Annotated in this window: 97 protein-coding genes, 1 tRNA gene and 5 pseudogenes (1 of these 103 only partly in view); 52 read left to right on the forward strand and 51 right to left on the reverse strand. The window is 72.3% G+C overall.

All coding sequences use genetic code 11. The annotated features are described in order from the left end of the window. Positions 1-794 carry the 3' portion of an NsdA family TPR-like regulatory protein gene (locus ABD350_RS26075; RefSeq protein ID WP_344350809.1) on the forward strand. 592 nt of this gene lie to the left of the window's left edge, so only the last 794 of its 1,386 coding nucleotides appear in the window; its start codon lies off the left edge, out of view; its stop codon occupies positions 792-794. A gap of 200 nt (positions 795-994) precedes the next feature. Beyond that, the gene (locus ABD350_RS26080) at positions 995-2,770 is read left to right on the forward strand and encodes a hypothetical protein (RefSeq protein ID WP_344350810.1); all 1,776 of its coding nucleotides are present in this window, start codon (positions 995-997) and stop codon (positions 2,768-2,770) included. Between the two features lie 31 nt (positions 2,771-2,801). On the opposite strand, the gene ABD350_RS26085 is transcribed toward ABD350_RS26080, so the two are convergent. After that, positions 2,802-4,136, reverse strand: coding sequence for an ABC transporter substrate-binding protein (locus ABD350_RS26085; protein ID WP_344350811.1), 1,335 nt, complete (start codon positions 4,134-4,136; stop codon positions 2,802-2,804). Between the two features lie 117 nt (positions 4,137-4,253). Between ABD350_RS26085 and ABD350_RS26090 the strand changes: the two genes are divergently transcribed. Together ABD350_RS26090 and purU are read left to right on the forward strand one after the other, a co-directional pair. After that, the gene (locus ABD350_RS26090) at positions 4,254-4,754 is read left to right on the forward strand and encodes an SCO4402 family protein (protein ID WP_249458869.1); all 501 of its coding nucleotides are present in this window, start codon (positions 4,254-4,256) and stop codon (positions 4,752-4,754) included. Positions 4,755-4,800: 46 nt separating this feature from the next. Then, positions 4,801-5,682: a formyltetrahydrofolate deformylase gene (purU, locus tag ABD350_RS26095; RefSeq protein WP_344350812.1), complete on the forward strand. Its 882-nt coding sequence runs from the start codon at positions 4,801-4,803 to the stop codon at positions 5,680-5,682. 22 nt (positions 5,683-5,704) lie between these two features. On the opposite strand, the gene ABD350_RS26100 is transcribed toward purU, so the two are convergent. Beyond that, positions 5,705-6,223, reverse strand: a complete 519-nt coding sequence (locus ABD350_RS26100; RefSeq protein WP_344350813.1) for an EF-hand domain-containing protein — start codon at positions 6,221-6,223, stop codon at positions 5,705-5,707. Positions 6,224-6,411: 188 nt separating this feature from the next. Next, the gene (locus ABD350_RS26105) at positions 6,412-6,786 is read right to left on the reverse strand and encodes an STAS domain-containing protein (RefSeq protein ID WP_344350814.1); all 375 of its coding nucleotides are present in this window, start codon (positions 6,784-6,786) and stop codon (positions 6,412-6,414) included. A gap of 339 nt (positions 6,787-7,125) precedes the next feature. Here ABD350_RS26105 and ABD350_RS26110 point away from each other — a divergent pair, with 339 nt between their 5' ends. Next, positions 7,126-7,683: a sigma-70 family RNA polymerase sigma factor gene (locus ABD350_RS26110; protein ID WP_344350815.1), complete on the forward strand. Its 558-nt coding sequence runs from the start codon at positions 7,126-7,128 to the stop codon at positions 7,681-7,683. Next, positions 7,680-9,125, forward strand: a complete 1,446-nt coding sequence (locus tag ABD350_RS26115) for a zf-HC2 domain-containing protein (RefSeq protein WP_344350816.1) — start codon at positions 7,680-7,682, stop codon at positions 9,123-9,125. The genes ABD350_RS26110 and ABD350_RS26115 overlap by 4 nt, the downstream gene beginning before the upstream one ends. 71 nt (positions 9,126-9,196) lie before the next feature. On the opposite strand, the gene ABD350_RS26120 is transcribed toward ABD350_RS26115, so the two are convergent. Then, positions 9,197-10,780, reverse strand: a complete 1,584-nt coding sequence (locus tag ABD350_RS26120; protein WP_382466833.1) for an alpha/beta hydrolase — start codon at positions 10,778-10,780, stop codon at positions 9,197-9,199. 785 nt (positions 10,781-11,565) lie between these two features. Here ABD350_RS26120 and ABD350_RS26125 point away from each other — a divergent pair. Further along, positions 11,566-12,057: an ATP-binding protein gene (locus tag ABD350_RS26125; RefSeq protein WP_344350969.1), complete on the forward strand. Its 492-nt coding sequence runs from the start codon at positions 11,566-11,568 to the stop codon at positions 12,055-12,057. 73 nt (positions 12,058-12,130) lie between these two features. On the opposite strand, the pseudogene ABD350_RS26130 reads toward ABD350_RS26125, so the two are convergent. Together ABD350_RS26130 and ABD350_RS26135 are read right to left on the reverse strand one after the other, a co-directional pair. Next, positions 12,131-12,394, reverse strand: a pseudogene (locus tag ABD350_RS26130) (cyclase family protein); the annotation flags it as partial. A gap of 98 nt (positions 12,395-12,492) precedes the next feature. Next, positions 12,493-13,524, reverse strand: a complete 1,032-nt coding sequence (locus ABD350_RS26135) for a GlxA family transcriptional regulator (protein WP_344350817.1) — start codon at positions 13,522-13,524, stop codon at positions 12,493-12,495. A gap of 72 nt (positions 13,525-13,596) precedes the next feature. On the opposite strand from ABD350_RS26135, the gene ABD350_RS26140 reads away from it, so the two are divergent. Together ABD350_RS26140 and ABD350_RS26145 are read left to right on the forward strand one after the other, a co-directional pair. Then, positions 13,597-14,901 carry an MFS transporter gene (locus ABD350_RS26140; RefSeq protein WP_344350818.1) on the forward strand — a complete coding sequence of 435 codons (1,305 nt, stop codon included), beginning with the start codon at positions 13,597-13,599 and terminating at the stop codon, positions 14,899-14,901. 99 nt (positions 14,902-15,000) lie between these two features. Further along, positions 15,001-16,110, forward strand: coding sequence for a methyltransferase (locus ABD350_RS26145; protein ID WP_344350819.1), 1,110 nt, complete (start codon positions 15,001-15,003; stop codon positions 16,108-16,110). A gap of 12 nt (positions 16,111-16,122) precedes the next feature. Here the strand turns inward: ABD350_RS26145 and ABD350_RS26150 are convergent, their stop codons facing one another. The 4 genes from ABD350_RS26150 to ABD350_RS26165 all read right to left on the reverse strand — a co-directional run bounded on the left by ABD350_RS26150 (position 16,123) and on the right by ABD350_RS26165 (position 21,131). Then, positions 16,123-18,342: an acetate--CoA ligase family protein gene (locus tag ABD350_RS26150; RefSeq protein ID WP_344350820.1), complete on the reverse strand. Its 2,220-nt coding sequence runs from the start codon at positions 18,340-18,342 to the stop codon at positions 16,123-16,125. Positions 18,343-18,410: 68 nt separating this feature from the next. Next, complete coding sequence (locus ABD350_RS26155) at positions 18,411-19,637, reverse strand: flavin-containing monooxygenase (protein WP_344350821.1); 1,227 nt, start codon at positions 19,635-19,637, stop codon at positions 18,411-18,413. A gap of 103 nt (positions 19,638-19,740) precedes the next feature. Then, entirely contained in the window at positions 19,741-20,409 is a 669-nt protein-coding gene (locus ABD350_RS26160; protein ID WP_344350822.1) for a pyridoxine/pyridoxamine 5'-phosphate oxidase, read from the reverse strand. 80 nt (positions 20,410-20,489) lie between these two features. Next, entirely contained in the window at positions 20,490-21,131 is a 642-nt protein-coding gene (locus ABD350_RS26165) for a LysE family translocator (protein WP_344350824.1), read from the reverse strand. An 82-nt stretch (positions 21,132-21,213) separates the two neighbouring features. Between ABD350_RS26165 and ABD350_RS26170 the strand changes: the two genes are divergently transcribed. Next, the gene (locus ABD350_RS26170; RefSeq protein WP_344350825.1) at positions 21,214-21,666 is read left to right on the forward strand and encodes an Lrp/AsnC family transcriptional regulator; all 453 of its coding nucleotides are present in this window, start codon (positions 21,214-21,216) and stop codon (positions 21,664-21,666) included. 82 nt (positions 21,667-21,748) lie between these two features. Here ABD350_RS26170 and ABD350_RS26175 read toward each other — a convergent pair whose 3' ends face one another. Beyond that, positions 21,749-22,384 carry a TetR/AcrR family transcriptional regulator gene (locus ABD350_RS26175; RefSeq protein WP_344350970.1) on the reverse strand — a complete coding sequence of 212 codons (636 nt, stop codon included), beginning with the start codon at positions 22,382-22,384 and terminating at the stop codon, positions 21,749-21,751. Positions 22,385-22,518: 134 nt separating this feature from the next. Between ABD350_RS26175 and kbpA the strand changes: the two genes are divergently transcribed. Continuing rightward, the gene (kbpA, locus tag ABD350_RS26180; protein WP_344350827.1) at positions 22,519-23,253 is read left to right on the forward strand and encodes an AfsK-binding protein KbpA; all 735 of its coding nucleotides are present in this window, start codon (positions 22,519-22,521) and stop codon (positions 23,251-23,253) included. A 178-nt stretch (positions 23,254-23,431) separates the two neighbouring features. Further along, positions 23,432-25,843 carry a protein serine/threonine kinase AfsK gene (afsK, locus tag ABD350_RS26185; protein ID WP_344350828.1) on the forward strand — a complete coding sequence of 804 codons (2,412 nt, stop codon included), beginning with the start codon at positions 23,432-23,434 and terminating at the stop codon, positions 25,841-25,843. 131 nt (positions 25,844-25,974) lie between these two features. Here the strand turns inward: afsK and afsS are convergent, their stop codons facing one another. Further along, positions 25,975-26,163, reverse strand: coding sequence for a regulatory protein AfsS (gene afsS, locus ABD350_RS26190; protein WP_344350830.1), 189 nt, complete (start codon positions 26,161-26,163; stop codon positions 25,975-25,977). A 221-nt stretch (positions 26,164-26,384) separates the two neighbouring features. Next, positions 26,385-29,348: an SARP-family global regulator AfsR gene (afsR, locus tag ABD350_RS26195; protein WP_344350831.1), complete on the reverse strand. Its 2,964-nt coding sequence runs from the start codon at positions 29,346-29,348 to the stop codon at positions 26,385-26,387. A gap of 253 nt (positions 29,349-29,601) precedes the next feature. On the opposite strand from afsR, the pseudogene ABD350_RS26200 reads away from it, so the two are divergent. The 5 genes and pseudogenes from ABD350_RS26200 to ABD350_RS26220 all read left to right on the forward strand — a co-directional run. After that, positions 29,602-29,754, forward strand: a pseudogene (locus ABD350_RS26200) (LLM class flavin-dependent oxidoreductase); the annotation flags it as partial. A gap of 120 nt (positions 29,755-29,874) precedes the next feature. Further along, entirely contained in the window at positions 29,875-30,318 is a 444-nt protein-coding gene (locus tag ABD350_RS26205) for a type VII secretion target (RefSeq protein WP_344350973.1), read from the forward strand. An 11-nt stretch (positions 30,319-30,329) separates the two neighbouring features. Beyond that, entirely contained in the window at positions 30,330-31,943 is a 1,614-nt protein-coding gene (locus ABD350_RS26210; RefSeq protein ID WP_344350832.1) for a peptidoglycan-binding protein, read from the forward strand. A 14-nt stretch (positions 31,944-31,957) separates the two neighbouring features. Further along, entirely contained in the window at positions 31,958-32,560 is a 603-nt protein-coding gene (locus ABD350_RS26215; RefSeq protein WP_344350833.1) for a protease inhibitor I42 family protein, read from the forward strand. A 23-nt stretch (positions 32,561-32,583) separates the two neighbouring features. Then, positions 32,584-32,997 (forward strand): hypothetical protein, encoded by a 414-nt coding sequence (locus ABD350_RS26220; RefSeq protein WP_344350834.1) that lies wholly within the window; start codon positions 32,584-32,586, stop codon positions 32,995-32,997. Here the strand turns inward: ABD350_RS26220 and ABD350_RS26225 are convergent. Beyond that, positions 32,939-34,357, reverse strand: a complete 1,419-nt coding sequence (locus ABD350_RS26225; protein WP_344350835.1) for a CehA/McbA family metallohydrolase — start codon at positions 34,355-34,357, stop codon at positions 32,939-32,941. The genes ABD350_RS26220 and ABD350_RS26225 overlap by 59 nt on opposite strands. Positions 34,358-34,500: 143 nt before the next feature. On the opposite strand from ABD350_RS26225, the gene ABD350_RS26230 reads away from it, so the two are divergent. Together ABD350_RS26230 and ABD350_RS26235 are read left to right on the forward strand one after the other, a co-directional pair. Then, on the forward strand, positions 34,501-37,086 hold the full coding sequence (locus ABD350_RS26230; RefSeq protein WP_344350836.1) for a bifunctional FO biosynthesis protein CofGH: 2,586 nt from the start codon (positions 34,501-34,503) through the stop codon (positions 37,084-37,086). 49 nt (positions 37,087-37,135) lie between these two features. Next, a complete protein-coding gene (locus tag ABD350_RS26235) occupies positions 37,136-37,711 on the forward strand; it encodes a hypothetical protein (RefSeq protein WP_344350837.1) in 576 nt (191 codons plus the stop codon). On the opposite strand, the gene ABD350_RS26240 is transcribed toward ABD350_RS26235, so the two are convergent. Further along, positions 37,708-38,247: a DUF2165 domain-containing protein gene (locus ABD350_RS26240; RefSeq protein WP_344350838.1), complete on the reverse strand. Its 540-nt coding sequence runs from the start codon at positions 38,245-38,247 to the stop codon at positions 37,708-37,710. The genes ABD350_RS26235 and ABD350_RS26240 overlap by 4 nt on opposite strands. Positions 38,248-38,450: 203 nt before the next feature. On the opposite strand from ABD350_RS26240, the gene ABD350_RS26245 reads away from it, so the two are divergent. After that, positions 38,451-39,566, forward strand: a complete 1,116-nt coding sequence (locus ABD350_RS26245) for an ADP-ribosylglycohydrolase family protein (RefSeq protein ID WP_344350839.1) — start codon at positions 38,451-38,453, stop codon at positions 39,564-39,566. A gap of 7 nt (positions 39,567-39,573) precedes the next feature. On the opposite strand, the gene ABD350_RS26250 is transcribed toward ABD350_RS26245, so the two are convergent. The 3 genes from ABD350_RS26250 to ABD350_RS26260 all read right to left on the reverse strand — a co-directional run bounded on the left by ABD350_RS26250 (position 39,574) and on the right by ABD350_RS26260 (position 45,779). After that, entirely contained in the window at positions 39,574-41,130 is a 1,557-nt protein-coding gene (locus ABD350_RS26250) for a sodium:solute symporter family protein (protein ID WP_344350840.1), read from the reverse strand. Positions 41,131-41,284: 154 nt separating this feature from the next. Continuing rightward, on the reverse strand, positions 41,285-43,120 hold the full coding sequence (locus tag ABD350_RS26255; protein ID WP_344350842.1) for an MFS transporter: 1,836 nt from the start codon (positions 43,118-43,120) through the stop codon (positions 41,285-41,287). A 205-nt stretch (positions 43,121-43,325) separates the two neighbouring features. Further along, the gene (locus ABD350_RS26260) at positions 43,326-45,779 is read right to left on the reverse strand and encodes a D-alanyl-D-alanine carboxypeptidase (protein WP_344350843.1); all 2,454 of its coding nucleotides are present in this window, start codon (positions 45,777-45,779) and stop codon (positions 43,326-43,328) included. Positions 45,780-45,975: 196 nt separating this feature from the next. Between ABD350_RS26260 and ABD350_RS26265 the strand changes: the two genes are divergently transcribed. The 3 genes from ABD350_RS26265 (at position 45,976) to ABD350_RS26275 (ending at position 48,204) form a co-directional block, all read left to right on the forward strand. Further along, the gene (locus ABD350_RS26265) at positions 45,976-46,731 is read left to right on the forward strand and encodes a GOLPH3/VPS74 family protein (protein WP_344350844.1); all 756 of its coding nucleotides are present in this window, start codon (positions 45,976-45,978) and stop codon (positions 46,729-46,731) included. A 235-nt stretch (positions 46,732-46,966) separates the two neighbouring features. Continuing rightward, positions 46,967-47,824 (forward strand): helix-turn-helix domain-containing protein, encoded by an 858-nt coding sequence (locus ABD350_RS26270; RefSeq protein WP_344350846.1) that lies wholly within the window; start codon positions 46,967-46,969, stop codon positions 47,822-47,824. 188 nt (positions 47,825-48,012) lie between these two features. Beyond that, on the forward strand, positions 48,013-48,204 hold the full coding sequence (locus tag ABD350_RS26275; RefSeq protein ID WP_030615831.1) for a DUF397 domain-containing protein: 192 nt from the start codon (positions 48,013-48,015) through the stop codon (positions 48,202-48,204). A 181-nt stretch (positions 48,205-48,385) separates the two neighbouring features. Here ABD350_RS26275 and ABD350_RS26280 read toward each other — a convergent pair whose 3' ends face one another. Beyond that, complete coding sequence (locus tag ABD350_RS26280; RefSeq protein WP_344350847.1) at positions 48,386-48,892, reverse strand: glutathione peroxidase; 507 nt, start codon at positions 48,890-48,892, stop codon at positions 48,386-48,388. A gap of 70 nt (positions 48,893-48,962) precedes the next feature. After that, positions 48,963-49,952: an ArsR/SmtB family transcription factor gene (locus ABD350_RS26285; protein WP_344350848.1), complete on the reverse strand. Its 990-nt coding sequence runs from the start codon at positions 49,950-49,952 to the stop codon at positions 48,963-48,965. Positions 49,953-50,073: 121 nt separating this feature from the next. Between ABD350_RS26285 and ABD350_RS26290 the strand changes: the two genes are divergently transcribed. Then, positions 50,074-51,267 carry an MFS transporter gene (locus tag ABD350_RS26290; protein WP_344350850.1) on the forward strand — a complete coding sequence of 398 codons (1,194 nt, stop codon included), beginning with the start codon at positions 50,074-50,076 and terminating at the stop codon, positions 51,265-51,267. A 244-nt stretch (positions 51,268-51,511) separates the two neighbouring features. Here the strand turns inward: ABD350_RS26290 and ABD350_RS38020 are convergent, their stop codons facing one another. Together ABD350_RS38020 and ABD350_RS26295 are read right to left on the reverse strand one after the other, a co-directional pair. Next, positions 51,512-51,811 carry a helix-turn-helix transcriptional regulator gene (locus ABD350_RS38020; protein WP_425584201.1) on the reverse strand — a complete coding sequence of 100 codons (300 nt, stop codon included), beginning with the start codon at positions 51,809-51,811 and terminating at the stop codon, positions 51,512-51,514. Then, a complete protein-coding gene (locus ABD350_RS26295) occupies positions 51,712-52,227 on the reverse strand; it encodes a cupin domain-containing protein (RefSeq protein WP_344350851.1) in 516 nt (171 codons plus the stop codon). Before ABD350_RS26295 ends, ABD350_RS38020 begins: the two co-directional genes overlap by 100 nt. Between ABD350_RS26295 and ABD350_RS26300 the strand changes: the two are divergent. Both ABD350_RS26300 and ABD350_RS26305 read left to right on the forward strand, forming a co-directional pair. Then, positions 52,138-52,419, forward strand: a pseudogene (locus ABD350_RS26300) (diguanylate cyclase CdgB); the annotation flags it as partial. The gene ABD350_RS26295 and the pseudogene ABD350_RS26300 sit on opposite strands and share 90 nt — an antisense overlap. Before the next feature lie 114 nt (positions 52,420-52,533). Then, positions 52,534-52,671: pseudogene (locus ABD350_RS26305) on the forward strand (DUF5994 family protein); the annotation flags it as partial. A 93-nt stretch (positions 52,672-52,764) separates the two neighbouring features. On the opposite strand, the gene ABD350_RS26310 reads toward ABD350_RS26305, so the two are convergent. From ABD350_RS26310 to ABD350_RS26330, 5 genes are all read right to left on the reverse strand, one after another. Beyond that, positions 52,765-53,112: an STAS domain-containing protein gene (locus ABD350_RS26310; protein ID WP_344350853.1), complete on the reverse strand. Its 348-nt coding sequence runs from the start codon at positions 53,110-53,112 to the stop codon at positions 52,765-52,767. 300 nt (positions 53,113-53,412) lie between these two features. Further along, positions 53,413-54,117: a DUF5994 family protein gene (locus ABD350_RS26315; protein ID WP_344350854.1), complete on the reverse strand. Its 705-nt coding sequence runs from the start codon at positions 54,115-54,117 to the stop codon at positions 53,413-53,415. 94 nt (positions 54,118-54,211) lie between these two features. Beyond that, positions 54,212-55,405, reverse strand: coding sequence for a PP2C family protein-serine/threonine phosphatase (locus ABD350_RS26320; protein ID WP_344350855.1), 1,194 nt, complete (start codon positions 55,403-55,405; stop codon positions 54,212-54,214). A gap of 76 nt (positions 55,406-55,481) precedes the next feature. Continuing rightward, a complete protein-coding gene (locus ABD350_RS26325; protein ID WP_344350856.1) occupies positions 55,482-56,051 on the reverse strand; it encodes a DUF5994 family protein in 570 nt (189 codons plus the stop codon). A 159-nt stretch (positions 56,052-56,210) separates the two neighbouring features. Next, positions 56,211-57,185, reverse strand: coding sequence for an STAS domain-containing protein (locus tag ABD350_RS26330; protein WP_344350858.1), 975 nt, complete (start codon positions 57,183-57,185; stop codon positions 56,211-56,213). A 644-nt stretch (positions 57,186-57,829) separates the two neighbouring features. Between ABD350_RS26330 and ABD350_RS26335 the strand changes: the two genes are divergently transcribed. Beyond that, positions 57,830-57,973 (forward strand): hypothetical protein, encoded by a 144-nt coding sequence (locus ABD350_RS26335; protein WP_344350859.1) that lies wholly within the window; start codon positions 57,830-57,832, stop codon positions 57,971-57,973. Between the two features lie 1,108 nt (positions 57,974-59,081). Here the strand turns inward: ABD350_RS26335 and ABD350_RS26340 are convergent. The 3 genes from ABD350_RS26340 to ABD350_RS26350 form a co-directional block, all read right to left on the reverse strand. Beyond that, positions 59,082-59,303 (reverse strand): hypothetical protein, encoded by a 222-nt coding sequence (locus tag ABD350_RS26340; protein ID WP_030615846.1) that lies wholly within the window; start codon positions 59,301-59,303, stop codon positions 59,082-59,084. Between the two features lie 219 nt (positions 59,304-59,522). Beyond that, positions 59,523-60,296, reverse strand: a complete 774-nt coding sequence (locus tag ABD350_RS26345) for a PDZ domain-containing protein (RefSeq protein ID WP_344350861.1) — start codon at positions 60,294-60,296, stop codon at positions 59,523-59,525. A 443-nt stretch (positions 60,297-60,739) separates the two neighbouring features. Next, positions 60,740-61,261: a hypothetical protein gene (locus tag ABD350_RS26350; RefSeq protein ID WP_344350862.1), complete on the reverse strand. Its 522-nt coding sequence runs from the start codon at positions 61,259-61,261 to the stop codon at positions 60,740-60,742. Positions 61,262-61,334: 73 nt separating this feature from the next. Between ABD350_RS26350 and ABD350_RS26355 the strand changes: the two genes are divergently transcribed. Further along, positions 61,335-61,793: a hypothetical protein gene (locus ABD350_RS26355; RefSeq protein ID WP_344350863.1), complete on the forward strand. Its 459-nt coding sequence runs from the start codon at positions 61,335-61,337 to the stop codon at positions 61,791-61,793. Positions 61,794-61,863: 70 nt separating this feature from the next. Here ABD350_RS26355 and ABD350_RS26360 read toward each other — a convergent pair whose 3' ends face one another. Then, complete coding sequence (locus ABD350_RS26360; protein WP_344350864.1) at positions 61,864-62,322, reverse strand: hypothetical protein; 459 nt, start codon at positions 62,320-62,322, stop codon at positions 61,864-61,866. Between the two features lie 65 nt (positions 62,323-62,387). On the opposite strand from ABD350_RS26360, the gene ABD350_RS26365 reads away from it, so the two are divergent. From ABD350_RS26365 to ABD350_RS26390, 6 genes and pseudogenes are all read left to right on the forward strand, one after another. Further along, a complete protein-coding gene (locus ABD350_RS26365; protein WP_344350865.1) occupies positions 62,388-62,672 on the forward strand; it encodes a hypothetical protein in 285 nt (94 codons plus the stop codon). 137 nt (positions 62,673-62,809) lie between these two features. Beyond that, positions 62,810-63,145: pseudogene (locus ABD350_RS26370) on the forward strand (ATP-binding protein); the annotation flags it as partial. Further along, positions 63,145-63,483 carry a hypothetical protein gene (locus ABD350_RS26375; protein ID WP_344350866.1) on the forward strand — a complete coding sequence of 113 codons (339 nt, stop codon included), beginning with the start codon at positions 63,145-63,147 and terminating at the stop codon, positions 63,481-63,483. The pseudogene ABD350_RS26370 and the gene ABD350_RS26375, both read left to right, overlap by 1 nt. A 177-nt stretch (positions 63,484-63,660) precedes the next feature. Further along, positions 63,661-63,951 (forward strand): hypothetical protein, encoded by a 291-nt coding sequence (locus ABD350_RS26380; protein WP_344350868.1) that lies wholly within the window; start codon positions 63,661-63,663, stop codon positions 63,949-63,951. After that, on the forward strand, positions 63,921-64,499 hold the full coding sequence (locus tag ABD350_RS26385) for a hypothetical protein (RefSeq protein ID WP_344350869.1): 579 nt from the start codon (positions 63,921-63,923) through the stop codon (positions 64,497-64,499). Before ABD350_RS26380 ends, ABD350_RS26385 begins: the two co-directional genes overlap by 31 nt. A gap of 4 nt (positions 64,500-64,503) precedes the next feature. After that, positions 64,504-64,692: a hypothetical protein gene (locus tag ABD350_RS26390; protein WP_344350870.1), complete on the forward strand. Its 189-nt coding sequence runs from the start codon at positions 64,504-64,506 to the stop codon at positions 64,690-64,692. A 106-nt stretch (positions 64,693-64,798) separates the two neighbouring features. Here the strand turns inward: ABD350_RS26390 and ABD350_RS26395 are convergent, their stop codons facing one another. The 8 genes from ABD350_RS26395 to ABD350_RS26430 all read right to left on the reverse strand — a co-directional run bounded on the left by ABD350_RS26395 (position 64,799) and on the right by ABD350_RS26430 (position 72,787). After that, a complete protein-coding gene (locus ABD350_RS26395) occupies positions 64,799-65,029 on the reverse strand; it encodes a helix-turn-helix domain-containing protein (RefSeq protein ID WP_344350871.1) in 231 nt (76 codons plus the stop codon). Positions 65,030-65,802: 773 nt separating this feature from the next. Continuing rightward, positions 65,803-66,780 (reverse strand): restriction endonuclease, encoded by a 978-nt coding sequence (locus ABD350_RS26400; protein ID WP_344350872.1) that lies wholly within the window; start codon positions 66,778-66,780, stop codon positions 65,803-65,805. A 171-nt stretch (positions 66,781-66,951) separates the two neighbouring features. Then, positions 66,952-68,427 carry an SAVED domain-containing protein gene (locus tag ABD350_RS26405; protein WP_344350873.1) on the reverse strand — a complete coding sequence of 492 codons (1,476 nt, stop codon included), beginning with the start codon at positions 68,425-68,427 and terminating at the stop codon, positions 66,952-66,954. Beyond that, positions 68,427-69,347 carry an AAA family ATPase gene (locus tag ABD350_RS26410; protein ID WP_344350874.1) on the reverse strand — a complete coding sequence of 307 codons (921 nt, stop codon included), beginning with the start codon at positions 69,345-69,347 and terminating at the stop codon, positions 68,427-68,429. The genes ABD350_RS26405 and ABD350_RS26410 overlap by 1 nt, the downstream gene beginning before the upstream one ends. A gap of 30 nt (positions 69,348-69,377) precedes the next feature. Continuing rightward, positions 69,378-69,890 carry an HORMA-1 domain-containing protein gene (locus tag ABD350_RS26415; RefSeq protein WP_344350875.1) on the reverse strand — a complete coding sequence of 171 codons (513 nt, stop codon included), beginning with the start codon at positions 69,888-69,890 and terminating at the stop codon, positions 69,378-69,380. Between the two features lie 2 nt (positions 69,891-69,892). After that, positions 69,893-70,891, reverse strand: a complete 999-nt coding sequence (locus tag ABD350_RS26420; RefSeq protein ID WP_344350876.1) for a CBASS oligonucleotide cyclase — start codon at positions 70,889-70,891, stop codon at positions 69,893-69,895. 353 nt (positions 70,892-71,244) lie between these two features. After that, positions 71,245-71,808: a peptide deformylase gene (locus ABD350_RS26425; RefSeq protein WP_344350877.1), complete on the reverse strand. Its 564-nt coding sequence runs from the start codon at positions 71,806-71,808 to the stop codon at positions 71,245-71,247. Next, complete coding sequence (locus tag ABD350_RS26430) at positions 71,801-72,787, reverse strand: helix-turn-helix domain-containing protein (protein ID WP_344350879.1); 987 nt, start codon at positions 72,785-72,787, stop codon at positions 71,801-71,803. Before ABD350_RS26430 ends, ABD350_RS26425 begins: the two co-directional genes overlap by 8 nt. Before the next feature lie 147 nt (positions 72,788-72,934). On the opposite strand from ABD350_RS26430, the gene ABD350_RS26435 reads away from it, so the two are divergent. Genes ABD350_RS26435 through ABD350_RS26455 form a run of 5 tightly spaced genes read left to right on the forward strand, consistent with a single transcriptional unit; the run spans position 72,935 to position 77,463 of the window. Continuing rightward, on the forward strand, positions 72,935-74,095 hold the full coding sequence (locus ABD350_RS26435) for a glycosyltransferase (RefSeq protein ID WP_344350880.1): 1,161 nt from the start codon (positions 72,935-72,937) through the stop codon (positions 74,093-74,095). Next, complete coding sequence (locus tag ABD350_RS26440; RefSeq protein ID WP_344350881.1) at positions 74,092-74,796, forward strand: hypothetical protein; 705 nt, start codon at positions 74,092-74,094, stop codon at positions 74,794-74,796. Before ABD350_RS26435 ends, ABD350_RS26440 begins: the two co-directional genes overlap by 4 nt. After that, entirely contained in the window at positions 74,793-76,022 is a 1,230-nt protein-coding gene (locus tag ABD350_RS26445) for a glycosyltransferase (RefSeq protein WP_344350882.1), read from the forward strand. Before ABD350_RS26440 ends, ABD350_RS26445 begins: the two co-directional genes overlap by 4 nt. After that, positions 76,022-76,888 (forward strand): glycosyltransferase family 2 protein, encoded by an 867-nt coding sequence (locus tag ABD350_RS26450; RefSeq protein ID WP_344350883.1) that lies wholly within the window; start codon positions 76,022-76,024, stop codon positions 76,886-76,888. The genes ABD350_RS26445 and ABD350_RS26450 overlap by 1 nt, the downstream gene beginning before the upstream one ends. A gap of 50 nt (positions 76,889-76,938) precedes the next feature. Beyond that, positions 76,939-77,463, forward strand: a complete 525-nt coding sequence (locus ABD350_RS26455) for a P-loop nucleotide/nucleoside kinase family protein (RefSeq protein WP_344350884.1) — start codon at positions 76,939-76,941, stop codon at positions 77,461-77,463. A gap of 209 nt (positions 77,464-77,672) precedes the next feature. On the opposite strand, the gene ABD350_RS26460 is transcribed toward ABD350_RS26455, so the two are convergent. The 9 genes from ABD350_RS26460 to ABD350_RS26500 form a co-directional block, all read right to left on the reverse strand. Continuing rightward, a tRNA-Arg gene (locus ABD350_RS26460) sits at positions 77,673-77,745 on the reverse strand. 200 nt (positions 77,746-77,945) lie between these two features. Further along, a complete protein-coding gene (locus ABD350_RS26465; RefSeq protein ID WP_344350885.1) occupies positions 77,946-78,404 on the reverse strand; it encodes a MarR family winged helix-turn-helix transcriptional regulator in 459 nt (152 codons plus the stop codon). 53 nt (positions 78,405-78,457) lie between these two features. After that, the gene (locus ABD350_RS26470) at positions 78,458-79,501 is read right to left on the reverse strand and encodes an aldo/keto reductase (protein ID WP_344350886.1); all 1,044 of its coding nucleotides are present in this window, start codon (positions 79,499-79,501) and stop codon (positions 78,458-78,460) included. A 104-nt stretch (positions 79,502-79,605) separates the two neighbouring features. Next, positions 79,606-80,661, reverse strand: coding sequence for a hypothetical protein (locus ABD350_RS26475; protein WP_344350887.1), 1,056 nt, complete (start codon positions 80,659-80,661; stop codon positions 79,606-79,608). A gap of 2 nt (positions 80,662-80,663) precedes the next feature. Further along, the gene (locus tag ABD350_RS26480; RefSeq protein WP_344350888.1) at positions 80,664-80,876 is read right to left on the reverse strand and encodes a hypothetical protein; all 213 of its coding nucleotides are present in this window, start codon (positions 80,874-80,876) and stop codon (positions 80,664-80,666) included. Between the two features lie 3 nt (positions 80,877-80,879). Beyond that, entirely contained in the window at positions 80,880-81,917 is a 1,038-nt protein-coding gene (locus tag ABD350_RS26485) for a 3-oxoacyl-ACP synthase III family protein (RefSeq protein WP_344350889.1), read from the reverse strand. Positions 81,918-82,003: 86 nt separating this feature from the next. Next, complete coding sequence (locus ABD350_RS26490) at positions 82,004-82,726, reverse strand: HAD family hydrolase (RefSeq protein ID WP_344350890.1); 723 nt, start codon at positions 82,724-82,726, stop codon at positions 82,004-82,006. Continuing rightward, positions 82,723-83,781, reverse strand: a complete 1,059-nt coding sequence (locus ABD350_RS26495) for a ScbA/BarX family gamma-butyrolactone biosynthesis protein (RefSeq protein ID WP_344350891.1) — start codon at positions 83,779-83,781, stop codon at positions 82,723-82,725. The genes ABD350_RS26490 and ABD350_RS26495 overlap by 4 nt, the downstream gene beginning before the upstream one ends. 156 nt (positions 83,782-83,937) lie before the next feature. Beyond that, positions 83,938-85,005 (reverse strand): aldo/keto reductase, encoded by a 1,068-nt coding sequence (locus ABD350_RS26500; protein WP_344350892.1) that lies wholly within the window; start codon positions 85,003-85,005, stop codon positions 83,938-83,940. A gap of 345 nt (positions 85,006-85,350) precedes the next feature. Between ABD350_RS26500 and ABD350_RS26505 the strand changes: the two genes are divergently transcribed. Further along, on the forward strand, positions 85,351-86,961 hold the full coding sequence (locus tag ABD350_RS26505) for an FAD-dependent monooxygenase (protein WP_344350893.1): 1,611 nt from the start codon (positions 85,351-85,353) through the stop codon (positions 86,959-86,961). A 61-nt stretch (positions 86,962-87,022) separates the two neighbouring features. On the opposite strand, the gene ABD350_RS26510 is transcribed toward ABD350_RS26505, so the two are convergent. Both ABD350_RS26510 and ABD350_RS26515 read right to left on the reverse strand, forming a co-directional pair. Next, a complete protein-coding gene (locus ABD350_RS26510) occupies positions 87,023-87,850 on the reverse strand; it encodes an MDR/zinc-dependent alcohol dehydrogenase-like family protein (protein ID WP_344350894.1) in 828 nt (275 codons plus the stop codon). A gap of 52 nt (positions 87,851-87,902) precedes the next feature. Beyond that, positions 87,903-89,033 (reverse strand): acyl-CoA synthetase family protein, encoded by a 1,131-nt coding sequence (locus ABD350_RS26515; RefSeq protein ID WP_344350895.1) that lies wholly within the window; start codon positions 89,031-89,033, stop codon positions 87,903-87,905. 476 nt (positions 89,034-89,509) lie between these two features. Between ABD350_RS26515 and ABD350_RS26520 the strand changes: the two genes are divergently transcribed. The 12 genes from ABD350_RS26520 (at position 89,510) to ABD350_RS26575 (ending at position 105,392) form a co-directional block, all read left to right on the forward strand. Further along, positions 89,510-93,412 carry a type I polyketide synthase gene (locus tag ABD350_RS26520; protein WP_344350896.1) on the forward strand — a complete coding sequence of 1,301 codons (3,903 nt, stop codon included), beginning with the start codon at positions 89,510-89,512 and terminating at the stop codon, positions 93,410-93,412. A gap of 187 nt (positions 93,413-93,599) precedes the next feature. After that, a complete protein-coding gene (locus ABD350_RS26525) occupies positions 93,600-94,229 on the forward strand; it encodes a TetR/AcrR family transcriptional regulator (RefSeq protein WP_344350897.1) in 630 nt (209 codons plus the stop codon). A 288-nt stretch (positions 94,230-94,517) separates the two neighbouring features. Then, positions 94,518-95,723 carry an MFS transporter gene (locus ABD350_RS26530; RefSeq protein ID WP_344350898.1) on the forward strand — a complete coding sequence of 402 codons (1,206 nt, stop codon included), beginning with the start codon at positions 94,518-94,520 and terminating at the stop codon, positions 95,721-95,723. A 95-nt stretch (positions 95,724-95,818) separates the two neighbouring features. Beyond that, complete coding sequence (locus ABD350_RS26535) at positions 95,819-96,124, forward strand: putative quinol monooxygenase (protein ID WP_344350899.1); 306 nt, start codon at positions 95,819-95,821, stop codon at positions 96,122-96,124. A gap of 105 nt (positions 96,125-96,229) precedes the next feature. Further along, a complete protein-coding gene (locus ABD350_RS26540; protein WP_344350901.1) occupies positions 96,230-97,057 on the forward strand; it encodes a cyclase family protein in 828 nt (275 codons plus the stop codon). Between the two features lie 14 nt (positions 97,058-97,071). Further along, positions 97,072-98,277, forward strand: coding sequence for an acyl-CoA dehydrogenase family protein (locus tag ABD350_RS26545; protein WP_344350903.1), 1,206 nt, complete (start codon positions 97,072-97,074; stop codon positions 98,275-98,277). Continuing rightward, positions 98,270-98,995 carry an SDR family oxidoreductase gene (locus ABD350_RS26550; protein WP_344350904.1) on the forward strand — a complete coding sequence of 242 codons (726 nt, stop codon included), beginning with the start codon at positions 98,270-98,272 and terminating at the stop codon, positions 98,993-98,995. The genes ABD350_RS26545 and ABD350_RS26550 overlap by 8 nt, the downstream gene beginning before the upstream one ends. Next, complete coding sequence (locus ABD350_RS26555; protein ID WP_344350905.1) at positions 98,989-99,819, forward strand: class I SAM-dependent methyltransferase; 831 nt, start codon at positions 98,989-98,991, stop codon at positions 99,817-99,819. The genes ABD350_RS26550 and ABD350_RS26555 overlap by 7 nt, the downstream gene beginning before the upstream one ends. After that, positions 99,816-100,736: a menaquinone biosynthetic enzyme MqnA/MqnD family protein gene (locus ABD350_RS26560; RefSeq protein ID WP_344350906.1), complete on the forward strand. Its 921-nt coding sequence runs from the start codon at positions 99,816-99,818 to the stop codon at positions 100,734-100,736. The genes ABD350_RS26555 and ABD350_RS26560 overlap by 4 nt, the downstream gene beginning before the upstream one ends. Then, positions 100,733-102,640: a CoA transferase gene (locus ABD350_RS26565; protein ID WP_344350907.1), complete on the forward strand. Its 1,908-nt coding sequence runs from the start codon at positions 100,733-100,735 to the stop codon at positions 102,638-102,640. Before ABD350_RS26560 ends, ABD350_RS26565 begins: the two co-directional genes overlap by 4 nt. Further along, entirely contained in the window at positions 102,637-104,295 is a 1,659-nt protein-coding gene (locus ABD350_RS26570; protein ID WP_344350908.1) for an AMP-binding protein, read from the forward strand. Before ABD350_RS26565 ends, ABD350_RS26570 begins: the two co-directional genes overlap by 4 nt. Then, entirely contained in the window at positions 104,292-105,392 is a 1,101-nt protein-coding gene (locus ABD350_RS26575) for an NADH:flavin oxidoreductase/NADH oxidase (RefSeq protein WP_344350909.1), read from the forward strand. The genes ABD350_RS26570 and ABD350_RS26575 overlap by 4 nt, the downstream gene beginning before the upstream one ends. 48 nt (positions 105,393-105,440) lie before the next feature. Here ABD350_RS26575 and ABD350_RS26580 read toward each other — a convergent pair whose 3' ends face one another. Continuing rightward, complete coding sequence (locus ABD350_RS26580) at positions 105,441-107,120, reverse strand: IclR family transcriptional regulator domain-containing protein (protein WP_344350910.1); 1,680 nt, start codon at positions 107,118-107,120, stop codon at positions 105,441-105,443. Positions 107,121-107,224: the final 104 nt, after the last annotated feature.

A 107,224-nucleotide genomic window follows, 5' to 3' on the forward strand; every position in this document is an offset into this window, starting at 1 on the left:
TGGTGTCCGGGCTGCTCGCGGGCTCCTACCGGGAGGCGGTGGGCCGCGAACTCTTCGCCACCGTCGCCCGGTTGACCGAGCTGGCCGGGTACATGGCGGTGGACACCGGCCAGCCGGGCCTGGCCCAGCGGTACTACATCCAGTCGCTGCGCCTCGCCCAGGCCGCCGGCGACCGCGGGTACGGCGGTTACGTCCTGGCCGCCTCCATGAGCCACCTCGCCGCGCAGCTCGGGAACCCGCGCGAGATCGCCCAGTTGGCGCGGGCGGCACAGGAGGGCGCGCGCGGGCATGTCACCCCGCGCGCGGAAGCGATGTTCCACGCCGCCGAGGCGCGCGGGCACGCCCTGCTCGGCGACGCGCGCGCGGCGCAGACGGCCGGCGGCCGCGCGGTGGCGGCGCTGGACCGCGCGGACGCCGCCGACGGGGACGACCCGGTGTGGATCGCGCACTTCGACCAGGCCTATCTCGCCGACGAGTTGGCGCACTGCCACCGCGACCTCGGACAGCCCGAGCAGGCGGCGCGGTACGCCGAGCAGTCGCTGGCCGGGCATCCCGCCTCCCGGGCCCGCCGCCGCGCCATCGGCTATGTGCTGCTCGCCACCGCCCAGGTGCAGCAGCGCGAGATCGAACAGGCCTGCAACACGGGCCTGAGAGCAGTGGAGTTGCTGGAGACGCTGCGCTCCAACCGGGGTGCCGAGTATCTGGACGACCTCCATCAGCGCCTGGAACCGTTCCGGGAGGAGGCGGTGGTACGGGAGTTCGGGGCCCGCCTGGAACTCCAGCAGGCCGCGTGAACAACGGCCCCGCGGCAAGGTGAACGCACGGCGACGGCACCCGGTGGGTGCCGGGTGCCGCGCGTGACGCTCGGCGGGGCCGGTGCTGTTATCGCCGTCACAGCACGGCAGATCACGTCCTGAGCTGCGTGGCACCTGGCTCGGGGGACCCGGTAGCGTGTGCCGACGATTCACAAGGTCCCCCATTAGTAGGAGTCCCGGTGACGCAGAGTGGACAGGGCGAGGAGCCCTCGGCGCGGCCCGCGCGCGAAGGCATCGTGCTGCCCTCCGACGGAGGCGAGCCCCTGCTGCCGGGCACGACCGCGCCGCCCGAGCCCGCCGCCCCGGCCGGCGGACAGTCCTGGGACGGTTCCTGGGAGCCCGGGCAGCAGGCGCCCCGGCCGGACCAGGGCCGGCCCCCGGCGGCGGCACCGCAGTGGACCGGCCCCGGGCAGCAGCCCCCGGCCGCGGCGGGCCCCGGCCCGCTGCCCCCGGAGGGCGCCCCGGCCCCGTCGTACGGCGGCCAGGCGCCCGGCTACGGCGACTTTCGGACCGGCGGCTCCGGCGCCTACGGCACGCCCCCGCAGTCCGGGTACGGCGCGCCCGGCCCGTACCAGCAGGCCCCGCAGCCGTATCCGGGGCAGCAGCCCCAGCAGCCGTACCAGCAACAGCAGAACCAGCAGCCGTACGCAGGACAGCAGAACCAGCAGCCGTACGCAGCACAGCAGAACCAGCAGGCGTACCAGGGGCAGCAGAACCAGCAGCCGTACCCGGGGGCGCCCGCCGCGCCGCTGCCGCCCGCCGGTGCCGCCCCGCTGCCCCCGCCGGCCGACGCCGCGACGCAGTACCTCCCGCCGGTCGCCGCCGGGGGCGGCGGCGACGAGGGTGCCACCCAGTACATACCGCCCGTGCAGGACGCACCGGCCGACGCCGCCACGCAGTACCTCCCGCCGGTCGGCGCGGGCCCCGCCGGCCCCGGGGACGAGGCGGCCACCCAGTACATCGCGCCGGTGGGATCCGGCGCGCTGCCGCCGGAGTCGGGCGCCGAGGAGACCCGTTACCTCGGCCGGGCGCCCCGGCAGACGGGGCCCGCCCCCTCCGACGCGGAGGCCACGCAGTACATCCCGCCCTACGCCGCCGAGACCCAGGTCCAGGCGCCGGTGCCGGGCGGGGACCGGCAGCCGCCCGCCGAGTTCGACAACCTCTTCCGCGGCGGCCCGGCGGGCGACGACGGCCCGGCCGGCTCCACCCAGCAGCTCCCGCTCGTCCAGCGGCCGGACGCCTACCCCGGCCCGGAGCCGTCCGCGTACCGCCCGGCGCAGCCGTCGTACGACCACGGGTCCGACGACGGCGGGCGGCGCGGCGGCCGGTCGCGGGTGCCGATGATCGCCGCCGCCGCCGTGGGCCTGATCGTGGTCGGCGTGGGCGCCGGCGCCCTGCTCGGCGCCGGCGGCGGCGACGGCAAGGAGCCGAGCGGCGGCGACACGCCGGTCGTGGCCGCGTCCCCGGCCGGTTCGGAGCCCGCCTCGCCCAGCGCCGACCCCGCCCGGCAGCAGGCGGTGGAGCTGGACAAGCTGCTCGCGGACAGCGGCAGCAGCCGTGCCGCGGTGATCCAGGCGGTGGCCGACGTCCGCAAGTGCGACAACCTCGACCGGGCCGCCGCCGATCTGCGGGACGCGGCCCGGCAGCGCAGCGAGCTGGTCACCCGGCTGAGCAAGCTGCCCACGGACAAGCTGCACGCCCAGGGCCACCTCAGGGACGCGCTGACCAGGGCCTGGCAGGCGTCCGCCGCGGCCGACAACCACTACGCGGCCTGGGCCGGCCAGGTCAAGGGGCGCAAGGGCTGCCACAAGGGGCAGGCGCGCTCCACCGGCGAGACCCAGGCGGGCAACCGGGAGAGCAAGACCGCGACCGAGCAGAAGGGTCAGGCGGCCCCGCTGTGGAACGCGATCGCCCGGCAGTACGGCCTGACCCAGCGTCAGCCCACCCAGCTGTGACGCCCCCGGCGGGCCCCGGCACCGGGGCCCGTCACGGCATCTCGGCCCGCGCCAGCACCGGGGTCATGTCGGCGACCCCCCTCCTGCCGCCGACGCGCTGCCCGGCCGCGACCAGCCTGCCGTCCCGGACCACCTGGAGGGTGACGTCGGCGTTGACCAGCCGGGGGAAGCCGACCCCGGCGAGCCGGCCCGCGTAGGGCCAGCTCAGGGTCGGGGTGAGGCCGCCGGTGGAGACCCGCAGCCCGTCGTTGAGGGTGCGCCGCACCGCGTCGGCGCTCACCTCGCCGTCACCGATCTCCTCCAGGACGGCGCGGAGCACCGTGTAGGCGATCCAGGTGGTCTGCACCCCGGCGTCGGCGGGGTCGATGCGGTCGTCGTCGAAGGCCGCCTCGCTGATCACCTTCTTCATCGGGGCCCAGCGCGGATCGGAGGCGGCCGGGTACCAGCCGGTGATGTACGCCCCCTCGTACGGCCCCGAGGCCCCGCCGGTGGCGTTGATCACCGTCTGGTCGACGCTGCCGAGCACGGTCGCCGTACGCACGTCCGGGTGGTGCGCGCGGGCCCGCCGGAAGGAGTCCATGAAGGTGTCCGTGCGGTCGCCGAGCGCGGGCACCACACAGCCCTTACGGGCCGGGTCCGCGGTCGCGTGGCGCAGCGCCCGCTCGGCCTGGTCGCCGTACTCGGTGGCGTCCTCGGCGGCGAGCTGGTCGCCGGCGTCCGCGTGCCCCCCGGCCTTCAGGCCCGAGTCGAGCAGCACGGGCAGCTGGTCGCCGGCGATGCTGTCGGGGCGGACCAGGGCGATGTTGCCGCAGTCGGCCGCGAGGGCCTTGCCGAGGCCGGCCAGCAGGGCGGGCTGGCCGCCGTTGACCGGGTAGGACATGGTGCCGGTGAACTCGTCGTTGGTGACGCCGTAGCCGCCGATGTAGGGGATGCCGGCCCCCTCCAGCGGGGCGAGGAAGGAGTCGCCGAACTGGCTGTAGGAGCCGACGACCGCGACCACGTTCTCGGCCGCGGCGCGCTTGGCGCACTTCGCGGCGCCCACGCTGTCGTTGTGGTCGTTGCAGGTGAGCACCTTCAGCTCACGGCCGCCCACGCCGCCGTGCGCGTTGACCCACTTCGCGTAGGCGAGGGCCATCGCGGGCATGCCGGGCTTGTTGGTCGCGTCGGTGTCCTGCGGGGCCCAGGTCATCACCGTGACCGGCTCGTCCCCGGAGCCCCCCGTGGCACCGGGGACGAGCCCGCATGCGGCGGTGAGCGACGCGCACAGGGCCACGGCACACGCGGTGAGGGCGGTGGCCCGGACGGGGCGGGAAGAGCGGGAAGAGGCGGGAACGGAAACGGTGCGAGTGCGTCGCCTGCCGGTCATGCACACGCACGATTCCCTCACACCGCTAACCCCCGAGTGACCCTTGCTCAACGAAGGGCGACGGTGAGGTGAATTACGGGGGCCGGTGGGCGGCGGCGGGCGCGGAACGTACGATCGGTGACCGTGCAAGGTTCGGAGAACTCTTCCCGTCGCGGCCGCCGCTCCTCCACCATGGGCGGCATGCCCCTGAACGACATGCCGTGGTGGCGGTGGCGCAGCAATGTGCGCTCGGCGCTGCACATGCTCTCCGACCCGGTGTTCCAGCGCGAGGTCTGGCTGGCCGGTGTCGACGGCTACGGCGACGTCACGGACGCCGTGTACCGGCTGGTGGAGGACACCTGGCTGGACAACTGGTCGGCGGAGAAGTACGTCGGCACCATATTCCGGGACTCGCAGGAGGCGGCGCTCGTCGACACCGCCGTGCTGCGGCTGCTGCGGATCATGCACCAGGTCGGCCCGGACGCGCCGGTCGCCGCGTATCTGGACAACCCCGGCTGGCCGGACGCGGTGCGGGCGGCGCGGGACGCGCACGTGCGGATGTCGGTGAGCGACGGGGACGACCCGGACGCGGCCCCGAAGAGCCTGGAGGTCCTGCGCATCCTGACCCGTTCCGCCTAGCGGGCGGCGGCACGCGCGGGGTGGCCGGTATGGGACCCTGTAGTGCATGACAGACCAGTCCGCTTCCGCCGCCGCCCCGGCCGACCAGTACGTCCTCACGCTCTCCTGCCCGGACAAGCAGGGCATCGTGCACGCCGTGTCCAGCTATCTGTTCATGACCGGCTGCAACATCGAGGACAGCCAGCAGTTCGGCGACCACGACACGGGACTGTTCTTCATGCGCGTCCACTTCTCGGCCGACGCGCCGGTGACGGTGGAGAAGCTGCGGGCGAGCTTCGCCGCGGTCGGGGACTCCTTCCACATGGACTGGCAGATCCACCGGGCCGACGAGAAGATGCGCATCCTGCTCATGGTCAGCAAGTTCGGGCACTGCCTGAACGACCTGCTGTTCCGGGCGCGGATCGGCGCGCTCCCGGTGGAGATCGTCGGTGTGGTGTCGAATCACACCGATTTCGAAGAGCTGGTGGGTTCGTACAACATTCCGTTCCACCACATCCCGGTCACCAAGGACACCAAGCCCGAGGCCGAGGCGAAGCTGCTGGAGCTGGTGCGCGAGGAGCGGGTCGAACTGGTCGTCCTCGCCCGCTACATGCAGGTCCTCTCCGACGACCTGTGCAAGCAGCTCAGCGGCCGGATCATCAACATCCACCACTCGTTCCTGCCGAGCTTCAAGGGCGCGAAGCCGTACCACCAGGCGCACGCGCGGGGCGTGAAGCTGATCGGTGCGACGGCGCACTACGTCACCGCGGACCTGGACGAGGGGCCGATCATCGAGCAGGAGGTCGAGCGGGTCGGGCACGGTGTGACGCCGGACCAGCTGGTGGCCATCGGCCGGGACGTGGAGTGCCAGGCGCTGGCGCGGGCCGTCAAGTGGCACGCCGAGCGGCGCATCCTGCTCAACGGCCGCCGGACCGTGGTGTTCGCCTGAACCCGGGCGCCCCGGGCGGCCCTCACGGCTGCTCGGGCACCGTGAAGTAGCGGGCGAAGGCCGGGACGACGTCCCGTTCGTCGATCCTTCCGTCGCCGTCGGTGTCGAGCGCGGCGGCGGCCGCCTCGGCGGGCCCGGCCGGCACGTTCAGGGCGCGCAGGACGCGGACGGCGTCGGGGACGGTGATCCGCCCGTCGGCGTCCGTGTCGGCCACCGCCAGGGCCGCGTGCAGGAAGGGGCGGGCGATCTCGGCGAACCGGCCGGGGCTGTCGCGCAGCCGCTTGACCGCGCCGGTGACGAACTCCTGGCGGGTGATGCGCTGGTCGCCGTCCCGGTCGGCGATGCCGGCCATGCCCTGCCAGAACGCCTCCGCGCCGGCGTACAGGGCCTGGCCCGTGACGGAGCGGGCGGGGACGGCGAACTCGGTGAGCAGGGCCTTGGCCGCCGCGTTGAAGTCCGCGCGGTCGATGTAGCCGTTGCCGTCCTGGTCGAAGCCGGCGAACCGGGCGGCGATCCGGCGTTCGTACTCGGTGCTGACCATGTGGGGGGCCGCCTTACGTGTGCGTCGTACAGGGGGGCCATGGGACCGGGTGGGTCCACGGGGCCTGGCCGGGAGCGTACGACGCGGGTGGCCGTCGGATGGCGGAAAACCGACGATTGTGCCAAGACCGGGTGAAGTCCGCTACAACCTTGTGGCGAGACCGGGACGTTGTCACATCCGACGGCTGCTCAGGCGGACAGCGGTCCGGCCTCGTCGGTGGTGGCGGAGTCGAGGTCGGGGTGGACGTCGAAGAGCCGGCGGACGCCGAGCGCGCCGAGGACGCGGTTGACGTGCGAGCCGTCCTCGGCGCCCCGGTCCGGCAGGATCAGCCGCAGCCGGCCCTGGCAGGAGCGGATCAGCCGGCGGGCGGCGACGAGGACGCCGACCCCGCTGGAATCGCAGAAGAACACGTCGGAGAGGTCCACGACGAGGCTGTGGTGTCCCTCGGCGACGGCGTCGTGCACGCGCTGGCGCAGCACCGGCGAGGTCATCAGGTCCAGTTCCCCGGACACCCGGAGCACGGCCCACTGGCCTTGTTCGACGCCGGTCACCTTGAATGCCACGGCCCTGCCCCTCGCTCGCCGGATTTCCCGGAACCGCCCGGAAACGGAAGCAGTTCCTACGTTTCCTGTCGCGCGGCTGCCCAGCGGCCGTTCCCTGAAACGTGATGCCGCAAACGGTGGATGATCAATAAGGGGCTTATTTCAGTCATCAACGATCGTCTTTGATCAAGTGTGCACGCGGCTCGCGTGAAGGTTGTGTGAAGGGGGCATTATCACGGGAGGTGGCTTCGGGGGCGCACATTGGCACAAAGGGGCGTGCGCTGTCGGAGGGGCCGACTACATTCGAGAGGGCCGGGCCGACCGGCCCGGTGGCCGGAGCCGGTGAGGGGAGGGGACCGTATGGCCAGGAACGACCTGTCACCCCGGTGGGACCGCAAGATGCAGCAACGGCTCGCCCGCGGTGAGGCGGCGGCCCTCGGGGAGATGTACGACCGGTTCGCCTCCCTCGTGCACAACCTGGCCCACCGCGTCCTGGACGACGAACGGCTGGCCGACTCCGTCACCCGCGAGGTCTTCGCCCACGTCTGGGAGCACCCGGAGACCTACGACCCCAAAGCGGGCCCGCTGCGCTCCTGGCTCGCCGAGGTCACCCAGCGGGTCGCCGTACAGCGCCTGCGCGACCGGGAGGAACGGGAGCAGCCGCTGCGCGAGGAACGGGAGAGCACGGTCCGCCGCGCCTCGGTCGCCGCCCGCGCCGACTACATCGTCCACTCCATGCCCGCCCCGCTGCGCGCCGCCCTCGACCTGGCCTACAACCAGCGCCGCGACTACCGCCAGACCGCTGCCGACCTCGGCGTCACCGAGGACGAGGCCCGCCGCCGGCTCCGCCTCGGCCTCCAGCTCCTGGCCACCGCCCACGACGCCGGCACCCCGCCGGGTTACCGGGGTGCGGTGTGAACGGCCCGCACCGCTTCGAGGGGACGCACGAGAACGCCCACGGCGCGGCGGACGGCCGCCGGGACGGGGAAGAGCCCGGGGAGCACCGGAAAGGAAGCGCCGGCGGCCGCCGCGGACCGGCCGGCTCCGGCGGGCACCGCGGACAGGCCGGCTCCGGCGGGCGCTTCGGGCCGCCGGGCGGTGCCGCCGCGGGCGCCGGACGGTCCGGGGCCGTGCCCGGCCCGCGTATACCGACGCCCCGGACCTCCGTGGAGGACGGTGGGCTTCCGCTGCCCGACCTCGCCGACCTGGGGGACCTCGCGCCCGTGCCGCCGCCCGACCTGCCCCACGACGTCCTGAAGTCGCTGCTCGGCGCCTGGGCGCTGGCCGCCTGCTCGGCCGCGGAGACGGCGGCCGTCGAAGAGCACCTGGGCGGCTGCGGTTCCTGTGCCGACGAGGCCCGCCGGCTGCACGAGGCGGTCGGTCTGCTGCACCAGCCGGAGAGCCTGGACCTGGACCCCGGCCTGCGCACCCGTGTCCTGGAGAGCTGCCTGCGGCGCCGGCCGCCGCGCATACCGGTCCCCGACTGGGCCGCGCCCTACGACGCCGAGACCGCCCGGCTGGACGCGCTGCTCCAGGACTTCAAGGACGCGGAGTGGCAGGCGCCGGTGGAACTGCGCTGGTTCGAGAACGACATCGCGACCAGCCGCCGTACCACCGTCGCCGGGGTCATAGCGCACCTGCTCGCGGTGGACGGGCTGATCGCCGCCGCGCTCGGCCTGGCGGACCCGCTGGCCGGGGCCGCCGACCCGGCGGGACAGGGCGCGGCGGGACCGGCCGGCCGCACGGAGGCCTACTGGCGTTCCGCGCACCTGCCGCCGGCGCACGCGGTGCGCGGAGCCTGGCGGGAGCAGAGCCACGCCCTGGTGCGCACGGTGTCCTTCACCGGCGGCCGTACGGGCGGACTCCCGGTGTCCTACGGCGAGTTCACGCTGCCGCTGCACGACGCGATGCTGGACCGCGCCTTCGAGTGCTGGGTGCACGCCGAGGACATCGCCAAGGCGGTGGACTATCCCTACGCGGCGCCGACGCCCCGGCACCTGTACCGGATGATCGACCTCGCGGCCCGGGTGCTGCCGACGGTGCTCGCCGAGCGCCGCCGCGCGGGCCTGTCCGAGCCGGCCCGCCACACCCCGCACCTGGTACCGGCGGGCGCGCCCGGCCGCAGCCTGCGGCTGGAGATCGAGGGCGACGCCGGAGGCGAGTGGCTGATCCCGCTGGACTCGCCGGCGGCCCAGGGCTCCGCGGAACTGGAGGTGGCCCGGGTGGTGCTCGACGGCGCCGAGTTCTGCAAGCTCGCGGCCGGTCACGTGTCACCGGAGGAGGCCGCGGCGGGCCAGGTGGGCGACCGCCGGGCGATCCGGGACGTGCTGTACGCGGCCGCGAGCCTCAGCCGCATGTGAACGGCCGGGACCCCGGCCGGACGGAGCGGCCGGGGTCCCGGCCGCCCGTGAGGAGCCGGAGGTGAACGGCGTCAGAAACGGCCGCCCGGCCCCGGCAGGCCCCGGGAGCCGGGGAGCGGCAGCGGGAGCAGGCCGGCGCGCCCGGCCGCTTCCGGCGTGGCCTTGCAGGTGATGTCCTTCGACGGCAGCCTGCCGGTGGTCAGGTAGGTGGTGGCCGTCTTGTCGGCGCACGACTTGGTGCCGTAGACGCCGTGTCCGACACCCCCGGCGACGGTGACCATCTTCGCGCCCTTCATGGCACGGCGCAGCCCCTGCCCACTGGTCAGCGGCGTCTGGGAGTCCCACTCGTTCTGCAGGATCAGCGCGCGGACCTTGTTGTCGACCTTGGTGGTGCGCTCGCCGCCGGTCTTCCAGAAGGCGCACGGCTTGACGGAGGAGGCGAAGTCGCCGTACAGCGGGTACTTCTTCTTGTCCCGGATCGCGTCGGCGCGGTACTGCTCCGGGTCGCGCGGCCAGTCGCGCTGGTCGGCGCAGAGGACGGACCAGAAGGCGGCGTCACCGTTGTCGTCGGGCGTGGCGCGGGCGAACGACGGCGGCACGGGCGCCGGCGTCCTCAGACCCCGGCCGGCGGGCGTGCCCGCGGCGGCCTTCTTCAGCGTGACGACCCACTCGGCGGCGTCCCGCACGCTGAAGAACACGGCGCGGCTGGTGAGGCGGATGTCGTCTCCGGTCATCCGCATGCCGTCGACGTCGATCGGCTTGCGGTCGGCCTGGGCGACCAGGTCGTAGAAGGTCTTGCGGACCGCCTTGGGGGTCGTGCCCAGCCGGTAGGTGGAGTTCCGCTTGGCGGTCCACTCGGTCCACCGCGCGAAGGCGGGCTCGGCGCCCTCCGCCCAGACCTGGATCATGCCGCGCCAGACGCGGGCCGGGTCGATGGCGCTGTCCAGGACGAACCGGTCGGTGCGCTGGGGGAACAGCTGCGTGTAGACCGCGCCGAGGTAGGTGCCGTACGAGTAGCCGAGGTAGGAGATCTTCTTCTCGCCGAGCACGGCACGGATCACGTCCATGTCCCGCGCGGTGTCGCGGGTGGAGATGTGGCGGAGCTTGTCGCCCTGCCTGGCGTAGCACTTCTCGGCGACGGTCCGGGCCCACGCCACGTCCTTGGCGAACGTCGCCTTCTTGTACGGGCGTTCCCAGTTCTGTTCCTTGGCGGTCAGACCGCAGCCGACGGGGGAGCTCTCGCCGACGCCGCGCGGGTCGAAGCCGACGAGGTCGTAGGCGTTCTTCACGGACGTGGGCAGTTCGCCGGCCATGAACAGGGGCATGTCGAGGCCGGAGCCGCCCGGGCCGCCCGGGTTGAGCAGGAGCACGCCCCGGTGCTGCTTCTTGGTGCTCGTCTTCATCCTCGATATCGCGAGGTCGAGCTTCTTGCCGCCGGGGCGGCTGTAGTCCAGCGGCACCTTGATCGTGGCGCACTGGAAGGAGGCCGGCGCGTCCGGGGCGCAGCGGTGCCAGGCCGGCTTCTGCGTGAGGTACCGGCCGAGGGGGCCGGACGCGGCGGACGTCGTCGCGGAGGCCGTGGCCGGGAGGAGCACGGGCACCATGGCGGCGGCGGCACCGGCCGCCAGCAGGGAGGCGGTTCTACTGCGTCGCACGAAGGAATCCCTTGGGTCGGTGGACAGGAAACCCATCCACCCTTTCGCGCGCGGGAGTCGGGCGAATCCTCCCTGAAGTCGGGTTTCGCAGCACTGCGGTTGGAGAGGCCGCGTGGCGAATGGTCCTGCAGGAGGACAACCGCGACCGGCGTTCCGCCGTCTCCCTCAAGAGGGCGGAAACGGCTTCGGCGCACGGTACTTGAGTACCTCGCGCAAGGTGGGGCGCGCGCGCCCGTCACTCGGCTTCCGGTGGTGTCGACGGTGAAGCGTTGGCCCATGATGTTACGGATCGTGGCACTCGACGGTAACGCAGCGTCGACAACGGACGCTGCCCCGGCTGGACTCGTCACGCTGCGGAGCCGTGCGGTCGCTCCGGCACCGTGGGGGAGCCGGCTGAGGACCGTGCGGGCCGTCCGGGCCGGTGCCGCTCCGGGGATGATTCCGGGCCGGGTGGCGCCCGCCGCTGCTGGCACGGCGGTTGGGGATGCCGCTCCGGGTTTGTTCGACTCGGCGTCACGAGCGTCGCACAGTATCCCCTATACGTACTCCTTCACGCGGGAATATGCCCGAAGCGCTTGTTGGCGTGACTGTCAGTCAACCATGCTGTGCAGTAAGGGAGTCACAGTCCGTGACTCCCGGCTCTGGTCGTTGTCCTGGCCATGCAGAAAATGGCTACGATCGTGGCCCTCGTCGTGATCGTCGCCGCGGCGGACGTCGTGGCGCGCGGATGGCGTGGGGTCATGTGTCCGCCGGTTCGGATGGTGTGAGCGGTGCAGGTGCTTCGAGTGCAGCTGGAGATCCGGCCCGACCCCGCGGAGGTGGGGCGGGCCAGGCGGTGGGCCCGCTCGCGGCTCGCCGGGTCGGGCATAACGGCCGACGAGCCGCTTGCCGAGACCCTGATCCTGCTCGTCTCCGAGCTGGTGACCAACGCCGTGGTGCACACCGGCCGGCCGGCCGTGCTGCGGCTGTGCCTGCCGGGCGCGGCGGCCGGAAACGGCGCTTCGGCCGAGAACGCCGCGTCGGCCCCGGTGCGGGTGGAGGTCGCCGACACCAGTTCCCGCGCGCCCCAGCCCCGGTGCGCCGACGACGACGCCACCGGCGGGCGGGGCCTGGCCCTCGTGGAGTGTCTCGCCGACCGCTGGGGCTGGAGCCCCGAGGGCGTCGGCAAGAGCATCTGGTGCGAACTGGACCGGTGTTCACCGCCCCGGCAGAACGCGGCGCTGGCGTACGGGGGCGGGCTGCCCGCGTACGAGGGCGTCGCCTTCGAGGCGGTGTAGCGGCCCGGACGGAGCCGTTCCCGGGACTGCCACGGGTGCGCCGGTGCCGCAGGGTCGTGGACTGCCGCGGGCGCACCGGTGCCGTCGGCGTGTCCGTCGCGCCGACGAACGGTTCGGGCGTCGCCGACAGCAAAAACGCGTACCGGCCGGTGTCTCCACAGGCTGTGGACAACTCTTCGAGATTCCAGTTCTGGCCCTGCGGCATGCCCATCTCCACCAGGTGCAGCGTGTGCACGGGTGGCCACGGATTCTCGATCTCGGGCGGAAAGATCTCAAACGTGAGCGTGTCGTTCGTGACCGCGGCCGCATCGCGCGCGTGGAACCACTCACGATCTCGTGGAACTCCTTGGGCAGTGCCATCGGGGTGCCCCCCGGGGTTTGGGTCCGCGCGTCCGCCGGTCCATGGAACCTGACGTACCGTCAGCAATCGCCGGTTCAGGCGCCGGAGCCGATGTCGGTGCCGCCGGGTCGCTCGGTGGCGCCGGCGGTGCGGAAGGTGCGCCGGTAGGCGGTGGGGGTGACACCCAGCGCGGCCTGTAGGTGCTGGCGCATCGACTGGGCCGTGCCGAAGCCGGACTCCCGGGCCACCTGGTCCATCGACAGCACGGTGGACTCCAGCAGTTGCCGGGCCCGCTCCACGCGCTGCTGGGTGAGCCACTGGCCGGGGCTGATGCCGGCCTCCTCGCGGAAGCGGCGGGTGAAGGTGCGCACCGACATCGCCTCCTGCGCGGCCATGTCCCGCAGCTGGATCGGCTCGTGCAGCCGGCCGAGCGCCCAGGCGCGGGCGGTGGCCGTCGTCGCGAGCTGGGGATCGGGCACCGGGCGCTGGACGTACTGGGCCTGGCCGCCGTCGCGGTGGGGCGGTACGACCGTGGTCCGGGCGACCTCGTTGGCGACCGCCGCGCCGAAGTCGCGGCGGACCAGGTGCAGGCACAGATCGATCCCGGCGGCCACCCCGGCCGAGGTGAGCACGTCGCCGTCGTCGATGAACAGCACGTTGGCGTCCACCTCGACCTTCGGGAACATCCGCTGGAACCGCTCGGCGTCGGCCCAGTGGGTGGTGGCCGGGCGGCCGTCCAGATAGCCGGCGGCGGCGAGGACGTAGGCGCCGGTGCATATGGAGGCGAGCCGGGTGCCGGGGCGGACATGGGAGAGGGCGACGGCGAGTTCGTCGGTGAGCCGGCCCTCCTCGTAGACCGGGCCCAGCTCGTACGAGGCCGGGATGATCACCGTGTCGGCGGTGGCCAGCGTCTGCGGGCCGTGCGGGACGTGCAGGGCGAAGTCGGCATCCGTGTCCACCCGGCCGGGCGGCCGGACCGAGCAGGTGACGACCTCGTACAGGCGGCGCCGGTGCGCGTCCCGGGGCCGGCCGAAGATCCGGTGGGGGATGCCCAGTTCGAAGGGCAGCAGACCGTCCAGGGCGAGAACGGCGACCCGGTGCGGCCGGAAGTCCCCTGCGTAGGTCATGGCCCGATCCTAACGAATGCTGTCCTTCGGGCCACTCGATGGGACGGGTGTGAAAATCGGAGGCTCTGTGACGTGACTCAGACAAGCCCAGTTGCCGCCCCTGTCCAGGCCCCGCCCGAACGGCGCCGCCGCGTGCACCGCGCCTGGTTCGTCGCCGCCGTCACGTTTGTCACGATCACCGGCGCGGCGGCCTTCCGTTCGCTGCCCGGTCTGCTCATCGACCCGCTGCACCAGGAGTTCGGCTGGTCGCGCGGCACGATCGGCGCGGCCGTCTCCATCAACCTCGCCCTGTACGGGCTGACCGCGCCCTTCGCCGCCGCCCTGATGGATCGTTTCGGCATCCGCCGGGTGGTCGCCGCCGCGCTCACCGTGATCGCGTTCGGCTCCCTGCTGACCGTGTGGATGACGGCAGCCTGGCAACTGCTGCTGTGCTGGGGCCTGCTGGTGGGGCTGGGCACCGGCTCCATGGCGCTGGCGTTCGCCGCGACGGTCACCAACCGCTGGTTCACCGCGCGGCGCGGCCTGGTCAGCGGCATCCTCACCGCGGCCTCCGCCTCCGGTCAGTTGGTCTTCCTGCCGCTGCTGTCCTGGGTCGTGGAGGGGCACGGCTGGCGGCCCGCCGCGATCACGGTGGCGCTGACCGCGCTGGCCGTGGTCCCCCTGGTCTGGCTGCTGCTGCGCGACCACCCGGCCGACGTGGGCGAAAAGCCGTACGGAGCCGCCGAGTTCGTGCCCAAGCCGCCGCCGGTCACCGGCGCCGCCCGCCGTACGCTCACCGTGCTGTCCGGCTCCGTCCGCACCGGTACCTTCTGGCTGCTGGCCGGCACCTTCGCGATCTGCGGCGCCTCCACCAACGGCCTGGTGCAGACCCACTTCGTGCCCGCCGAGCACGACCACGGCATGCCCGTCACGACGGCGGCCTCGCTGCTCGCGGTCATCGGCGTGTTCGACGTCGTCGGCACGATCGCCTCCGGCTGGTTCACCGACCGGTTCGAACCGCGCCGCCTGCTCGCCGTCTACTACGCGCTGCGCGGACTGTCCCTGCTCTTCCTGCCGATGCTGCTCGGCCCCGCCATAAAGCCGTCGATGATCTTCTTTATCATCTTCTACGGACTGGACTGGGTGGCCACCGTCCCGCCCACCCTCGCCCTGTGCCGCGAGCAGTTCGGCGAGGACAGCGCCATCGTCTTCGGCTGGGTGCTCGCCGCCCACCAGATCGGCGCGGCCGTCGTCGCCTACCTCGGCGGCGTCGCCCGGGACGTCTTCGGCTCCTACGACCTGGTCTGGTACGCCTCCGGCACCCTGTGCGCGGCGGCGGCCCTGATGTCCCTGGTCATACGGCGCACGGCCCCGGCCGTGGCGCCCGCCGTATCCTGAACCCACCGCTACGGAAAGGAAAGTCCGTGACACTCGGCATGGTCCTCTTCGACGTGTTCCCGCTGCCCGCCCACGCCGGAACACACCGAGGAGCACACCGTGTCGAGGACCGACCGGACCACCCACGAACCCCTGCCCGCCCGCTGGCACTCTGAGAGCAGACTGCCCGCACCCCGCCGCCTGGTCGCCGCCGACGGCCGTCTCCGCGCCGCCACCGCCTACCGGCTCGTCTGCGAGGGCACCGCGCTGCTGTGGCGGGGCGACTACCAGGGCGCGCGCCGGCTGCTGCGCGCCCTGGAGCGCCGCGTCGACCGGACGGCGCCCGGGCCCGCCGCCACGCCCGCCGAGACCTTCCGTCTCCAGCGCCGCTTCCGCGCGCACCGCGCCCGGGTGCTGGGCCGGCTCACCGTCCTGCTGGAGCCGGACCACGGCCTGGATCTGCGCCGCGCCCCCGACGTCCGGGCCGCCTGCACCGCCGCCTACGGCCCGCCGGCCGGCCCGCGCCTGATCCCGCTGCGCGAACTGCTGGGCGTCCTGGGCGCCCACCAGTGGCGGGAGCGGGGCGTCGAGGTCCCCGCGCTGGGCGCCCGGGTCCATCCGCACTACGGCGTCTTCGCGCCGGTGCGCGGCGAGTACGTCGACCTGGTGGCGCGGGCGCCGCTGCCCGCCGTACGCACCGCCTTCGACCTCGGCACCGGTACCGGTGTCCTCGCGGCCGTCCTGGCCCGGCGCGGGGTCGGCCGGGTGGTGGGCACGGACATCAGCCCCCGGGCCCTGGCCTGCGCCCGGGACACCGCGCACCGGCTCGGGCTGGCGGACCGCGTCACGATCACCGGCCCGGCCCTGTATCCGCCCGGCCGGGCCGGACTCGTCGTGTGCAACCCGCCCTGGCTGCCGGGCCGCCCCGTCTCCACGCTGGAGCAGGGCGTGTACGACCCGTCGGGCACGATGCTGAACGCCTTCCTGACGGACCTGCCGGAGCACCTGGAGCCGGGCGGGGAGGGCTGGCTGATCCTCTCCGACCTGGCCGAACACCTCGGTCTGCGCACCCGCGCCGACCTGCTGACGGCGATCGGGGCGGCGGGGCTGCGGATCGCCGGCCGTATCGACACCCGCCCACGCCACCCCCGTGCGGCCGACCCGCACGACCCCCTGCACACGGCCCGCGCCGCCGAGGTGACGTCCCTGTGGCGGCTGGTGAGGAGCTGACCGGGCCGCCCGTCACCGGCACACCACCAGCGCGTCCAGCGCCACCGCGCCCTGCCCCCGGCCCAGCACCATCAGCGGGTCGATGTCCAGCTCGGCGAGGTGCGAGCCCAGTTCCAGGGCCATGCGCTGGACCCGCAGGACGACCTCCACCAGCGCGTCCACATCGGCCGGCGGGCGGCCCCGCACTCCGTCCAGCAGGGCCCTGCCGCGCAGTTCGCCGAGCATCGCGCGGGCCTGTTCCTCGCCGAAGGGCGGGACGCGGACCGCCGTATCGCGCAGCACCTCCGCCAGGATCCCGCCGAGCCCGGCCGTCACCGTCGGGCCGAACAGCTGGTCGTGGGTGAAGCCGACCGTCGTCTCCACGCCCCGCTGGACCATCTGGCACACCAGGACGCCGTCCAGCCCGACGCCCTCGCGGCGGGCGATGCCGGTCAGGTCCCGGTAGGCGTCGCGGACCTGGCTCGCCGAGGTCAGACCGATCTTCACCAGGCCCAGCTCGGTCTTGTGCGCGATCCGCGCGCCGGACGCCTTCATCACCACCGGGTAGCCCACCTGCCCGGCCGCCCGTACGGCCGCCGCCGCGCTGGTCACCAGCTGCTCGCGCGGCACCCGGATGCCGTAGGCCCGCAGCAGCTGTTTGGCCGCGTGCTCGCTGAGCCGGGCGCCGGGCCGCAGCAGCGCCTGCGCCTTGCGGAAGGAGGGGGAGGGGGTGCGCGGGGCCGCGTCGAACGCGGAGCGGTAACCGGCGGTGAAGCGGTGGTGGTCCAGCCAGGCGCGCACGGCGCTGAGACAGTTGCCGACCGTGCGGAAGGTGACCACGCGGGAGGAGCCGAGCAGCACCTCCCGGTACGCCGGCTCGGTCCCGGCCGGCGAGCCCCACACCACGCACACCAGCTTGTCCGTCTCCTCCGCGGCGTCGGCCAGATCGCGCACCAGCCGGTCGCCGGGCGGCGGCAAGGGGCCGGTGACCGGGCAGATCAGCACCCCGACGTCCGGGTCGGCGAGCAGCGCGTCGATGATCTTCCGGCCCCGGTGGTCGCCCTCCGGGTGGCCGCCGCAGTCCACCGGGTTGGCCACGCTCAGGCGGTCCGGTATCCACTGGCGCAGCTCCGTCTGCTTGCCCGCTGACAGCGTCGGCAGCCGCAGTCCCGCCCCGGCGGCCAGACCGGCGACATGCGCGCCGGTGCCACCCGGGAGGGAGTAGACGGCCACCCCGTCCGAGCGCGGCGGCCGGGCCCGGGCCAGCAGGGCGGCGGTGTCCTGGAGTTCGTCCAGGGCGTCGACGCGGATCACGCCGTACTGCCGCAGGGCCGCGTCCACCACGTCGTCGGCGCCGGTGGGCCCGCCGGTGTGCGGGGCGGCGGGCCGGGTGCCGCCCTCGGTCCGGCCCGCCTTCACGGCGACCACCGGCACCCCGCGCCGGGCGGCCCGGTCGGCGGCCAGCAGGAAGGCCCGGCCGTCCTTGAGCCCTTCCAGACAGCAGGCGATCGCGCCGGTCTCGGGCTGTTCGGCGAACCAGGACAGGAAGTCGGCGGCCTCCAGGTCGGCCTCGTCGCCGGTGGGCGCCCAGTGGGAGAGCCGGATGCCCAGCTCCTGGAGGGCGAAGACGCTGTGGCCCTGGTGCCCGGACTGGGTGATCAGCGCGATGGCGGGCCCGGTGAGGTCCTCCCGGAACCGTGCGAAGGCGTCGAGGTGGGTGCCGGGGCCGAGCAGCCGCACCCCCGCGCCCCGCGCCGCCTCGGCCAGCCGTTCCCGTGTCCCGGCGCCGGCCTGCCCGGTCCCGTCGTTCCCGGAGGCGAGGACGACAGCGAACCGTGCCTTGGCCCCGGCGAGTTCCGCGATGACCGGCAGCGGGTCGGCGACCAGCAGCACTGCCAGGTCGACGGGCTCGGGCAGGCGGGCGACGGTGGGGACACAGGGCAGGCCGAAGACGGCTGTCCGGGTCGGATGTACCGGATGCACCCGGGCCCCGACCCGGCCGGCCCAGTCGAGCAGCTGCCGGGTGATGCCGGTGCGGGGCCGTCCCTCGGTGTCGCAGGCGCCGATCACGGCGATGGACCCGGGCCAAAAGAGCCGGGCCAGGTCGGGCACGTCCGCGTGCAGCGCCCGCCCGCCGACGTCGAGGTCCGCCACCCGTTCGGGGGCGGCGGTGCCGGGCCGCTGCTCGCCGCAGGCGAGGACCCGGGCCTGGCGGGAGTCGGTGGTGAGGGTGCCGTGGGTCGAACCGAGCATCGTTCCGCCCGCCTCCCTGTGAGACCGCGATAGCTGACGCCTTGTCAGGTTACTGAACCGACAAGGAGTCAGGAATGGTCCGACCGGGAGGAGTTGACGGCCGGCTGTCCCCGGCCCTTCGCGGCCGCCTTCGCCACCGCCTTGGCGATCCGCCCCGCGTCGATCGCCAGCTCCCGCAGCATTCCGCTGATCGGGTTGGTGAACCCGGTGAAGTACAGGCCGGGCGCCCGCGGGGACGTGCGGCCGCCGTGCACCACCGGCCGGCCGCGCCCGTCCAGCACCCCCAGATGCCCGACCAGCCCCTCCAGCGCGCGGACGTACCCGGTGGCCGCGATCACCGCGTCCGGCGCGATCCGGCTGCCGTCGGCGAGGACCACCTTGCCGTCCTCGAACCCCTCCACGGCGGCCACGACCTCCACCTTGCCCGTACGGACGGCGTCGACCAGGCCGATGTCCTGGACCGGGATCGCGCCCTGCCGCACCCTGCTGTACAGGCCGGTGTCCGGGCGCGGCAGCCCGTGCGCGGACAGGTCCGGGGTGCTCAGCCGGCCGACCGGCCCCGCGAGCCGGTCCACCAGCCACACCGGCAGCCGCCGGACCAGGACGCCGGTGTACTGGGCGGGCCAGCCGAGGGTGGAGCGGCGCAGGATGTGCGGGGGCGTGCGCACCGCGAGCCGCACCCGCGCGGCCCCGCCCTCCACCAGGTCCACGGCGATCTCCGCGCCCGTGTTGCCGGCGCCGACGACGAGGACGTCCCGGCCCCGGTACGGTGCCGCGTCGCGGTAGCCGGCGGCGTGCCGCAGCTCCCCGCCGTACTCCTCGCGGCCCGGCCAGTCGGGCAGCCGCGGGGTGTGGTTGAAGCCGGTGGCGACGACCACCGCGCTGCCGGTCAGCTCCCGGCCCCCGGAGGCGCGCAGCAGCCACCCGGCGCCGTCCGCGGCCGGTTCGACGCGGTGCACCTCGACCCCGGTGACGATCTCCAGCCGGTGGTGTTCGGCGTACTTCTCCAGGTAGCGCACCACGTCGTCCCGGGACACCCAGCGCCCGAACCCGCGGGGCATGGGCAGGCCGGGCAGCGCCGACAGCCGCCGGGTGGTGTGCAGCCGCAGCCGGTCGTAGTGGCCGCGCCAGGAGGCGCCGACCCGGTCGGACCTCTCCAGGACCAGGGCCCGTACGCCCCGCTCCCGCAGTGCCTGGGCGACGGCCAGGCCGCCCGGCCCGGCGCCGATCACATAGACCGGGGGGTCGGCGGGGACCGGCGGGCGGCGGACGTCGGCGGGGCGGGAGGCGGCCATGAGCGGGAGCGTAATCACCCAGCCGGTTGATGGGTCTCGGTCAAGACCGGAATGGGTTGCGGATTGATCACGGGTGTACGGGAAGAGTGCGCGGGCCTGCCTCTCACGGCCACAACAGCGTCCGGCTCCAGCCGAATCCGGTGCTGCGGTACTCCAGGCGTACGTGCCGCCGCTCGGGGTCCCCCTGGAAGAACTCCACCGCCTCCGGGCGCAGCCGGTACAGCGTCCAGGTCGGCGACGGCTCCGCCGGGTTCTCCCGGGCCCGCTCCCAGGCCGCTTCCGAGGCCCGCCGCAGCTCCGCGAGCGAGTCCAGCTCCTCGCTCTGCCGGCCGGTCAGCGCGGCGGCCAGCGCGCCCGTGGAGCGCGCGTGCAGGTCGGCCAGGCTCTCCTCGGCCGGCGCGGCGGCGACCGGTCCGCGCAGCCGTATCTGGCGGCCCAGCACCGGCCAGTAGAAGGCGAGGGCCGCCTGCGGCCGGGCGGCCAGCGCGCGGCCCTTGCGGCTCGTGGCGTGCGTGGCGAACGACCAGCCGTCGGCGTCGGCGCCGTGCAGCATCACGATCCGCACGTCCGGCCGGCCCTCCTCGTCCGCGGTCGCCAGCGACATGGTGTGCGGCTCCGGCTGCCCCGCCGCCACCGCGTCGGCGAACCAGTCCGTGAACAGGGCGAGCGGGGTGGGCGGGGCGGTGTCCGGATCGAAGGGCGGCAGCCGGGTGACCTCGGGGTCCCAGACGCGCAGCGAGCGGAGCAGTTCGTGAAGATCGTGCTGTGCCATGGGGCGAGTATCACCGCCGGCGCCGCGCTCACTCCCGCCGCCACCGGTGGACCGCCTCACAGTCCTGGGCCGCGGGAACCCTAGAGCGTCGCCAGCCGTTCCACGAGCAGGAACGCTCCGATGCCGAGCATCGCCGCGCCCGAGGTGCGGGTCACCGCGCGGGCCGCCGCCGGGCGGGCCGCGAGGAGGGCGCGGGCGAGGGCGCCGACGGTGAGGTAGACGGCCGCGCAGCACGCCATGTGGAGCAGGCCGAGGACCGCGGTCTGCGCGGGGACGGGCAGGTGGGCGCCGCGCAGGGTGAGGAACTGGGGGAGCACGGAGAGATAGAGGAGCAGGCCCTTGGGGTTCAGGCCGCTGATCGTCGCACCGCGCAGGAAGGGCCGGCCGTCGGCCGCCGGCGTGGGTTCCGTCTCCGCGGACGCCGGAGCCGTCGCCCCCGGAACCGCCGGCCGGCGCAGGACGCCCCAGCCCAGCCACAGCAGGTATCCGGCGCCCGCCACCGTTACGGCCGTCAGCAGGGCGGGGGAGCCCGCCACCAGTACCGCCAGGCCCGCCGTCGCCAGGGCGGTGTGCAGGGCGTAGCCGCAGACCAGGCCCGCCACCGCGCGCGGTATCCGGCCGCCGCGCAGAGCGGTCGTGATGACGTACGCCCAGTCGGCGCCCGGTACGCACACCAGCAGCAGGTCCACGGCGAGGAAGGAGAAGAGGAGTCCCGATTCCATATCGGGCACATTAGGCGTGAACGACCCGAAAGTGTTTCCGAAGTTTGCTCAAGATCACGAGTTCTGCGCAAATATCTTCTTCATGGACGACGTAGACCGGAAAATCCTTGCCGAGCTCCAGCAGGACGGGAGGCTCACCGTGACCGAGCTGGCCGCCCGGGTGCGGCTCAGCGTCTCCCCCTGCCACCGGCGGCTGCGCGAGCTGGAGCGGGCCGGCGCCATCCGGGGCTACCGCGCGGTGGTGGACCCGGCCTCGCTCGGGCTGCACTTCGAGGCGCTGGTCTTCGTGTCCATGCGCCAGGAGGACCGGGACACGGTCGCCGAGTTCGAGCGGGCGGTCGGCGAACTGGAGCATGTGCTGGACGCGCAGCGGCTGTTCGGCGAGCCGGACTATCTCCTCCGGGTGGCCACCGCCGACCTGGCCGCCTTCCAGCGGCTGTACGACGAGCGGCTGGCGACCCTGCCGGGGGTGCAGCGGCTGAACTCGACGCTGGTGATGAAACACGTGGTGCGGGACCGGCCGCTGCCCGCATAAGCGGCGGGCGGTGGTTCGGAGAACGAACCACCGCCCGCGAGACAGGACTTGGACTTGGACGTGGACAAAGGGCGTCGGGCGCCTACTTGGAGGGCTTCTTGCCGGTCACGCCCAGGTGCACCAACAGTGCCAGATTCGGCTTGAGTTCGGCCTGCTTCACACCCCAGGAGGTGAACCCCTTCTGGTGGGCCGCCACCGCCGCGAGCATCGCGACCAGCGAACCGGCCACCGCCGCCGGGTTCACGTCCTTGTCCACCCGGCCCTTGGCCTTGAGCTCCGCGATGGACTCGGCCAGGGAGTTGTTGACCGAGTTCAGGATCTTCATACGGATCTTGTAGAACCGTTTGTCCCCCTCGGCCGCGCCCAGGTCCACCACCCGCAGGATCGCGTCGTTGCGGCGCCAGAAGTCCAGGAAACCGTCGACGAGTTCCTGCGCCGTCTGCCAGCCCGACTTGCCGGTCCAGGCGCGCCCTTCGAGCAGTCCGGTCAGCCCCGCGCCCTCGGCCGCCATCTGCTCGGCGATCTCCAGGACGGCGCCTTCGACGTCGGGGAAGTACTGGTAGAAGGTCGCGGGCGACGTGCCCGCCCTCCTGGCGACATCGATGACCTTGACGTCCCGGTAGGGGGAGGAGCTGAGCATCTCGCTGAGGCAGTCGAGCAGCTTCTGCCGGGTCGCCTGCCCACGCCGGCCGGCCACGCGGCCGTCGACGGTACGCACTTGTCCTGTCATGCCGTCAGCTTACCGAGGGGTGATGGGAGCGCGATTCGGCCGACTGCAAATGGGGTGCGCGGGGGGATCGGGGGTGGTGTGCCTGGTCTGCGGCCTGTGCGCGTCCCGGTTACTTTTGCCGTATGGCCGAAAACAGGGCATCCACGAACGAAGAGACCTACGGGGAGGGCGTCCCCTGCTGGGTCGACGCCCAACTGCCCGACGTCGAGGCGGGCAAGCGGTTCTACGGTGAGCTTTTCGGGTGGACCTTCCAGGAGGCGTACGGCTCCGCGGTGTGGGCGCTGCTGGACGGGGACCGGGTCGCGGCGCTGGCCCCCAAGACGGACGGCCGCATGCCCACCGTCTGGACGGTCTCCTTCGCCACCCCGGACGCCGAGGCCCTCGCCCGGCGGATCACGGCGGCCGGCGGAACGCTGATCACGGACCCGTACCCGGTCGGCGGCCTCGGCACCGCCGCCCTGGCCGCCGACCCCGAGGGCGCGGTGTTCGGCCTGTGGCAGCCCGGCACCCACCGCGGCTTCGGGCGGCGGCGCGCGCCAGACACCTTCGTCTGGGCCGAGCTGTACACCCGGGACACCTCCGCCGCCAACGCCTTCTACGGCGACCTCTTCCACGACGCCCTGTTCGGCTCCGGTGCCGCGCCCGACTTCGGCCGGGCGGACGTCACCGAGGTGTTCCCGGCCGAGATGCCCCCGCACTTCGTCGCCCACTTCCGGGTCACGGACCTCGACGACGCCCTCGGGACGGTCCAGCGGCTCGGCGGCCGGGTGCAGGCACCGCCCTTCGGGACGTCGTACGGCCGGGTGGCCGTCGTCACCGACAATCAGGGGGCGTCGTTCGCACTGCTCCAGCGGTGATCCATCCGTTTTTGGGATGAATTAATGTGAGACACCCCGACTGTCACCGGGTTCGCAACCAGCCGCCCGGCCAGGAAGAATCGGGGTGCGTGCCGCCATGGCGGTGCGGTGGTGAGACGCTGCACTTCGGTCGCGTACATATGGGGTGGCGCGGCTCGTACGGGGAGGTGGCAGGCAAGTGGTGGATCAGCTGACGCAGCACGATCCGCGGCGGATCGGGCCGTTCGAGGTGCTGGGCCGGCTGGGGGCCGGCGGCATGGGGCTGGTCTATCTCGCGCGCTCGGCGTCCGGCCGGCGCGTGGCGATCAAGACGGTGCGCACCGAACTGGCCGAGGACCAGCTCTTCCGGGTCCGCTTCACCCGTGAGGTGGAGGCGGCCCGCGCGGTCTCCGGCTTCTACACCGCGGCCGTGGTCGACGCCGACCCGCGCGCCGCCGTGCCCTGGCTCGCCACCGCCTACGTCCCCGCGCCCTCGCTGGAAGAGATAGTGAACGAGTGCGGGCCGCTGCCGGCGCAGGCCGTGCGCTGGCTCGCCGCGGGTGTGGCCGAGGCCCTCCAGTCCATCCACGGCGCCGGACTGGTCCACCGCGACCTGAAGCCCTCCAACGTGCTCGTGGTCGAGGACGGCCCCCGGGTGATCGACTTCGGTATCGCCTCCGGGGTCTCCAACACCCGGCTGACCATGACGAACGTCGCCGTCGGCACCCCCGCCTACATGTCCCCGGAGCAGGCCAAGGACTCCCGCAGCGTCACCGGCGCCAGCGATGTCTTCTCCCTCGGCTCCACCCTCGTCTTCGCGGCCACCGGCCACCCGCCCTTCCACGGCGCCAACCCGGTCGAGACCGTCTTCATGCTGCTGCGCGAGGGGCCCGACCTCACCGGACTGCCGGACGAGCTGCGCCCGCTGATCGAGGCGTGCATGCAGATGGAGGCCACCGCCCGGCCCACCCCGGCCGACCTCCAGGCCCAGCTCGCCCCGCACCTGTTCGGCTCCGGCTCCGACGACAGCGGCACCGCCTCCGCCTGGCTGCCGGAGAAGGCCGTCGCGCTGATCGAGGCCCGCCGCGGCGGACGCCCCGCCGGCCGGCCCGCCCCGGCCCCGACCGGCGGCCCGCGCGCCGCCGTCCGGCAGACGGTGCCGCCGCCCCCGCCGTACGACCCGCCGGTCCCGGTAGCGCCCTCGGCGCCCGTGTCCATGCCGGGCCCCGTGCCCGTGCCGGTGGCGCCCTCGGCCCTCGTGCCGGTCCCGGCCGGCGCTCCCGACACCGGCCCGGTCCGGCTGGCCGGCGCCCCGGTGCCCATCGGCCCCGGCCCCCGGGTCGCCGACGCCCGCGCCGCCGCCGTCAAGGCGCCGCCGCCCGAGGCAGGCCTGGTGGCCAGCTGGTCCCGGCCCCGCCCCGGCGCCGCCACCGCCGACCCCGCCGTACCGCCCGCCCCGCCGGTGCCCCCGGAGCCCGCGAGCGGCTGGCGGCCCTGGCGGTTCCGCATGTCGAACGACGTGTGGGGCACCCCGGCCGTGGCCGGCGACCTGGTCTACGTCACCTCCTTCGAGGTGCACGCCCTGGACGTGGCCACCGGCCGCCGCCGCTTCAAGACCCGGGACGTCGCCTGGTCGATGGCGGTGGCGGACGGCCGTATCCACGCCTCCGACGGCCCCACCCTGTACGCCCTGGACGCCCGCGAGGGCACCGATCTGTGGCGGCTGTCCACCGACGCCTGGGTGTACTGCCTCAAGGCCGACCGGGGCACGGTCGTCACCGGCACCCGCGGCGGCGGCGTCCAGGCGTGGGAGGCCTCCAACGGACAGAAGCTGTGGGAGATCACCGGCTGCCAGACCGACTTCGAGTCCCCCGAGGCGGGCCCGCTCGTGCACGACGGCACGGTCTACGTCTGGCAGGACGGCCGGCTGCGCGCGCTTGAGGCCCGTACCGGCGAGGAGCGCTGGTCGTACCCCATCGGCGACGCGGCCTCCTGCGGCGGGGTCCCGGTGCGCCTGGCCCCGGCGCCCGACGGGTGCGTCTACATCAGTGCCGGCACCCGTGTCCTCGCCGTGGAGGCGGCGAGCGGCCGGGTCCGCTGGCACTTCGAGGCCCCGGCGGTCTTCCTCGGCCCGCCCGCCTTCGCCCCCGGCCCGGCCGTCACCGGCGGCGGTGTCTACCTCGCCGACTACCTCGGCACGGTCTACGCCCTCGACGCCGCCGACGGCCGCGACCGCTGGCGCATCGCCACCGAGGCCCGCTCCTCCGTGGAACCGGTGCTGGTCGCCGCCGGGCATGTGCACGTCGGCAGCGGCAAGGGGCTGTACACCCTGGACGCGGTCACCGGCACCCCCAAGTGGCGCTTCCAGGCGGGCGGCGACGTCGTGGGCGCGCCCGCCGTGGCCGAGGGACGTATCCACTTCGGCTCCACCGACCACCTGCTGTACACCCTGAAGGCCGACGACGGCCGGCTGCGCTGGAAGCTCGCGACCGGCGGCGAGATCACCGGCTCCCCGGTGGTCAAGGACGGTGTGGTGTACGCGTGCAGCAAGGACCGGTGCGTGTACGCGCTGGACGCGGAGAAGGGCACGGGCACGGCGCGGACCACGTGACGTCCCGCCGGAAGGCGACATGCCGAGGGGCCGGACCCCCCAGGCCCGGCCCCTCTGTTCCCCCCGTTTTCCTCGACCGCGGCAACTCCCCCTCCGTGCCGCCGCGGCCGGTCCCCCGTCGGGGTTGTGGCTTACTTGCCGTTCAGGTCCAGGGCCGGACCGGCCGGCATCTGGTTGTCCATCGTGACGATGGGTTCGTTCTTCGCCGCCGGCGGGGCGGGCATCTGGTTGTCCATCGTGACGATGGCATCGTCCGTCGCCGGCGGGGCGGGCATCTGGTTGTCGACTGGCTTGGCGGGCGTGGTCTTCTTCTCGCTCATCGTTCGTACTCCTCTTGCAACGACTGAGGGCTGAGTGAGGAACACCCGTCCGGAAGCTCCCCCGAGTGCCGCCGGACGGGTGTTCGGAGCCGCACCCTAACCTGGTCGACTCACTGTCAGGCCGCCTGCCCCCCGACGCGACGGTCTGACAGGTATGAGAGTGCCGGATGGAGATAAACGATTGCTGAACGTCCGCGCGCGCCGGCCGGCGGGCATGTGGTTCAGGCGGTCGCGATGGGCCGGAGCAGGGCGCGGACCTCGTCGGCCTCCGGAGCGCAGTGCTCTTCGTAGAGCTTGACGGCCTCCGTCCAGCAGGCCTTTGCCCGGTCCACCTGTCCCAGTGTGGAAAGCGCCTGGCCGAGCAGGGTCAGGACGTTACCCCGCATCCGGTCGCCGCCGATGCAGCCGATGGCGAGTGCCTGTTCGGCGTGTTGAGCAGCCCGGGCGGGGAGGTGGGCGGCGAGGTGCGCCTCGGCGATCCTGAAGTGCGTGGTCCCTTCCCACAGCCGCTGCCGGTGGTCCACGAAGATCGTCAGGGCTTCGCTGAACTGGTCCAGTGCCTCGGTGTGCCGGTTGGCCTTGGTCAGAGCCATGCCGAGCGCGTAGTGCCCGTTGGCTAGCCGCATCGTTCTGCCCAGCTCGGCGAGGAGCGCGAGGCCGTGCCGCGCGATGTCGACCGCCCGCGCGATGTTGCCCATGGCGAGGTGGGTGCGGGAGAGGTTGAACAGGGTCGTGGCCTCGCCGGCTCGGTTACCCGCCGCGCTGAAGCCCTCTATGGCCCGGTCGAAGAAGACCTTGCCGTCTTCGTACCGGTGCTGGTGCAGGGAGATGAGCCCGCGGTCGTTGGCCGCCCAGCTGCCCGCCGCGATGTCTCCGGCGGTGGCTGCCCGGTCCATGGCCAGTTGTGCCTCGTCCGCCGCCTGCTGGATACGGCCGGAAACGAGCAGGACATTGGTGAGCGTCGTCCGGGCCCGGCCCTCGGCGCGGGTGTCACCGGCTTCCTGGGCGGCCTTGCACACGGCGATGGCCGTTGCCTCGTACTGACGGGAGTTGGCTCCCGACTCGGCCAGGTCCTTGGCGGCCCACAGGAGGTCGACCCCGCGTCGCAGACGGCTGGTGGGCGCGGACTGACGGACGCAGGCCAGCAGGCACTCGCCTTCGGTGTAGAGCCAGTCCAGCGCCGCGGCCCCTTCCGTGAAGCGCAAGCCCTCGTGTTCCGTCGGCTCCAGGTGATCCACCAGACGGTCCCCCGGGCGCTCGATCGCGTAGATCCCCGCCGCCGTCGCCAGATAGAAGTCCAGCAGCCGCGACATCGCCGCCTCCCGCTCGCTCGGACGGTCCTCGTCGCGTTCCGCGCAGGCTCGGGCGTAGAGGCGGACCAGGTCGTGGAAGCGGTAGCGGTTGGGGGCCGCGGATTCCAGGAGGGAGGTGTCGACCAGGGATTCGAGGAGTTCCTCGGTGTCCTCCGGGGGCAGGTCCAGGACCGCCGCCGCCGCGGCCAGGGAGATGTCGGGGCCGTCGGCCAGGCCGAGGAGGCGGAAGGCGCGGGCCTGGGCCGGCTCCAGCTGGCCGTAGCCCAGTTCGAACGTGGCCTTGACGGCGAGGTCGCCCGCCTGGAGTTCGTCCAGCCGGCGGCGTTCGTCCGCGAGCTTCGCCGCCAGCACCGACACCGTCCACGTGCGGCGGGCCGCCAGGCGGGAGGCGGCGATACGGATGGCCAGGGGCAGGAAGCCGCACGCCGCCACCACGTCCAGCGCGGCCTTCCGCTCCGCCGCCACCCGCTCCTCGCCGACGATCCTGGTGAAGAGGCACAGGGCCTCGTCGGGGGACATCACGTCCAGGTCGACCAGATGGGCACCCGCGAGGTCCAGCATCCGCACCCGGGAGGTCACCAGGGCCGCGCAGCCCTCGGTGCCGGGCAGCAGCGGCCGTACCTGGGCCGCGTCCTTGGCGTTGTCCAGCAGGACCAGCACCCGGCGGCCGTCCAGGACCGAGCGGTACAGCGCCGACCGTTCCTCCAGGGAGTCCGGGATCGCCGTGTCCGCCGTGCCCAGCGCGCGCAGGAAGGAGCCGAGGACGGTCTCCGGCTCCGCCGGGCGCGGGCCCGCGCCCTGGAGGTCGACGTACAGCTGCCCGTCGGGGAAGGCGGACCGCGCGCGGTGGGCCACGTGCACGGCCAGGGTGGTCTTGCCGACGCCGCCGATTCCGGCCAGCGCGGACACCGCCATTACCCGGCCCTCCGCCTCGGACGCGGAGGACAGCACCGCGCTCAGATCCGCGACGAAGGACGCGCGGCCGGTGAAGTCGGGCACCGTGGCCGGCAGCTGGGCCGGCCGGACGGGCGCCGCCGACTGCTCCGTCACCGGTGCCGAGGGCTCCGCCAGGGCCGCGTCCGCCCGCAGGATGCGCTGCTGGAGGTCGCTGAGGCCGGGGCACGGGTCGACACCGAGCTCCTCGGCCAGGAGGCGGCGGGTGTCCGCGTACACCGCCAGCGCCTCCGCCTGCCGGCCGCTGCGGTACAGCGCCAGCATGAGCAGTTCCCGCAGCCGCTCCCGCAGGGGGTGTGCCGCCGTGAGCGCGGTCAGTTCCGAGACCGCCTCGGCGTGGCCGCCCTGCTCCAGGTCCATGTCCAGGCGGGATTCCAGGAGTTGCAGCCGCCACTCCTCCAGACGGGTCCGCTGCGTCTCCGCGTACGGGCCGGGCACCCCGGCCAGCGGCTCGCCGTCCCACAGCGCCAGCGCCTGCCGCAGCAGCTTGCGGGCGGCGCCGAGATCGCCGGCGCCCCGCGCCTTCTCCGCCTCCGCCGCCAGGTCCTGCGCCACCGACACGTCCAGCGCGCCCTCGCCGAGCCCGCGCACGGCGTACCCGCCGGACTCGCTGACCAGGACCCCGGGGTCCAGGATCTTGCGCAGCCGGGACGCGTACGTGCGCACCGCCGCCAGCGCCTGGGGCGGCGGCTCGGTTCCCCACAGCGCGTCGATCAGCTCGGCCGCCGTGGCCGTACGGCCCTCCCGCAGCAGCAGCGCGGCCAGCAGGGCGCGCTGCTGTGGGGAGCCTGTGCCGAGCACCTCCTCGCCGCGCCAGGCCCGCACCGGACCGAGCACGCCGAAGCGCAGCGTGCCGGTCTCCGCGGTGGCCGCGGAGCCGGCGCGCCGCTGCTCGGGTACTCGCGGCCCACCGTCCATGCGTTCGTCCCCCTCGGCATCACGAACAACCCCGTCAGTTTGCCTTGTTCGGGGCGGTTGCGTCAGCCGTGCGAGACGCCGATCACAAGGCGGCGGCCACGGGACACAAGGCCCTCACGCGTTCCACAGGGTCCTCACACCCCTTCGCGCGCCGGGGAGGGTCCGATCGTCCGCTCTTGACGGTCGCCGCGGCCGGCGGTTCACCGTCTCCACACTGTCTGACGCGTCGTCGTGTCCGGTCGGCCGGCCGACTGTGGAGCAGCTGATCGAGGAGGGACTGCTGATCCGCGGCGACCCGGACGAGGTGCCGCGCCGGTGCGAGCGGCGGGAGCGGGCCGGGGCGGACCGGTTGGGCTTCGGGCTGCCGGTGGGGATGCCGAAGGAGGAGACGCTGCGGACGATCCGTCCCGTACGCCGACGCCGACGCCGGCGGTGGGCATGGTGGGGGCGGCTTGCACCCGGACGGCCGTACGAGCGGCGCGTGTTAGCCTCCCGCAGCCAGAGATCAACGCGACGGGGGAGCTCGATGGGCGCGTCTGCGGACGGCTACACGGTCAGGTCCGGCATGACCGGGCAGGCGACGGAACTCGACGGCGCGGGTGACGACGCCGGGCACATAGCCGAGGCGGTCCGCCCCGCCGGGAGCCAGTCCGCGGACACGCTGGGCGGCGACGACTCCGCGGCGGCGTTCGACGCGTTCGCCACCGCCTGGGAGTCGGACGCGACCACGCTGGAGTCGGCGCTGCGCGAACTGGCGGGCAAGGTCCGGCTGGCCAAGGGCGCGTACAAAGGCGCGGACCACACCGTGGCGACCCGCGCCGCGGCCGTCCCCGGGGGCGGCGGCCTCACCACGATGCCCACCCCGGCCGACGGCGGTGCCGTCACCACCATGCCCACCCCGGCGGGTGCCGGTGCCGTGACCACCATGCCCGTGTACGCCGAGCGGCCGTCGGCCCTCTCGCGCTACTGAAGAGGCGGACGATGACCGGGTTCCTCAGCCCGCTGGGCTCTCCGGCGGCCCGCCGCTCCTGGCTGGCCGGCCTGCGCGACAGCATCCCCAGGGCCGCGACCAAGAACGACCTGCTGGACCAGATCGACGGCGCCCTGTTCGCGCCCGCGCCGCAGGGCGACCCGGCGGCCCTGGAGACGCTGGGCAAGCGGTACCGCGGCCAGGTCGACAAGGCCGGCGATCTGCACGACCGGGTGAACAAGGTGGCCCGCAAGGGCCTGCCGGAGGTGTGGACCGGCAAGACGAGCGTCCTCGCCTCCGACGGGGTGGCCGCCGCCGCGCGGGCCGCGACGAGCATGGCCGAGGCGTTCGACGGCGGCGCCAAGGCGCTGTTCACGCTCGCCGACGCCCTCGGCCACGCCCGGCGCCAGGACGCCGAGGGACGCGCCCGGCTGGAGCAGGCCAAGCACCGACTGGGCCCGCGGGAGGGCTTCTTCGACGTCGTCGACCGCATGATCGAGACCGACGAGGAGAAGCAGGCCCTCGCGGAGGCCCGGTCGGTCGCCACCGGTGGTGTCGACCTGATGCACAAGGCCGCCGTCGCCGCGGACGACGCCGTACGCGCCGCCACCCGGGACCTGAACAAGTGGGCGGCCGAGGCCCGCGCCGGGAAGATGCGCACCGGCGGGCTGTCCGCGGTGGACCGGCTGATGCTCGCCGACACCAGCGGCAAGGCCGGCGCCGCCGAGTACAACGAGATCCTCACCGCGGGCGACCTGGAGCGCTCCGGCCGGGCCATGGACCGGCTGCCGGCCGCCGACCGGGCCCGGATGGACCGCCTCCTGGCCGGCGCCGGGTCCCCGCAGGAGAAGGCGTATCTGATGAAGGCCCTCGCCGCGGGCCACAGCGTGGACGACATCGAGACGTTCGGCGGGAAGATCCACGGCAAGGACCCCGCCTGGCTCCAGCAGCACCTGTCCCCGATCGTCACCGAGGGCGACAGCCTCAAGGACGAGGGCGTCGACCCGGGCAGCGGCGCCAACGTCAACACCGACCTGCAGAGCTTCCGCGGCCAGCAGTGGGCCCAGGGCGGCGACGGCCGCGAGGGCACCTGTGTCGCCTCCTCCACCGTCACCGCCCGCGCCATGGTCGACCCCGTCTACGCCCTCTCGCTCACCGGCGGCCCCAGCGGCCAGGAGAACGACCCCGCCGCCTTCCGCCGCCGCCTGGTGGACGAACAGCACCGGGTGCACACCGAGGGCCACGGCGGCGCCGACTGGAACGGCATGGTCCTTGAGGGCAAGACCGAGGTCCTCAACAAGGAGGTCAGCCCCGAGACCGGAAGCGCCTACGAACTGCACGAGGTCCGCGACGCGGACGCCCGGCGCAACGTCCTGCCGGAGATAGAGAAGGCGGTGGCCGAGGGCCGGCCGGTGCCGATCGGCGTCGAGGGCTACGAGGCGGACGGCACCCGGCACGGGCACGCCATGATGATCATCGGCCAGGAGGGTGACAAGCTGGAGATCTACAACCCGTGGGGCCAGACCACCTGGGTCAGCGAGGACGACTTCGTCAACGGCGGCATGGCGAAGGCCAGCGACAGCCAACTGCCCGACGCCTACGCGGTGCACCTGCCCCAGGACTGAGAGACCAACCGACCATGACCTCCCGCACCTCCCCGCTCGCCCCGGCCGCGCTCCTCGCGCTGCTCGCCGTGCTCGCCCTCACCGGCTGCGGCGAGAACGGCACCACCGGCGCGCCCGCCCCCACCGGCGGCGGCACCACCGGCGCGCCCACCGCCACCGGCACCGGCACCGCGCGGCCCGCACCGAGCGGCAGCGGCGGCACCGAGTACGGCGTCGAGCGGCGCGACATCACCGTGCGGCCGGGCGAGAGCTTTTCCCTCACCGTCCCGTCGGCCCCCACCCTCGGCGAGCACTGGTACCTGGCCGACCCGCGGCCCGACCCGGCGGTGCTGGCGCACCGGGGCGAGCACACCACCGGCGAGCACGGCCGGGCCGCCGGCAGCACCGGTTCCACCCGCTCCTTCGACTTCACCGCGCTGGCCGGGGGCCGTACGACGGTACGGCTGCTGCACTGCCCGCTGCACACGTGCACCGGACCCGGCCCCGACGACCGCTCCACCCTGGGCCCCGCCCCCAGCGGCTCGGGCTCCCCGTCCCCGTACCCCACGCTGACCGCCGACCCGCACTCCCACGGCGCCGGCGCCGGTTTCTACGTCTTCACGATCACCGTCCGCTGACCCGGACCGGAACCGAGGCCCGTATGCCCCCTTCGCCCGACCCCCGCACCGATGACGAGGTCCTGGCCGCCACCGACGTCGCCGTCCTGCTGCGCTACGGCCTGGTCCAGGACGCGTTCCGCACCGCCCTGTTCGGCGACGGGGCCGTGGCCGCCGCGGTCACCCTGGACCGGCTCGGCGTGCTGCCCCGCTCGCTGGTGTTCCTCGCCGGGATCGTCCGGGCGGGCGGGCTCGGGTACGCCGCCGGGCTGCCCGAGCCGCTGCCGTCGCCGGAACCGGCCGCGCTGCTGCGGGAGTGGCTGGACGGCGCCGCGCGCACCGCCGCCACCCCCGAGGCCGAGGAGCGCGCCGCCCGCTGGCTGGAGGCGGTCGCCGAGATCATCGCGCTGCGCCGGGCCACCCGCCGCCGACCGGCCCGAGGAAGACCGGGTTGGTGAACGCGGCCATCGCCCCCGGCACCGGCCCCAGCGCCGTCTCGTGCCGCACCTCGGCCCGGACGTAGGCCGCGCGGGCGGGGGAGGTGTGCCACTCCACGGTCCCCGTGCCGGACACCGGCAACGGCTCGCCGGTGAACACCAGGCCCTGGTCGGTGAGGAACCGCACCGCGCAGCGCGGCGCCCCCGACACCTGAAGCCGCACGGTCACCGGGGTGTCCGGGGCCACCGCCAGCCGTTCCCCGATCCCGGCCCGCCCGCCCCCCTCCGCCGTGACGGAGAAGTCCAGCGAGACATGGCGCGACTCGGCCACGTAGGACCGCCCGGCCCGCAGCCCCTCCTGGATCGCCTCCCGGGTCAGGCCGTCGGCGAGGACGACGGTCTGGGGATGCCCGACCACGTCCGGATCGCGGTGGGCGTCGCTGTTGCCCATCGCGGGCAGCCAGGCCCGCTCGCCCCGCGCCGCCGCCACCAGCCGTGTGTCCCAGCCGGCGAGCGCCAGTTCGTCGTCGGGCGTCCACACCCCGTTCCACACCTCCACGGCGTCCGCCTCCGCGAACCCGAACCGCCAGGAGCAGCCCACGCAGTCGCCGTGCGGATGGGCCGGTACGACCAGGCCGCCGGCCCGTCGGATGGCCCGCGCGAAGTGCGCCCAGCGGCCGTCCCGGGCCCGGTAGCGCCAGTCGACGAAGGTGCCCGGGTCGGTGCCGAGCGCGAGCACGTGCCCGTTGCGGGTGGTGACCTCCTCGCCGAGCAGCACCAGCAGGTCGTCGCCGGCCGCGCCGGCCCAGTGGGGGTGCGAGGCGTTGGTGTTGTGGTCGGAGCTGTTGAGGAAGTCCAGCCCGGCGGCGCGGGCCAGCGCCGCGATCTCGGCGGGGGTGCGGCGGCCGTCGGAGTGCCAGGAGTGCAGATGGCAGTCGCCCCGGTACCAGTCCCGCCCCCGCCCCCGGGCCCGGCCGGGCGGGTACACCGGTTCGGGGGTCTTCGCGGCCGCCCCTGCCGTCAGGGTGACGGTGACCTCGTAGGCCAGACCCTGCGGGGCCACGGTGTAGGGGCCGAGGGCGATGTGCCAGGTGCCGGGGGTGAGCGGGCCGGCAAGGTAGCTGGGGGTCGCCGCGTCGGCCCGCACGAAGAACTCGCTGCGCGCCCCGCCCGACCATCCCCTGAACCCCCGCCCGCCGACCTCGGTCCCGCGCGGGTCGAACAGCCCGATGTCCAGCGCGTTGCCGGGGGTGCCGGGCGGGACGGGGGGTTTGTCGTAGGTGTAGTGGACGTTCAACTCGCCGACGCCGGGCGGGACGTCGAACGGCAGGTAGACGAAGTCCGGGGAGCCCGGTGCGAAGGTGCCGCGCAAGGTCGTCACACGCCCACGGTAGGTGCCTTCAAGGGGCGAGGGGAACGGCGCGACCGGCCACAAGCCACCCCGCGCGCACCCCCGGCGGGAACCCGCCCTCCTCGGCGCCCCACCCTCCTCGGCGTTGATCACCGCGACCGTATGCTCAAGAGATGACGACTTCCGCGACCTCCGGAACCGGCCCCACCGAGAACTCCATGCGTCGCGCCCTCAAACGTGCCCGGGACGGCGTCGCCCTCGACGTCGCCGAGGCGGCGGTGCTCCTCCAGGCACGCGGTGCGGACCTGACGGACCTCGCCGCCTCCGCCGCCCGGGTGCGGGACGCGGGCCTGGAGGCGGCGGGCAGGCCCGGCGTCATCACGTACTCCAAGAGCGTCTTCATCCCGCTCACCCGGCTGTGCCGGGACAAGTGCCACTACTGCACCTTCGCCACCGTCCCCGGCAAGCTGCGCCGCGCCGGCCACGGGATGTTCCTGTCCCCTGACGAGGTGCTGGACATCGCCCGCAAGGGTGCCGCCCTCGGCTGCAAGGAAGCCCTGATCACCCTCGGCGACAAGCCGGAGGACCGCTGGCCCGAGGCGCGCGAGTGGCTGGACGCGCACGGCTACGACGACACCATCGCCTACGTCCGCGCCATCTCCATCCGCGTCCTGGAGGAGACCGGCCTGCTGCCCCACCTGAACCCGGGCGTCATGACGTGGACGGACTTCCAGCGGCTGAAGCCGGTCGCGCCGAGCATGGGCATGATGCTGGAGACGACCGCGACCCGGCTGTGGTCCGAGCCCGGCGGCCCGCACCACGGCTCCCCGGACAAGGAGCCGGCCGTCCGGCTGCGCGTCCTGGAGGACGCCGGCCGCTCCTCCGTGCCGTTCACCTCCGGCCTGCTGATCGGCATCGGCGAGACGTACGAGGAGCGCGCGGAGTCGTTGTTCGCGCTGCGCAAGGTAGCCCGCGCCTACCACGGCATCCAGGAGCTGATCATCCAGAACTTCCGCGCCAAGCCGGACACGGCGATGCGCGGCATGCCGGACGCCGAACTGGACGACCTGGTCGCCACGGTGGCCGTCGCCCGGCACATCATGGGCCCGAGCGCCTGCCTCCAGGCCCCGCCGAACCTGGTCGACGCGGAGTACGAGCGGCTGATCGGCGCCGGCATCGACGACTGGGGCGGGGTCTCCCCGCTGACCATCGACCACGTCAACCCCGAGCGCCCCTGGCCGCAGATCGAGGAACTCACCGAGCGGTCCCGGGCGGCCGGCTTCGAGCTGCGCGAACGCCTGTGCGTGTACCCGGAGTTCGTGCGCCGGGGCGAGCCCTGGCTGGACCCGCGGCTGCGCCCGCACGTGTCCGCCCTCGCCGACCCGGAGACGGGCCTGGCCCTGCCGGACGCGGTCGTCGAGGGGCGGCCCTGGCAGGAACCGGAGGAGGTGTTCACCGCCACCGGCCGCACCGACCTCAACACGGCCATCGACAGCGAGGGCCGCACCGGCGACCGGCGCGCCGACTTCGACGAGGTCTACGGCGACTGGGAGGCCCTGCGCGAGGCGGCGGCCCCGGGGATGGTCCCGGAGCGGATCGACGCCGATGTGCGCGAGGCGCTGCGCACGGCCGCCGACGACCCGACCCGGCTGACCGACGCCGAGGCCCTGGCCCTGCTGCACGCGGACGGCCCGGCGCTGGACGCGCTGTGCCGGGTGGCCGACGACGTGCGCAGGTCGGCGGTCGGCGACGACGTCACCTACATCGTCACCCGCAACATCAACTTCACCAACGTCTGCTACACCGGCTGCCGGTTCTGCGCCTTCGCCCAGCGCCGCACGGACGCCGACGCCTACACGCTGTCGCTGGAGCAGGTGGCGGACCGCGCCCAGCAGGCCTGGGAGGTCGGCGCGGTCGAGGTGTGCATGCAGGGCGGCATCCACCCCGACCTGCCCGGGACGGCGTACTTCGACATCGCCAGGGCGGTGAAGGAGCGCGTGCCGGGCATGCATGTGCACGCCTTCTCGCCGATGGAGGTGGTCAACGGCGCGACCCGCACCGGTCTGTCGGTCCGCGAGTGGCTGACGGCCGCCAAGGAGGCGGGCCTGGACTCCATCCCCGGCACGGCGGCGGAGATCCTGGACGACGAGGTCCGCTGGGTGCTCACCAAGGGCAAGCTGCCCACGGCCACCTGGATCGAGGTGATCAGGACCGCGCACGAGCTGGGCATCCGCTCGTCGTCCACGATGATGTACGGCCATGTGGACCAGCCCCGGCACTGGCTCGGCCATCTGCGCACGCTGGCCGGCATCCAGCGGGAGACGGGCGGCTTCACCGAGTTCGTCACCCTGCCGTTCATCCACACCAACGCCCCGGTGTACCTGGCGGGGATCGCCCGTCCGGGGCCGACCCTGCGGGACAACCGGGCGGTGACGGCGATGGCCCGGCTCCTGCTCCACCCCTGGATCCCCAACATCCAGACAAGCTGGGTGAAATTGGGCACGGAGGGGGCGGCGGAGATGCTCCGCTCCGGCGCGAACGACCTCGGCGGCACCCTGATGGAGGAGACGATCTCCCGCATGGCGGGCTCCTCCTACGGCTCGTACAAGTCGGTCCGCGACCTGATCGCGGTGGCGGAGGCGGCCGGCCGCCCGGCGAGGCCGCGCACCACCCTCTACGGCGAGGTCCCCGAGGAGCGGGTACGGGCCGCCGAGGCGTCCGACGGGCACCTGCCGGAGCTGCTGCCGGTCCTGGACTGAGTACGATTGTCCGACCCCCGATGCTGGACGGGGCCCCGTAGCGGAGGAGATGCGTCCCGTGGCTGCCCGACTGCCCTCCTGGGCCTGGGTCACCGGTCTGACGACGGGGGCGACCGCGGTCGTCGTCGCCCTCGCCGTACAGGCGGACGCCGGGCCGCATCCCACGGCCGCCGCCGTGGCCCGGCCCGGCGCGTCGGCGTCGGCGAGCCCGCACGCGTCCGCGCCGGCGTCCCTCCCGCAGGAGCCCGCGCTGCCGGACGACTCCGGCGACGGCCGCCGGATCGTGTACTCGGTGGGCGCCAAGCGGGTGTGGCTGGTCGACGCGACCGGCAAGCCGATCCGCACGTTCCCGGTGTGGCCGGGCACGGTCGACCCGCGGCCCGGCCGCTACTCGGTCATCAAGCGCACCCAGTCCCTCAAGGGCTCGGACGGCGTGGAGATCGAGCACGTCATGTACTTCACCACGGCGGACGGCGTGAACGTCGCCTTCTCCAACGCGCTGGACGGTTCCTCCCCGCCCCCCGCGAACGGCCAGAAGCTGGGCGGCATCCGGCTGCACAAGGAGGACGGGGCCGCGCTGTGGTCCTTCGGCGACCAGGGCACCCGGGTCGCGGTCGTCGACTAGCGTCCGTCCCCGTCCCCGCCCCCTGTCTCGGTCTCCGTGCGCGGCTGCCGGGCGGGGAGCTGGTTGACGATCAGCGCGACCCCGCTGATCAGGAAGATCCGGGTCGCCGCCTCCAGTCCGTTCCAGGACTCGGACTGCCACATGGCGAACCACTCCCCGCCGATGGCGATGAACCCGCCGCCGAACAGCAGCATCAGCATCAGCAGCCCGTAGGTGGACCAGCGCCGCGCGGAATCGTCCCTGCCGCGCGCCCACAGCGACGTCCCCCAGATCAGCAGCAGGGCCGCCACGCTCTCCCAGACGATGATCAGCACGTACGCGGCGTCCTCCAGGGCCGTGCTCGTCACGGCCCGCCACTTCAGGTCGCCGTCCTTGAACGTCGTGTCCATCGACAGCACATGCCGGACGTAACTCTGGTTGGTGCCGAAGTCGGTGATGTTCCCGAAGGCGACCAGGGTGATGTAGAGGGCGAGTATGCCGGTGAGCACCCCGGCGGCGAGCCGGAGGCCGGTGGGGCGGGTGGGAGTGGTGGTCATGACTGGATTCTCTCCTGGCCAACACCGGCCCCGTGCACGGGGATTGAGCCAGAGGGCCGGTGAACCGCGGGGAGCGCCGGGGCGAACGTGGCCGGTCCGCCGGACAACGCCCCGTGGAGGCGGTTTTGTCCCGCTGAACGGGCCGTTCCCGGTCGATTACAGTGCTGCGCGTCGTACAGGCGGGCGGTGCCAGGGGAGGTCTGGTGGGGGTGACGACCGGTGCCGTCTGGGGCCGTGCCGAACAACAGGACTATCGCAGCAGGGTGCGCGGCACCCTGCTCGGGGTCGCGGTGGGCGACGCGCTCGGCGGACCCGTGGACGCCCTCTCCCTGCCGGAGATACGGGCCGCGTACGGCGATGAGGGGCTGCTCGACCTGGCCTTCGGGCACGGCCGCCGCGGCAGCGTCACCCACCACACCCAGCTGACCCTGTTCACCGTGGACGGGCTGATACGCGCCCAGGTACGGCGGGACACCGGCGCCTGGCACCCGCCGACCGATCTGCACCGGGCGTATCTGCGCTGGGCGGCGACCCAGCGGGACTGGGGCCCCGACGAACGCCGCGCGGAGGACGGCTGGCTGGCCCGCGAGGAGTGGCTGTACGCCCGCCGCGGCCCCACCCGCGCGCTGCTCATCGGGTTCGGCGACCGGACCATGGGCACGCTGGAGTCCCCCAAGAACCCCGACGAGCCGGGCCCCGAGGCGGTCGCCCGCTCGGCCCCCTTCGGACTGCTCGTCGGCTGGGAGCCGCAACTCGTCGTGCAACTGGCCGTGGAGTGCGCGGCCCAGACCCACGGCCATCCCGTCGCCTGCCTCTCGGCGGGCGCGTACGCCGTGATCGTGCACGCGCTGGCCCGGGGCGACAGCCTGGACGGCGCCGTGCGGCGGGCGCTCGCCCTGCTCGCCGCCCGTCCCGGCCACCAGCCGGTCTCCGACGCCCTGCGGCGCGCCCTCGGCGCGGTACGGCAGGGCGTGCCGGCCCCGGCCCGGGTGGAGGAGCTGGCCGGCGACGGCACGGCGGACGGGCTGCTGGCCGCGTCCGTCTACTGCGCGCTGGTGGGGGAGGACGTACGGCACGGGCTGTGCCTCGCGGTCAACCAGAGCGGCCCGTCGGCGGCGGCCGGCGCCCTCACCGGGGGGCTCCTCGGCGCCCTGCACGGCGAAACGGCCCTCCCCCCGGCCTGGCTGGCCGAACTGGAGGGCCGTCCCACGCTCCTCGAACTCGCCGACGACTTCGCGATGGAGATGACCCAGGGCCCGGCCCTGCACGGACCCGCGGGGACGTCCCCGGGCTGGCTGGCGCGGTACCCGCGGGCGTGAGGCGCCCCTACGGCGCTCCCACCACGCCGTCGCCCGCCTTGGCCGGTGCCGGGACCGCCGTCCCGTCGCTGTCGGTGTTCACCTTCTCGATGACGGCCAGCCGCTCCGGTGTGTCCTCCGGCTTCAGGTAACCGATCAGGACGTACAGGACCAGGGAGACCGCGAGCGGCACCGAGACCTGGTACTGGAGCGGCACACCGCCGTCCACGTTCCAGCTGATGGGGTAGTTGACCAGCCAGAAGGCCAGCAGGCCCGCCGCCCAGCTGGTGAGCGCCGCCGTCGGCCCGGAGCGGCGGAACGCGCGCAGCAGCCCGAGCATCATCGGGATCGCGATCGGTCCCATCAGCCCCGCCACCCACTTGATGACGACCGTGATGATGTCCTTGAACGCGGGGGAGTTGACCTGGGTCGCGACCGCCATGGACAGACCGAGGAAGACGACCGTGGTGACCCGGGCCGCGATCAGCCCCGAACGCTCGCCCCAGCCCCGCGCCCTGGCCGACAGCACCGGCGCGAGGTCCCGGGTGAAGACCGCCGCGATCGCGTTGGCGTCGGAGGAGCACATGGCCATGGTGTGGGAGAAGAACCCGACGATGACCAGGCCCAGCAGCCCGTGCGGCAGCAGCTGCTCGGTCATCAGCGCGTAGGAGTCGGAGCCGTCCGGCTTCTGCGCCCGCACCAGCAGCGGGGACATCCACATGGGGAAGAACAGGACGACCGGCCAGACCAGCCACAGGATCGCCGACAGCCGGGCCGAGCGTTCGGCCTGGTGGGCGGTGCCGGTGGCCATGTAGCGCTGGGCCTGGTTCAGCATGCCGCCGTTGTACTCGAAGAGCTTGATGAACAGGAACGCCAGCAGGAACACCGTGCTGTACGGGCCGACCAGCGGTTTCTCGTGGCCGTGCAGCGCGGGCTCGTCCCAGGCCCCGAGGAAGCCGATGTTCTTCTCGTTCAGCTTCACCACGACCGCGATGAACATGGACAGCCCGGCCAGTAGCTGGATGACGAACTGCCCGAGCTCGGTCAGCGCGTCCGCCCACAGGCCGCCGATCGTGCAGTAGACGGCGGTGATCGCGCCGGTGATGAGGATCCCCTGGTTCAGCGAGACCCCGGTGAACACCGACAGCAGTGTGGCGATCGCCGCCCACTTGGCGCCCACGTCCACGATCTTCAACAGCATGCCGGACCAGGCGAGCGCCTGCTGGGTCGGCAGGTCGTAGCGGTTCTTCAGGTACTCCAGCGGGGAGGCCACATGGAGCCGGGAGCGCAGCCGGTTGATGCGCGGCGCGAACAGCTTCGACCCGATGGCTATGCCGAGCGCGATGGGAAAGGACCAGGTGATGAAGGAGGTGACGCCGTAGGTGTAGGCGATGCCCGCGTACCCGGTGAACATCACCGCGCTGTAGCCCGACATGTGGTGCGAGATGCCGGACAGCCACCAGGGCATCTTGCCGCCGGCTGTGAAGAAGTCCGAGACGTTGTCCACGCGCTTGTGCGACCAGACACCGATCGCGACCATCACGCCGAAGTAGCCGATGAGCACGGCCCAGTCGAGACTGTTCATGTGCTCGATCGTGGTTCCGCTCACATGAACGCGACAAGCAACGGTAAGGTCAAGTAAGAGTAAAATCGTTCGTCGCAGTGACCCCCGTTCATATTTCTGAACGGGGGTGTGGGTCGAGTCGTTCAGTCCGCCGCCGTCGCTTCAGACCGTCGCGTCACTTCAGCTCGTCGGGGCACGGCGTACCGCGCGGCAGTTGGTACGGCGCGGCCAGCCGGTACGTCCCCGCCTTCGGCGCCACCAGCACCGTCCACCGGTCCCCGTTCGCGTCCTCCGGGGTCTGCGTAAGACACCCGTTGACGTTCCGGTAGGTCTTGGGCGCGTCGGAGGACTCCTGCGGCGGCTTCAGGCTCTTGCCGTGCTCGTCCACGATGCTCAGCCACGGCGAGTACGGGATCCGCACCAGGACCCGGCCGGGCTTGCGCACCCGCAGGGTCATCTCGACCTGGTCGGCGCGGTCCACCACCGCGTTCGGCTCGGCGAGCGGCGCCGGGTCGGTCACCTTGAACAGCTGCCAGTTGGCGTCGCCCCAGACCTGCTTCAGATACGGCATCCCGCGCCGCAGCAGCTCCCGCTCCCGCTGGCCGCCGGACCCGTCCAGGTCGTCCTTGGGCAGCACCACGTAGTGCACGGCCCAGCGCTTCAGCCACTCGTAGTAGTTCGCCGAGTTCAGCGTGTCGTCGTAGAAGAGCGGGTTGCGCTCCATGTCGGCCTGCCGGTTCCAGCCGCGGGCCAGGTTGACGTACGGCGCGAGCGCGGAGGCCTCGCGGTGCGAGCGGGCCGGGACCACCTCGACGCGGCCCTTCTCGGCGCCGCCCTTCTGCAGTTCGTGCACCAGCGGGGCCAGCTCACGCGCCCAGGACGCGGCCGGAGTGGTGTGGATGATGTCGTCCACAGACTTGTAGCCGATCCAGCCGACGAAGCCGAGGAAGGCCAGCACGGTCAGATACCACTTGCGCGACTTCGGCACGGTGTACGGCAGCGCCGCGATCAGGGCCGCGCCCGCGAACAGCATCGGCAGCCGCGAGATGTTCGACCCGATCTGCGAGCTGATCAGCCACACCAGCACCACGGCGAGGCTGTAGACGGCCGCCGTCAGCCGGACGGTCACCCACCGCTTGGGCACCAGGAACAGGCACAGCAGGCCGTACAACAGCGGCATGACCACCGAGCCGAACCCCATCGGCTGGGTGCCGGAGAACGGGAACAGCCAGGCCGACACCGCGACCACCGCCGACGGCGCGAGCCCCAGCGCCCAGGCGCCCGGCCGCCGCTTCTGGAGGAACAGGGCGACCGCGACCAGGCCCACGAACAGCCCCGCGACCGGCGAGGACATCGTGGCCAGCGCGGCCAGTGGGGCGGTGACCAGGGCCTTCGCCCAGCGTTTGGTCCGCCACCGGTACGGCCAGCAGAACACCGCCGCGACCGCGCCCAGCGCGAACATGGTGCCGAGCCCGAAGGTCACCCGCCCGGAGATCGCGTTGCACAGGAACGCGAAGACCCCGGCGAGCGAGGCCCACAGCGGGTTCTTCACCACCCGGCTGCGGATCAGCACCAGCGTCAGCAGGGCCGCCGACACGGTGCCGGCGACCATCATCGTCGTACGGACGCCGAGGACCGACATCAGATACGGCGACACCACGCTGTACGACACCGGGTGCATGCCCCCGTACCAGGCGAGGTTGTACGCCGAGTCCGGGTGCCGGCCGACGAACTCCGCCCACGCGTCCTGCGCGGCGAGATCACCACCGCTGTTCGCGAAGGTGAAGAACCAGATGATGTGCAGCACACCCGCGAGGGCCGTGACCGACAGCACGGGATGCCGCAGCAGCCGCCGGCGCAGCGCCCCGAGCGCGGTGCGCGGATCCGCGGATCCGCCGGGGGGCACCTCGGGGGTGCCGCTGTCCGCGCCGGTCCCGGACGGACGTATTCGCGCGTCGGCTCCCGGGCCCGGTTCGGCGTCGTCGGCGTGTGTCGGCTCCGCTGTGGCCACTGAAGGCACTCCCCGTGTCCCGTCTTCTGTTCTCGGCCGCTTCCACGGTGTACCCGGCCGCTTTCCGTTTTCTTCCAGTTCGCGGCCCTGTCTCGCGTGACCGGCGACCTGCCCCGATTCGTGACGCTAGCACGCACCCCGCCGCGAAAGCTCCCGGGTGGGGCTCCGGCGACGGGGTGCGGGGACGGGCTCGGGCGGCCGGTGATCAGCCCAGGCGGGTCAGCTTGGCGCCGAATCCGGGCTCGGCCAGATCCTTCTGGAGGGCGACCGGAACCTTCACCGCGGCGGCCGAACCGTCACCCACGGTGAGCGTGCCGACCCGGGTGCCGGCCTTCGCGGTGTGCGGCACCGACCCGGAGGCGAAGGTCAGCCTGACCTTCAGGCCCGCCCAGCCGACCGCCGTGACGTCCTTCGTGGCCACCACCGGGGTGTGGCCGCCGAGCCGGTCGTCCACATAGCCGACCACATCGCCCTTCTTCAGGACCTTCGCCGAGGTCAGCGCCTCCTCGGCGGCGAGCAGCGCCGTCTTGCTGACCGCGTTGGCGGTGCCGAGGATCGGCGTCTTGTTCTGGCCGAGGATGGCGCCGACGATCGTGACCGTCTGCCCGCCGACCTTCTTGCGGGAGGCGAAGAGCAGGTTGCCGCCCGCCTTGGTGGTGCTGCCGGTCTTGATGCCGATCGCGCCGATGCGGTAGGGCAGCTCGTTGTAGTTGGGCCAGTTGCGGCCGGAGGGGTCCGTCCAGCTCGCCGCGCTGGTGATGGCGACCAGGGCCGGGTTCTTGACGACCGCGCGGCCCAGCTTCACCTGGTCCTCGGCCGTGGAGACGGTGGTCTCCTTCAGACCCGAGGGGTCGGTGTACGTCGTGCCGGTCATCCCCAGCTCCTTGGCGGTGGCGTTCATCTTCTTGACGAACGCCGCCTCCGAGCCCGCGTCCCAGCGCGCGAGCAGCCGCGCGATGTTGTTGGCGGAGGGGATCATGACGGCGGACAGGGCCTGCTTCTCGGTGAGGTGGTCACCGGCCTTGACGGTGTTCAGCGTGGACTCGCCGTCCTTGTCGTAGCCGCCCTCCTTCTCCGCCTTCGGGTCCACCTCGATCTTCGGACCCTCCTGCCCCGGCTTCAGCGGGTGGTCGCGGAGGATGATGTAGGCGGTCATGGTCTTGGCGACCGAGCCGATGGCCACGGGCTTCTGGTCGCCGAAGTGACCCATGGTGCCGATGCCGTCGCCGTCCACCCAGCCCTGGCCCTCGTCCGGCCAGGGCAGCCGGGTCGCGCCGCCGTCGAACGTGAAGGTGTCCTCGGCGGTGAGCGCGAGGGCGGGCGCCGGCAGCGGACGGAACGTCTGTACGACCGCGAAGATGATCGCCAGGAGCAGGACCAGCGGCGTCCAGATCTTGATCCGGCGCACGAGCGTGCGGACCGGGGTCTCCGGGGGCGGCGGCGTGTTGGTCAGCTCGGCCAGCAGATCCAGCGGGGGCTTGGGCGGCAGCGGCTGCTGGGTGGTGAGCTCGGGGCCGATCCGGGGAACGGCGGTGGTGGCCTCGGACGGTGCGGCCTGGCCGGCCGGGCGCGCGCCGTCCTTCGACGCGGGCGCGGAGGAGGGCGCGGCGGCGGGGGCGGCGGCCTTTCCGGCCGGGCGCATGTCGTCCTTCAGCGCGACGAACTTGCTGGTGCGCTCGGACTCGGACTCGGCGGGCTCGGCCTTGCCCTTGCCCTTGTCCTTGTCCTTGTCCTTGCCACCGACCTTGAGCATGGTGGTGGGCTGGTCGACGGCGGGCTTCTTGGGCTGTACGGCCTTGAAGACGGTGGTCGGCTGATCGACGCCCGCGGCGGCGGCACCGGACTTGGCACCGGTGTCTTCCTTCGGGCCGGCGTCGTCGGCGTCGTCGGTGTCTGCGTCGTCGTCGGAGGTGTCTGCGTCTGCGTCCGGGGCCGCGTCTATGCCGGTCTTGGCGTCCGTGGTCGCGTCGGCGTCGGACTTGGTCGACTTGGTGTCGGCCTCGTCCTTCGCGTCCGCCTTCTTCACCTTCGCGTCGTCGTCGGCGGCTTCCGCCTTCGGCTCGTCCTTCGGCTCGTCCTCAGGGGAGGTGCCGGAGTCCTCGTCAGCGTCGGTGCCGGAGTCGTCCTTGGCGTCGGTGCGGGAGTCGTCTTCGGCGCCGACGTGGTCGTCGGCGTCGGTCTTCGTCCCGGCTTCCGTGCCGTCGCCGTCCTCGGCACCGGTGCCGGACGCGCCCTCGGACTCGGCCGCGGCGCGCGAGTCGGCCGACTCGTCACCTTCGCTCTCCCCCTCGCCCTCGGCCTCCCGGCCTGACGAGTCGTCGGCGTCGGCATCGGCGTCGGCGTCGGCACCGGCCGCAGGGCGGGACGAGCCCTCGGTCTCCCCGTGGGACGAACCCCCGCTCGCCGCCTCGCCCTTGGACGCCCCCGCGCCCGCGTCCCCGGCCGCACCGGCCTTCTTTGCAGTCGCGTCGTTCCCCGGCTCCCGGGTCCACGCCGAGACGGCCGCGCGCAGCTCCGTGTCCCCGTCGGCCGAGGAACCCTTGTCGCGGGCCACCGTCAGCCGCGGATCGCGCGCCTCGGGAACCGAACCCGCGCTCTGTGACGTCGGTTCCGCCGACGACTCGCGCTGCTTCGACCTGTCGGGGGACTCGCCCGCCACCGATGCCTCCTCCATGCGCCGCGCGCTTGCGCGCGCGCCCTGTCCGAACCATGTACCAGTGTCCTGTGTGAGGGCTTGGCCCCTGCGGTAGACGAGAACGACATACCTGCCGGTTCCCTTACGAACCGGTCACGCGCCCTCGACAGACCAATGTGAGAGGGGTCACCCTGTCATTCATCCACGCGGGGAGGCATGGATGGGCAGGAGCCGCAGAACACTTCCGGAGGAGCTTCTGCTGCTGGCACTGGACCCGGCCACGGGTACCACTGCGCAGCCGCAGTCGCTCGACCTCGGTCTGGCCGGTGCACAGCTAGTGGAGCTGGCGCTGGCCGGACGGATAGCCCCAGACGGGGATCGTATCGCCGTGGTGGTGCCACGGCCGACAGGAGATCCGACTCTGGACTGCGCGTTGGAGTTGCTGCGAAGGCGCGGCGCTCCGGTGCGTGCCGTCCACTGGATCGGCGGGCCCCGGCTGGGGCTCAGGCAGACCTACCTTTCGCATCTGGAGCGGTGCGGCATGGTCGCCGCCGTACCCGGCCAGATGTGCGGGGTGCTGCCGACCACGCGTTACCAGGCGACCGACACCGCCATCAGCCGGGAGATCCGAGCCCGGCTGGATTCCGCGATCCGCACCGGCGTACCGCCGGACCCGCGGACCGCGGCGCTCGCCGCCCTGGCGCACGCCGTCGGGCTCGGCAAGCACCTGTATCCGGGGAACGAGGGACGCTCGTCCCGCTCCCGGCTGCGGGACCTGATCAGGCACGACCCCATGGGCGGGCTCGTCGCGCACGCCGTCATGGACGTACAGAACGGCGCGGCGGCCCAGCCGCGCCGGGGCTCGGCGTCGGCCGGCCGGCAGGCCGCGCCCGGAGCCAGGGCCGCGACGGAACCCGCACGCGGGGTTCCGATGCAGCCGCACCGCGGGTCCATGGCCCGTGCCGTGGCCCACTGAGCCGTAAGGCCGGTACGCACAGACCCGTTCGGGAGCCGCTGGTCGGAGCGGGACGGTGAGACCGCTGTCGTGGTCCCGCCGTCCCGCTCGACTGCGTCCACCCGTTCGAAGACGCCTTGAAGGGCGTTGCATATCCGCCGTTTCCCAGCGCCGGAAAGCACCTTGGTGGCAGTCTGCTCAACAGCAGATACGGAAAGTGTTGAGTCACAGGCAGGCAGCCGGAGGTGCACGTCCCGTGGCGTCCAATGTCAATCCCACCGTAAGGCGACGCCGGCTGGGCCAGGAGCTGCGCAGACTCCGCGAGCTCAAGGGCATGACGGCCGAAGAGGTGGCGGAGCGACTGCTGGTGTCGCAGTCGAAGATCAGCAGGCTCGAGAACGGCCGGAGGAGCATCAGCCAGCGCGATGTGCGCGACCTGTGCGGGGTGTACGAGGTCGAGGACAAGCGGATCGTCGACTCGCTGATGGAGATGGCCCGGGACTCGCGCCAGCAGGGCTGGTGGCACACCTTCGGGGACATCCCGTACAGCGTGTACATCGGCCTGGAGACCGACGCGGAGTCGCTGCGGGTGTACGAGCCGCAGATCGTCACCGGCCTGCTGCAGACCCGCCCCTACGCCGAGGCGCTGGTGCGCGGCGCGCTGCCGGAGACCTCGGCGGAGGAGATCGAGAAGCGCGTCGAGGTGCGGATCCGGCGGCAGGAGCGCATCACCACCGAGCGCAACCCGCTGCGGCTGTGGGTGGTGCTGGACGAGGCCGCGCTGCACCGGGTGGTGGGCAGCAGGCTGGTGATGCGCGAGCAGTTGGAGCACCTCATCGAGCTGTCCGAGCTGCCGCACGTCACCGTGCAGGTGCTGCCGTTCGAGGTGGGCGCGCACCCGGGCATCAACGGCCAGTACGCGATCCTGGAGTTCGCCGACGCGGCCGACTCCAGCGTGGTGTACCTGGAGGGCGTCACCAGCGACCTGTACCTGGAGAAGGCGCAGGACATGCAGAAGTACGCCGTGATGTACGAGCACTTGCGGGCGCAGTCGCACAATGTGGAGGTGTCCCGGCAGTTCATCGCGGAAGCGGCGAAAAGGTACGCCGACTGAGGCGAGAGGGGCACGGGCGCGGGATCGTACACCGCCGGTTCACTTCAGCGGAAGACTCGCCCGGAACATGCCATCCGGTCGAGTGAACGGCTCCTCCACCGGGGGAAGTTGCCCGCTAGCGTCGATCATGCCAATCGGACGACACGGTTGGCGCGAACCGGACCACCGCAACCGCAACAGGAGTGGACATGGCACTGATTCAGGGCGCTTCGGAGACGTGGATGAAGTCGTCGTACTCCGGGGGCAACGGCGCCTGCGTCGAGGTCAAGGCGCCGACCGCCGCCGAGCTCGCCGTCCGCGACTCCAAGGACATCGAGGGCCCGGTGCTGGCCTTCCCCGCCGACGCCTGGAACGCCTTCGTGGCCTCCGTCAAGGCGTAGTGGCCGCCTCCGTCGAGGCGTAGTGGCCTCCGTCGAGGCGTAAGGGCCCTTCCCGGCCCTGCCCGGCACGACAACCGCACAAGCAGTACCGAAGAGCCCTCTCGACCAGTCGCCGTCCTTGCCGAGAGGGCTCGCCCCTTTTCCCGGCCGGCCGGGCCCGTACGCGGCCCGGCCGGAGTACTCAGCCCAGCTGGGCCTCGATCGCGGTGACGACCTCGGCCGAGTCCGGCTCGGTCTGCGGGGAGAACCGGGCGACGACCCGGCCGTCCCGGCCGATCAGGAACTTCTCGAAGTTCCAGCGGATGTCCCCGCTGTGTCCCTCGGCGTCGGCGAACCCGACGAGCCGCTCGTACAGCGGGTGCCGGCCCGGGCCGTTCACCTCCACCTTCTCGGTCAGCGGGAAGGTCACGCCGTAGGTCGCCGAGCAGAACTGCGCGATCTCCTCGGCGCTGCCCGGCTCCTGCCCGAGGAACTGGTTGCAGGGCACGCCCAGCACGGTGAAGCCGCGGGCCGCGTACCGCTTCTGCAGCTCCTCCAGCGCCGAGTACTGCGGGGTCAGGCCGCACTTGGAGGCCACGTTCACGATGAGGACGGCATTGCCCGCGAACCGCGTCAGATCCGCGGAACCGCCCTGGAGGGCACCGATCTCGACGTCCAGCGGGGAGCCGCTGTGCTCAGTAGTCGTCATGCCACCGGATGCTAGCCCCCACGGCCCACCCGCCCCGCGCCGCACGGCCCAGCCACCCGCCACACCCGGCTCATGCGCCCGGTGCGCTGGTCCCGGGCCCGCTCGCCTCGACCAGGACGTCCCCCGCCGCCGTCCGCACGTACAGCACCGCCCGGCCGGCCCGCCGCCGCTCCACCAGCCCCGCCTCCCGCAGCACCTTCAGATGCCGCCCGACGGAGCCGAGGCCCTGCCCGGTCACGGCGGTCAGCTGGGTCGTGCTCAGGGGCGAGCGGAGCAGGAGGAGCACTCCGGCCCGGGCCGGCCCCAGCAGCGCGCTCAGCCCCGCCGGCACCGTGCGCCCGCCGTCCCCGGCCAGCACGCCGGCGCACGGGTAGATCACGGCGTACCGCTCCCGTTCCGCCCAGGACACCCAGCCCTGCCGCTGCGGGGTCACCGGCACGAAGAGCAGCTCGGCGCCGGAGATGTCGCGCGGCGGATACTCGTGCAGATTGACCTGGAACCGGTTGTCCCCGAGCCAGCGCGTCCCGCCCGGCCGCAGCCCGCCCAGCGTGCTCGCCCAGCCGCCCCGGCTCACCTGCGCGGTCCGTGCCAGCACATCCGCCTCCAGCACCCGCCGGCGCCGCTCCCAGGAGGGCCGTACGGTCTCCTCCCACACCCACTCCAACAGCGTGGCCGCCCGCTGCGGCAGGTCGTCCCGGTCCAGCACGGCGGGCAGCGGTCCGGCGAGCGAGAGCCGCAGATGGGCGCGGGCGGCACCGGGATCGACCGCGCGCACCCGGCCGACCTCCGCGGCGAAGTCCTCCCCGGGGCGCGGGGCGGGCGTCAGGAAGTCGGCGATCCACTCCCGGCCCAGGCCCGCCCGTACCAGCCGGGCCGTCACGGGGTCGGCCGCGAGCCGGGCCCGGTAGGCGGGCAGATGGGCGCTCAGCCAGGCATGCTCCCCGGGGTGCGCTCCCTGCCCGGTGTGCAGCAGCTTCAGGCACCCGAAGGCCTCGGCGAGCGGGGAGACGACGAACCGGCTCCGGGCGAGCGTGTCGGCGTCGAGCTGCCACCACCCCACGAGACGTACCTCCCCCGGGCCCCCTCGGCGTACGACCTGTCCGCGCGACCTTTCGCGCGACGTTTCGCACGAGGGCGAAACAATAACGGGCGCCCGGCGGCCCGGCCGAGACTCCGGGACCATGACCGGCTACCGATCCCTGTTCCGCACCCCGGAGTTCACCCCGCTCTTCCTCGGCACGGCCGCGCAGACCGCCGCCCAGACCATCGGTGGCCTCGCCCTGGGCACGCTGGTGTTCCGGGCGACGGGCTCCCCGCTGCTGTCGGCGGTGAGCATGTTCGGCCAGTCGCTCGCCCAGGCGCTCGGCACCACCGTCCTGCTCTCCGGTGCCGACAGGTTGCCCCCGCGAACGGCGCTGTCGGCGATCGCCCTGGCCTTCGCGGCCGGTACGGCGGTCCAGGCGCTGCCCGGTCTCCCGGCCGGCGCGCTCTTCGCCGTGCTCCTGCCGCTGGGCCTGGCGGCCTCGCTGGGCGGCGGGGTCCGCTGGGGCCTGCTGAACGAGATCCTCACCAAGGACGGGTACCTGCCCGGGCGTTCGCTGTTCAACATGGTGAGCGGGCTGTCGCAGATCGCCGGGTTCGCCACCGGCGGCGCCCTGCTCGCCGTACTCTCCCCGCGCGCCTGCCTGCTGTCGGCGGCGGCCCTGTACCTGACGGCCGCGCTGGTCCTGCGGCTCGGCCTGACCGACCGCCCGCCCCGCGCGGCCGGCCGCCTCTCGGCGTCGGCGACGTGGCGCGTCAACGCCGCGCTGTGGTCGTCCCGGCCGCGCCGCCTGACGTACCTGGGCCTCTGGCTGCCCAACGGCATGGTCGTCGGCTGCGAGTCGCTGTACGTCTCGTACGCCCCGCACGCCGCCGGCACCCTGTTCGCGTGCGGGGCGCTCGGCATGCTCGCCGGGGACGTGACGGTCGGCCGGCTGCTCCCCGCCGCCGTACGGGCCCGCCTGGCCACTCCGTTGCTGCTCCTGCTGGCGACACCGTTCCTGGTGTTCTGCGCGCACCCGCCCATGCCGGTGGCGGCGGCCTGCGTGACCGTGGCGTCGGTCGGTTTCGGGGCGGGCCTGGTACAGCAGGAGCGGCTGCTGCGGCTGACCCCCAGCGCCATGGCCGGCCAGGCCCTGGGACTGCACTCGGCGGGCATGCTGGCCCTCCAGGGCATCAGCGCTACGGCGGCGGGCACCCTGGCCCAGCTCACCACGCCCGCGACGGCGATGACAGCGATGGCAGCGGGCTCCGCCTGTGTCACCCTGACCCTGACCACGGCATCCCGCCGCCCCGGAACCCGACAGAAGGAAAACCCCCTGCCCGCGAGCTGAATCGGAACGAGTCGCGGGGCCTCGGCGCGGCTGGGATCGTCCTGGTCCCCCGGTGGGCGGCCGGCGGCGACTACGCGCGGGCGGTCCGGCTCGGAAGTGGTGGCCCCGCGCTGTCACCGCGCCTTGCGCGAGGACACCGACGACGCGCCCACCTCCGGCGCGGCGGACCACCGCCCCGCCGTCCACCGACTCGGCACCGTCCGCCTGGGCTTCGTCCCGGACGTGACGGCCTCGTCCCGCCCGGTCATCCCGGCGGTGCCGACACCCCACCCGGCTTCCTGGACGCATGCCGGAACCGGGCTGGTCCCGGTGAGGTGCCGTGAAGGCGCTCGTACGCCGTGCTGAAGGCGAACTCGTTCGTGTAGCCGACCCTCCGGGCCACGGACGCGACGGTGCTGCCCGGCTCCCGCAGCAGTTCCTCGGCCAGCGCCATCCGCCACCGGGTCAGGTGGGCCAGTGGCGTGTCACCGACCAGCGCGGTGAACCGGCGGGCGGGCGTGGAGCGGGACACCCCCGCCACCGCGGCGAGCCGGAGACCGTCCACGGGCGGGCGGGGCCGGTGTGCAGGGCCCGCAGCGCCGCGCCGGCCACGGGGCCGCCCAGGGCCCGGTACCAGGCCTCCGGTCCGGCGAGCCAGGTGCGCAGCGCGCGGGCCGGCAGCAGGTCCAGCAGACGGTCGAGGACCACCTGCTGACCGGGCAGATCGACGTCGAGCTCCTCGTCGACCAGGGCCCAGACGGCGGAGCCGGTCCCGGCCCGCGCGGGTACGACGAGCAGTTCCGGAAGCGCGCTCAGCAGCCGGCGTCCCACGTCACCGACCGTCCGGTAGATGCCGGTGAGCAACGCGGTCGGGCCGTCGGCGAGGGGGGACTTCTCGGCGTCATATCGGTCGATCGGCCGCGCAACGGGCGGCGTCCTGGGGTATGGGGCCAGGAGGCGCTTCAGGTCTACGCGGCCCACGCGGCGGTCGCTATAAGCAATGCCCGGCTGCGAGGGAACATGCAGCGGGCTCTGGTACGCCTGGAGCGGGAGCAGCAGGCGCTACGAGCCAGTGAGGAGTCGTTTCGGCAGGCCTTCGAATACGCGCCCAGCGGAATGGCCATCGCCGAGTTGGGAGGTGATCAGCACGGTCGGATCCTGCGAACTAATGACTGACACGGCGGACGGGCCCCGCTATCTGCTGACCCACGTAGAGGACATCGAGGACCGCAGGGCTTCTTGAGCCGGACACCGGGGCCGGTGATCTCCGGCTCATCTCAGCAGGGCGCGCTGCTGGTCGTCCCGCCCGACGCGACACCGGACGCCGCCCGTGCCGCGATGGCCCAGGCGGTCCGGGCGGACAACATCAGCGACGCGGAACAGATCCTCATCGACACCGGGAGCGGGCGTGGTCCTGTGCGCTGACGGGGCGGTGCGGGGCGCGACCGGTGCACGGCTTGGCCGGCGCACCAGCGCTCTCCGTCCGGCGGCCCGTTCCCTGGGGCGCGTCTGTCGGCGTCAGGCCCGCTGAGGGCGCGCCCCTCCCGGCCTCATCGGGTAGAGCAGACCATCGGAGCCCGTGTCCATGAGCAGTCGTTCGGTCTGCGGCGAGGGGTGGTGCAGCAGGAGGAACGCCTGGGCCTCGGCGGCATGCTCCGACACGTCGAGGAAGACGCGCAGGCCGTCGTCGTCACAGCGGTCGACGGTGGTCAGATCGACGTCGATGAGGGTGATGCCGTCCCGCAGACACTGCTCCAGAGCGGCGCGCAGCCGGGGCGCGGTGACGGGGTCGATCACACCGGCCAGGGTGACCAGGGCTCGCGCGCCCCGGTCGTGCCGGTAGATGTTCAGCTGCGGATGAGTCATGACGCCTCGGTTCGGATGCTCGGGCCCTCGGGTGCTCCAGAGCGGGCTCGCGTCGCCGCGGGCCGGGTGGGCGGTGGGGCGGGGCGGCCGGTCGGCCGGTCGGACGCCCGGATGCCGACCCATGGTGCGGGGTGCGGCTGGGGCGCGCCATGGCCACGGCGACCGGGCCGGGGAGTGCTGTACCGGTACGCCGCGATCCTGTCGGCGTGCTGGAGCCCGAGCCGGTGGATCACGTACACCGCCACTGCGACGAGGACGAGGAAGGCGATGGCTGTCAGGAAGGCGCTCATGGCGGCCACCTCACATACCGATGATCAGCCGGCTGGCCGGCCCTGGCGGACCGGTCTGTCCGGTGACGGCCGCGGACACCGCCGAGGCGCCGCCCTCGTACTCCCGTGGCTCGCCCGGGTCCAGTGCCTGGTCGGTGGGGGAGACGGCGTGCCGGGCCGCTTCCGCGGCGATGAGCGCGCTCGCGGTCAGGGGCGGGCCGCCGTGGCCGGACGCGGCTGCCATCAGACGGGCCGCCGACTGCGCCCCGGTCTCGGGCGGAACGACGAGGAGATCCCAGCGGCTGGTGCCGTAGGAGAGCAGCAGCAGCTTGTGCGGGTCGATCTCCGAGGTGAACCAGCCGACCTTGACGATGTGCCCGCTCACGGGGATCTCGCGGGGGATGACCGGCCAGTGCTCCGGGTTGACGGCGATACGGGTGATGCGGCCCCACAGGGGGTCCAGCACGTCCGTGAGCGCCGGCAGTTCACCGAGCAGGTCCCGGGAGCGTGGCCACCAGGCTCCGTCCAGCAGCCCGCGGGAGGCGCCGTCGGTCTTCAGCGCGAGACGTGCGGCCGGGGCTGCGACGGACTCGCGGTGTGGCACGGTGGGGTACAAGGTCGCTGACATGGTGCGGACCTGTCTCCGGGCCACCTGTGCCGCGGCCCGGGTGTCGTCCTTCGCCGGGGACGACCCGGCGTGGAAGCCGGTGTGCGAGATGCCCTCGGTACTGTCCACACTACTCCGCGTTCACCGGCGGCGAGGGGCGCTGGCCGCACGGATGTGCGGTACCTGCCGCCGTGCAACGGTGACGGACGGCGGGGACGAGAGGTCAGCCGCGCCACTCCACCATGAGCAGCGTCGCGTCGTCGCTGGTCTTTCCGCCGCGCGCCCGCTTGAGCGTGTGGGACAGGGAGCGCGTCACCGCCCGGATGCCGCGGTCGGTCCTCCCCAGCTGGTTCACACAGTCGATCAGCTGCTCCTCGCCGAACTCCTCCCCGCCGCTCTTGTGTTCCTCGACCACTCCGTCGGTGAAGCAGAGGACTCGGTCCCCGGGCACCAGCCCCAGTTCGCTCACCTGAGGCTCCGAACCGCCCAGGCCGACGGGAAGGGTCGTCGGGACGACCAGACGCTGTGCGACGCGGTGGTCGCGGACGAGGATCGGCGGCGGGTGTCCGGCGTTGACCCACTGCACCCGCCCCGTCGTCGTGTCCAGCTGCAGCATCTGCGCGGTGGCGAAATGCTCGGGACCGAACTGCTCGGCCACGGCGCGGTCCATGAACGCGTAGATCTCCGACAGTCCGATGCCGGCGCGGCGGGCGTGGCGGTAGGCGCCGATGGCCACGGTGGCCATCGTGGCCGCGTCCAGCCCGTGCCCCATCGCGTCGATCATGACCACGTGGAGGACGTCGCCGTTCAGCGCGTAGTCGAAGCTGTCGCCGCCCACGTCGTAGGCGGGTTCCAGGATCCCGGCGACGGCGACCCGGGGCATGATCATGGCCAGCGGTGGCAGCAGGGACCACTGGATCTCCGCGGCGACGCTCATCCCCTCGTCGCGTCGGACGTCGAAGAACAGGTCGGAGTAGCCGTGCTTGGTCACCAGAAGGTCGGCCACCAGACCGGAGATTCTGAGCAGCAGGCGGCGGTCGTCGTCATCGACGCTGTCCAGCGTCACCGCCATGACCCCCACCTGGTCACCGCCGTCGAGCAGGGGCAGATGCACCCGGACGCCGTCCTCCTGGGGCACCTCGACAGGGACGGCGTCGAGAAAGCAGCGGCCCGCCTCGGAGTCGTCGATCACCTGGGGGTCCCCGCCGGCGAGTCCCTCACCGGGCAGCGGTACGAGCACCAACTGGCCGTAGTCCTGCAACAGCACCTGCGGACGGCGGCCACCGAGCCGGTCCACCACGTCGGCGACCAGGGGCCCGATGAGATGGGGCGGGAGTTCGTGCGCGCTGTCGAGGATCTTTCCGAGGAGCGCTTCCCCGAGACTTTCGGACCGGTCCGGGCGCCGTCCCGCCGGCATTCCCCCACCTTCCGCGGTCACGCTTCGGGCGGGGGCGGGCCCGGATGGCAAAGGATCTGTCGGTGCCATGGCTCCATCACGCGGTCGTGGACCCCGGCTCGCCGGTCACGGGGAGTCGGCCGGGTCGTGCTGCTTGTCTCGGTCCGGCTCCGCCTTCCGACTCCCAAGTGTCCTGTCCGTCGAGGCCGCTCTCGGCGAGTGCCAGCAGGCGCGGAGCCGGCAGTGGGTTCGCGGGGTCGGCGGCAGCGGTCAGCAGCCGGGTGGCCACTCGGGCCGGCTCGTCCGGAGGGATCACCAGCAGTTCCCAGCTCCCCACGGTGCCGCAGTCCACGGTGATGGCATGCGCCTCGGCGGCGGAATCGGTCAGCACCACCTCGATCAGGTGGCCGGGCGCCATCATCTCCTGCGGGGCATCGGGCCAGGCGGCCGTTTCCACGGTCACGCGGGTGACGGTGCCGATGCCCGGATCCAAGGAGCCGACCAGCGCGGGCAGCTCCAGTTCCAGCGCGTCGCAGCGCGGCCACCATGCGCCGTCCAGCGGGCCATGGCTGACACCTGGCATGAGGCGCAGCCGGGGCAAGGGCATCCGGTAGGAGTGTCCGTCACCTGGCACCGCAGCTTGGGCGGGCTCTGTGGTGATGTTCATCGTGCGATCCCGTTCCGGGCCGTGCGGTTTCCGGCTGCCCGTGTCTGTCACTCGCCGGGAACGGCGCCGCCGTGATCGTGCGCCCGGAAGTTCCCGGTATGTCTCAGATTACTCCCGACTGTGGCAGGCGGCGGGGCGCGCAGCCCTCGCACTGCCGCATCATCGGCGCGCCAAGGACTGCCCTTCGGCGGACAAGGTCAGCACACAGGGGGCGACGGGACCGGGCAGCCCGACGACCTCACCCATGTTCTGCCAGCCCCAGGACGAGAAGGCGGCTTGTCCTGCCTGGTCGGCAGGGTGCAGCAGGGTGACCCCGAGGGAGGAGCGCAGGTCTGTGAGCAGACGCTGTTGCAGCCGGCGGCCGATGTCGCGGTGCTGTGCGTGCGGATGGGCCACGACCTGGGTCAGGACGACGAACCGTGCGCAGGGGGTGAGCCGCTGGATGACCTCCTGAAGCGTTCCGCCGCCCTGCCGGCCGTCGGAGCTGTCAGAGCCCACCGGAAAACCGAAGGCGCAGCCGACCAGCACCGTCGTCTCGGCGACCAGCAGGGCGAAGCCGGGGCGGTGGGCGGTGACCGCCAAGCGGTACAGGAAGTCTCCGCGGTCGTGGTATGCCTCTCCGGCGGTGCCCGCGACGGACTCCGCAGCCAGGTCCGCGATGTCCTCGCGCATGTCTTCTGCCTGCAGGCGGGTCAGCCGGCGAAGGCGGATACCGTCCCTGAGGACCGGCTGGTCCGGCCGGCGAACGGGACCCTCGGGCGCCCCCGCCGCGGTACTCATGGGGCTGCCCGACGCGTCGGGCGGCACGGGACTCGCGGGGGCCGTAAGGAGCAGCGAAGTCGATCCGGTGGCATCGAGGAGCCGGGCGATCTGAGCGCACGGATGGTGCAGCCGCAGGCGAGCGTGGACCCGGCCGGCGCGCTGTGCTGCCGACAGGAGGACGTCCAGGCCCCTGGCGTCGCAGGAGCCGACCGTGGTCAGGTCGATGTCGATCTCGGTGACACCGTCCAGCAGACACTGCTCCACCGCGGCCCGTAGCAGCGGCGTCGTGGCCGGCCCGATGTCGCCGGCAAGCGTGACGAGCGTCCGCTCTCCTCGGTTCCGTCGATGGATGTCCAGCCGGGGAAGGGCCATCACGTCTCCCCTCGGCGGGGTTGCGGATCTGCGCGGGTGCTCAGCGCGGCTCCTGCCGTGATGAGCTTGCGCCGAGTTGCTTCGACCGTGGCGGACATGGTGCCGACCCGTCTCCGCGCCGACCACGGGGGCGGCCCGGATTTCACTCGTCTCTCGCCGAGGACGACCCGGCGTGGGGGCCGGAGTGCGTGAGGCCCTCGGTACTTCAACCGTACGCCGGCCGCATCCGGAAGCGGCTGCGTCGAAGGACGCGCACCTCACAGCCGAGGGCCGACGGGGTGAGGGCGGGGCAGAGCGCTGCCGCCCGCGAGCGAAGCCGGACGGCAGTGCGGGTGGACGAATTGAATGCCAGCTCACTTCCGAACCCGCACGCGACGCGACCTCCGCTCACCGGGTCTCCGGACCCGTCCGAGCGAAACGTCCCGCGCGAGGAGGACCGGTTTCCAAGACGACGTGACCGACTATGGCCTCAAGTTCGGGGACACCTCCTCGCGGAAGGGACGAGCACGTGCCCCTTGCCCTTCTCCTGGTTGGCCTGACCGGCTCCGGGAAGACCACCGTCGCCCGGGCGCCGGCCGCACGCGGCTTACCCGGCTGTCCGTGGACGAGGAGGTGCACACACCTGCTTCGAGAGGGAACAGCCCGTGGTCGAGGCCATCCGTCGGCGGTTCGTCAAGGAGCTGCGAGCGGGCAACTACCTCCCAGTCGACCGACAGGAACTGCTGAGGCGCCTTACCGAGCGCAACCAGCGCGAAGACGCCAAAAGCTCGACCGCATTGCCCTGCTGAAGCGCGGCGGGCCCCCTGACTGCGGTGCGCTGGCGGGCGGCATGGCCGGGAAGGTACTCCTACCTGGGCATGCCGCACAGCTCCCGGCCGTTGCCCGCCGCCGCATGTGTGCTGCGAGTACGAAGGCCCTCCCGTTCGATGAACGGACGGGCCTCTGACCAGGTGTTTCTCTGTGTTCCCGGCAGGATTCGAACCTGCGACACCCGCTTTAGGAGTTCGGTCTGGCCGCCTGTCCCCCCGCGCTGCGCGGGGCGGCCGTGGCCGTGTCAGACCACACCGCGCCGCCGCTGTCCGCTGTCGTTCATGTCAGCTATGGATGTCACCTCACACAGGCTGGGGTCACTTACGACGCTTGCGTGCCTTCGCCTTGCGTTCGGCTTCCTTGCGCTTCGCGATGGTGTACGACGACCACTCGCCACGGTGCAGGTCGCATCGCGACGCACCGACCATCGCCAGCCGCCGGCACCGAGTGCCCTTCTCCGTGAGCGCTCCACACCTGGACTGCGTACGAGCCACGTTCCCCACCCCCAGTCCCGACCGTTGCGCGGACCAGTGCAGGATTGCCGGGCACATGTCCTCTGTGGAAGGCGAACTGCTCCGCGCAGCGGTGCACGGCGGGCCAGGGAGGTTGCTCGGCGGCGCACGCCTTCCAAGTCCGTTGGTGCCTGGTCGGAGCGCGTACAGGGCCGTTCACCTGCGTTCATGGGTGCCCCGGCTACGGGAAGGACCTGGCATACGGTCTCGTCCGAACGACGGTGAACGGGGCTGAACCAGACGGAAACCGAGACGGCCGTACTCTTCACCGCAGCCTGGGAGACGGCCCGCGGCCGGTTTGCCGGAGCCGCCGTCATTCGTGGACCTAGGCTGCCTTGGACCGCGCCGCGCGTAGGCCCGAGGCGGGCTCCTGCGCGTCGAGTGGCAAGGTCTCGTCTTCCCCGAAGTCGGGGGCCCGGAAGGGGTTGGTCGTCGTCGGAGGCGGCGATGCCGCAGCGGAGCAGCGGGGTTGCCCTTCCGGGGCGGAAAACAGCGACGTCAGATCGATGAGAGGACTCTCTTTCGTTGCAGGTCCCTGGAGGGGCCTGGTGTGCCGTGACCGGGCACAGCGGTCCTACAGCCTGGTCATCTTGCCGTACGGGCTCAAGATCCGCATCTGCGCCGAGCCGAAATCCACGAGCGCCGCGATTCCGTCCTCGATGCCGATGACTCGGCCGAGGCCGTACATGTCGTGTGTGACCTGATCGCCCACGGCGAAGTGCTTGGGAGCCGGTGTGACCGGAGCCTTGAAGGGGCTGGTAGGCAGATGACGCTTCGGCGCAGCAGGCTTTGTCATGACTCAGTATGAGCCTACGTGTATCCCGTTCGCTGTGGCCATCGGCACAGATCCGCACGGGAACGACCGCTTCAAGCCACTGACCTGCGGGTTCGAGACCTGGTGAGGCGAAACTGGACCGTAAGTCCCCCATCACTGACCATGGCTGAGCCCAGCATCTCGCACGGTCGTGGCACGAACATCAGCCGACGGTAGTCAGCCACGTGGCACCCAGTCACGCTACCGGCTGCTGGATACAGGCCCCATCTCCGGGTCCAATGTGAGCTGGAGTGTGACAGAGACGCCGCCGCGGTTGACTGTCACGGCGTAGGTGGCACCGGCCCGCTTGCCGGCGAGCACGTTGTCGAGGTCGTTGACGGTGGGCGTGGGGACGCCTGCCACCTTCGTGATCACGTCGCCCGATTGCAGGCCGGACGCGCCAGTGCTGGAGCCTGGGTCAACCGAGAACACCCGGACACCACCACCGGGCGGATTTGTGTTGCGGAGGCGGCCTGCCACCACGCCCTGGACGCCCGGCCTGATGTTCACGGTCAGCGGCTGGGTCACGCCTTCGAGTGTGAAGGTGCCACTGAAGGTGCCACCTTGCAGTGGGGCGTTGGCGTCGGCGGCGACGTCGACCGTCAGCGGCCGGTCGAACCGCCAGATGGATGACGGGAACTGCCCCGTGGCGGACTTACCGTCGGCGGTGATGTTCACCGGACACGACTGGCCGTAGCAGTTGAGGTTCACCGCGGTGATGCGCGTGTAAGGCGGGGCTCTGATGCTGACCGGACTCGGCCCAGAGTGCAATTGGCCATCACCGGGATGCGTGACGGTCTGGGCAGGACCGCCGGCATCGAGGGTGGGAACATTTTGCTGGGGAGGTAGGGACTGGACGGCCAGCATGGTTCGCGTGGGTGGGGCGGCGGATGCAGTGGCGGGGATGACCCCGCCGAAAAGCATGGCCGCACTCACGGTGAGCAGGACGGAGACACGCGCGGTACCGCTGATCATGGTGGACTTCCTGTGGACAGCAGGGGGAGGCGCCGACGTCTGCGACACCCAGGCCAGGCTCGCCAGGTATGTCCCCTGGAAAACATAATTCGCTTCCCATTACCCAATACCGGGGGTTTTGAGGAAAGGGTTAATGATCAGGAAAAGAGTGTGGTAGGGGACGTTTCGGATAACGGAGAGCAGAGTCCGCTGGTCCCGCCGGTCCGGCCGGCGAGCGTGGCCCGGCCGGGCCGCAGTGCCCTGACGGGTACAGTCTGCAGGCGCCATCGTGGGACCCCGATGCGCTCGTCTGTCGACGGGACGGCGCTCCGCAGCCGAACGACCCGTCGCCGAGCCCATCGTCAACGCTGCTCGGGCTGCCGGCCGCGCGCCGCCGCATCGTGTGAACACTGCGCCCCTGTCTGGCATCACGGCCGGGCAGGGGCGCTTTCGTGCGCCTGGCGCTACGCGCCGAGCGCGTCAATCAGGTGGTCGTCAAGGTCGGCGAACCAGTCCTCGCGGCGCCACGGTCGCAGGTTGCTACGGGCGCGACGCAGCCGGATCGAGGCGACGCGACCGCCGGTTGCCGACGCAGCGTCAATGCAACCGTGCAGCAGCTCGGCTGCCGACTCGGGTTCATCGAGCCGGATACGGGCGAGTGCCTGATCGGTTGCCACGATCGCCCGCTGCACCTGCTCGCGTGGCGCCTGCAGCGCCTCGACGGACCGGGCGAAGTAGTCGTGCGCCTCGGCGGGATCACCGACGTAAAGAGAGGTAACGCCCTCGAACCCGCGCAGGTGCGCGGCCGAGAACGACGTCGACGCCGGGTCGCCGTCGCGGTCGCTGTCCATGTCGTACCAGGCGAGGGCGAGCGCCGCCCGCGCTTGCCGCTCGGCACCCGCACGGGCCGCGATCTCCGCCTGCAGGGCGTGCGCGCGGGCCCGGACCGTCACGCTCTCGCCGGCGCGGGCGTCGCGCACTGCCATCGAGCAGTCGGCGGCACGACTCCACGATCGGCGCGAGCAAGAGCTGCACCCGCACAAACGGCACGCTGCCGACTTGCCGGTTCACGTCGCCGACGGCGAGCCGGATGTCGGCGAGCAGCCCCTCGTCAAGGCGGGTGGGGTCAGCGAGGGCGGCAGAGAGGGCTCGTTGCGTCGACGGGCCGAGCAGCGCGAGCAACCCGCCGCCGCTGTCGGTCGCCGTCCGCACGAGCAGCGTGCGCAGCTCGTCAAGGCGGTACTCACTCTCGCCGAGGTGCGCGAGCGCGTCGAGCAGCTCGCCGAAATCCGAGCCGACGCCAAGCAGCACATGCCCATCGGTGTCGCGGGCGTACAGGTGCGCGAGCAGCAACTGATACCGCTCACCGGGCAGGATCGGCGCCTTGCTGGACTCCCACCGTGCAACGGACCGCTGCACACTCGTGACAGTCGAGTCGAGTGGCTGCCCGAGTTCAGCAGCCTTAGCGACCAGGGCGCGGGCGAGACCAGCGAGCGACCAGCCGCGGGCGAGCCGTAACCGCTTGAGCGTGGCAGCGCCGACAAGTCTGTCGTGCGTGCTCATGTCCTCATGATGCACGCTCCGTCGTTCATACGGGCACGATCAGTCGCGGTTTCCCCTGCGCGGCTGCGTAGCCGATCGTCTGCCACGTTCCCGACGCCCCCTCGGGCCCACCGAGCGGGAACCCGAGCACCATCTGGGCCCGGTCGACCATGTATCGGTTACGAGCGTGGTAAGCAGGCGTGCGCAGCTCGGCGGCACCGAGTTCGATGATCTCGGCGATCCGGTCGCGGCACCGCTCGATCGCCTGCCGCGCCTCGGCCGGCTGCTGCGCGACCGTGCCCGGCACGACGATCGTGATTCGACTCTGTGAGTGGCCAGCGAGCCACAACAGGGTGAGGCTGTCGATTCCCTTCGCACCGCCAATGTAGAAGTGGGCGTCATCAGCCGCCCAAGGTGCGAGGTAGGTACGGAATAGGTCACCGAACCAGACGAGGTCCCGGTGCCCGGTGTCCCGAGTCCCGGTAATCGCCGCGACTAGAGGCATTGATCAACTCCGTGTCATAGGGTGTCAGATCCCGCAGCCACGCGCCCTGCGATGGGATCAGGGGCATGGACGCGATGACCTCCTCGGCCATTCTGGTCGACCAACTCACCGCTCGCGGGCTGTCTGTGACGAACCGGGACGATGGCACCGTAAGCGTGACGAACCCGCTGCACCCCCGTATCGGTGAGGTACTGAGGGCGCTCGGTGGCCGGTACCTCACTGACTACGGCTACGAGATCGGTGAGCACGGCGACGAGCCGGCCACCGCCGACCGGGTCACGCACCTGCTTGGACTGCCCCGCACGAGCATCCCCGAGCAGTCGACGAGTCGCCAGGAGGTCGGACGGTGATCGGGCTCCGCCCGCCGCACGCCGGCGTGCCTACCCAGATCCGGCAGGAGTGGCGGTGATCACCGTAGTGCGCAAGGAACTGCCGCAGGTCCGCGTACTCCCCCCGGGAGACGTGTGCCTCGCCGGACGCGAGGCGCTTCGTGACCGGCGTGCTCACGGACTGGGGCCTGGCCAGCGTGCGGGATGACGCGGCGCTGGTCGTGACCGAGCTGGTGAGCAACGCGATCAAGCACACCGAGACGCCGTTCGTCCAGGTCATCGTCCGCCGAGTTTCACCCGGCGCCGTCCGGCTCATCGTCATCGACAAGCACCCGGACCTCTGGCCCGCCCTCCGGACCGCAGGGCCACTCGATACCGCCGGGCGCGGCCTGGCAGTGGTGGATGCCGTGACCAAGTCGTGGGGCTGCACCCGATGGCCCTGGGAGAAGCGGACCTGGGCCGACCTGGAGGCCCCCACGGAGGACCGGGCATGATGCCGACTCCGAGAACCCAGCTGATGGAGATCCCCGCCGCGCTGGTGCCGCACATCCCGTTGCCGCGCCTGGAACTGCTGTCCGACGCCCGGACTCGGGGCGCCAAGTGCGTATGGGGCGGCGAACGGCTCACCGGCGAGACGGCTATCGACCTCGGCGTGCAGGTGACCGAGGGCGGCTTCCGCTGGTTCCCCCGCGCCTGCCGACGCTGCACCCGGGACGCCGTACGGGCCGCCCGCGACATCCATCCGGACCGGTGCACCGAGTGCGAGGGGCCCACCGCCCTGTGCGAGACGCGCCGCGCTCTGCACGACCTGCTCATGGAGCTGCGCCGATGACCGTGCGGATCCCCGAGGAGCTGACGCGGCTGCACCGGCTCGTCTCCTGGTTCGAGTTGCCCCGGTGGCTGCCCGAGGCAGCCCGGGCGGGCAAAGCCTGCGTCTGGTGCGCCGGCCCGGTGGACGCCACCGTCGTGGAACTGGCCCCGTCGGCGACGCTCCCGCGCCCGGGCCTGCATGCGCTGCTACGCGGCCCGGCTCGCCTGGTACATCACCTGGTACGACTGGCACAGGCACTTCTCCGCCTGCACCCCCTGCAAGCAGCAGACCTGCCTCGTCGGCCACGGGCGCCGCCTCCTGCACGAGCAGACCATGCCCCCGATCGACAGGAAGCCCGTGTGCCTCTCCTGCCCCGCCCCGCTGCTGGCGACGGAACTCGTCGCCCCCGTGCGCTGGGAGGGGACCGACGGTTTCAACCTCGGGTACGCCCACCTTCGGTGCCTGAGCAGAAGGGCAAGCGTCACATGACCGGCACCAGCCCTGTCCGTCCCGTGCGGTACTGGGACGGCGTCCCAGTACCGTTCATCACCGCCTGGTCCAAGGAAGAGATCCCGGTCCAGGAGCTGGTCAAGGTCCACCGCTCCTCGGGCACGGTCCTTGGTCTCCGGGACGAGACCGACGTCGAGCGGCAGTTCGGCGTGTCCTGGGTGCGCATGCAGGCCACGCGAGGTGGCCGGCCGCAGCACGGCCGCGTCCACGCACTGCGTCAGCGGCAGGCGATGAGCCGCATGCTCTGCCAGCTCTGCGGCGGCCCCACGGTCGGCACCCGAAAGGACGAGCGGACCCTCTTCCTGGCGGCCAGCGCCGATGGCCACCCTCTCCTCAACGGAGAACGGACGGAATCTCCACCCGTGCACGCGGTGTGCGCCCGACTCTCCGTCGAGCACTGCCAGCCGCTGCGCCGGCACGGCTGGACGGCGGCCCTCGTACGGCACACGCCGGTCCGGGGAGTGGCCGGGCACGTCTACGACCCGCTCACCCTCGAACGGCTGCCCACCGCTCCCCGGCACCCGTGACGGCATGCACCGCATCCCTTTCACGGACACCAGACGGATCCGCTGGACCCTCGCGGCCCGCCTCGTCATCACCCTGGAGGGCGTCGTCCCCGTCACCGACCTCGACGCCCTGGCCGACGAGGAGACCGAGACCATCCGCGCCTCCCAACGACCCGTGTCCGGCAGCGACGCCGACCGCGCCGGGCACGGCTAGACCTCCAGCGCAACACCTCGGGCGGGGGCCAGGGGGTAAGCGCTGGAGCCGAGCGGCCGTCCTCGCCCCCGTCGGGGACGGCCGCTCACGGTAAGGGCTGGGCCTACTATGCAGCGTCGTCGTCGAAGAGGTCGCTGGGATGGAGCCCTAAGGCGTCGGCGAGGAGTAGCAGGTCCTCCAGGGTGGGGACGCGCTGCGCGTACTCCCAGCGGTGGATGGTCCGGATGTCTCGGCCGATGCGGTCACCGAGCTGTATCTGAGTGAGGCCAGCGCGGAGGCGTGCCGCGCGAATGCGTGCCCCGATCTCCCGGCGGCGGGTGCGTACCCAGTCGGGCATCGGATCGATTGGCACCCACCAACGCTGTAACGCAGACTCCGTCCGGCCCGTTCGTCGTGGGCGCGGGCGGAAAGGAGCGGTTGGTGGGGCGTTACGCGTCTCCGCCCCTTCCGGCCGTTAGACGCCATGACTCGGTCAAGGCGTCCCGCCCCGGGTGCAACAGCGCCCGGGGCGGTCTACGTTGTACGAGAAGGGCCCCCGCCGACGACTGCGACGGGGGCCCTCCGCCTGCTGGGCCGGCCTCCCCGCCGGACACCACGCAGGTCCACGGAGCGCGCGTCTCAGGCGCGCGTGGGGAGACGCACCTGCCCGCTCCGTTGCCCTCACTGTACTGGCATATGCAGTAAGTCCAGTTACTCGAACGGGTGACTTCAGGCAAGATCACGTGGGGATGTGGACTCCATGTGGACTCCGAACGCGAAACAGGCCCGCCGTTCGAACAGAACGACGGGCCTGTGTGTCCTCTGACCTGCTGCGCAAGCCTGTGCCCCCGGCAGGATTCGAACCTGCGACACCCGCTTTAGGAGTTTTCTCGGGGCAGGGCTGTGACCTGCGAAAACGGTGACCGCAGGGTGTCTGGCCTGGGAAAACACCACTCCGTAGTTCTCACGTGTTCACGAGGTTTCCCGGCTGAATGTGTGCTGAATCCGTGTTGCACGGGGCTGCTGGCATGCGAGGTGTCCATCCGCATGATGCGGGTGCCCAGGGCTGACGTGGCGACCGCCCGCGGCGAGTGACATCACACGCAGCAGCATGTCACCGCCCGGTCCAGGTCAGACCATCTCCAGGACCTCCGATAGTGGCTGGCCCCATGTGGCCCACTGTTCAAGCCTCCGGACCTCTATCAGGTGGATCTTCTGGCTTTCGGCGAAGCGTCGGGCAGGCAGCGAGAAGGTCCCGTTGGTCATGGCGATCACGAGGTCGGCCTTGTGTACCGGCCGGGCCGTGCCGTTAAGCCTCTGCAGGTCCGGGGAGCCTATCGCTCCTGATCCGGCGGCCCGGTGCTTGCACTGGATCACAACTATCTCACCCTTCGAGCCCTCGGCGATGACATCCGCACCGAGGTCGCCGGCGCCTCCGCCCGAGCGCCTCACGCGATACCCATCTCTGCGCACGAGATCAGCGGCTAGCTGCTCGAACTCGGAGTGGTGCAAAGCATGGATCTGTTCAAGTGTCATGCTGGCTTCGGAACGGACGAATGCCATGCGGTGGGCGTCGAGCATCGCGATACGGTGCAGTTCCTCGGCGTCTGCCTCCAGCAACGCGGCGATGCGATCAACTGCGTCTGAATACTGGCTCCATAGCGGCATCAGCGTCTCAAAGGCTGATGGCTCGACAGACTTTGCTGTCTGCTTATGGTGTCGCACCGCTACAGCACCGAACGTGTCCCTCATCTTGTTGAAGGCCGTCCTGGCTTCTTCCAGCGCCTGCTCGGCTTCAACGAGTTCGTCGGCCAGTCCTTCCACGAGGCGGCCCGCCGCAGCACGGCACAGGTCCGCTATCGGCTTCGGAGTGTCGGTCAGGGAGGCGGCCTTACGCGCCTTCGCCTCCCTCGTCTCTCGGATGACGTCCTGTACGTGCTTGTGCAACGCCGCGACGATGGCGTTGGCGTAACTGGCTTCGGTTGTGTAGATGAAGGAGGCAAGGAGTTGGTCTTGCGTCGCCTTGCCGATGGCGTCACCTATCCATCGCCGGAAGTCCTTGTCTGCGTACCGATGCGGACGGATCTCACCAAGTTCTCTGATGTGCACGCGCAGAACTTACCGGGTCCCACTGACAGTCTCGGGATAGGTCCGTACTAGATGCCTTACATGCAGCGGCTACAGTCATGGGCGACCCGTGACCGGCGCCCGCACTACATGAAGCCACGGCCCGGCCAGCCGTGAACGCGCAGTCCCAGCTCTCCCCGCGTACGAGGTGTGCTACGCCGCAACATTAAATGCTGGTTCGTATCCACTGTCGATCTTGACGTCCTCATACACGATGGTTTGACACAGTCGGTTCCATCGGTTGCCCAGCAGAACAGCGAATCCCATGGGGCAGGCGAGGAAGAGGTGCATGCGTCGGATCCTTCGGCTAAAGCGGCGGAGGCGGTCACGCATTCCGGCTGCCAGAGCGTTGGCTGTGGTGCCGTCGGGGACGGAGCCGTCTTTGGCTGAGCCGCTCGGCGGCGTGAGGACGATGAGCTTGCCGACGGGGAGGTTCTGCTCGCGCAGATATTCCAGGACGTCCTCGGTAAGGTCTGCTGCGACTGCGATGGCGACAGCGATCTCGTCGCCGCCCTGGCCGATCTCGTGCTCGGTGACTCGTGGGACCAGGCAGGTGTCAAACGGGTCGCTGGTAGACCAGAGTTGTCCGCGCTGCACTACTGCGACGTCGGTCCCGGTAACCATGCGGAAGGTGGTACCCACCAGAAAGGCCGACGCGAGACGGATGCTGCCCGTGACGGAGACGGCGGCGGTTCCGGCGGGCAGGTGTCCCGGTACGGACTCGATATCCATCTGCAGCTGGCCCCAGGTGTTCGGTAACAAGGGGCGACGCTTGGTGAAGGCGGAGTCGCCGTCGAAGCGGTCAACCCAGTTGATGGCGTGGCTGGCGTCCGGTGCCATCGGGTCCGGTTTGAGAGTGGCGATCGACAACACGCCCCGGGCGGGGCCAGCCCTCAGGCCCAGATCGGCGACGGCAGCCTCTATCAGTTCTAGCGTAAGTTCTCGTCGGCCCTCGCGGACCATCTTGGCGACCCAGCCGGTTCCCTCGTCAAGCGCCCGCTGATCATGGCGAAGTCCCGTGACGGCCATCAGGAGGCGAAGGTTTTCCTGGTACCAGACCATGTCCAGAGGCAGGTCGAAGCGCAGCACCGACAGGAGATCGATGAGCTCGGCTTCAGTGAGTCCTGCTTCCTGCGCCCACCGGGCACGTGCCTTACCGCGATCCGATCTGGACCCGCCTACGGCCGCTTTGGGCATCAAGAGGCCCGTACGGGCATCGCGCCCCGCCAACAAGTGATCCCCGGGGTCGGCCGCCCGGTTGGTGACCAGGCGGAGGTCGACGCTGCCGCCGTCTGAGGTCAGCCCCTTCCACGTCCTGGCGATCTTTTCAAGGATGGACGGCCCACCACTGGCGCTTCGCTTTGTCAAATACTCCTCATTGACCGGTGTGGAGCTGTCGACCGCGTACTTGACCTGCTTGTAGGTGTTCGGAGGAACGTCACGCAGTAGGACGACGTCATCGAGGTTGCCCACGCTGTCGAGTTCGACGCCGACCGCACGGACGGGGTTGTGTGAGCGGGCGCCGGTCTCGCGAAGGAGAGACAGGCAAGCCTCCCAGGCGACGAGCCACTGGTAGTAATCGCCGGTGGTGCGAACGCTGGTGGGACCGATGGCGGGAAGGCGGGCCATCAGCGCTCCTCGGTGAAGACCGGGGTAGGCTCCAGTTCTTCGGCGAGGGCGAGGAGGTCTTCGTCAGTGACCGGCCGCTCGGGGAAGGCGCGGAAGACGGCAGCCGGGATCAGGCGCTGGGTGAGGTCGGAGAACGTGTAGCTGGGCCGGTCGCCGGTGGGGCCGGTGAGTTCGGCGACCTTCCGGATGGTCTCCGGTCGGATGCCAAGCCCGTCGAGCGCCTGGGTGAGGACGGCGTGCCGCTGTTCCTCGCCAGGGCGAGTGAAGGTGAAGGTGGTCGCTGCACGGCGCATGACGGCCGGGTCGAGCGCGCCGACCCGGTTGGTGCATAGCACGACGACGACCGGGAGCCGAGCACCGGCCAGGCTGTCGATGCCTGCTAGGAACGCGTCGACGCCGGCCCGGTCCTCGTGATGCATCTGCTGGGCCTCGCGGGACTGCACCAGGGCATCGGCCTCGTCGATGACGAGGATCTGTACAGCGCGCGCACCCTGGGGTCCGGACACGCGATTGCCCATGGTGTGCATGTGGGCGAAGGCGTCGCCGATGAGAGAGGTCATCTCGCCCACCAGGCCGTTGCCGCGAGTGGCGAGCTTGAGCCGGTGCAGGTAGACAGGTAGTCCGAGAAATTCGGCGAGGTCGCAGCCGAAGGACTCGGCCAGGGCTGACTTGCCGGAGCCGACGTCGCCGGCGAAGACGAACAGCGGCGCCCGGTCAGCGAAGAGGGTGAGAGCGGCGACATTGCCGCCGTGGTGGGTAGCGGCCCAGCTTAAGAGTCGACGCGGGTCCGCGAGGAGGGCGGCTTCTTTGCGCAGGCGCAGCTTTATGTCGTCCAGGCCGACCAGGCGTTCATAGCGGGCACGGCGGGTGGGCTCGGGCAGCTCGATGACGGGGTGGAACAGGTCGTCCTGGCTGGTCACGTTCGCATTCCTCCTGCTGGTGGCGCTGGGCTAGTAGGCGACGTAGACGTCGCGGGAAACGCCGGCGCCGTTTCGGGCGTATCCGTGCCCTGTGGTGGTGCCCGTGATAGCGCTCGGGGCGGTGCCGGTCGCCCGGGAGACCGGCAGGGTCTCCTTGATCACGGCCTGCTCGCTGCTTGTCAGGAGCCAAAAGGTCGAGCTGTAGGTCAGGAAGCTGTGGAAGCCGTAGCCGGTGAGGTCGACCGGATTCGGGAAGCTGCCCGGCCGTGAGTCGGTGAGCTGGCCGCCGACCGTGGCCTTGTAACGCAGACGCAGCTTCCAGGCGTTGGTGCTCGTGTCGCGGAAGCCGTAGTCCACGGTGTCCAGGAATCCGCGGTTCAGGAGGATTGCGACCTCCTCGGCGTAATCCTCGATGCTGTCAAGGGCAGGTTTGCCGTAGAGATTGTGCAGGAGGCGCAGGTCGGCACCGACTCTGCCTCCGACGTAGCGGGCATCGGTGATCGTGAACGAGGCGGATGTGGATCTGCTGTACGAGGCTGTCATGGTCATTCTCCCGGGAAGGTGGGGCCGAACAGCTCACGCCAAGAATCCAGCGCCTCGCCTTTCGTGGCCGCGTAGGCGGCCATCGTGATGGTGTCGAGGGTGGTCCTGGCGTGATTCATCAGACGCTGACGATCCTGCTCGGTGTAGCCGCGCGCGACATTGTTCTCCGGGTTGACCGGGTCCCAGACCTGGATGGGGTCCGCCGTCGCACGCACCGCGTCGGCTTTGTAGTAGTCGGTGAAGACGATCGGCGTCCTTAGGCCAGTGCGCACGATGTAGGCAAGCACCTGCTCCATGGCTGCCGGGTAATCATCGACCTGGAGTGGCTTGCCGTTCCAACCGACATCCCAAAGGTGGGCCACGAGGAGCTCGATCAGGAACGACTTGCAACGCAGCTCCGGGTCGACCTCCTTGCTCTCGCGTATCCACGCTTTCAGCAGCCGGATCAACTCCCGGTAGCCGTCGCCGGCCTTGTCCTTGCGCGTCTGGATGAACTGCAGGTGCAGAGTGACCGAAGTGAGCACCTTGGTACCGTCGGCGGTGACCAGGTACCCCCTGTCGTCCGGTTCGCCGGTGTAGAGCACGGGCACGACGTCGATCTTCAAGCCGCTGCTCCGCATGGTGATCCCGACGGCGTGGTCCGACGGCTTGAAATCGTCCGCGTCCTTGGTTGCGCCATAGACCTCGATGCAGCGGTCTCGCAGCCAGGTCAACATCGTCGAGACGTCGATGTCGGTGTCCGTGGTCCGCAGGTAGGCGGCAACGTCCGCATCGGACCCCGTGCCGCTCCTACGTCGGATCGCTGTGTGCTTGGCCGTGCTGCCGGACGCGCGGAGCTTCACCAGGTCGAAGTCCGGGTGTGTGGCAATGTAGTCCTCCAGCCGCTCTCGCAGGTGGTTCACCTGTCGCCGGCGCTCTTTCGCCTCATCCGGCGGAACGTTCACCTTGTTCTGCGTGAAGGTCTTGAGGACCTTGTGGTCGACGTAGCGCTCTCCCGCCATAGCTGTTGTCCTTCACCCGAGAAGCTGATCGGCAGAAGAACAGACTTACCACCCGCTACTGACAAACTCGCTCCGAAGTTGCGAGCGGCGGCCCGGCTCTGGTATAGGGTTGTCGCTAAACGCTGGACCACGTGGAGCCTGTCCCGATCTCGACACGACTTCTCCAGCGGAGTTGAGTCGCTGCCGGCTGACCTCCCGACAAACAGGTTGAGGGGTCTCTCGCGCCCTGGGCCACGCCGGATGCGACCGTGACTACGGCGAGGCCGCGCCTTGCACTCGATGCGTCCGAGGATCGGGAGAAGCCGACAACTGCGGAAGTAGTACTGACGGTGTTTCCAAGCTAGCCGGTTTCGTCACTCGTATGCCCAAGCTCGTCCAGTCTGTCGGTACTCATCCACCGGGATGGGCTCGACTCCCGTTCGCATGCGAGCCGTGTACAGCAACCCGTCAAGGTGGTCGATCTCATGGTGGATCAGGCGGGCGAGGCCGCGTTCGTACACCGTGGTCGTTGTCTCGCCGGTCAGACTGACGGCTTCCACCGTGATCTTCAGTGGGCGAGGGACAAGCCCGCGGACGTCGAAGAAGCTCAGACAACCCTCGTACTGCTCGTCCGTTTCCGTTGAACGCTCGGTGATCCGGGGATTGAGCAGGATGAGGGCCGGAGCGTCGTCGGGCGGAAGGACGACGGCCGCAGCGCGGGCGATGCCGATCTGCGGGGCGGCGATGCCCATGCCCTTGGCGAAGGGGTGGACCTGGCCGATGCGCTCGATGGCGGCGAAGAGTTCGTCCACGATGCGTTCGGCCTCGTCGCGTTCGGCGGGTAGGTCGAAGGGGCGGGCCGGTTCGGTGAGGATGCCGGCCCCGTGCTGGACGACGCCGAGGTCTCGCATGCGCTGGCTGGGCCGCACCTCAATCACCTGAACTCCCTTGATCCGTTTCGGGTTCGGGCCTTGCCCGGAATCGCCATTCCAGACGGTACCGAGCATGCAGAGCGGGTGTGGCCGTGATCCATGTGAATTGCCGTAGTCCGGCATCGTCGCTGCGGACGGGTGGGGTGCGCAACGGGGAGGCTTCGGCTGTCATGGACGTCTCCGTACCCCACACGACGGGATCGAGGTCGGCGGGGAAGGCGAGCTGTACTTCGAGCTGTTCGGTGGGCAGGCGTACGGCTCGCTGGAACCAGTTGCCCCACTTGTCGTCGCCGACGGTGTAGGCGTACTCGATCCATACGGATTCGCCCGGGTAGAGCGGGAAGCGACCGTGTTCGTTGTCGAACAGCAGCCAGACCTCCTTGAAGGCATCGCGGTCGTGTTTGGCCTGCCAACGCATCGTCTCGCCCCGACAGGTGGCCGTGAGGGCGAGTTCGTCCCAGGTGAGTGGGTGGGCACGGTAGTGCGCGTTGGACCGCTCGGGATCGCCGGGGTAGCGGTCGACGCTGATGCGGATCAGGTAGCGGGTCACCGGCTCGGTGCCGGTGTTCCTCAGCAGGCGGCGCATGGTGAGCCGGTAACTGCCGCCGTCGTACCTCAGGGAGGCGGCGTCGTGTTCGACGACGAGGGCGGAGCCGGTGGCGTACGGTTGCTCCGTCCTGCGCGGGGCCGGCGGACTCGGCGACTGTCGCCTGAGACGCGTCTCGCGAGCTTTGGTCCGCTCGTAGTCGCACCAGCGCCGCCAGATCGCCTTGCCCGCGTTCAGGGCATCGTCGGCGAGGCGGGCGAACTCCTCGGTGGGCTTGTGGCGGCCTGATTCCATGTGGCTGACGTAGGACGGGTCGAAACCCATGGCCTGCGCGAGCGCCCGCTTGGACATGCCGCGTACCTCCCGCCAGCGCGCAAGTTCGGCCGCGAAGTTCTCGGCCGCCTGCTCGACGGTGATCTCCTCGTCCTGCGTGTCCATCGAAGCCCCGCCCCGTGTCATCGTCAGTGACCATGAATGAACCGTGAGTGATCCCAGTTCATCATCCCGTCATGGGTCACGTCGCCGATTTCCTTCCCTCACCGACCCGGATCGAGGCGTCCGGGCAGATGAGGGAGGCGACGCTCCATGCGCGTGCTGTACCTGCTGAATATTTCCAACCCCGACCGTCTGTCGGCCGACTCGGGATGGATCTTCGCGGATCTGCTCGCACCGGCGATGGCGGACGCGGGGGCGGAGGTGACCGTGGCCGCCCCGGCTCCGGCCGGCGACGACCGCTGCGGCTTCCACCGGACGAAGGTGCCGGGGACGAAGTACCGGGCCCGGTTCTCGACGGACATCGACGAGCTGGTGGCGCTGATCCGGACCGAGCGGCCGGACGTGGTGGTGGCCAACCAGATCGAGGAGGCCCCGGCCGTCCGCACCGCCCTGCTGGAGGCCCGGTCCGACGCCCTGCTGGCCGGGTACTGCCACTACCTGCCGTTCTCCTTCAACGGCGGTGGCCAGCTCCTGCTCGACCCGTCTCTCAACGACGCGGAACTGGGCCGGCCGGTGCTGCTGTCGTTCGGCGCCGGCCTGGCCGCCTGTGACCGGGTTCTGGTCCACTCCTCCACGGCCGCCTCCTGGGTCTCGGCCGCCGCTGCCCGGATGACCTTGGACCTGGGCGAGAAGCTGCGGGTGGTGCCCGCGCCCCGGGACGAGCGCTTGGTCCGAGACCCGGCCACCGCCCCAGCCGCCTCCGGCACCGGTGAGGCGATCGGCATCTACAACCACCGCCTGTACGCGCACTACGGCACCGAGCAGTTCGTCGCCCTCGCCCGCTCGCTGGTGGCCTCCAGCTCTGTCCGGCTGCGGGTGATGGACCTGTTCGGCCGGCGCCGCGCCGAACGCACCGGCCTGGACAACAGTCCCGAGAAGATGCGCGACCAGCTCGCCGCGCTGCCGCACGTCCAAGTCGTCTCCGACCGGGGTGACCGCGTTCGCTACCGGAGTCTGCTGGCCGGAGCCCGCTTCGGGATCGCCCCGTTCCGGCCCGGCTGCCCGTGGTCGATGAGCGTGATCGACTGCCAGGGCATGGGCCTTCCGGTGATCTCTCCCCGTCTGGGCTGGCTCGCCGAGCACATCGACCCCGAGCTGTGCTTCACCACCACCGAGGAAGCTATGGCCCTGGCCGAACGCCTGGCCACAGACGACGAGTTCCACGCCGTGCACGCCAAGCGTGCGCACGCCTCCACCACCGACTTCGCCCCCGCCCTGGTCGCCGCCCGCTACCTGGAGGCCGTCGCGTGAGCCTGTTCGACGCGGTCTTGCTGTCGTATGACGAGCCGATGGCCAACTCCCTGCACGCGCGCCTGCAGCGCACGCTGGGCGGCACGGTCAAGCGCCTGCACGGCGTGCACGGGATGCGCAGGGCCTACCGGCTGTGTGCCGAGGTCGTCGACCGGGAGCAGTTCTTCCTCGCCGACGGTGACTTCGCCATCGACAACGGTTTCGACGCCACCGGCGTCGAGCCGCTGGAAGAAGGCGTGTCCATGCGAGTGTGGCAAGCCGTCAACCCGGTCAACGGTCTGTCGTACGGCTACGGCGGACTGAAGCTGATCCGCCGCAGTGCCCTGCGCGAGATGGGCGAAGCCGTGGACGTGCTGGCCGCTCTGCCCGGCCGGATCGAGTTCGCTCCGCATATCGTCGGCATCACCAGGTTCAATCAGAGCCCCTTCCACGCCTGGAAGGCCGGCTTCCGAGAGTGCGCCATGCTCGCCCGCGGCAGCGAGTACGGGATGGCGGACGGGGACGCCCGCAAGCGGATCGAGGCGTGGACGGACAGTCACGAGGGCGAGTTCGCCGATTACGCCGCGGCCGGTGCCCGCGAGGGCGTCGCTTTCGCCCACGAGGCCGCCCGCGGCGCGAAGCGGTTCGACCATCTCAACGACCCCGAATGGCTGCGCGAGCGATTCAGCGTGGCCCACGGGGACCGGGCGGTTTCCGGATGACCGGTTCACTCGTGCTCATCGAGCCCCACGCCGACCGACTGGGCGGCCACCCTCAGCGCACGCTGGCAGCGCTGGCCGCAGCCAGCCCCGGCAGCCTGGTCATCGCACCGCACGGGATGGCCGCAGAGGCAATGGCCGCCCTGCGCGAGACCGGCGCTCGGCTGGTCACCGCACCGGCAGGGCGCCGCGCGGCCGTCCTGATCTCCGCCAGCCGGTTCGCGGCCGGACTGTCTGCGGCCGGGCAGCGGGTCTTCCGCTCTCGCCGCTGGCCCCGCGCCCAACAGCGGCTGCCGCACCAGGTCACGCTGGTGGCCCGCTGCCTGACTGAAGCCTCTGCCCTCCGCAGCGCCCGCCGCCTGCAGCCCGCCGCCGAGGCGGTGGTGATCCTTACCGCCAGCGAGGCCCTCCACGGAGCCGCCGCCCTGCTCGGCGGCCAGCCGCATCTGCGATTCGTCCACGAACAGGTCACCACGGAGGACACGGTCGTGCGGTGGCTGGGCCGGCTCGCGCGCCGCGGCGAGAACCAGGTGGTCGCCTTGGCCCCCACCCGAGCCGTCGGTGACCAACTCACGGCGTCTTTTCCCGGTCTGCCCGCGATAGTGGCCGCCTTCGCGGTTGACGACGGCCGCCGTTTGACCGACGCCGAACGCGACGGTGGCCGGGCCGCCTTCGGCATCCCGGCCGTTGAAGCGGTGGTCTGCTTGGTCGGTGGCTGGTGGGCCTACAAGGACATCGAGACCATCGACGCCGCCCTGGCACGGCTGAAGGAACCACTGCACCTCGTGGTCACCGGCCAATCCGTTGACGAGCAGGTCCTTGAGCGCTGGCGGAGCCTGCCCTGTCTGCGGGTGCACACGGTGCCCGGTCCGGTGACGGACAGCGTGCTCCGACTCGTCTATGGCACAGCCGACGCCGCCCTGGTCGCCCGGCGACCCGGCGTCGGCAAGGAATCGGGGCTGGTGATGGACGCCGCCCGCCTCGGCGTCCCACTGATCGTCTCCGAGCACGACCCGGTCCTCACCGCACGCCTGCAGGGCCAGTCCTGGGCCCTGCTCTTTCCCGCCGGTGACCCGGACGCTCTCACCGAGGCCCTGCACACCGTCATCCGCCAGCCGCCCGAACCCCCTGGCCCTGACGCGCCCGCACTGCTGGGCATGCGCTCGGCCGCCGAACAGGCTGCCCTCCTCACCCGAACCTTCGCCTCCCTCACCACAAAGGAGTCCTGATGCAGAGCGTGCCTCCCGCTCTCGTCGCGGTGATCGGACCGGTCGAGCCGCCACTCTTGGCCGCCTGGATCCGGCACTACCGCAAGCTGGGCATCGAGCGGTTCGTGATCGCCTTCCATTTCCCCGAACATGTGCCCGAGATCCGCCGCCACCAGCTCCAGGCCGCGGCCCGCGAGGTGGGCGTCATCCCCACCCACACCAGCACCGGCCCGTGGCACGAGCACACCAACGGCGAACTGCGGGACGCCCTGCGGCACCGGGCCGGACCCGGATGGCACCTGCTCGCCGACGCCGACGAGTTCCACCAGTACCCCGGCCCCCTGCACCAGGTGATCTTGCGGGCCGAGGCGACCGGCCACCGTGTGGTCGGCGGACTGATGCTCGACCGGGTCACCGCGAGCGGGCGCCTGACCGGCTGGCGGCCGGAAGGCGGCCTCGACCTTGCCTATCCCCTCGGTGGCCATCTCACGCACCGGCTGCTGCAGGCTGATCCACGCAAGATCGTCCTGGCTCGTCACGATGTCACCGTGGCCTCCGGAAACCACCGCTCTCCCGGCCACCGCCCGGATCCCGACCGCCTCTGCGCGGTGCACCACTTCAAGTGGCGCGAGGGCGTACGGCAGGACATCGAACGCAGGGCCGCACACTCCGCGGACGGCACCTGGCAGACCGCCTCCCCGGCCCGACTCGCCGAAGCCCGCCGTCTGCTGGCCCACCTCGGTGAGCACGGCGGCGCGATCAACACCAGTGACCCCCGGTTCGCCTTCCGCCGTGTGAGCCTGGCGCGGCTCCCGGCAAACTGGCTTGCCGAGGCCCGGGGCATCGTCACCGCCTGGCGGCCCCACGCCTACAGCGGCGAGGATTGACCGACAATGGCCGAGGTTCGCGGACACCTCCTCGCGGAAGGGACGAGCACGTGCCCCTCGCCGTTCTCCTGGCCGGGCTGACCGGCTCCGGGAAGACCACCGTCGCCCAGGCGCTGGCCGCACGCGGCTTCACCCGGCTGTCTGTGGACGAGGAGGTGCACCGCATCCACGGCCGCTACGGCGTGGACTACCCCGAGCACACCTACTTCGAGCGGGAACGGCCGGTTGTCGAGGCCATCCGCCGGCGGTTCATCGAGGAGCTGCGAGCGGGCAACGACGTCGTCCTGGACCACGGGCTGTGGCGCCGCGGCGAGCGCGACGCCTGGCGCGAGGCCGCCCGCCGAGCAGGCGGCCACCCGCTGATCATCTACCTCCCGGCCGACCGGGACGATCTGCTGCGGCGCCTCGCCGAACGCAACCGGCGCGAAGACGCCAATGCCCTTACAGTCACCCCGGAAGCCCTCGACGACTTCTTCTCCCGCTTCGACGTCCCGGGCCAGGACGAGGGAGTGATCGTGTATCCCGGCAGCGTCGAAGGTCTCATGGACAGGCTGCGCGGAGAACGTCAGAGCTAAAGGTCTCCACCGCATCGCCTCGCTGTAACGAGGCGGGCCCACCGGCATCAACCTTGTGGCGCGATGCCAGTGGCCGCCACAACGCGGCGCGTGATGTCTACAGCTCCCCCACTGTTGCCCGCAGCCGCGCGTGTGCCGTAGGTGTGCCGGCGACTGCGAAGGCCCTCCCGTCGACTGGACGGAAGGGCCTATCACCAGGTGTATCTCTGTGCCCCCGGCAGGATTCGAACCTGCGACACCCGCTTTAGGAGAGCGGTGCTCTATCCCCTGAGCTACGAAGGCCGGGTTCTGTCGGAAGCGTGGGCTTGCCGGCAGTTCCGAGGTGGGCAGGTGTGTGAGTCTGCGCACCACGGTCAGTGTAGCGGGTGGTGGGTTCGGGGTCGGCAGGTCTTGGTGGGGTTGGTCGTCGGCGGTCGGGTGGGGGTGGGGCGGGGCGGTTGCCGGAGGGTCGTGCCGTGGGGGCGGTGGGAGCCGGGTTGTGCTCACTTGTCTTCTTTGACCGGGGATTTCCAGTCCGCCAGGGCTTGGGAGCACAGTTCGAGCTGGGTGAGCAGGGTCCTGGCCGAGTCCTCGCCCAGGCGGTCGGACAGGAGGGTTTCGATGGCCTGGACGACTTCGTCGGCGCGCCGCACCAGCGCGTGGCCCGAGCGGGTCAGGCGCGCCTCCAGGATGTGCTGGTGGATGGGGTGGGGCTGGCGCTCGACGAGTCCGCGCCCTTCCAGGGTCGACAGCACCGACGACATGGTCTGCGGGGTCACCATGCTGCGGCGGGCGAGGGCGGCGCCGGACAGGCCGGGCTCCAGTTGCAGGGCGCGTAGCACCGTGTACTGCGGGACGTTGAGCTTCAGCGGGCGCAGGGCCGCGTGCTTGGTGGCAGTGATCTCCTGCTCCACTCGCTTGATGTGATCCCCGACCCGCTTTTCCATAGCTGATGACACCATGCCTGCAGGGTACCCGCGTGCCTCTTAGTGATGTAAGGCCCCTGTGGGTTGCCTTACATCGAATGGGTGCGGGGCCGTCGGCGCAGCGAGGCGTCGGCGAGATGGGGCGGGGTGTAGTCGGCGTCGGAGGGGTTCAGGTCCGTGCCGGGAGGGACCAGCTCGTCGATGCGGTCCAGCACCGCTTCGTCCAGGGTGACCGTGTCGGCGGCGAGCAGGTCGGTGAGCTGTTCCCGGGTCCGCGGGCCGATGATGGCGCTGTCCACGGCCGGGTGGGCGAGCACGAAGGCCAGTGCCAGGCGGGTGAGGGGGATGCCGGCCTCCTCGGACAGCTTGAGCAGTTCCTCGACCACCTCGAACTTGCGGACGTTGCCGGGCAGGCCGAGGTCGAACTTGTGCGGGATCAGGGTGCTGCGGAAGTCGTTCAGCTCCAGTGGCCTGTCGCCGCGGTACCTGCCGGTGAGCCAGCCGCTGGCCAGCGGGCTCCAGGTGAGCACGCCCACCGCGTGGCGCTGCGCGGTGGGCAGCACCGCCCGCTCCACGCCCCGCATGAGGATCGAGTACGGCGGCTGCTCGGTGTGGAAGGGGACGTGGCCCCGGCGCTCGGCCACCCAGCGCGACTCGACCATCTGCTCCGCGGGGAAGTCGGAGCTGCCGATCGCCATGACCTTTCCCTCGCGGACCAGGTCGGACAGGACCGACAGCGTCTCGTCGAGGTCGGTGTGCGGGTCCGGGCGGTGGACCTGGTAGAGGTCGATGCGGTCGGTGTCCAGGCGGCGCAGGCTGTCCTCCACGGCGCGGCGGATCCACCTGCGCGAGTTGCCGCTGCTGTTGGGGTCGTCCCCCATGGGGAAGTGGACTTTGGTGGCCAGGACCACGGCGTCCCGCCGTCCGCGCAGGGCCTTGCCAACGATCCGTTCGGACTCGCCGTCCGCGTACATGTCGGCCGTGTCGATCAGGTTCACGCCGGCGTCCAGGGCCTCGTGGATCAGGCGTTCCGCTTCCTGGTGGTCGCGCTGGCCCCAGGCCCCCAGCATCATCGTGCCCAGTGCGATGCGGCTGACCTTGATCCCGGTCCGGCCGAGAGTGGTGGTGCGCACGGTTCCTCCTCGTGTGCGTGCGGTGGTGTGCGGGCGGCGGACACGTCGGCGGCCGGGACCGTCCTGTGGGCGGGCGGTCCCGGCCGCGCGTTGCCGGAACCCGGCTAGGACAGTCGGCGCAGCGTGAACGTGTCCGCCGCCGCGCCGCCGCCGAAGAGGGTGCCGACACCGCCGCTGACGACGTAGGTGCCGTACGGGGTGCCCACGGATGTCGTCGGCTCCGGCGAGGCCCACGGCGCGAGGGTCCGGACGGTGGTGGCACCGCGCCAGGCGGTGGTGGAGCGCAGCACGGTGACCGCTTCCCGGCCCTTGGGGGTGGCCATCGTGTTGGTGACGACGGCCAGGTCGCCGTCACCGTGGACGCTCAGGCCGTCGCCGCCGAGCACGGGGTGGTCCAGCCGGACCTGCCGTACCGCTCCGTCGTGGGGCGAGACGCGGTAGAGGGCGCCCGTACTGTCGTTGACGGCCAGGAGGTGGCCGGAGGGGTGCCAGACCAGTCCGTTCAGGCCCGGTCGGCCGTCCTCGCCGGCGAAGCGGGCGTCCCGGGTGAGGACGGAGGGGTGTCCGTCGGGCGTGATGCGGTAGATCTCGGGGGCGAAGACATCGGCCGCATAGGCCGTGCCGTCCGGGGCCACGGCGAAGTCGTTGACGAAGTAGTCGCTCTTGCCGGGGTTCAGACGGGTGAGGTCGACGAGATGGATCGGCTCGCCGGTCCGCAGGTCGTAGATGCCGATGCCGGAGATCCGGTGGGCCGTCTTCGGGGTGGAGCCCGCGGCCACTCCGGGGTCCGCGTAGGCGACCAGGACCCGGTGGCGCGGTGCGTCGACGTGGACGCCGTAGGTGGAGACCAGACGCGGGTCGGTGATCAGCGGGCGGAGGGCGCCCTGCGGGGTGACGACGGAGACGGTGCCCTTGCGGGCCGAGCCGACCAGGAACGCGCCGCGTGTCGGGTCCCAGGTGACGCCTTCCGGTACGACGTCCGGCGACTCGACGGTGAGTACGTCCGGTACGCCGGCGCGGGGTGCGGACGGCGCCGTGACGGTCACCGTCCCGGATCCGGGTACGGCGGTCGCCTGCGGGGTCGGGGCGGCCGCCGCGAGAACGCCTGCCACCAGCGCCGCCGCGACGCCTGTCAGAGCGTGCTTCCGTCTGTGCGGCATGGTCAATGTCGTCCTTCCGGGAGGGGGTTGCCGGGGGGTGGGCCGGGCTCGGTGCGACGGTGGTCCTCCGCCCCCAGGAGCCGGTGGGCCAGGGACTGTTCCACGGCCCGGCGCAGACCATCGCGTCTGCGCCGCTCGATATGGCGCAGGACCAGTCCGTGCAGCTCGGGGTCGGCCGGCACCGTCTCGTGAATGTTCGTCAGGGGGAGCGGCACGGCTCAGCCGACCGTGGCCGCGACGTGCCGGGTGCCGGGGCGCGCGAACGCGGTGGACGCCCATCGGGTCAGGATCGCCCCGACGGTCATCCCGCCGCCGAAGCCGGCCATCAGCACGGTCTCGCCCTCGGCGAACTCCCCGCGCCGGTGGGCGATGTCCAGTGTGATCGGCACCGACGCCGACCCGGTGTTGCCGTACCGTTCGAGCTCCAGGTGCATCGTGGCTCCGGGCAGGTCCAGCCGGGGCCACACCTCGCCCAGCATCACGCCGTTGGCCTGGTGGGGAACGAAGTGGCGTACCTGGTCGCGGCCGACGCCGGCCCGTTCCAGGAGTTCGTGCAGGGCGCCGGGAAGATTGTCCTGGACGAAGGAACGTACCCCGCGCCCGTCCATGCGGAAGAAGTGGGCGCCGTCCCGCAGCGTGCGGTCGTTCGCGGGCATGCGGCTGCCCCCCGCCGGGACGCTGATCAGGCGGTACTGATCGCCGCGGGTCAGGAGGCTGGTCTCCTGGATCCCGCGGGCCTGGGGTACCGGGCCGAGCAGGACGGCGCCCGCGCCGTCGCCGAAGAGAATGGCCGTCTTGCGGTCGGAGTAATCGAGTATGCGTGAGTAGATGTCCGCGCCTATCACCAGTGCGTAGCCGTCCGAGGCCGCACCCCGCAGCAGGCGTTCGGCGACCGCCGTCGCGTACACGAACCCGCTGCACACCGCGTTGATGTCGAAGGCCGCCGCGTTCACCGCGCCGAGGAGATGCTGCACGATGCTCGCCGTGGCGGGCTGCGGATGGTCGGGGGTCGAGGTCGCCAGGACGATGTAGGCCACGTCCTCGGGGGAGACCCCGGCCTGTTCCAGGGCCGCGCGGGCGGCGCGCGCCGCGAGGTCGGACGTGGCGTCGCGGTCGTCGGCCCGCCGCCGTTCACGGATACCGGTCTTGCGTACGATCCATTCGTCGGTCACCCCCGCTCCACGTGCTACCTCCTCGTTGCCGACCACTGTGTCCGGCAGATATGAGCCGGTGGCCACTATCCCCACTTGAGGCACGACTACCTCCCCTCGTTCAGGGCGGAGGGCCGGATGCTCCCCGCCGCGCGTTGCCGGGCCGCGTGCGTCGCGCGGCCCGGGGTCCGTCATCGCCGTACGGCGCCGGTGAGCAGCCGGCCCCATCCGGCGCCATGGGCATGGGCCAGGAGTTCGGGGTGGTCGCCGACGACGACCGGTCGGCCGACCTCCTGGAGCATCGCGAGATCACTGATGTGATCCCCGTAGGCCGTGCTGCGGGCGAGGTCGAACCCGCCCAGCAGACCGGCGAGCCGGACCGCCCGTCCCTTCGTCCGGCCGATCATCGGGGTGAGTACCTCGCCGGTGAGTTCGCCGCGGTGGACCACCGGACGGGTCGACAGCACGCGGCCGGCCCCCACGTCCGCGGCGATCGGGTCGAGGCAGGCGAAGAACGACCCGGAGACCAGCACCAGTTCGTGACCGAGCTCGCGGTGCCGGGTGAGGGCCTCCACGACTTCGGGCAGGTAGGGGCCGTCGTACGTCTCGTGCCACTGCGCGGTGAACCAGTCGCGTCCGGCGGCGGTGAGAGCGCGGACGCTCTCACCGCGCAGGAGCCGGTAGTAGCCCCGGTTGATCTCCTCACGGCCGGCTCCGCGCAGCGCGGAGTCGCGCAATCCGGTGATCAGGCGCTGGTAGGTGCCGGCGGGCTCACCACGCCGCTGAAGGTAGAACTCCAGGAAGTGGAACATGCTCTTGACGCGGATCAGGGTCTCGTCCACGTCGCAGAACACGCCGGTGCGGGACGTCGGCGGGGTCGTCGGGCGCACCCCCTTCCGCGGTGCCGGGGTCATGCCGGAACCCGGGTGAGCACCAGGTCGAAGGAGCACAGGACCTCTCCCTTCTGTGTCGCCTCGACGTGCACGGGCAGCGTCGTGCCCGTGCCGGGACGGGAGTCGAGGGCCCCGCCGAGCGTGTAGTCGACGACTTCGCCGGCTCCGGCGTGGGGGAGCCGGGGCACGGTGGCGCTCAGCACGGTGTCGTCCTCCAGCTCGCCGAACCGGGTGAAGCGCACGTCCAGTTCGGTGATCAGCGTCTTGGAGGGCGCGAGTCCGCGGATGTCGAGTGCGGCGAACAGCGCCAGCTGCCGGGCGCCTTCGGCGATGACCATGCCCGGCAGGTGGTCCTGCGGGTGATCGAACAGGCTGGCGTGGTGGGCCGGTATCCGCAGCAGGGCCTGGGCGTTGTCGCCGACCACCGTGGCGTCCAGCAGGACCACGTTGTCCGGGTTGGCCCGTCCGGCCAGGTGCGGTGTGAGGGGAGCTCCCGGTGTCGCCGCGGGGTAGCTGGCGGACGAGGGCAGGGCCATGCCGTCGCGGTTGTTGAGGCGCAGCGTGAGATAGCCGTTCGGGGTTTTGAAGCGCAGCCCGATGGCGGCGGTGCCGATCAGCGACTCGCCGACGTACAGGTCGATCTCGTAGTCGAGTCCGGTGACCCGTCTGTCGCGTTCCTTGCGGTCGGCGATGCGTACGCGCAGGGCGAGACGGAAGGGTGACGTGCCCACGTAGGTCAGATGCGGCTGATCGAGGCGCAGCCGCAGGTGGGTGAGGATGAACTTGTTGTCCGAGGGGACGTCGAAGAAGCGGTGGGCTCCGGCGAGCGCGGCCTGCCGGCAGGCTTCGAGGATCAGCAGCGGGTCGTGGCAGCCGGGCCGCAGCAGATGGTCGCCGTAGTAGGCGTGCGACCGGGGCAGCTGGGCCGCCGCGGCGTAACCGTCGCCGTCGACGGGTTGCAGATCGGTCAGGAACACCTCGCCCAGGGCGTCCCGATGGACGAGCAGTCGGTCTACGGTGCGGGTGTAGTCCAGCGCCGGGAGCGCTGTCCGGGTGACTTCGGGTGATGTCGTCATGGGTCCCCCTGGTTTCCTGTTGTCGGTCGTGAGTTCCCTGCTTCGTGTGCGGAGACGAACCGCACGGGCCTGGCGGGCAATGCGGGGAGGGGCGACACGCCCGGTCGCCCCTCCGCAGCGGCGTCACTGCCCGTGTGTGGTGCCGGACCGGGTCCCTCAGGCCGGGTAGATGTCGCCGGGCTGCTTCCGGTCGGCGCCCACGGTGCCGATGTGCCAGTACGGGTAGGGGGCGGCCGTCTCGCTGACCTTGTCGAGCCGGGCCAGTTCGTCCTCGCTCAGGGACCACTCCATGGCCTGGAGGTTGTCGGCGAGCTGGTGCGGCTTGGTCGCGCCCACGACGGCGGAGGTGATGCCCGGCTTGGCGAGCACCCAGTTCAGGGCGACCTGTGCGACGGTGGCACCGCGCTCGTCGGCGATCCGGGCCATCTCGTCGACGATGTCGTAGGCCTGGTTCTCGTCGGTCAGCGGAGCGGACTCGGCCGGTGTGCGCTCGGCGAGCCGGCTGCCCTCGGGGCGGCCCTCGCCGCGCCGGTACTTGCCGGTCAGGAAGCCGCCCGCGAGCGGGGACCAGGCCGTGATGCCGACCTTCTGGTCGACGGCCAGGGGCACGATCTCCCGCTCCAGGTCGCGCGCGGCGATGTTGTAGTAGCCCTGGTAGCACACGAAGCGGCTGAGGTTGCGGCGGTCGGAGACCGCCAGGGCCTTCATCAGCTGCCACCCGGCGAAGTTGGACACACCGATGTAGCGGATCTTGCCCGAGCGGACCAGGTCGTCCAGGACCCGCAGCGTCTCGTCCAGGGAGGTCCGCGGGTCGAAGCCGTGGATGTGGTACAGGTCGATGTAGTCCGTGTTCAGGCGGCGCAGGCTGTTCTCCACGGCCGCGTAGAGGTGGTGCCGGGTCGCGCCGACGTCGTTGGGGTCGTCGGTGATCCGCCAGCGGCCCTTGGTCCCGATGATCACGCGGTCGCGGACCTTGTTCAGCGTGCGGCCGAAGAACTCCTCGCCCATGCCGTTCTTGTACACGTCCGCGGTGTCGAAGAAGTTGATCCCCGCGTCGAGGGCCTGGTCCATCATGCGCAGCACGTTGCCGTCGTCCACGGTCCCGAACTCGGACCAGTTGCGGTCGCCGGCACCGAGGAACGTGGCCCCGCCGCCGAAGGTCATGGCGCCGAAGCACAGTTCGGAGACGGACAGACCGGTGTCTCCCAGGTAGCGGTAACGCATGTTCGCCTGCTTTCCGTTGAGGTGCGTTCGCGGTCGGTGGTGGTCGCGGGGCACGGACGGCGCTGTCCGTGCCCCGCGCGGCGGCCCGCCGGTGTTCGGGGGGACCGGGCCGCGCGGGGTGGGATCCGGTGGGGGAGGGAGTGCCCGGGACGGGGGGAGGCCGGGCACTCCCGGCCTGTGGCGGGGGCGTGCGTCGACAACCGGTGATGTCCGTGCGCGGGGTGTGCGCCGGACGGATCCCCTTTTCTCTCGGCTCGGGCTCGCCCGAACCGTCAACCAGTTGTACGATTGCTGAGAACCGTAAGACATCTGATGGTGTTCGTCAATGAGAGGCGGTACTGAGCGATGCCGAGCACTTCCGATCCGCGGCCGCGGGCCGTGGCGGCCGACGCGCACGACGTTCTGATCGTGGGCGCCGGGCCCAGCGGCATGGTGGCCGCGTGCGAGCTGGCACGCCGGGGCGTGAGCGTGCGCGTCGTCGACCGCGCTCCGGCCCCTTCGCCCTTCCCGAAGGCCTTGCTGGTGTGGCCGCGCAGCATCGACCTCTTCGAAGACCTCGGTCTGCTCGGCGAACTGCGCGCCGCGGGCACCCAGATCAACGCCTTCAGCTACTTCTCCGAGCGCCGGCTGCTGGCCAGCTTCGACTTCCCGCAGCATCTCAGCCCCGTATGCCTCCCGCAGAACGAGACCGAGCGGATCCTGCGCACACGGATGGAGAGCCTCGGCGTCAAGGTGGAGCGCGGCGTACGGCTGCTCACCCTGGAGGGACTGGACTTCGCGGGCCGGATCGACGGAACCGGCGACATCACCGCGGTGCTCGAACACGAGGGCGGCCGCGTAGAGCGGGCCCGGGCGCGCTTCGTGATCGGCGCCGACGGAGCCGGAAGCGCGGTACGCGGGGTGCTCGGAGGCGGCTTCACGGGCAACACCTACGAGAGTTCCTTCGCCTTGGTCGACACCCGCATCAAGGGCTTCCTGCCGCCGGACCAGGCCCTCTACTACCAGTCCCCGGCCGGAGCGCTGGTGGTCGTGGCACTGCCCGACGGCGTGTTCCGGTTCTTCTGCAGCCTGCCCCCGGGCGAGCGGGTCACCGTGGAACGCATGCAGCGGATCGTGGACGAACGCGGGCCGAGCGGGGTGACGCTGACGGATCCGGTGTGGGTGTCGGACTTCCGTATCCACGCCCGGCACGCCGACACCTTCCAGCTGGGCCGCGTGTTCATCGTCGGTGACGCGGCGCATGTGCACAGCCCCGCCGGCGGGCAGGGGCTCAACACCGGCATCCAGGACGCCCACAACCTCGCCTGGAAGATCGCCGAGGTGCTGCACGGCCGGTCCCCCTCCGATCTGCTGCGAACCTACGGACCCGAGCGGGCCGCGGTGGCCCGGCGGGTGGTGCGGGACACCGACATCCAGACCCGGGGCTGGCTGGTCAAGCGCCCCGGCGCCGTGGTGGCGCGGGACGCGGCCTTCCGGGTCGCCGAGCGCACCGGCCTGTTCCGGCTCTACGCGCCGGTGATGGCGGGACGCCGGCTGGCCTACCCGGCGCTGCGGGAGACGCAGCAGCCGAGCGGGCGGACCTCCTGCCACCTGCGCTCGCGGCTTCCCGGCGGACTGACGGTGGGCGGGGTCTTCCCGCGCTCCCTCGCCGTCCCCGGCGGCTTCGCGGGAGGTGCCGGCCGTCCCGGCGGGTGGACCCTGGCGGTGACCTGCCGAGGGGGCGCGGTGGCCTGGCGCGCGCAGACGCGGGCGCTCGTCTCCGCGTGGTCCCAGGTGCGTGTCGTCGACCTGTCGGCCAGGTCCGCCCTCCCGGAGACGGGATGCCGGCACCAGGGCTACTACCTCGTGCGCCCGGACGGGCACGTCGCCGCGCACGGCCACGCCGGGGACCTGGACCGCCTGTACGCCGAACTGACCGAGTGGCTGGGCCCGGTGGAGCGGGAGACCGCCCGCTGAACCCGCCCCGGACAAGGAAAACGGGGGGTGCGGCCGCCGGCCGCACCCCCCGTTCCCGTGCTCAGGCGGTGGCCGTCTCCGCGTCCCGCGCGGCGCCGAAGGACAGCTCGCCCGTGGTCATCAGGTCGAGGAGCTGAGCGAGGCTCCGGTCCTCCGGGGTGGCGGTGCGGAAGACGAAGTGTCGCAGCCCGGCCTGCTCCGGACCGCCGAAGAAGCGGAAGAAGCCGATGTCCTCGCGGTGCGCGGCGAAGCTCTCGTACAGGTAGACGGCTCCGCCGTCGGCCACCAGCCCCCTCTCGGCCGCCGCGAAGACGCCTTCGGCGGCCTCGTAGACGATGTCGAAGGGGCCCGCGACGGCGGCGATGTCCAGTACGGCCCGCTCGGCGCCCAGCTCCACCGCCCGCAGGGCCTGTGCGTGGTCGTCGACCACGGCGGTGACCTCCGCGTTGAGCGCGGACAGCAGTTCCACGAGGAGCCGCCCGATGCCGGCACCCGCCCCCGTGACCAGCACGCGGCGATCGCGGATGACCCCCGCGCCGCGCACCAGCCGCAGGGCGGTCAGTACGGCGACGCGCAGGGTGGCGGCCTGTTCGAAGCTCACGTGGTCGGGCAGGACGGTGGCGTATTCCGTGGGCAGCGCCATGCACGGGGCCCAGCGCCCGCCCGTCGCCACGCCCACGACCCGGTCGCCCGGCTGCGGGCTGAAGCCCTCGGGCGCGGCCCGCATGACCACCCCCGCCACGTCCCAGCCCGCGACCCAGCCCTCCGGCAGCGGCTCCGCCTTGATCATCTCGTCGAGTTCGGGAGCCACCGCGCGCACCGCGACGAGTATCTCGTCCTCGGCCTGCGCCGTGATCGCGTCCTTCATGGTGCCGAGCTGCTCAGACATGGTTGTTCCTCTCGTTCGTACGGTGTCTTCTCATCGATGGCGCGTCCGGCCTTCAGGACTCCTCGGACGCCAGAGGGGAGCTGCCGAGCGGCCGGTCCACCGTGACGACGTCGAATGCCTCCGGCTGCTCGGCGACGCAGTCGGCGAGCACGAGATGGTGTTCCAGGACCCGGAACCTGACCCAGGCCCGGCTGTGATGGTCGTCGAGGGCGTCCGGGGTCAGCCGGACCCGCAGCTGGATCCGCTGCTCCGGGGTGACGGCGACCTGGGCCTGGGCGACTTCGTCGCACGCCGTGGCCAAGGCGACCAGTTCCCTGGCGTCGATGGTGCGTCCGCAGAAGCGGAACGACGGTGGGGTGGGGCCGAACACCCGGAAGGCGGGGCCGCGTTGCCCGCACGAGCAGCGGGTGAACTCGGCGCGTTCCTGGGTGTCGTAGCGGATCAGGGGAGGGAGCCGCGCCGTGCTCAGCGTGGTGAGCAGGAGCCGGCCGTCGACCACCTCGACCATCTGATGGGGCAAGGGGTGGTACACGTCGGCCAGGCACTGCGGGCTGTGCTGACCGATCACCCACGAGGCCGGGGTGCCGTACAGGCGCCAGGTGTCGGTGTACGGGAAGTGGGCGCCCAGGAGGGTGTCGGGCGTGGTGTCGTGGGTGGCCCCGCCCAGCAGGAGGGTGCGCAGCCAGGGGATCGGCCGGCCCGAGGCGACGCCGCCGAGCAGCCGGGCCAGGGTCCGCGGCGGTGCCGCGAGCGCGGTCACCCCTTGCCGGGAGAGGAACGCCAGCCAGCCGTCGGCATCGCCCTCCGGCAGATCCCCGATGGGCAGCACGGTGGCCCCCGCGGCGGCGGCGAACCGGTTGAAGAAGTAGTGGTCGGGGCGGAGCCGGCCAGGCGGGTGCAGGTTGGCCAGGACGTCCTGGGGGGCCAGCGGATTCCAGCTGGAGAGGATCTCGGAGGCGAACATCCCTTCCGGCAGGAGGCTGAGGCCGGGTGTCTCCAGCGTTCCTCCGTGCGCCCAGAGCACCCCCGAGTCGCCGTCGCTGTAGAGGGCGAGTGCCTCCTGCGTCGCCGCCGTCAGCTCCTGGTGCGTCAGCACGGGCAGATCCCGCAGCGAGAAGGTGTCGCCGGCCACGTGGCGCTCGTACTTGGCGGACAGCGAAGGCGTCTGTACCGCGCTCCGCACGAGGTCTTCCAGCAGGGATGACGGAGCTCGCGCTCCTTTCGGGCCCCCGGCACCGAGGTGCGCCCGGGGCACGGGCGCACCGCTCGGCGGGGGGGTCGGGCGGGCTGTGCGCGAAACCATCGGGTCTCACCCTCCTCGCTCGTAGAGCCGTTACGCAGCGGCGTGTTGAGACCCCACATGCGTTGACTGGGAAACAGCATACGACTCTAGTTGCTTCTTGGTCCAGAGTCTTACTTTCGACTTCAGGGCATCTTGGGACCGGTACCTCAACTTCGCGCCACATGGCTGGTTTGAGTTGATCAATGCATCGAGAACTAATACTGGTCTGGAGTTCACTTTTGAACTACGCTCCCGCTGCTGGCGCTGCCGAGGCGGCGCCATTTGCACGTTCTTCTCCGGCACCCGAAATCCATAGGGGGGACTTCGACATGGGCGTAGGCAGAGGCAGAGGCAGACAAGGCGCAACCATCGCGGTGGTGGGGATGGGGTGCCGTTTTCCCCAGGCCGAGAACGTGGGGGAGTACTGGTCCAACCTCGTCGGGAACCGGGACTGCGTCACGCCCGTCCCGCCCGAACGCTTCGACATCGAGGCCTTCTACGCGCCCCGGCCGGGCACGCCGGGGCGGACCGCCAGCCGGCACGGGGGGTTCCTGAACGACCCTTTCGCCTTCGACGCGGGGTTCTTCGGGATCTCCCCGGCCGAGGCCGTCAGCATCGATCCCCAGCACCGGCTGCTGCTGCCCGTGGTGCGGGAGGCCCTGGAGAGCGCGGGCATCCGGCCCAGCACGCTGGCGGGCACGGCCACGGGCGTGTACCTGGGCCAGGCCACGGCCGACTACGCGCACGAAAGCCGGGTCGCCACCCACGACCTGCGTGAGGCCACGGGCAGCCACGTCCGGGCGATGGGCGCCGGCCGCGTCTCCTACGACCTGGACCTGCGCGGACCGAGCCTGCTGATCGACACCGCCTGTTCCTCCTCGCTGGTCGCCGTGCACATGGCGCGCCAGGGCCTGCTGTCGGGGGAGACCGATCTCGCCATCGCCGGCGGTGTCAACCTCGTCCTGTCGCCGCTCGACGCGGTGGCCTACTCGCAGGCCGCGATGCTCTCCCCCGAGGGCCGCTGCAAGTTCGGGGACGTCTCCGCGGACGGCTTCGTGCGCAGTGAGGGTGTCGGGGTGGTCGTCCTGGCCCGGCTGAGCGACGCGGAGAAGGCCGGGTACCCCGTGCTCGCCCTGCTCCCGGGCAGCGCGGTCACCAACGACGGACGGGACAGCGGATCGCTGATCAAGCCGGCCGAGTCCGGTCAGATCGCGCTGATCCGGCGGGCCTGCCAGGACGCCGGTATCCGCCCCGACGAGCTCGACTACGTCGAGGCGCACGGCACGGGCACACCGGTCGGGGACGCGGTGGAACTCCGGGCCCTGGCCGAGCTCGCCCGCGACCGCGCCCCGGGCCGGGGTCCGCTCAGGGTCGGCTCGGCGAAGTCCAACATCGGACACACCGAGGCGGCCGCGGGAATCGCCGGGCTGATCAAGGCGGTACTGATCGCCCGCCACGGCGTCGTCCCCGGCTCCCTGCACTGCCGCGAACCGCAGGCCGCACTGGCCGACTCGGCCGGCGCGCTGCGCGTCGTCGCCCGCAACGAGGTGGTGGGGGGCGACCCCGAGCGCACCCTCGTCGGGGTCAGTTCCTTCGGGCTGTCGGGGACCAACGCGCACGTCGTCGTCGCCAGGGCCGCGCTCAGGCCGGCGGCCGAACCGCACGGCAGGACCGAACTGCCCCCGTCCCGGCCCGCCCATCTGCTCGTGCTCAGCGCACGGTCCCGGTCCGCACTGCTCCGCCTGGCGAGCGACTACGCCGACTATCTCTCGACGGGCGGAGCCGGCCGTGAACTGCCCTTGTGGGACATCTGCGCGACAGCCGCGCTCCACCGGGACGCCCACCCCTACCGGCTCTGGGCCACCGGATCGGACCACGACGACCTGGCCGGGGCGCTGCGCACCCTGGCCGAGGGCGGCAGCACCGACGCGGCCGGCCTGGGGGAGGCGGGTTTCGGGGCGGACCGGCGCGCCGTGTTCGTCTTCCCGGGGCAGGGATCGCAGTGGGCCGGCATGGGACGGTCGCTCCTGGGGGCCGACCCGGCGTTCACGGAGGCGATCGAGGCCTGCGACGCCCTCGTGCGCGCCGAGACGGGCCGCTCGGTGAGCGAAGCCCTCGCCGCGGGGGCGGTCGGTGACGACGTCGCCGAGGTGCAGCCGATCCTGTGGGCCACGGAAGTGGCCCTCGCGGCCGCGTGGCGGGACATGGGTGTCGATCCGGCCGTGTGCCTCGGGCACAGCATGGGCGAGGTGGCGGCCGCGGCCGTGACCGGCGCGCTGTCGCTGCCGGACGCCGCCCGGGTCATCTGCCGGCGCAGCGCCTTGATGCGGCGCACCGTGGGGCAGGGCGCGATGATGTCGGTGGAACTCCCGGCCGAGCGGGCCAGGGAGCTCGCCGCCGCCGAGCGAAACGTTTGTGTGGCCGCCGAGAACGCGCCGACGAGCACGATCCTGGCGGGCGACGCCGACGCGTTGCACCGCATCGGCGAGGTTCTGGACCGCGCCGGGGTCTTCCACCGGATCGTACGGGTCAACGTGGCGTCCCACTCGCCCGCCATGGACCCGCTGCGCGACGACCTGATCGCCGCCCTCGCGGAGCTCGCGCCGGGCCACGGCTCCGTCCCCTTCTACTCCACCGTCCGCGACGGCTATCTCGCGGGTACCGGGCTGGACGCCGCGTACTGGATGGAGAACCTGCGGCAGCCGGTGCGCTTCCTCGACGGCACACGGCATCTGGCCGAGGAGGGCGACACCCTCTTCGTCGAGGTCAGTCCGCACCCGGTCCTGCAGATGGCGATCGAGGACGTGGCCCGGGAGGCCGGCGCCGCGTGCGCTGTCGTCCCCTCCCTGATCCGCGACTCGCCCGCGGAGCCGCTCGTCCTGACGCGCTCGCTCGGGGCCTTCTTCGCCGGCGGCGGGACGGTCGACTGGGAACGCTGGTTCCGGGGGAAGGCGCGCCAGGTGGCACTGCCGGGCTACCCGTGGGACCGGGAAGTCCTGCGCCGCGAGCCGGCCGGCGGCCGCGACCGGTACGCCGTCGGCGACCTGGTCACCGACATCGCCACCGATCTGACCGATGCGACGGTGCGTGTGCACGGCGTCGAGGCCGTGCCCCCGGTGGCCCATCTGGCCGCCCTCCACGAAGCGGTCGCCACCACGGCGGGCGGGGCGGCCGTCGTACTGGAGCAGGTCCGGGTGGAGGAGCCGGCCGAGCCCGCGCGGGCGGGCGAGACGGCCCTGCGGGTCCGGGTGCGCACCGCCCACGGCCGCACCGAGGGAACCGTCCACCCGGCGCGGGATCCCGGGTGCACCGCGCTGGCCGCCCGGGTGCGCCTCACCGACGAGGAGGCCGTGGACCAGCAGCAGGCGCTGCGGCGGCTGGACGCCGCCCTCGCCCGGTGCCGTACCCCCCGCACCGCGGCGCAGTTCGGCCAGGACCTGGTCAGTCTCGGCTACACCGTCGGCCCCCGGCTGCGGACCGTGCGACGCCTGTGGTGCCGGGACGGCGAGGCCGTCGCCCTCGTCGGCGGCCCCCGCGGTTCGTCGCACGTCGCGTGGGAGAGCTGCCTGCTGGTCCTGCTCGGCTGCGTCCCCGCCCCCCGGCCGGGGAAGGGCGCGTACGTCACCACGTCCTTCGGGCACGTACGGTTCCACCGGCCGCTCACCGAGGAGGCGTGGGTATGGGCCAAGCTCACCCCCCGCAACTCGGGCCGGACGGCCACGGCCCATGTCACGGTGCTCGACTCGCAGGGCCGGCCGCTGGCGGAGTTCGGCGGTATCGAGCTGCGGCGCGTCGCGCCGGTGCCGTCCCGGGGCACGCTCGGGGCGGGCGGCCTGCTCGGCACGGTCCGCAAGTCGGCCGACCGGATGGTCACGGCGGCCCGGATGCTGCGCGAGCCGCGCGGTGTGTGGCCGGCTCTGCCGCGCGCGGCGGCCGACCGCGTCGCGTGGGCGCCGGCTCCCGCCGAGGACGTCCTGCCGGGCCTGCCGCGGCAGTTCGCGCCCCGGCACGACGACGACGGACAGGCGCTCGCCGGCCCGTCCGGTGACGCCGGCGCGGTGCTGCTGGAACAGGCCGCCGAGGTGCTGGGGCTGTCCGTCGAACGGCTGGATCCGCGCCGTTCGCTACGGGACTACGGCATCGACTCCCTGAGCGCCACCCGGCTCCGGCTCAGATTCCGCCAGACGACGGATCAGGACATCCCGCTCTCCCGGCTGCTCGGCACCGGGGCCCTGCGGGAGTTGATGGCCGAGGCCAGCTCCCTCCAGCCCGCCCGGTGAGCAGCCGGCAGGCCCGGCCATGAGCCGCCGCGCGGTCCACCCCTGATAAACCACAGGCCAAGGCTGCACTACTCATCATTTATGGATCGTGATACATCTAGATGTGCTGCAAGTGCCCAGTCGGGGGGTCGGCGCCGTGGCCCGCGGCAGCCGGACCGTGCACGCCCGTGTGCTACTGGAGTTAACGATGGTCGAGACGATTACCACGCCTGCGGCACAACCGCAGGGTCGCCGCGAACGCAACAAGATGCGCGTCAAGAACGGCATCTTCGACGCCGCCCTGGAGCTGTTCACCCAGCAGGGCTACGACCAGACCACAGTCGAGGAGATCACCGAGAGAGCCGACGTGGCGCGCGGCACCTTCTTCAACCACTTCCAGCGCAAGGAAGACATCATCGGCGAGTGGAGCGAGCGACGGCGCGTGCGCCTGCGCGAAGGGCTCGCCGCGGAAGGCCTGGCGGAGCCCGACGGCACCGGCACGCGGCACGCCCTGCTGCGCTGCATGGGCATCCTCGCGCGGATCACGCTCGACACCCCCGAGGAGACCAGGGCCCTGCTGGCCGCCTGGGTCCGGGCGGGGGCGCCGTTGCAGGAGGAGCCGCACACCGCGAGCATGTTCAGCAGGTTCATCGAGGCGGGGCGCGAGAGCGGCGAGATACCGCGGGAGGTGGACCCCGAACTGGCGGGTCAGCTGCTGCGGGACGTCTACCTCGGCACCCTGTTCCGGTGGGTGCGCACGCGGGGCGGTCAGTGCGATCTTGAGGCGGAGCTGCGAGCCGCCTGTACGACGGTGGTCGACGGCATCATGCCCCGCTGACCGGTAGCCATCCCCTTCAAAGCCCCGGGCCGACGCGAGTGAGCGTCGCCCGGGGCTCTGTCGTGCCCGCGTCCGGTGCGGCGGCCGCGCGGCGCGACCGGTGGTGCCGGCCTCGATAGTCAGGTCTCAGCCAATCAATCTCCCACTGAGCTTTGTGAATTGACTGCCTATCATCAGATCTCTTATGGTCATCAGGAAGCATTCGCTGGATCGAACTCTCACACCTCTCAGACAAGGAGGAGCTCCGTGTCCGACCACCGTTCAGGCGCCCGTCCGAGCGCAGTGGCCATGACTGTGGGGCTGTCCCTGCTGGCCCTCAATCTGCGGCCCGCCATCGGCAGCGTTTCCCCCCTGCTCGACGACATCCAGGAATCCGTCGGGCTGTCCGACTCGGCGGTGAGCGTGCTCACCACGCTGCCGGTCGTGTGCCTGGGTGTCTTCGCTGCCGTTTCCCCCGCCCTGTCCCGCCGCATGGGTACGCCGCGCGCCCTGGTGCTCGGTTTCCTCCTCCTGATCGTCGGCGTTCTCGTCCGGCTCGACCAGGCGGCCTGGGCGCTGTTCCTGGGCACCGCCCTGGCCGGCGCGGGACTCGCCATCGGCAACGTCCTGATGCCGGCCGTCATCAAGAGCGCGTTCCCCGACCGGGTCCGCCTCTACACCGGCATCGGCACCGCCGTGCTCAGCGCCGGTGCCGCGCTGGCGGCCGGTGTGGCCGTCCCGCTGCGCAACGCCACCGACAGCTGGAGCGGCTCGCTCGCCCTGTGGGTCGTGCCCGCGGCGCTGGGGCTCGTGGTCTGGCTGCCCATGGTGCGCCGGACCGGCCGCCCCGCCCCGGCCGCCCCCGGATCCGCGGCGACCGGCTCCCTGCTGGGGGACGCCATGGCCTGGCAGGTCACCGGATACCTGGCGCTGCGCGCGCTGGTCTACTTCACGGCACTGGGCTGGCTGCCCACGATCCTCGCCGACCTGGGCTACAGCAACGCCACCTCCGGCGCCCTGCTGTCCGTGGCCATGCTGGTCAGCGTGCCCGGGGCCCTGTTCGCGCCGATCCTCGTCGGACGCAAGGGCACGGCGCCCATCGCCACCACCATCGCCGTCGCCGGCGCGGTCAGCCTCCTGGGCCTGCTCTGGGCGCCCGGTATCGCCGCCCTCTGGGTCGTCATCCTGGGCGTCACGCTGGGAGCCGGCCACGCCATGGCCCTCACCTTCATCGGACTGCGCGCGCCGAACCCGCAGGTCGCCGCCCAGCTCTCGGGCATGGTGCAGACCATCGGCTACCTCGTCGGCGGTATCGCGGGTCCGCTGCTGCTGGGCCTGCTGCACGGGGCCACGAACGGCTGGACCGTCTCCCTCGTCCTGCTGGCCGCGTTCACGCTGCCCGAGCTGATCCTCGGCCTGTGCTCCAGCCGTGACCGCGCGGTGCGTCCGCGCACCCGCCAGGCCGCCACCGCGCGGGAGCAGCAGGCGCCCCAGTCGCCCGCGCTGGTCGACTGAGCCTCCCCCTCACCCTGGCCCTCCCTCTCACCTCTGACCCTCCCCTCACCTCTGCCCCCCTCACCACCCGCCCCCCTGTCATCGAGGAGAACACCGTGTACCACGTTGCCGTCGCGTTCGATGTCCAGCCCGACCGGCGTGAGGAGTTCATCGCCGCCGCGCACGCGGACGCCCGCGAGTCCGCCGTGGACGAGCCGTTCACTCAGCGGTTCGAGCTGGTCGTGGACGAGAACGACCCCAACCGCTTCTACCTGGACGAGGTGTACGACGACGCCGCCGCCTTCGACAAGCACATGGCCGGTCCGCACTTCGCCGAGTTCTTCCGGCGGATCGGTGACATCGCCGAAGGCCCCACCTGGCTGATCCGCGGATCCCGGGTCGTGGACCCCACCGCGGCCTGACCCGACCGGCGACGGCGGCCGGCCGCCCACCGGGGCGATGACGCCCCGGGCCCGCCGGCCGCCGTCGGTGTTCCCGCCCCACGCATCCCGAGGAGAAGACTTGTCATGTGCAGCCCCCAGGTAATGGAGCAGGTCTACGGCGAGGCCGGTCACAGTTGTGCCGAAGGCGCCGCGACGACCCAGGACCAGCCGCGGGTGTCCGAACGCTCCGGCGGCCCCACCCCGCTGATCAGGGGCAGCCGCGTCAGCGACCTCACCCACACGTTCGGCAACGACTTCCCCGTCCTGGAGCCGATCGTCCTCAAGCCGAACATCGACCACTTCGCGGACGTGGCCGGTGAGGGATTCAACGCGAACAAGCTGGAGATCGACGAGCACACCGGCACGCACGTGGACGGTCCCGCGCATCTCGAAGACGGGCCGATGTACACCGACGAGATCCCGATCGACCGCTTCATCGCCCCCCTCTGCGTGATCCGCATAGCCGACCGCGCCGCGAAGGACCACGACACCACCCTCACCGCCGACGACATCCTCAGGTACGAGAGCCGGCACGGCCGGATCCCCCCGGGCGCCCTGGTCGTCATGGACTCGGGCTGGTGCGACCGGATCCACACCCCCGGCGCCTACATCAACCGGGACTCCGACGGCGTGCCGCACTTCCCCGGCCTGGGCTTCGACGCGGCGGAACTGCTGGTCCGCGAGCGTGCCATCGTCGCCGCCGGCACCGACACCCCGAGCCTGGACGCCTCCAAGAACCTCCAGGTGGACGACCCGGGAGCGCACCGCATCGTCCTGGGGGACATGCGCTACGGCGTGGAGAACATCGCCAACCTCGCCACGGTGCCGGAGACCGGCGCCACCGCCGTGGTCGGGCTCATCAAGCACCGCAAGGGCTTCGCCGGCCCCTGCCGTGTGTTCGGCATCTACTGACGGCACCGACGGCCATGGGCGCGGGCACGGAAACGCGCCGTTCGGGGAGTGCCGGGACACCCGGCGTCCGCCGGACGGCGGCCGAACGGAACCTGCTGGAGGCGGCCGCGGCGGCGGCCGCGGTCGCCGCGCGAGGAGCCGATGCCGCGGACCGCGACGGGCGGCTCGCGCCGCAGACCGTCGCGGCCCTGACGGACGCGGGCTTCCACCGGCTCCTCGTACCCCCCGGCTGGGGCGGTATGGGGGGAAGCTTCGCCACCTGGGTCACCGCGGTCGCCGCCGTCGGTGAAGGCTGCACCTCCGCGGCATGGGTCGCCGCCGTCTTCGCCGGCTTCGGCAGGCTCGCCGGGTTCCTGCCCCACGCGGGGCAGCGCAGCGTCTGGGGGAAGGACCCCGACGTCCGCCTGGTGGGCGCGGTGGCCCCGAGCGGACGCGCCACGCCGGTGCCGGGAGGCTGGCTCCTCACCGGCACCTGGCGGTACGTCAGCGGTGCCGCGTTCTCCGACTGGGCCCTGCTCGCCGGACACGTACCGGACGAGGGCGCCGGTCACGTCAGGTTCTTCGCCGTCCCCCGGGAGGGGTACGACGTCACCGCCGCCTGGTCGGCCGCCGGAATGCGCGGCACCGGCAGCGACACCGTCGGGGTCGACGAGGCCTACGTCGCGGAGGAACTGTCCTTCCCCGGGCGCCTCGCCGCCGACGGCGGGCCCCCGGCGCGGCACCGTCCGGCCGTGCCGTCGGGGGCGGTGACCCCCCTGGGCTTCGTGGCGCCGGCGCTGGGAGCGGCCACCGGCGCCCTGACGGCATGGGCGGAGCGGCTCGGCGGGGCGGCGGACGCCGGGAAGGAACCATCGGACGCCGTACGTGTCGCGCTCGCCCGGTCCACGGCCGAGGTGGACGCCGCCCGTCTCCTCGTCGACCGGGCGGCCGCCACCGCCGACAGGGGATGCGCCGCCCCCGCCGACGCGGTGCGCAACGCCCGGGACGCGGCCCTGGCGATGGACCTCGTCGTGACGGCGGTGTCCCGCCAGTACCGGCTCCTCGGCACCGGCGGGCAGTCGGAACCCCGCTTCCAGCGCCCCTGGCGCGACATCACCACCGCGGCCGGTCACGCGGTACTCGCCTTCGAGGCCGCCGGCCGCGCCTACGCGGACGAGTCGATCACTTCCCGGAGGGCGCCCCACGTCGTCCGGCGAGACACAAGGAGCCATCGTGCCTGAAACAGAGCAGGCCTACGCACTGATCACCGGAGCCAACAAGGGACTGGGCCGCGAGGTCGCACGCCAACTGGGACTGCGCGGCATGACGGTCCTCGTCGGCGCCCGCGACCGTACCCGGGGCACGCGGGCCGTCGAGGAACTGCGCCGGCAGGGCACCGACGCCCACTTCGTGCGGCTCGACGTGGACGACGAGGCGTCCGTGGCGGCCGCCGCCGAGCACGTGACACGCGAGTTCGGACGGCTGGACGTGCTCGTCAACAACGCGGGGATCGTCGAGGACGACATCCCGCCGAGCGCGACGACCACCGCCCTGGCCGAGCGCGTCTACCGCACCAACGTCTTCGGCGTCATCGCCACGACCCATGCCCTGCTGCCGCTGCTGAGCGCGTCGCACGCCGGGCGGGTGGTCAACCTCTCCAGCCGGCTCGGCTCGCTCGCCAAGGCGGCCGACTTCGACACCCCGCACCGCCTGCTGCTCGCGTACAACTCCTCGAAGGCGGCCCTCAACTCGCTCACCCTGCACTACGCCCGCGAGTTCGCCGGGACCCCGCTGAAGTTCAACTCCGCGACCCCCGGCTACGTGGCCACCGACCTCAACGGCCACCAGGGCACCCGCACCGTCGAGGAGGGGGCGCGCGTGGTCGTGACCCTGGCGACGCTGGACAAGGACGGACCCACCGGCGGCTTCTTCGACGAGGACGGACCGGTGGCATGGTGACCCTCGGAAAGGACAGCGGCCAAACGGCCCCGGCCCCGGCACCCGCCCCGAGGGAACGCTACGGCGAGACCCTCTTCGTCCGCGACACGCCCGAACGCCGGCGGCTGCGACTGCTGGCGGAGGTGTTCGACCCGCTCTCCGTCCGGACCCTGGAACACGTCGGCGTACACCCGGGCACACGGTGTCTGGAGATCGGGGCCGGCAGCGGCTCCCTGGCCCGCTGGCTGTGCGGACGGGCCGCGCCCGCCGCGGTCGTCGCCACCGACCTCGACATCTCGCTCCTCGACACCGTCCGGGAGGAGAACCTCCTGCCGATGGTCCACGACGTCACACGGGACGACTTCCCCGCGGAGTCGTTCGACCTCGTCCACGCCCGCTTCGTACTGAACCACCTCCCCGAGCGGGACCGGGTGCTGGAGCGGATCGTCCGCTGGCTGCGTCCCGGCGGGGTGCTCGTGGTCGAGTCGTTCTCGTGGTTCCCCCTCGACAGCTCCCCGGACGCGCGCTACCGCAAGGCCATGCTCCGGTGGGGCGACCTGGTGCGGGACACCATCGGCACGGACAGCAGATGGGCGCGGAACTACCCGTCCGCCCTGGCCCGTCACGGACTGCGGGACCTGGGAGCGACGACGGTCGCCGAGCACCTGCGCGGCGGCACCGCTCTCGCCGACTTCTGGCAGCTCACCGTGGACATGTCGAGGCACCAGCTCATCGACAAGGGGTACCTGACCCCGCAGGAGTACGAGGACTTCACCGCGCTGATGCGGGACCCGGACTTCTGGGACCTGGCACCGGCCCTCACCCAGGCGTGGGGGCGGAAATGAGCGACGGCTCCGCCCGGCGCACGGGCGACGCGGGCCCGCCCGGCCCCGGGGAGGGTGCCCGGCCCCGCCTCGGACACATGTCGTTCCTCAACAGCTACCCGCTCCTGTGGTCCCTGCGCAGGACGGGCGTGCTGCCGCGCGTCTCGCTGCACCTGGACACCCCGGACAAGCTGAGCGACGACCTGGTGGCGGGCCGCCTCGACATCGGCCCGATCACCGTGGCCGAGTACCTGCGGCACAGCGAACGGCTGCTCCTGCTGCCCGGACTCGCCATCGGCTGCGACGGCCCGGTCCTCTCCTGCAACATCGTCAGCAAGGTCCCCCTGCCGGACCTGCACGACCGCCCCGTCGGCCTCGGCACGACCAGCCGCACCACGACCCTGCTGGCCCAACTGCTCCTGGAGCGGCGGCTGGGCATCCGGCCCCGCTACACACCGTGCGCGCCGACCCTCCCGGCCGTCCTGCGGCACGCCGACGCGGGAGTGCTCATCGGGGACGTCGCCCTGCGCGCGTACCTGGAGGACGGGCCCCGTCTCGGTCTCGCCGTCCACGACACCGGCGCCCTGTGGAAGCAGTGGACGGGGCTCCCCATGGTGTTCGCGGTCTGGGCCGTACGGCGGGAGTTCGCCGACCGGCACCCCGCCCGCGCCGAGGCGCTGGCGCGTGACCTGCGCCTGGCACGCGCGTACGGCGAGGCCCACCTGGACGTCGTCGCACGGGACGCCACCAGGCTCGGTACCACGATGTCGCCGCGTCAGGTCCAGAGCTACTTCCGGCGGCTGTCCTTCGACCTGACGCCGGGGCACCTGGACGGCATGCGGCGCTTCGCGCGGCTCGCGGCCGAACGGGAAGCGGTCCCGGAGCACCAGCGGTTCTCCTTCCTGCCCTCCCCCTGGCTGGTGGGGAGCGGCGTATGAGCACGGTCCCCGTGGCCGACCGGGCGGTCCGGCCGGCACCGGTCCGCGCTCCGCGGACCGGCCCGCTGGCCGGTGTCACGGTCGCCGGTACGGCCGAGGGGGCGGCGGGCGCCGTCGCCCTGCACCATCTCCGGGCGCTGGGCGCCGTCCGCCGCACGGACCTCCCCGATGCGGGGCGCCGGGCCGGCGAACACCTCGTGCTGCGCCCGGACGACGGCCTGCCTCCCCTGGTCTGCGCGCTGCGTCCGTTCCCGGACACCGACGAGCCGACGCTCGGCGAGACGGCGTTCCAGGCGCTCGGCGGCCTGATGGCGGTGAACGGCCGGCAGTGGAACGGACCGCGCCGCCTGCCGCTCGACTACGTGGACTGCTGTACCGGGGTCCTCGCGGTACAGGGGATGCTGGGGGCCCTGATCGCCCGGAGCCGTGGCGTTTCGGTGGGACAGGTGCGCGTGGCCCGGTCGAGCGCGGCCCTGCTGGCCGTCTCCCCGTACCTGGCGGCCGCGACGGCCGCCGACGCGCCCTGGCGGGGCGGTCCGGGAGCCGCCGGCGACACGAGCGGTACCGGCCCGCCGTTCCTGAGCCGGGACGGCGTCTGGTTCGAGCTGGAAACCCTGGACAGCGTCCCGTGGCGCGAGTTCTGGTCGGCCCTCGGGCTCGGTGGCCGCGAGGTCGCCCGGGGCTGGCAGGCCTTCGTCAACCGGTACGCCGAGGCGGTCGCACCACTGCCCCCGCTCCTGCCGGAGACGCTGCGGGCGCGCGACTTCGCCGACATCTCCCTCGCCGGGGCCCGGACCGGCCTGAGCGTCTGCCGGATACGCACGGCCGCCGAACGCCACGCGGAGGACGGCCCGCTCCCGCCCCCGTGGCGGCTGCGGCCGGCCGGCACCGGACACCCGCCCGCGGACCGTTCCCCGCACCTCGCCACGGCCGGGCAGCCGCTGCGGGGCATGACCGTCGTGGAGGCGACACGCCGTATCCAGGGCCCCCTGGCCGGGCACGTCCTGGGGATGCTCGGTGCGCGCGTCGTACGGGTCGAACCCCCGGGCGGCGACCCGCAGCGCGGCGCGGAGCCGGCCGCCGGCGACTGCTCCGCCAGGTTCCTCGCGCTCAACGAGGGCAAGAGCGTGGTCGAGGCGGACCTCAAGACCGCCGCGGGACGACGCACCGTGCGGGACCTGGCCCGGGAAGCCGATGTCTTCCTGCACAACTGGGCGCCGGGGAAGGCCGAGGTGTTCGGCCTGGACGCCGGAACACTCTGCGCGGCCAACCCGGCCCTGGTGTACGCCCATGCCTCCGGCTGGGGCCCCACGCCGGACCCGGACCCCTTCCCGGGCACGGACTTCATGGTGCAGGCCAGGTCCGGCCTGGCCTGGGACATGGCGGGCGGGGACGAGCGGCCCCGGCCGACGCTGATGACCGTGCTCGACGTCCTGGGCGGTCTGGTGTCCGCCGAGGGCGTGCTCGCCGGCCTGCTGGCACGCGAACTCGGCGGCGGGCCGCAGCGGGTGGACAGCTCCCTGTCGTCCGCCGCGGCGGTGCTCCAGCGGGCGGGAGCCGGCCACGGGCCGTCCGCCGCGCCGCAGGCCCGGTGGGAAGGCCCGTACGAGACGGCGTCCGGATACATCGCCCTGTCGCTGCCGGCCGGCCGCGGACTCCGGCAGCTGTGCGACGCGGTGGGCGTCCCGGCCACCCTGCCCGGCCCGGCGCTGCGCCGCGCCGTGGCCTGCCGTCTGCGCACCCGCCCGGCCCACGGCTGGATCGAGGAGTTCCGCGGGCACGGCGTCGAGGCGGTCCTGGTCCATGAAGAGCTCACGGCGACGGCCCGGGATCCGCGGTTCGCGGCGGACCTGCGTCCCGGCGCCTGCGCGCTGCTCCTGCCACCCTGGAGATTCCTGTCATGACAGTGGAGTTGCCCGACCTCGTCCCCGCCGAGCTGCGCCGCCGCTGGGCGGCCGAGGGCGTCTATCCCGGCCGCCCTCTGTTCGACCTCTTCCGCGAACGGGCCCGGGAGCACCCGGAACTTACCGCCGTGGTGGAACCGGACGGCACCACGTCGTACGCCGGGCTGCTGCGGTCCGCGCTGGCCCTGGCGCACGAGCTGAGGGAACGGGGCATCGGTCCCGGAGACGTCGTCGCCGTCAATCTCGCCAACGGATGGCGGGCGCTCGCCGCCGACCTGGCTGTGGCGGCGGTCGGGGCCGTGTGCCTGCCCTACCCCCTGGGCCGCAGGCGCCAGGACACGCTGGCCCTCCTGGGCACGGCCCGTGCGGTGGCCGCGCTCGTCACCCGCACCGTGGGCGGCCAGGACTACGCGCGGACGGTCGACGCGCTCCGTGCGGACCTGCCCGACCTGCGGCACGTCTACGTCGAGGGCCCGCCGCTGCCCGGCATGCGCCCGCTGGAGCCGGTGTGGCGCGGCCCGGCGGCGCCCCTGGACCGGCTGCCGGCGCCGGACCCCGACGCGGCCGCGCGCATCGTGGTGTCGTCGGGGACGGAGGCCACGCCCAAGCTCGTGGCCTACTCGCACAACGCGCTCGCCGCCGGCCGGGGCCGCCTGCTGCTCAATCTGCGCGGCGACGAGGAGGGGCCCCTGCGCCTGCTGTGCATGGTTCCGCTGGCGTCGGCCTTCGGCTCCGTCGGGCTGGTCGCGCTGTGCGTGCCGGGCGCGACACTGCTCCTCACCCCCCGGTTCGACACCTCGGCCACGCTGCGGATGGTGGCCGAAGGACGGCCCACGCACCTGCTGGGCGTGCCCACGATGTACCAGCGGCTGCTCGGCGACCCGGCGCTGGAGCACACCGACCTCTCCGCCCTGCGCTGTGCCGTCAGCGGCGGTGCGCGGCTGACGCCGGAGACCGCGGCACGCATACGGCACAAGCTGTGCGCGACCGTCGCCACGGTGTACGGCTCGGCGGACGGCGCCAACAGCCACACCCGGCCCGGGGACCCGGAGGACGTCGTCGGCCATACGGCGGGCCGGCCGGACCCGGCCATCGCGGACTTGAGAATCGTCGACGAGGACGGCGCCGAGGTGCCGCGGGGGAGCACGGGGGAGATCTGGGCGCGTGGCCCGGTGACGCCGCTCTGCTATGTGAACGCCCCCGAGCTCGACCGCCGTTACCGCACCCCGGACGGATGGGTGCGCACGGGGGACCTGGGCGCGCTGACCGCCGACGGCAGGCTCCGGCTCGTCGGCCGCAAGAAGGACATCGTGATCAGGGGCGGCCTCAACATCAGCCCCGCGGAAGTCGAACTCCACCTCTCGTCCCACCCCGACGTGGCGGGAGCGGTGTGCCGGGGCGTACCCGACACCCTGCTGGGCGAACGGCTCGCGGCCTTCGTGGTGCCGGTGCCCGGCGCGCGACCGCCCAGCCTGCCCGCACTCCACCACCACCTCCTCGTGCGACGCGGCCTGGAACGCGCCAAGCTGCCGGACGCCCTGCACGTGCTCCGCGAGTTCCCCGTCAACCCGGCGGGCAAGGTGGACCGCGCGCGGCTCGACGTCCTCGCCCGAGTCGGCGGCGACGCCACCGCGCGGGGGGAGGGGGCCGCGTGAGCGCGCTGTTCGAACCCCTCGTCCTGCGCTCGCTGCGGATACCCAACCGGGTGTGGATGGCGCCCATGTGCCAGTACTCCGCCCCCGTCGCCGGCGAGGACACCGGCGTACCCGGCGACTGGCATTTCGCGCACCTCGCGGCGCGGGCCGTGGGAGGCGCGGGACTGATCCTGACCGAGGGAACGGCCGTATCGGCCGACGGCCGGATCACTCCGGCGGACCTCGGCCTGTGGAACGACCGCCAGCAGTCCGCCTTCCGGCGCATCACGCGGTTCCTGCGCGCCCACGGGGCGGTACCGGCGATCCAGCTGTCACACGCGGGGCGGAAGGCGTCGACGGCCCCTCCCTGGGACGGCGGCGGGCCGCTGCCCCCGGAGCGGGGCGGGTGGCACCCGGTGGGCCCGAGCCCGCTGCCCTACGGGGCGGGCCACCCGAGCCCCGACGCGCTGACGGAGCGCGGGATCGCGCGGGTGGTCGACGACTTCGCGCAGGCGGCACGGCGCGCTCTGGCCGCGGGGTTCGAGGTGGCCGAGGTGCACGGCGCGCACGGATACCTGATCCACGAGTTCCTCTCGCCCCGCACCAACCACCGCCGGGACCGGTACGGAGGATCCTTCGACAACCGCGTCCGTTTCGCCCTCGAAGTGGTCGACGCGGTGCGCTCCGTGTGGCCGGAGGACCTGCCGGTGTTCTTCCGCGTCTCGGCCACCGACTGGCTCGACCACGCCCGGACGGACACCGCAGGGAGCTGGACCCTGGAGGACACCGTACGGCTCTCGGCACGGCTCGTGGACCACGGCGTCGACCTGGTCGACGTCTCCTCCGGGGGGATCGCCGCCGGCGTCCGAAAGCCCGTGGCGCCCGGCTACCAGGTGCCCTTCGCCGCCGCCGTGCGGCACGGGAGCGGCGTGCCGGCGGCCGCCGTCGGGCTGATCACCGAACCCCGGCAGGCGGAGCGGATCGTGGCGACGGGCCGGGCCGACGCGGTGCTGCTCGGCAGGGAACTGCTCCGCGATCCGTACTGGCCCCGGCGGGCGGCCGGGGAACTGGGCGTACCGAGCGGCGGGCCGCGGCCCTACGCGAGGGGGTACGCGTGACCCCGCGCACCCCGGCCGCGCGGGGCGACGGGCCCAAAGGCCCACCGCTCAGGTGGTGGGGACCCGGGTGAAACGGGACGCTTCGCGCAGGTCCCGCTGGATGTCGTCGGCGGTCGCGCGGAGGGCGGGCAGGAGGTGCCGTACGCAGTCTTCCAGAGTGCGGCGGGCGGCGTGCGTGGCCACGTTCACGGCGGCGACCGCACGGCCCGTCCGGTCCCGGACCGGTACGGCGACCGAGCGCAGTCCGGACTCCAGCTCCTCGTCGACCAGGGCGTAGCCCCGCGTTCTGGCCTCGGTCAGCTCGGGGGAGGCGGGAGCGCCGGTGTCCGCCAGGAGGACGCGGCCCAGGGAGGTCGCGGCGGCCGGCAGACGCGCCCCCACCGGTATGCGCACGGTCAGGACACGGCTGGCACCCGCGCCCGCCGTGTACTGGACCTCCGTACCGTCGGGGGTCAGCACCGCCAGCGCCGCCGGCTCGCGCACCCGGTCCGCCAGCGCCCGCAGATGCGGTTCCGCCAGGCGCGGCAGCGTCGTCCGGGACAGCGGCGGGAAGCCGAGGTCCAGGACGCGCGGGGTGAGGGTGAAGGCGCGGTCCTCGTGCGCGGCGGCGGCCACCAGGCCCAGGTGCTCGTGGGTGAGCAGCGCCCGGCGCGCCGTCGCCCGGGACAGGCCGGTCGCCCGGGCGACGTCCGTCAGGGACAGCGCCGAGCGGCCCTCGCCGAACGCCGTCAGCACCGTCAGGCCGCGGGCCAGCGACTCCACGAAGTCCCGGCCCAGTTCCTGCTTGGACGCCGTCGTCCAGGTCGCCAGGCCGGCGGGCGCGGGCCCCGGCTCGGGCGGGGGCGCGGTACGCAGGTCGGCCTCCATCGCCTCCACCGCCGTACGCAGCCGGGGCAGCAGGGTGGTGGGCAGCCGTGCCGCCGGGTGCCGGCTGGTGTGGCTGACCACGCTCGCCACGCAGGCCACGCGGCCGGTGCGGGGGTCGTGCACCGGGGCGGACACCGCGACCAGGCCCGGCTCGATCAGCTGGTCGTCCAGGGCCCAGCCGTCCCGGCGGGCCGCCCGCACCCGGTCCGCGAAGTCCGCCTCGACGGCGTCGACGGCGTCGGCGGTGCCGATGGTGTCGCGGGGCGTGGCGGGGGCGGGGCCGGGTTCCGGGCGCGGGGGGACCGCCGGGAACGCCGTGTCCCGTGGGTCCCCGGCCCGGCGTGCCCGCCAGCGGGCCCAGTCCCGCTCCGTCCACTCCGTGGCGAACAGCGCGCCGGGCGCGGTCCGTTCGGCCGGCAGCAGATCGCCGATGCGGAAGCTGACGGACAGCGCCCGGCGGCGGGTGGCCTGGTGGACGAAGCGGATGCCGTCGCGGTCGGCGACCGCCAGCGACACCGACTCGTCCAGTTCGTCGGCGAGGGCGTCGGCGCGCGCGCCGAGCAGGGCGGGCAGGCGCAGGGCGGCCAGATAGGCGTTGCCCAGCTCCAGCACGCCGGGGGCGAGGACGATGTCCCGCCCGTCGAGGCGTACGTAGCCCATGCGGGCCAGGGTCGCGGTGATCCGGTCCACCGTGGAGCGGGCGAGTCCGGTGGCCCGTTCCAGCGCGCTCGGGCTCAGCGTGCCGCCCGCCTCGGCCAGCCGGCGCAGCACCCCGACTCCGCGCACCAGCGGCCCGACCGCCTCCACCGGCACCCCGGCCCCGGCACGGGCGTCGGCATCCACTGCGGTCATCGCGGGCATCGTCTCTCCGGTACGGCGTCGGGGCACGCCTACGGTAAACCCCGTACGGGGGCGGGCGGCGGGTCCGGCGGCCGGGTACCGGCTCGTACGGGGATGGGCGTCGC

Origin of the sequence: Streptomyces nogalater, assembly GCF_039532885.1 — a bacterium.
Classification (GTDB): domain Bacteria; phylum Actinomycetota; class Actinomycetes; order Streptomycetales; family Streptomycetaceae; genus Streptomyces; species Streptomyces nogalater.

Excerpts from the sequence above, each read along its gene's own strand:
- ABD350_RS26085 (WP_344350811.1), bottom strand. The coding sequence starts at position 4,136 with ATGACCGGCAGGCGACGCACTCGCACCGTTTCCGTTCCCGCCTCTTCC.
- purU (WP_344350812.1), top strand. The coding sequence starts at position 4,801 with ATGACAGACCAGTCCGCTTCCGCCGCCGCCCCGGCCGACCAGTACGTC.
- ABD350_RS26100 (WP_344350813.1), bottom strand. The coding sequence starts at position 6,223 with ATGGTCAGCACCGAGTACGAACGCCGGATCGCCGCCCGGTTCGCCGGC.
- ABD350_RS26110 (WP_344350815.1), top strand. The coding sequence starts at position 7,126 with ATGGCCAGGAACGACCTGTCACCCCGGTGGGACCGCAAGATGCAGCAA.
- ABD350_RS26135 (WP_344350817.1), bottom strand. The coding sequence starts at position 13,524 with ATGACCTACGCAGGGGACTTCCGGCCGCACCGGGTCGCCGTTCTCGCC.
- ABD350_RS26150 (WP_344350820.1), bottom strand. The coding sequence starts at position 18,342 with ATGCTCGGTTCGACCCACGGCACCCTCACCACCGACTCCCGCCAGGCC.
- ABD350_RS26155 (WP_344350821.1), bottom strand. The coding sequence starts at position 19,637 with ATGGCCGCCTCCCGCCCCGCCGACGTCCGCCGCCCGCCGGTCCCCGCC.
- ABD350_RS26160 (WP_344350822.1), bottom strand. The coding sequence starts at position 20,409 with ATGGCACAGCACGATCTTCACGAACTGCTCCGCTCGCTGCGCGTCTGG.
- ABD350_RS26165 (WP_344350824.1), bottom strand. The coding sequence starts at position 21,131 with ATGGAATCGGGACTCCTCTTCTCCTTCCTCGCCGTGGACCTGCTGCTG.
- ABD350_RS26170 (WP_344350825.1), top strand. The coding sequence starts at position 21,214 with ATGGACGACGTAGACCGGAAAATCCTTGCCGAGCTCCAGCAGGACGGG.
- kbpA (WP_344350827.1), top strand. The coding sequence starts at position 22,519 with ATGGCCGAAAACAGGGCATCCACGAACGAAGAGACCTACGGGGAGGGC.
- afsS (WP_344350830.1), bottom strand. The coding sequence starts at position 26,163 with ATGAGCGAGAAGAAGACCACGCCCGCCAAGCCAGTCGACAACCAGATG.
- afsR (WP_344350831.1), bottom strand. The coding sequence starts at position 29,348 with ATGGACGGTGGGCCGCGAGTACCCGAGCAGCGGCGCGCCGGCTCCGCG.
- ABD350_RS26205 (WP_344350973.1), top strand. The coding sequence starts at position 29,875 with ATGGGCGCGTCTGCGGACGGCTACACGGTCAGGTCCGGCATGACCGGG.
- ABD350_RS26210 (WP_344350832.1), top strand. The coding sequence starts at position 30,330 with ATGACCGGGTTCCTCAGCCCGCTGGGCTCTCCGGCGGCCCGCCGCTCC.
- ABD350_RS26215 (WP_344350833.1), top strand. The coding sequence starts at position 31,958 with ATGACCTCCCGCACCTCCCCGCTCGCCCCGGCCGCGCTCCTCGCGCTG.
- ABD350_RS26220 (WP_344350834.1), top strand. The coding sequence starts at position 32,584 with ATGCCCCCTTCGCCCGACCCCCGCACCGATGACGAGGTCCTGGCCGCC.
- ABD350_RS26230 (WP_344350836.1), top strand. The coding sequence starts at position 34,501 with ATGACGACTTCCGCGACCTCCGGAACCGGCCCCACCGAGAACTCCATG.
- ABD350_RS26235 (WP_344350837.1), top strand. The coding sequence starts at position 37,136 with ATGCGTCCCGTGGCTGCCCGACTGCCCTCCTGGGCCTGGGTCACCGGT.
- ABD350_RS26240 (WP_344350838.1), bottom strand. The coding sequence starts at position 38,247 with ATGACCACCACTCCCACCCGCCCCACCGGCCTCCGGCTCGCCGCCGGG.
- ABD350_RS26250 (WP_344350840.1), bottom strand. The coding sequence starts at position 41,130 with ATGAACAGTCTCGACTGGGCCGTGCTCATCGGCTACTTCGGCGTGATG.
- ABD350_RS26265 (WP_344350844.1), top strand. The coding sequence starts at position 45,976 with ATGGGCAGGAGCCGCAGAACACTTCCGGAGGAGCTTCTGCTGCTGGCA.
- ABD350_RS26275 (WP_030615831.1), top strand. The coding sequence starts at position 48,013 with ATGGCACTGATTCAGGGCGCTTCGGAGACGTGGATGAAGTCGTCGTAC.
- ABD350_RS26280 (WP_344350847.1), bottom strand. The coding sequence starts at position 48,892 with ATGACGACTACTGAGCACAGCGGCTCCCCGCTGGACGTCGAGATCGGT.
- ABD350_RS26290 (WP_344350850.1), top strand. The coding sequence starts at position 50,074 with ATGACCGGCTACCGATCCCTGTTCCGCACCCCGGAGTTCACCCCGCTC.
- ABD350_RS26310 (WP_344350853.1), bottom strand. The coding sequence starts at position 53,112 with ATGACTCATCCGCAGCTGAACATCTACCGGCACGACCGGGGCGCGCGA.
- ABD350_RS26320 (WP_344350855.1), bottom strand. The coding sequence starts at position 55,405 with ATGCCGGCGGGACGGCGCCCGGACCGGTCCGAAAGTCTCGGGGAAGCG.
- ABD350_RS26325 (WP_344350856.1), bottom strand. The coding sequence starts at position 56,051 with ATGAACATCACCACAGAGCCCGCCCAAGCTGCGGTGCCAGGTGACGGA.
- ABD350_RS26330 (WP_344350858.1), bottom strand. The coding sequence starts at position 57,185 with ATGGCCCTTCCCCGGCTGGACATCCATCGACGGAACCGAGGAGAGCGG.
- ABD350_RS26340 (WP_030615846.1), bottom strand. The coding sequence starts at position 59,303 with ATGACAAAGCCTGCTGCGCCGAAGCGTCATCTGCCTACCAGCCCCTTC.
- ABD350_RS26345 (WP_344350861.1), bottom strand. The coding sequence starts at position 60,296 with ATGATCAGCGGTACCGCGCGTGTCTCCGTCCTGCTCACCGTGAGTGCG.
- ABD350_RS26350 (WP_344350862.1), bottom strand. The coding sequence starts at position 61,261 with ATGGCAGTGCGCGACGCCCGCGCCGGCGAGAGCGTGACGGTCCGGGCC.
- ABD350_RS26360 (WP_344350864.1), bottom strand. The coding sequence starts at position 62,322 with ATGCCTCTAGTCGCGGCGATTACCGGGACTCGGGACACCGGGCACCGG.
- ABD350_RS26365 (WP_344350865.1), top strand. The coding sequence starts at position 62,388 with ATGGACGCGATGACCTCCTCGGCCATTCTGGTCGACCAACTCACCGCT.
- ABD350_RS26375 (WP_344350866.1), top strand. The coding sequence starts at position 63,145 with ATGCCGACTCCGAGAACCCAGCTGATGGAGATCCCCGCCGCGCTGGTG.
- ABD350_RS26380 (WP_344350868.1), top strand. The coding sequence starts at position 63,661 with ATGCGCTGCTACGCGGCCCGGCTCGCCTGGTACATCACCTGGTACGAC.
- ABD350_RS26390 (WP_344350870.1), top strand. The coding sequence starts at position 64,504 with ATGCACCGCATCCCTTTCACGGACACCAGACGGATCCGCTGGACCCTC.
- ABD350_RS26395 (WP_344350871.1), bottom strand. The coding sequence starts at position 65,029 with ATGCCCGACTGGGTACGCACCCGCCGCCGGGAGATCGGGGCACGCATT.
- ABD350_RS26405 (WP_344350873.1), bottom strand. The coding sequence starts at position 68,427 with ATGGCCCGCCTTCCCGCCATCGGTCCCACCAGCGTTCGCACCACCGGC.
- ABD350_RS26415 (WP_344350875.1), bottom strand. The coding sequence starts at position 69,890 with ATGACAGCCTCGTACAGCAGATCCACATCCGCCTCGTTCACGATCACC.
- ABD350_RS26420 (WP_344350876.1), bottom strand. The coding sequence starts at position 70,891 with ATGGCGGGAGAGCGCTACGTCGACCACAAGGTCCTCAAGACCTTCACG.
- ABD350_RS26430 (WP_344350879.1), bottom strand. The coding sequence starts at position 72,787 with ATGGACACGCAGGACGAGGAGATCACCGTCGAGCAGGCGGCCGAGAAC.
- ABD350_RS26435 (WP_344350880.1), top strand. The coding sequence starts at position 72,935 with ATGCGCGTGCTGTACCTGCTGAATATTTCCAACCCCGACCGTCTGTCG.
- ABD350_RS26445 (WP_344350882.1), top strand. The coding sequence starts at position 74,793 with ATGACCGGTTCACTCGTGCTCATCGAGCCCCACGCCGACCGACTGGGC.
- ABD350_RS26450 (WP_344350883.1), top strand. The coding sequence starts at position 76,022 with ATGCAGAGCGTGCCTCCCGCTCTCGTCGCGGTGATCGGACCGGTCGAG.
- ABD350_RS26465 (WP_344350885.1), bottom strand. The coding sequence starts at position 78,404 with ATGGTGTCATCAGCTATGGAAAAGCGGGTCGGGGATCACATCAAGCGA.
- ABD350_RS26475 (WP_344350887.1), bottom strand. The coding sequence starts at position 80,661 with ATGCCGCACAGACGGAAGCACGCTCTGACAGGCGTCGCGGCGGCGCTG.
- ABD350_RS26490 (WP_344350890.1), bottom strand. The coding sequence starts at position 82,726 with ATGACCCCGGCACCGCGGAAGGGGGTGCGCCCGACGACCCCGCCGACG.
- ABD350_RS26495 (WP_344350891.1), bottom strand. The coding sequence starts at position 83,781 with ATGACGACATCACCCGAAGTCACCCGGACAGCGCTCCCGGCGCTGGAC.
- ABD350_RS26500 (WP_344350892.1), bottom strand. The coding sequence starts at position 85,005 with ATGCGTTACCGCTACCTGGGAGACACCGGTCTGTCCGTCTCCGAACTG.
- ABD350_RS26505 (WP_344350893.1), top strand. The coding sequence starts at position 85,351 with ATGCCGAGCACTTCCGATCCGCGGCCGCGGGCCGTGGCGGCCGACGCG.
- ABD350_RS26510 (WP_344350894.1), bottom strand. The coding sequence starts at position 87,850 with ATGTCTGAGCAGCTCGGCACCATGAAGGACGCGATCACGGCGCAGGCC.
- ABD350_RS26525 (WP_344350897.1), top strand. The coding sequence starts at position 93,600 with ATGGTCGAGACGATTACCACGCCTGCGGCACAACCGCAGGGTCGCCGC.
- ABD350_RS26530 (WP_344350898.1), top strand. The coding sequence starts at position 94,518 with ATGACTGTGGGGCTGTCCCTGCTGGCCCTCAATCTGCGGCCCGCCATC.
- ABD350_RS26540 (WP_344350901.1), top strand. The coding sequence starts at position 96,230 with ATGTGCAGCCCCCAGGTAATGGAGCAGGTCTACGGCGAGGCCGGTCAC.
- ABD350_RS26545 (WP_344350903.1), top strand. The coding sequence starts at position 97,072 with ATGGGCGCGGGCACGGAAACGCGCCGTTCGGGGAGTGCCGGGACACCC.
- ABD350_RS26555 (WP_344350905.1), top strand. The coding sequence starts at position 98,989 with ATGGTGACCCTCGGAAAGGACAGCGGCCAAACGGCCCCGGCCCCGGCA.
- ABD350_RS26560 (WP_344350906.1), top strand. The coding sequence starts at position 99,816 with ATGAGCGACGGCTCCGCCCGGCGCACGGGCGACGCGGGCCCGCCCGGC.
- ABD350_RS26565 (WP_344350907.1), top strand. The coding sequence starts at position 100,733 with ATGAGCACGGTCCCCGTGGCCGACCGGGCGGTCCGGCCGGCACCGGTC.
- ABD350_RS26570 (WP_344350908.1), top strand. The coding sequence starts at position 102,637 with ATGACAGTGGAGTTGCCCGACCTCGTCCCCGCCGAGCTGCGCCGCCGC.
- ABD350_RS26580 (WP_344350910.1), bottom strand. The coding sequence starts at position 107,120 with ATGCCCGCGATGACCGCAGTGGATGCCGACGCCCGTGCCGGGGCCGGG.